General features: G+C 55.2%; 111 protein-coding genes and 1 other RNA gene (1 of these 112 only partly in view). 83 read left to right on the top strand and 29 right to left on the bottom strand.

All coding sequences use genetic code 11. From position 1 onward, the window contains the following. The 3 genes in view from pepN to INT33_RS01710 are tightly spaced (at most 50 nt apart) and all read left to right on the top strand, a layout consistent with a single transcriptional unit that may run on beyond the window. Positions 1-998 carry the 3' portion of an aminopeptidase N gene (gene pepN / locus INT33_RS01720; RefSeq protein ID WP_192537120.1) on the top strand. 1,633 nt of this gene lie to the left of the window's left edge, so the window shows 998 of its 2,631 coding nt (coding positions 1,634-2,631); the start codon falls outside the window, past its left edge; it ends in the stop codon at positions 996-998. 38 nt (positions 999-1,036) lie between these two features. Then, positions 1,037-1,996 (top strand): lipid kinase YegS, encoded by a 960-nt coding sequence (gene yegS / locus INT33_RS01715; RefSeq protein ID WP_192537126.1) that lies wholly within the window; start codon positions 1,037-1,039, stop codon positions 1,994-1,996. Between the two features lie 50 nt (positions 1,997-2,046). Further along, the gene (locus INT33_RS01710) at positions 2,047-2,874 is read left to right on the top strand and encodes a hypothetical protein (RefSeq protein ID WP_193090954.1); all 828 of its coding nucleotides are present in this window, start codon (positions 2,047-2,049) and stop codon (positions 2,872-2,874) included. A gap of 61 nt (positions 2,875-2,935) precedes the next feature. Here INT33_RS01710 and INT33_RS01705 read toward each other — a convergent pair whose 3' ends face one another. Next, positions 2,936-3,139, bottom strand: a complete 204-nt coding sequence (locus INT33_RS01705; protein WP_018915713.1) for a cold-shock protein — start codon at positions 3,137-3,139, stop codon at positions 2,936-2,938. A gap of 133 nt (positions 3,140-3,272) precedes the next feature. On the opposite strand from INT33_RS01705, the gene INT33_RS01700 reads away from it, so the two are divergent. Then, positions 3,273-3,929, top strand: coding sequence for a LysE family translocator (locus INT33_RS01700; protein WP_192537138.1), 657 nt, complete (start codon positions 3,273-3,275; stop codon positions 3,927-3,929). An 81-nt stretch (positions 3,930-4,010) separates the two neighbouring features. On the opposite strand, the gene INT33_RS01695 is transcribed toward INT33_RS01700, so the two are convergent. Further along, complete coding sequence (locus INT33_RS01695; RefSeq protein ID WP_193090953.1) at positions 4,011-5,960, bottom strand: transglycosylase SLT domain-containing protein; 1,950 nt, start codon at positions 5,958-5,960, stop codon at positions 4,011-4,013. A gap of 100 nt (positions 5,961-6,060) precedes the next feature. Between INT33_RS01695 and INT33_RS01690 the strand changes: the two genes are divergently transcribed. The 4 genes from INT33_RS01690 to sixA all read left to right on the top strand — a co-directional run bounded on the left by INT33_RS01690 (position 6,061) and on the right by sixA (position 10,079). Further along, positions 6,061-6,408 (top strand): YkvA family protein, encoded by a 348-nt coding sequence (locus INT33_RS01690; protein ID WP_026285557.1) that lies wholly within the window; start codon positions 6,061-6,063, stop codon positions 6,406-6,408. Positions 6,409-6,508: 100 nt separating this feature from the next. Further along, entirely contained in the window at positions 6,509-8,413 is a 1,905-nt protein-coding gene (gene htpG, locus INT33_RS01685; protein WP_192537142.1) for a molecular chaperone HtpG, read from the top strand. 123 nt (positions 8,414-8,536) lie between these two features. Next, positions 8,537-9,604 carry an NAD(P)H-dependent glycerol-3-phosphate dehydrogenase gene (locus INT33_RS01680; protein ID WP_192537144.1) on the top strand — a complete coding sequence of 356 codons (1,068 nt, stop codon included), beginning with the start codon at positions 8,537-8,539 and terminating at the stop codon, positions 9,602-9,604. Beyond that, positions 9,597-10,079 (top strand): phosphohistidine phosphatase SixA, encoded by a 483-nt coding sequence (sixA, locus tag INT33_RS01675; protein WP_192537146.1) that lies wholly within the window; start codon positions 9,597-9,599, stop codon positions 10,077-10,079. Before INT33_RS01680 ends, sixA begins: the two co-directional genes overlap by 8 nt. 92 nt (positions 10,080-10,171) lie before the next feature. Here the strand turns inward: sixA and gatB are convergent, their stop codons facing one another. The 3 genes from gatB to gatC all read right to left on the bottom strand — a co-directional run bounded on the left by gatB (position 10,172) and on the right by gatC (position 13,442). Then, positions 10,172-11,626 (bottom strand): Asp-tRNA(Asn)/Glu-tRNA(Gln) amidotransferase subunit GatB, encoded by a 1,455-nt coding sequence (gatB, locus tag INT33_RS01670; protein ID WP_192537148.1) that lies wholly within the window; start codon positions 11,624-11,626, stop codon positions 10,172-10,174. Then, positions 11,626-13,086, bottom strand: a complete 1,461-nt coding sequence (gene gatA, locus INT33_RS01665; protein ID WP_192537150.1) for an Asp-tRNA(Asn)/Glu-tRNA(Gln) amidotransferase subunit GatA — start codon at positions 13,084-13,086, stop codon at positions 11,626-11,628. The genes gatB and gatA overlap by 1 nt, the downstream gene beginning before the upstream one ends. Before the next feature lie 68 nt (positions 13,087-13,154). Continuing rightward, positions 13,155-13,442: an Asp-tRNA(Asn)/Glu-tRNA(Gln) amidotransferase subunit GatC gene (gene gatC, locus INT33_RS01660; protein WP_192537152.1), complete on the bottom strand. Its 288-nt coding sequence runs from the start codon at positions 13,440-13,442 to the stop codon at positions 13,155-13,157. A gap of 231 nt (positions 13,443-13,673) precedes the next feature. Between gatC and INT33_RS01655 the strand changes: the two genes are divergently transcribed. The 7 genes from INT33_RS01655 to tldD are packed head-to-tail and all read left to right on the top strand — an operon-like array spanning position 13,674 to position 23,611. After that, the gene (locus INT33_RS01655; protein WP_018915723.1) at positions 13,674-14,711 is read left to right on the top strand and encodes a rod shape-determining protein; all 1,038 of its coding nucleotides are present in this window, start codon (positions 13,674-13,676) and stop codon (positions 14,709-14,711) included. 24 nt (positions 14,712-14,735) lie between these two features. After that, positions 14,736-15,677, top strand: coding sequence for a rod shape-determining protein MreC (gene mreC, locus INT33_RS01650; RefSeq protein ID WP_192537154.1), 942 nt, complete (start codon positions 14,736-14,738; stop codon positions 15,675-15,677). Further along, on the top strand, positions 15,677-16,165 hold the full coding sequence (gene mreD / locus INT33_RS01645) for a rod shape-determining protein MreD (RefSeq protein WP_192537155.1): 489 nt from the start codon (positions 15,677-15,679) through the stop codon (positions 16,163-16,165). Before mreC ends, mreD begins: the two co-directional genes overlap by 1 nt. A gap of 2 nt (positions 16,166-16,167) precedes the next feature. Next, positions 16,168-16,782: a Maf family protein gene (locus tag INT33_RS01640; protein WP_225736066.1), complete on the top strand. Its 615-nt coding sequence runs from the start codon at positions 16,168-16,170 to the stop codon at positions 16,780-16,782. A gap of 58 nt (positions 16,783-16,840) precedes the next feature. After that, positions 16,841-18,304: a ribonuclease G gene (gene rng / locus INT33_RS01635; protein WP_192537157.1), complete on the top strand. Its 1,464-nt coding sequence runs from the start codon at positions 16,841-16,843 to the stop codon at positions 18,302-18,304. A gap of 4 nt (positions 18,305-18,308) precedes the next feature. Continuing rightward, positions 18,309-22,160, top strand: coding sequence for a YhdP family phospholipid transporter (locus INT33_RS01630; protein ID WP_193090952.1), 3,852 nt, complete (start codon positions 18,309-18,311; stop codon positions 22,158-22,160). Then, on the top strand, positions 22,157-23,611 hold the full coding sequence (gene tldD / locus INT33_RS01625) for a metalloprotease TldD (protein WP_192537160.1): 1,455 nt from the start codon (positions 22,157-22,159) through the stop codon (positions 23,609-23,611). Before INT33_RS01630 ends, tldD begins: the two co-directional genes overlap by 4 nt. A gap of 20 nt (positions 23,612-23,631) precedes the next feature. Here tldD and yjgA read toward each other — a convergent pair whose 3' ends face one another. Then, entirely contained in the window at positions 23,632-24,153 is a 522-nt protein-coding gene (gene yjgA / locus INT33_RS01620; protein ID WP_018915730.1) for a ribosome biogenesis factor YjgA, read from the bottom strand. A gap of 96 nt (positions 24,154-24,249) precedes the next feature. Here yjgA and pmbA point away from each other — a divergent pair, with 96 nt between their 5' ends. Then, on the top strand, positions 24,250-25,590 hold the full coding sequence (pmbA, locus tag INT33_RS01615; RefSeq protein ID WP_192537162.1) for a metalloprotease PmbA: 1,341 nt from the start codon (positions 24,250-24,252) through the stop codon (positions 25,588-25,590). Positions 25,591-25,593: 3 nt separating this feature from the next. Here pmbA and INT33_RS01610 read toward each other — a convergent pair whose 3' ends face one another. The 10 genes from INT33_RS01610 to INT33_RS01565 form a co-directional block, all read right to left on the bottom strand. Next, on the bottom strand, positions 25,594-25,863 hold the full coding sequence (locus INT33_RS01610) for an HPr family phosphocarrier protein (protein WP_192537163.1): 270 nt from the start codon (positions 25,861-25,863) through the stop codon (positions 25,594-25,596). Positions 25,864-25,914: 51 nt separating this feature from the next. Further along, on the bottom strand, positions 25,915-26,847 hold the full coding sequence (gene rapZ, locus INT33_RS01605) for an RNase adapter RapZ (protein ID WP_192537164.1): 933 nt from the start codon (positions 26,845-26,847) through the stop codon (positions 25,915-25,917). A 72-nt stretch (positions 26,848-26,919) separates the two neighbouring features. Further along, positions 26,920-27,390, bottom strand: coding sequence for a PTS IIA-like nitrogen regulatory protein PtsN (gene ptsN / locus INT33_RS01600; RefSeq protein ID WP_192537166.1), 471 nt, complete (start codon positions 27,388-27,390; stop codon positions 26,920-26,922). Positions 27,391-27,394: 4 nt separating this feature from the next. Further along, positions 27,395-27,703, bottom strand: a complete 309-nt coding sequence (gene hpf / locus INT33_RS01595) for a ribosome hibernation-promoting factor, HPF/YfiA family (protein ID WP_018915735.1) — start codon at positions 27,701-27,703, stop codon at positions 27,395-27,397. A gap of 122 nt (positions 27,704-27,825) precedes the next feature. Further along, positions 27,826-29,241, bottom strand: coding sequence for an RNA polymerase factor sigma-54 (locus INT33_RS01590; protein ID WP_192537168.1), 1,416 nt, complete (start codon positions 29,239-29,241; stop codon positions 27,826-27,828). 123 nt (positions 29,242-29,364) lie between these two features. Continuing rightward, positions 29,365-30,114 carry an LPS export ABC transporter ATP-binding protein gene (gene lptB, locus INT33_RS01585; protein WP_018915737.1) on the bottom strand — a complete coding sequence of 250 codons (750 nt, stop codon included), beginning with the start codon at positions 30,112-30,114 and terminating at the stop codon, positions 29,365-29,367. Between the two features lie 9 nt (positions 30,115-30,123). Next, positions 30,124-30,615: a lipopolysaccharide transport periplasmic protein LptA gene (gene lptA, locus INT33_RS01580; RefSeq protein ID WP_192537170.1), complete on the bottom strand. Its 492-nt coding sequence runs from the start codon at positions 30,613-30,615 to the stop codon at positions 30,124-30,126. Between the two features lie 8 nt (positions 30,616-30,623). Further along, positions 30,624-31,196, bottom strand: a complete 573-nt coding sequence (gene lptC, locus INT33_RS01575) for an LPS export ABC transporter periplasmic protein LptC (RefSeq protein WP_192537171.1) — start codon at positions 31,194-31,196, stop codon at positions 30,624-30,626. After that, positions 31,196-31,738 (bottom strand): KdsC family phosphatase, encoded by a 543-nt coding sequence (locus INT33_RS01570; protein WP_192537173.1) that lies wholly within the window; start codon positions 31,736-31,738, stop codon positions 31,196-31,198. The genes lptC and INT33_RS01570 overlap by 1 nt, the downstream gene beginning before the upstream one ends. Positions 31,739-31,763: 25 nt before the next feature. After that, entirely contained in the window at positions 31,764-32,750 is a 987-nt protein-coding gene (locus INT33_RS01565; protein ID WP_192537175.1) for a KpsF/GutQ family sugar-phosphate isomerase, read from the bottom strand. A gap of 260 nt (positions 32,751-33,010) precedes the next feature. On the opposite strand from INT33_RS01565, the gene INT33_RS01560 reads away from it, so the two are divergent. The 9 genes from INT33_RS01560 (at position 33,011) to hisD (ending at position 39,765) form a co-directional block, all read left to right on the top strand. Further along, entirely contained in the window at positions 33,011-33,832 is an 822-nt protein-coding gene (locus INT33_RS01560; protein ID WP_192537177.1) for an ABC transporter ATP-binding protein, read from the top strand. Beyond that, on the top strand, positions 33,832-34,632 hold the full coding sequence (mlaE, locus tag INT33_RS01555) for a lipid asymmetry maintenance ABC transporter permease subunit MlaE (RefSeq protein WP_192537179.1): 801 nt from the start codon (positions 33,832-33,834) through the stop codon (positions 34,630-34,632). Before INT33_RS01560 ends, mlaE begins: the two co-directional genes overlap by 1 nt. A gap of 16 nt (positions 34,633-34,648) precedes the next feature. Beyond that, a complete protein-coding gene (gene mlaD / locus INT33_RS01550) occupies positions 34,649-35,113 on the top strand; it encodes an outer membrane lipid asymmetry maintenance protein MlaD (protein WP_192537180.1) in 465 nt (154 codons plus the stop codon). 25 nt (positions 35,114-35,138) lie between these two features. Beyond that, positions 35,139-35,795: an MlaC/ttg2D family ABC transporter substrate-binding protein gene (locus tag INT33_RS01545; protein ID WP_192537182.1), complete on the top strand. Its 657-nt coding sequence runs from the start codon at positions 35,139-35,141 to the stop codon at positions 35,793-35,795. Continuing rightward, positions 35,792-36,124 (top strand): STAS domain-containing protein, encoded by a 333-nt coding sequence (locus INT33_RS01540; RefSeq protein ID WP_192537184.1) that lies wholly within the window; start codon positions 35,792-35,794, stop codon positions 36,122-36,124. Before INT33_RS01545 ends, INT33_RS01540 begins: the two co-directional genes overlap by 4 nt. 95 nt (positions 36,125-36,219) lie before the next feature. Continuing rightward, entirely contained in the window at positions 36,220-36,471 is a 252-nt protein-coding gene (locus INT33_RS01535; RefSeq protein WP_192537186.1) for a BolA family protein, read from the top strand. Between the two features lie 10 nt (positions 36,472-36,481). Continuing rightward, complete coding sequence (gene murA, locus INT33_RS01530) at positions 36,482-37,744, top strand: UDP-N-acetylglucosamine 1-carboxyvinyltransferase (protein WP_018915748.1); 1,263 nt, start codon at positions 36,482-36,484, stop codon at positions 37,742-37,744. Positions 37,745-37,772: 28 nt separating this feature from the next. Continuing rightward, positions 37,773-38,426, top strand: a complete 654-nt coding sequence (hisG, locus tag INT33_RS01525; protein WP_193090951.1) for an ATP phosphoribosyltransferase — start codon at positions 37,773-37,775, stop codon at positions 38,424-38,426. A 22-nt stretch (positions 38,427-38,448) separates the two neighbouring features. Further along, positions 38,449-39,765, top strand: a complete 1,317-nt coding sequence (gene hisD, locus INT33_RS01520; protein WP_192537323.1) for a histidinol dehydrogenase — start codon at positions 38,449-38,451, stop codon at positions 39,763-39,765. A gap of 36 nt (positions 39,766-39,801) precedes the next feature. Here the strand turns inward: hisD and INT33_RS01515 are convergent, their stop codons facing one another. Further along, positions 39,802-41,043: a Do family serine endopeptidase gene (locus tag INT33_RS01515; protein WP_192537190.1), complete on the bottom strand. Its 1,242-nt coding sequence runs from the start codon at positions 41,041-41,043 to the stop codon at positions 39,802-39,804. A gap of 138 nt (positions 41,044-41,181) precedes the next feature. Between INT33_RS01515 and INT33_RS01510 the strand changes: the two genes are divergently transcribed. Continuing rightward, positions 41,182-41,943: a Nif3-like dinuclear metal center hexameric protein gene (locus INT33_RS01510; protein WP_192537195.1), complete on the top strand. Its 762-nt coding sequence runs from the start codon at positions 41,182-41,184 to the stop codon at positions 41,941-41,943. Positions 41,944-42,007: 64 nt separating this feature from the next. Here INT33_RS01510 and INT33_RS01505 read toward each other — a convergent pair whose 3' ends face one another. Further along, positions 42,008-42,466, bottom strand: a complete 459-nt coding sequence (locus INT33_RS01505; protein WP_192537197.1) for a ZapG family protein — start codon at positions 42,464-42,466, stop codon at positions 42,008-42,010. 202 nt (positions 42,467-42,668) lie between these two features. On the opposite strand from INT33_RS01505, the gene zapE reads away from it, so the two are divergent. The 8 genes from zapE (at position 42,669) to INT33_RS01465 (ending at position 49,021) form a co-directional block, all read left to right on the top strand. Further along, positions 42,669-43,850 (top strand): cell division protein ZapE, encoded by a 1,182-nt coding sequence (gene zapE / locus INT33_RS01500; protein WP_192537199.1) that lies wholly within the window; start codon positions 42,669-42,671, stop codon positions 43,848-43,850. A 217-nt stretch (positions 43,851-44,067) separates the two neighbouring features. Next, positions 44,068-44,496, top strand: coding sequence for a 50S ribosomal protein L13 (gene rplM, locus INT33_RS01495; RefSeq protein WP_018915755.1), 429 nt, complete (start codon positions 44,068-44,070; stop codon positions 44,494-44,496). A gap of 13 nt (positions 44,497-44,509) precedes the next feature. Further along, positions 44,510-44,899 carry a 30S ribosomal protein S9 gene (gene rpsI, locus INT33_RS01490; RefSeq protein ID WP_018915756.1) on the top strand — a complete coding sequence of 130 codons (390 nt, stop codon included), beginning with the start codon at positions 44,510-44,512 and terminating at the stop codon, positions 44,897-44,899. 226 nt (positions 44,900-45,125) lie between these two features. After that, complete coding sequence (gene petA / locus INT33_RS01485; RefSeq protein ID WP_192537201.1) at positions 45,126-45,722, top strand: ubiquinol-cytochrome c reductase iron-sulfur subunit; 597 nt, start codon at positions 45,126-45,128, stop codon at positions 45,720-45,722. Then, a complete protein-coding gene (locus tag INT33_RS01480) occupies positions 45,722-46,975 on the top strand; it encodes a cytochrome b (protein WP_192537202.1) in 1,254 nt (417 codons plus the stop codon). The genes petA and INT33_RS01480 overlap by 1 nt, the downstream gene beginning before the upstream one ends. Next, on the top strand, positions 46,975-47,700 hold the full coding sequence (locus tag INT33_RS01475) for a cytochrome c1 (RefSeq protein ID WP_192537204.1): 726 nt from the start codon (positions 46,975-46,977) through the stop codon (positions 47,698-47,700). Before INT33_RS01480 ends, INT33_RS01475 begins: the two co-directional genes overlap by 1 nt. 143 nt (positions 47,701-47,843) lie before the next feature. Beyond that, complete coding sequence (gene sspA / locus INT33_RS01470; RefSeq protein ID WP_192537210.1) at positions 47,844-48,470, top strand: stringent starvation protein SspA; 627 nt, start codon at positions 47,844-47,846, stop codon at positions 48,468-48,470. A gap of 62 nt (positions 48,471-48,532) precedes the next feature. Continuing rightward, positions 48,533-49,021 (top strand): ClpXP protease specificity-enhancing factor, encoded by a 489-nt coding sequence (locus INT33_RS01465; RefSeq protein ID WP_192537212.1) that lies wholly within the window; start codon positions 48,533-48,535, stop codon positions 49,019-49,021. An 80-nt stretch (positions 49,022-49,101) separates the two neighbouring features. On the opposite strand, the gene INT33_RS01460 is transcribed toward INT33_RS01465, so the two are convergent. Genes INT33_RS01460 through INT33_RS01445 form a run of 4 tightly spaced genes read right to left on the bottom strand, consistent with a single transcriptional unit; the run spans position 49,102 to position 52,209 of the window. Further along, on the bottom strand, positions 49,102-49,674 hold the full coding sequence (locus INT33_RS01460) for a BON domain-containing protein (RefSeq protein ID WP_192537214.1): 573 nt from the start codon (positions 49,672-49,674) through the stop codon (positions 49,102-49,104). Positions 49,675-49,724: 50 nt separating this feature from the next. Then, positions 49,725-50,318 (bottom strand): phosphoheptose isomerase, encoded by a 594-nt coding sequence (locus INT33_RS01455; RefSeq protein ID WP_018915763.1) that lies wholly within the window; start codon positions 50,316-50,318, stop codon positions 49,725-49,727. A 24-nt stretch (positions 50,319-50,342) separates the two neighbouring features. After that, positions 50,343-50,711, bottom strand: coding sequence for a YraN family protein (locus INT33_RS01450; protein WP_018915764.1), 369 nt, complete (start codon positions 50,709-50,711; stop codon positions 50,343-50,345). Next, on the bottom strand, positions 50,704-52,209 hold the full coding sequence (locus tag INT33_RS01445) for a penicillin-binding protein activator (protein WP_192537216.1): 1,506 nt from the start codon (positions 52,207-52,209) through the stop codon (positions 50,704-50,706). Before INT33_RS01445 ends, INT33_RS01450 begins: the two co-directional genes overlap by 8 nt. 110 nt (positions 52,210-52,319) lie before the next feature. On the opposite strand from INT33_RS01445, the gene rsmI reads away from it, so the two are divergent. From rsmI to lpxC, 17 genes are all read left to right on the top strand, one after another. Beyond that, positions 52,320-53,177: a 16S rRNA (cytidine(1402)-2'-O)-methyltransferase gene (rsmI, locus tag INT33_RS01440; protein ID WP_192537218.1), complete on the top strand. Its 858-nt coding sequence runs from the start codon at positions 52,320-52,322 to the stop codon at positions 53,175-53,177. A gap of 32 nt (positions 53,178-53,209) precedes the next feature. Further along, positions 53,210-53,583, top strand: an RNA gene (gene rnpB, locus INT33_RS01435) — RNase P RNA component class A. A gap of 53 nt (positions 53,584-53,636) precedes the next feature. Then, positions 53,637-54,593, top strand: coding sequence for a 16S rRNA (cytosine(1402)-N(4))-methyltransferase RsmH (rsmH, locus tag INT33_RS01430; protein ID WP_192537220.1), 957 nt, complete (start codon positions 53,637-53,639; stop codon positions 54,591-54,593). A gap of 2 nt (positions 54,594-54,595) precedes the next feature. Continuing rightward, the gene (gene ftsL / locus INT33_RS01425; protein WP_192537222.1) at positions 54,596-54,931 is read left to right on the top strand and encodes a cell division protein FtsL; all 336 of its coding nucleotides are present in this window, start codon (positions 54,596-54,598) and stop codon (positions 54,929-54,931) included. 20 nt (positions 54,932-54,951) lie between these two features. Next, complete coding sequence (locus INT33_RS01420; RefSeq protein ID WP_225736069.1) at positions 54,952-56,637, top strand: peptidoglycan D,D-transpeptidase FtsI family protein; 1,686 nt, start codon at positions 54,952-54,954, stop codon at positions 56,635-56,637. Between the two features lie 18 nt (positions 56,638-56,655). Then, positions 56,656-58,152: a UDP-N-acetylmuramoyl-L-alanyl-D-glutamate--2,6-diaminopimelate ligase gene (locus tag INT33_RS01415; protein ID WP_192537225.1), complete on the top strand. Its 1,497-nt coding sequence runs from the start codon at positions 56,656-56,658 to the stop codon at positions 58,150-58,152. Next, positions 58,149-59,507, top strand: coding sequence for a UDP-N-acetylmuramoyl-tripeptide--D-alanyl-D-alanine ligase (locus tag INT33_RS01410; protein WP_193090950.1), 1,359 nt, complete (start codon positions 58,149-58,151; stop codon positions 59,505-59,507). Before INT33_RS01415 ends, INT33_RS01410 begins: the two co-directional genes overlap by 4 nt. 9 nt (positions 59,508-59,516) lie before the next feature. Beyond that, positions 59,517-60,599 carry a phospho-N-acetylmuramoyl-pentapeptide-transferase gene (gene mraY, locus INT33_RS01405; protein WP_192537229.1) on the top strand — a complete coding sequence of 361 codons (1,083 nt, stop codon included), beginning with the start codon at positions 59,517-59,519 and terminating at the stop codon, positions 60,597-60,599. Between the two features lie 56 nt (positions 60,600-60,655). Further along, on the top strand, positions 60,656-62,035 hold the full coding sequence (gene murD / locus INT33_RS01400) for a UDP-N-acetylmuramoyl-L-alanine--D-glutamate ligase (RefSeq protein WP_192537231.1): 1,380 nt from the start codon (positions 60,656-60,658) through the stop codon (positions 62,033-62,035). Next, the gene (ftsW, locus tag INT33_RS01395) at positions 62,032-63,213 is read left to right on the top strand and encodes a putative lipid II flippase FtsW (protein ID WP_192537245.1); all 1,182 of its coding nucleotides are present in this window, start codon (positions 62,032-62,034) and stop codon (positions 63,211-63,213) included. The genes murD and ftsW overlap by 4 nt, the downstream gene beginning before the upstream one ends. A 21-nt stretch (positions 63,214-63,234) precedes the next feature. Further along, positions 63,235-64,332 (top strand): undecaprenyldiphospho-muramoylpentapeptide beta-N-acetylglucosaminyltransferase, encoded by a 1,098-nt coding sequence (murG, locus tag INT33_RS01390; protein ID WP_318782738.1) that lies wholly within the window; start codon positions 63,235-63,237, stop codon positions 64,330-64,332. A 35-nt stretch (positions 64,333-64,367) separates the two neighbouring features. Continuing rightward, positions 64,368-65,798: a UDP-N-acetylmuramate--L-alanine ligase gene (murC, locus tag INT33_RS01385; RefSeq protein WP_192537328.1), complete on the top strand. Its 1,431-nt coding sequence runs from the start codon at positions 64,368-64,370 to the stop codon at positions 65,796-65,798. Continuing rightward, entirely contained in the window at positions 65,795-66,736 is a 942-nt protein-coding gene (locus INT33_RS01380; RefSeq protein WP_192537246.1) for a D-alanine--D-alanine ligase, read from the top strand. The genes murC and INT33_RS01380 overlap by 4 nt, the downstream gene beginning before the upstream one ends. Before the next feature lie 9 nt (positions 66,737-66,745). Further along, positions 66,746-67,459, top strand: coding sequence for a cell division protein FtsQ/DivIB (locus tag INT33_RS01375; protein ID WP_192537253.1), 714 nt, complete (start codon positions 66,746-66,748; stop codon positions 67,457-67,459). A 310-nt stretch (positions 67,460-67,769) separates the two neighbouring features. Next, positions 67,770-69,059: a cell division protein FtsA gene (gene ftsA / locus INT33_RS01370; protein WP_192537255.1), complete on the top strand. Its 1,290-nt coding sequence runs from the start codon at positions 67,770-67,772 to the stop codon at positions 69,057-69,059. 34 nt (positions 69,060-69,093) lie between these two features. Continuing rightward, the gene (ftsZ, locus tag INT33_RS01365) at positions 69,094-70,275 is read left to right on the top strand and encodes a cell division protein FtsZ (protein ID WP_192537258.1); all 1,182 of its coding nucleotides are present in this window, start codon (positions 69,094-69,096) and stop codon (positions 70,273-70,275) included. A gap of 135 nt (positions 70,276-70,410) precedes the next feature. After that, positions 70,411-71,322, top strand: a complete 912-nt coding sequence (gene lpxC / locus INT33_RS01360; RefSeq protein WP_018915781.1) for a UDP-3-O-acyl-N-acetylglucosamine deacetylase — start codon at positions 70,411-70,413, stop codon at positions 71,320-71,322. 102 nt (positions 71,323-71,424) lie between these two features. Here lpxC and INT33_RS01355 read toward each other — a convergent pair whose 3' ends face one another. Next, on the bottom strand, positions 71,425-71,883 hold the full coding sequence (locus INT33_RS01355) for a DUF721 domain-containing protein (protein ID WP_018915782.1): 459 nt from the start codon (positions 71,881-71,883) through the stop codon (positions 71,425-71,427). Positions 71,884-71,991: 108 nt separating this feature from the next. On the opposite strand from INT33_RS01355, the gene INT33_RS01350 reads away from it, so the two are divergent. The 4 genes from INT33_RS01350 to INT33_RS01335 all read left to right on the top strand — a co-directional run bounded on the left by INT33_RS01350 (position 71,992) and on the right by INT33_RS01335 (position 77,533). Then, positions 71,992-72,354, top strand: a complete 363-nt coding sequence (locus INT33_RS01350; RefSeq protein ID WP_192537260.1) for a hypothetical protein — start codon at positions 71,992-71,994, stop codon at positions 72,352-72,354. A 72-nt stretch (positions 72,355-72,426) separates the two neighbouring features. Further along, the gene (gene secA, locus INT33_RS01345) at positions 72,427-75,183 is read left to right on the top strand and encodes a preprotein translocase subunit SecA (RefSeq protein ID WP_192537267.1); all 2,757 of its coding nucleotides are present in this window, start codon (positions 72,427-72,429) and stop codon (positions 75,181-75,183) included. Positions 75,184-75,217: 34 nt separating this feature from the next. Then, entirely contained in the window at positions 75,218-76,447 is a 1,230-nt protein-coding gene (gene argJ, locus INT33_RS01340) for a bifunctional glutamate N-acetyltransferase/amino-acid acetyltransferase ArgJ (RefSeq protein WP_192537270.1), read from the top strand. Positions 76,448-76,576: 129 nt separating this feature from the next. Further along, positions 76,577-77,533: a Nudix family hydrolase gene (locus tag INT33_RS01335; RefSeq protein ID WP_225736070.1), complete on the top strand. Its 957-nt coding sequence runs from the start codon at positions 76,577-76,579 to the stop codon at positions 77,531-77,533. 149 nt (positions 77,534-77,682) lie between these two features. Here the strand turns inward: INT33_RS01335 and INT33_RS01330 are convergent, their stop codons facing one another. Together INT33_RS01330 and INT33_RS01325 are read right to left on the bottom strand one after the other, a co-directional pair. Then, the gene (locus INT33_RS01330; protein WP_192537272.1) at positions 77,683-78,597 is read right to left on the bottom strand and encodes a carbon-nitrogen hydrolase; all 915 of its coding nucleotides are present in this window, start codon (positions 78,595-78,597) and stop codon (positions 77,683-77,685) included. A gap of 9 nt (positions 78,598-78,606) precedes the next feature. Further along, positions 78,607-79,662, bottom strand: a complete 1,056-nt coding sequence (locus tag INT33_RS01325) for an agmatine deiminase family protein (RefSeq protein ID WP_192537274.1) — start codon at positions 79,660-79,662, stop codon at positions 78,607-78,609. A 225-nt stretch (positions 79,663-79,887) separates the two neighbouring features. On the opposite strand from INT33_RS01325, the gene INT33_RS01320 reads away from it, so the two are divergent. After that, positions 79,888-81,129 carry a lipoprotein-releasing ABC transporter permease subunit gene (locus INT33_RS01320; protein ID WP_018915789.1) on the top strand — a complete coding sequence of 414 codons (1,242 nt, stop codon included), beginning with the start codon at positions 79,888-79,890 and terminating at the stop codon, positions 81,127-81,129. A gap of 10 nt (positions 81,130-81,139) precedes the next feature. Continuing rightward, a complete protein-coding gene (locus INT33_RS01315; RefSeq protein WP_407648019.1) occupies positions 81,140-81,901 on the top strand; it encodes an ABC transporter ATP-binding protein in 762 nt (253 codons plus the stop codon). Here the strand turns inward: INT33_RS01315 and INT33_RS01310 are convergent. Beyond that, positions 81,898-82,449 carry a DUF2062 domain-containing protein gene (locus tag INT33_RS01310; RefSeq protein WP_192537276.1) on the bottom strand — a complete coding sequence of 184 codons (552 nt, stop codon included), beginning with the start codon at positions 82,447-82,449 and terminating at the stop codon, positions 81,898-81,900. The two genes, INT33_RS01315 and INT33_RS01310, sit on opposite strands and share 4 nt — an antisense overlap. Positions 82,450-82,545: 96 nt before the next feature. Between INT33_RS01310 and INT33_RS01305 the strand changes: the two genes are divergently transcribed. Genes INT33_RS01305 through murB form a run of 7 tightly spaced genes read left to right on the top strand, consistent with a single transcriptional unit; the run spans position 82,546 to position 90,128 of the window. Further along, positions 82,546-84,813, top strand: coding sequence for a DNA internalization-related competence protein ComEC/Rec2 (locus INT33_RS01305; protein ID WP_192537277.1), 2,268 nt, complete (start codon positions 82,546-82,548; stop codon positions 84,811-84,813). Between the two features lie 56 nt (positions 84,814-84,869). Next, on the top strand, positions 84,870-86,606 hold the full coding sequence (gene msbA, locus INT33_RS01300) for a lipid A export permease/ATP-binding protein MsbA (protein ID WP_192537279.1): 1,737 nt from the start codon (positions 84,870-84,872) through the stop codon (positions 86,604-86,606). After that, positions 86,603-87,598, top strand: a complete 996-nt coding sequence (gene lpxK / locus INT33_RS01295; RefSeq protein WP_192537281.1) for a tetraacyldisaccharide 4'-kinase — start codon at positions 86,603-86,605, stop codon at positions 87,596-87,598. The genes msbA and lpxK overlap by 4 nt, the downstream gene beginning before the upstream one ends. A 13-nt stretch (positions 87,599-87,611) precedes the next feature. Continuing rightward, the gene (locus tag INT33_RS01290; RefSeq protein ID WP_018915794.1) at positions 87,612-87,821 is read left to right on the top strand and encodes a Trm112 family protein; all 210 of its coding nucleotides are present in this window, start codon (positions 87,612-87,614) and stop codon (positions 87,819-87,821) included. Beyond that, positions 87,821-88,591: a 3-deoxy-manno-octulosonate cytidylyltransferase gene (kdsB, locus tag INT33_RS01285; protein WP_192537283.1), complete on the top strand. Its 771-nt coding sequence runs from the start codon at positions 87,821-87,823 to the stop codon at positions 88,589-88,591. Before INT33_RS01290 ends, kdsB begins: the two co-directional genes overlap by 1 nt. A gap of 41 nt (positions 88,592-88,632) precedes the next feature. Beyond that, entirely contained in the window at positions 88,633-89,103 is a 471-nt protein-coding gene (locus tag INT33_RS01280; protein ID WP_192537285.1) for a low molecular weight protein-tyrosine-phosphatase, read from the top strand. Next, the gene (gene murB / locus INT33_RS01275) at positions 89,100-90,128 is read left to right on the top strand and encodes a UDP-N-acetylmuramate dehydrogenase (protein WP_318782739.1); all 1,029 of its coding nucleotides are present in this window, start codon (positions 89,100-89,102) and stop codon (positions 90,126-90,128) included. The genes INT33_RS01280 and murB overlap by 4 nt, the downstream gene beginning before the upstream one ends. Before the next feature lie 57 nt (positions 90,129-90,185). Here the strand turns inward: murB and rne are convergent, their stop codons facing one another. Further along, entirely contained in the window at positions 90,186-93,548 is a 3,363-nt protein-coding gene (gene rne, locus INT33_RS01270) for a ribonuclease E (protein WP_192537287.1), read from the bottom strand. 695 nt (positions 93,549-94,243) lie between these two features. Here rne and INT33_RS01265 point away from each other — a divergent pair. From INT33_RS01265 to sppA, 3 genes are all read left to right on the top strand, one after another. Further along, positions 94,244-95,185 carry an RluA family pseudouridine synthase gene (locus INT33_RS01265; protein WP_018915799.1) on the top strand — a complete coding sequence of 314 codons (942 nt, stop codon included), beginning with the start codon at positions 94,244-94,246 and terminating at the stop codon, positions 95,183-95,185. 9 nt (positions 95,186-95,194) lie between these two features. Further along, entirely contained in the window at positions 95,195-95,845 is a 651-nt protein-coding gene (locus INT33_RS01260) for an HAD family hydrolase (RefSeq protein WP_192537289.1), read from the top strand. A 62-nt stretch (positions 95,846-95,907) separates the two neighbouring features. Then, positions 95,908-97,047, top strand: coding sequence for a signal peptide peptidase SppA (sppA, locus tag INT33_RS01255; protein ID WP_193090949.1), 1,140 nt, complete (start codon positions 95,908-95,910; stop codon positions 97,045-97,047). 5 nt (positions 97,048-97,052) lie between these two features. Here the strand turns inward: sppA and INT33_RS01250 are convergent, their stop codons facing one another. Continuing rightward, a complete protein-coding gene (locus tag INT33_RS01250) occupies positions 97,053-97,655 on the bottom strand; it encodes a Maf family protein (RefSeq protein ID WP_192537294.1) in 603 nt (200 codons plus the stop codon). A gap of 147 nt (positions 97,656-97,802) precedes the next feature. On the opposite strand from INT33_RS01250, the gene INT33_RS01245 reads away from it, so the two are divergent. The 15 genes from INT33_RS01245 to INT33_RS01175 all read left to right on the top strand — a co-directional run bounded on the left by INT33_RS01245 (position 97,803) and on the right by INT33_RS01175 (position 110,899). Then, a complete protein-coding gene (locus INT33_RS01245) occupies positions 97,803-98,351 on the top strand; it encodes a YceD family protein (protein ID WP_018915803.1) in 549 nt (182 codons plus the stop codon). Positions 98,352-98,387: 36 nt separating this feature from the next. Next, on the top strand, positions 98,388-98,558 hold the full coding sequence (rpmF, locus tag INT33_RS01240; protein ID WP_192537296.1) for a 50S ribosomal protein L32: 171 nt from the start codon (positions 98,388-98,390) through the stop codon (positions 98,556-98,558). A gap of 43 nt (positions 98,559-98,601) precedes the next feature. After that, positions 98,602-99,621 carry a phosphate acyltransferase PlsX gene (plsX, locus tag INT33_RS01235; RefSeq protein WP_192537298.1) on the top strand — a complete coding sequence of 340 codons (1,020 nt, stop codon included), beginning with the start codon at positions 98,602-98,604 and terminating at the stop codon, positions 99,619-99,621. A gap of 188 nt (positions 99,622-99,809) precedes the next feature. After that, positions 99,810-100,769, top strand: a complete 960-nt coding sequence (fabD, locus tag INT33_RS01230; RefSeq protein WP_192537300.1) for an ACP S-malonyltransferase — start codon at positions 99,810-99,812, stop codon at positions 100,767-100,769. Between the two features lie 69 nt (positions 100,770-100,838). Further along, positions 100,839-101,582, top strand: a complete 744-nt coding sequence (gene fabG / locus INT33_RS01225) for a 3-oxoacyl-ACP reductase FabG (RefSeq protein ID WP_192537302.1) — start codon at positions 100,839-100,841, stop codon at positions 101,580-101,582. 124 nt (positions 101,583-101,706) lie between these two features. Continuing rightward, entirely contained in the window at positions 101,707-101,940 is a 234-nt protein-coding gene (acpP, locus tag INT33_RS01220; RefSeq protein ID WP_008956801.1) for an acyl carrier protein, read from the top strand. A 191-nt stretch (positions 101,941-102,131) separates the two neighbouring features. After that, positions 102,132-103,370: a beta-ketoacyl-ACP synthase II gene (gene fabF / locus INT33_RS01215; RefSeq protein ID WP_192537304.1), complete on the top strand. Its 1,239-nt coding sequence runs from the start codon at positions 102,132-102,134 to the stop codon at positions 103,368-103,370. A gap of 6 nt (positions 103,371-103,376) precedes the next feature. Continuing rightward, the gene (gene pabC / locus INT33_RS01210; protein WP_192537306.1) at positions 103,377-104,186 is read left to right on the top strand and encodes an aminodeoxychorismate lyase; all 810 of its coding nucleotides are present in this window, start codon (positions 103,377-103,379) and stop codon (positions 104,184-104,186) included. A gap of 29 nt (positions 104,187-104,215) precedes the next feature. Next, positions 104,216-105,220, top strand: a complete 1,005-nt coding sequence (gene mltG, locus INT33_RS01205; RefSeq protein ID WP_192537308.1) for an endolytic transglycosylase MltG — start codon at positions 104,216-104,218, stop codon at positions 105,218-105,220. A gap of 13 nt (positions 105,221-105,233) precedes the next feature. Beyond that, complete coding sequence (tmk, locus tag INT33_RS01200; protein WP_193090948.1) at positions 105,234-105,887, top strand: dTMP kinase; 654 nt, start codon at positions 105,234-105,236, stop codon at positions 105,885-105,887. Next, positions 105,878-106,864, top strand: a complete 987-nt coding sequence (locus INT33_RS01195; RefSeq protein WP_193090947.1) for a DNA polymerase III subunit delta' — start codon at positions 105,878-105,880, stop codon at positions 106,862-106,864. The genes tmk and INT33_RS01195 overlap by 10 nt, the downstream gene beginning before the upstream one ends. 24 nt (positions 106,865-106,888) lie before the next feature. Further along, positions 106,889-107,221 (top strand): PilZ domain-containing protein, encoded by a 333-nt coding sequence (locus INT33_RS01190; RefSeq protein ID WP_193090946.1) that lies wholly within the window; start codon positions 106,889-106,891, stop codon positions 107,219-107,221. Between the two features lie 39 nt (positions 107,222-107,260). Further along, complete coding sequence (locus INT33_RS01185) at positions 107,261-108,100, top strand: TatD family hydrolase (RefSeq protein ID WP_193090945.1); 840 nt, start codon at positions 107,261-107,263, stop codon at positions 108,098-108,100. 25 nt (positions 108,101-108,125) lie between these two features. Then, positions 108,126-108,695 (top strand): DUF1285 domain-containing protein, encoded by a 570-nt coding sequence (locus INT33_RS01180; protein ID WP_193090944.1) that lies wholly within the window; start codon positions 108,126-108,128, stop codon positions 108,693-108,695. Next, complete coding sequence (locus INT33_RS01175) at positions 108,692-110,899, top strand: ATP-dependent helicase (RefSeq protein WP_193090943.1); 2,208 nt, start codon at positions 108,692-108,694, stop codon at positions 110,897-110,899. The genes INT33_RS01180 and INT33_RS01175 overlap by 4 nt, the downstream gene beginning before the upstream one ends. 54 nt (positions 110,900-110,953) lie before the next feature. Here the strand turns inward: INT33_RS01175 and INT33_RS01170 are convergent, their stop codons facing one another. Further along, entirely contained in the window at positions 110,954-112,618 is a 1,665-nt protein-coding gene (locus INT33_RS01170; RefSeq protein WP_193090942.1) for an electron transfer flavoprotein-ubiquinone oxidoreductase, read from the bottom strand. Between the two features lie 399 nt (positions 112,619-113,017). On the opposite strand from INT33_RS01170, the gene INT33_RS01165 reads away from it, so the two are divergent. Then, a complete protein-coding gene (locus INT33_RS01165) occupies positions 113,018-113,767 on the top strand; it encodes an electron transfer flavoprotein subunit beta/FixA family protein (protein WP_018915819.1) in 750 nt (249 codons plus the stop codon). Positions 113,768-113,796: the final 29 nt, after the last annotated feature.

Below are 113,796 nucleotides of genomic sequence, written 5' to 3'. Positions count from 1 at the left end.
CTGTAAAGCTGCATTTCCCCTATTCGCGTGAAGAGCTGGCGTTTCTGCTCACCCATGACAGCGACGGCTTCAACCGCTGGGATGCGGGGCAGCGCTTGGCTATGTTGGCGTTGGATGACTTGATTGCCGCGCACCGTAATGGCGTTGAAAAAGTCATGGATGCCCGCGTTATCGAAGCGTTTAGAATACTTCTGACAGGGCCGGTTTCCGATAAAGCGGTACTCGCAGAAATGCTCACGCTGCCATCTGAGGCCTATATTGCCGAGCAACAGCCCATCGTGGATGTCGATGCGATTCACGCTGCTCGGGAATTTGTACGCCAGTCGTTGGCGTTGGCGCTTCGCGATGAGTTTGCTGCTACGTTTGAAGCCAATCGCTCAGATGAGCCTTATGCGCCGACTCCTGAACAAATTGCCCAGCGTAGTCTCAAAAACATAGCGCTTAGCTATTTGATGTCGATTGAAGAAGAGCAGGCTATCGCATTTTGTCAGGCGCAGTTTGCGGCTGATCATAATATGACCGATGTGCGTCATGCGTTAACTCTGCTTGTACACAGCGATCGCGACGATTTATCCTCGCCCGCTTTAAAAGCCTTTGGCGAAAAGTGGGCGCATGATCCGTTGGTGATGGATCAGTGGTTTACGATCCAGGTGACGCGGCCCCAGAGCGATGTGCTGGAGCGCGTACAGTTCTTGATGCAGCATCCGGCGTTTTCCATCAAGAACCCCAATAAAGTGCGTGCGCTGATCGGGGCTTTTGCGCAAAATCGAGTCAACTTCCACCGTTTGGATGGGCAAGGGTACGCATTACTTGCCGATGTGGTTATTGAGCTCAATCGCTTGAACCCTGAAATAGCGGCGCGGCTTATTACCCCATTAACGCGCTGGCAGCGGTTTGATGAAACGCGCCAGTCGTTAATGCGTACTCAGCTTGAGCGTATCAAGCAAGAGCCACTATCTTCTAATGTGTACGAGGTAGTCGAAAAAGCGCTGGCATAAACCTTACCAGCGACTCAACCATGAAAGGGAATACATTGGTGAAAGACTTACAGCAGCGTTTTTTACTTATTGTAAATGGTAAGTCAGCCGGGAACCCGGCATTGCGTGAAGCCGTTGAAGAGCAGCGGGAGGCAGGGATGCCGATTACCGTTCGCTCTACCTGGGAGGGCGGCGATGCAGCCCTTTTTGCCGAGCAGGCCGCCGACATGGGTATCACCCATGTTATTGCCTGTGGTGGCGATGGTACTGTCAATGAAGTGGTGAACGGGCTGATGCGCGTTCCTCATGACAAGCGGCCTGCACTGGGGATCGTTCCGTTAGGCAGTGCCAACGACTTTGCAACCTCCACGGGTCTTCCTTTAGAGCCTGGCCCTGCCTTGGCGGCGGCCAGAAATTTAACGTCCTATCCGATCGATATTGTTCGGGTAACGGCTGCAGCGAATGACAAAAGTGTCACCCAGTATTACGTCAATATGACGACCGGCGGGTTTGGTGCGGAGATAACGTCGACGACGCCGAAAACGCTCAAGCGTATGCTGGGCGGGGGCGCCTACTCTTTAATGGGAGCGCTTAAAGCCTGGCGGCATCGCAGCTACTGCGGAACCTTGCACTGGGGTGACAAAGAGCAGGATGCTTCGCTGCTTTTATTGGCCCTGGGTAACGGCCGGCAATCAGGCGGTGGGCAAGTGCTTGCCCCGCGTGCCAAGCTTGATGATGGTCGTTTGGACGTACTGCTGGTGAAAGACTTCAGCTCCGTGACAGAGCTACCGACGCTGATTAACGAACTACAGAACTTTCCGGCTGAAGGTGAGTACGTGCGTTATTTTACAACTAGCCAGTTTACCGTCACTACGCGACGTGAGGATCCTGCCTGGCCGTTAACACTGGATGGCGAGGCGTGCCACTACGATCGTTTTTGCGCTGAGGTAGTCCCCTTGGCTCTGCGCGTATTATTGCCTGAGGACTGCCCGCTATTATCGGCAAACGATCGACACTGATTCGGCACTGATCTTGCCGCCCTTTAAAAGTTTTTAAGGAGAGGGATTTAATGACAAATCGTTTATGGCTGCCTGCGCTTGCCGCATTAGCACTGTTACTTAGCGCATGTGGCGATTCTCAAGAAGAGTCCAGCGTGACGCTTGATGAGCCCTCGTCGGTTTCTGATGACGAGGTCGTGCAAGAGGAAGAGGCGCCTGCAGCAGCTGTGAATGCCGCCGAGATGCCAAGCCCTGATGAGGTAGAAGATGATATTGAGTCTCGTCAGGCTGCAGAGGAGCTTGAGCGAGCCGAAGCGCTTCGCAGCGATACCCAAGAAGACCCCGTTAGCGCTGATGAGTCCCTGCAAGAAGTAGAGGCAAATGAGGATACGTTGGCAGCCGACCCCGATGATGTATTGGAAGAGGGCGGCGCGATGCCTGGGGAAGCGACCCGTTCCGATGTGGATCAGATGATTGAGGAGACCGAGCAGCGTTTCGAGGAAGCTCAGCGTCGATTGAACGAGCAGTTTGAAGAAGTAGAGCAGCAGGCGGTTGAGCCGGATGCTTTTGATGAAGATACGTTCTCAACCGATTGGGAAGTGGAAAGCAGCCTGCCGGAAAACCCACGGCTGGAAGATAACCTGGAAGCGACCGATGTTGACGCCCTGATTGAAGACACTGAGCGGCGTTTTGAGGAAGCTCAGAAACGTCTTGAAGAGCAGTTCAAAGAAATTGAACGTGAACATGATGATAGTCGTAGCCGAGGCGCTATTCTGAGTGAAGACGCAGACGCAGACGCAGACGCAGACGCAGACGCAGACGCAGACGCAGACGCAGACGCAGACGCAGACGCAGACGCAGACGCAACAGAAACAGAAACGACTAATCAGACTAATTAGTCAGTAGGTAAGCACGTACAAAAAGGCCCGCCTAGGCGGGCCTTGCTACATTCGGCTGCTTTTAGGCAAGGCGAATGTTAGACGCCTGAAGGCCTTTTTTACCCTGAGTTACCTCAAAGCTGACTTTCTGACCATCCTGCAGGGTCTTGAAGCCTTCAGCCTGAATTTCTGAGAAGTGGGCAAAAAGGTCGTCGCTGCCATCATCAGGAGAGATGAAGCCATAACCTTTTGTATCGTTGAACCACTTGACTGTACCAGTTGCCATTGTCGTTTCCTTAACGTGCTTATAATTAGACGGATAGAAATGCTGTCTGCCCGCCAAAATCAATGTAGATGCAAAAAAACGGGTCGTCCAGTGACGATCTAACGTTTCTTTATTCCTTATCGAGTGCGCCTGTATGTCGCCAGTAAGCCTGTTGGATTCGCAGTTTGTGCCTTTTTTGATTGCTATTACGCTGCTATCAATTACCCCTGGAGTGGACACCTTGCTTGTCATCCGCAATACCGCACGGGGAGGAATTCGCGACGGCGTGGCCACGAGTATTGCGATCTGCTGTGGGCTATTTGTCCACGCGACGATTTCGGCGCTGGGCATTTCTCTGATTCTGCTGCAATCGGCCTGGGCGTTTCATGTGCTGAAGCTTGCGGGGGCGGGCTATCTGGTATGGCTGGGTATCACAAGCCTCATGGCCGCTCGACGCGGGCAGCCCTTGCCGGTTAAGGGCGCCATGGGGGCCGCAGCGTCTGTTTCGCCCTGGCAGCCGATTAAAGAGGGCGTGCTCTCCAATGTGCTTAACCCCAAAACCGTCATTTTCTATATGGCTTTTTTGCCGCAGTTTATCGCTCCAGGCGACCCGGCACTAATCAAATCGCTGTGGTTGGCAGGTGTGCACTTTGTGATTGCCAATATCTGGCAAATTGGCGTGGTGTTTATGGTGGGAGGTGCCAGCCGATGGCTTGCCAGTGTGCGCTTTGCACAGACGCTAAATGCCGCCACGGGGGCCGTGCTGATTGCGTTTGGGGTGCGCCTGGCGCTGGAGCAGCGCCCGGTCTAGCCGGGCGCTTCAAGCCATGTACTTTTAAACCCTGTATTTTCAAACCATGTGCTTTCAATTCTTGTGCTTTCAATCGATGTGCTAGCGGCGGGCTAGCAGTGCTCGGTCGTAACGTACCTGCTGTTCGTTTTCATTGAGTAGTGTAACGCCTTCGCTGTTGCCGCCATTGGCCAGGCTTTCAAAAATCACCCGGTAGCTGAGCACTGCCTGCACATAGTCACGCGTTTCCCGGAAAGGAATGCTTTCGACAAATAAATCAAACGATTCCATGCCGTTGCCCAGCCACTGGTCCACGCGCCCTGGGCCCGCGTTATAAGCGGCGGCAGCGGCTAATCGGTTGCCTTGGTAGCGGTTCAGCTTATCGCGCAGGTAGGTGCTGCCTAAGCGAATATTAAGCTCTGGATCCAGAACGCCGTACGGGCCAGGGTCATTGATACCCAGCTGGCGGCTTACCAGGCTTGCGGTACCCGGCATGAGCTGCATTAGGCCGCGTGCGCCAGCGGGGGACAAGGCCTCAGGGTTGTATGCGCTTTCCCGACGGGTAATCGCCATCAGCAGGTAAGGGTCAACGCCGGTTTGGCGGCCCCAGTGTAAAAAGCTATCCCGATAAGCCTCAGGGAAGCGCCAATCAAGGGCGTCCCACATGCCGCCTGCAATAGTGGTCTGCACCAAGCGCGCATGCCACTGTTGATGTGCGGCATAATCAGCCAGTGCGCGCGCCTGCTGAGGAGAGCCGTTTTGCACTGCAAACAACCACTCGCTATTAGCCAAGCCATCTTCACCAATACGCAGTAAGGCTTCGGTGCGCTGTACTACGGGAAGCCGTGCGGTATGCTCGCGCGAGGCTTCGTCGAAATGATTGCGTTCAAGATTCAACTGGTAAGGCTGGCCGAGTTTTTCGGCCGCTGCAAAGCCAAAAAAGCTTCGATCGGTGGCGGCCTGGCGGTAGCGGGCCATCGCCGCGTCCTGATTGCCCAGCTGCTCATTGGCACGCGCCAGCCAGTACTGCCAGCGGCTATTTTCCTGCTGGCTTGCCGGCATTTCGGCTATCCAGTGCAGTACGTCCTGCCACTGGCGTGCGGCCAGGGCGCGACGCACACGAAGTTCCAGAACGCGCTCGCTTTCCAGGGAGGGGAGCACGCTATCCACCCAGCCTAAGGTGCCGGGCACTTCGCGCACCAGAGCATAAAACGCAAGCTCTTCTTCAATGACCTGCTGGTCGCTGGGAAGCAGGTTCAACCCCTGGGCCATGGTTTGCCAGGCGTTGAGCGCTGCGGGCGTATCGTCCCGAGTAAAGCGCTGCATGGCGGCTTTGTAAAAACTCGCCGTGGCCGCACACTCAGGGCCCAGGCAGGCGGGCGCCGATGCGACGGCTCGAATGTTGGCATCAACGTTATCGGCGGTGTCGATAGCGGTTTGCCATTGGCTATTAAGCTGCCCGTTTAAATAGGCTGACAAGCGGCCTTCACCAGACTGCCAGGCAAGCATTTTACGTTCCCAGATAGCCGTTGAATCAATAGTGCCGTTGGCACGCAGGCGATTAAACAGCGGGTCGCACGCATCGGGTTGCGATTTGCCTTCAAGCCATAGCGCAAGCCCTGCGGTGGCTGCCTGTTGCGGCTGAGAATCCAGCAGGGCCGTATAGTAGTAGCACTGACGAGCTGTGCCCGCGGGCTCACCATCGGCAACGCTCATCAGGTCACTATAGCGCCCGGCATTCCCGTACTTCGCAATAGCCTGACCGCGCAGCCACTCAGAAAGCGGCGAGTCGTTATGCTGGTCGATAAAGCCTTGCACCTGAGCGGGCGAGACGTTGGGTAGCCGATTGCGCAGCCGGTGATACTCGACATAGCCATTCAGGATATGGCCTTCAATGGCGCGCTCATCGACGCGGCTCCATTGCTCTTGCCGAGCCGCTTCCAGCGCATCGCGCATCGCGCTGTCGGATGCGGCCCAGGACGCCGTGGGTATGCCCACCAGTAGAGCCGCGCAAAGGGTGCGAAAAGGGGATTTGAATGACGATGCCTGCATGACACTCTCTCTTGATCGCTAACGGGTTAACAGCCGCTATAGTGAACTAAATGGATAAAAATTGTTCAGACAATCGTGACACTTGGAGGATTCAATTACGATGGCCCGATTATCCACTTGGTGGTTATTTCGTCGACTTAAGTCCCGAGTTTGGGCGGTAAAGCGTATTGGGCGAGCCTTAAAGCTGTTTATTCCCATGACGCGTGATGTGGTCAGTGGCCGCTTTCGTCCCATCCCCTGGTCTGCGTTTGGTATGATGGCGCTCGCGCTTGCCTATCTTGCAATGCCGTTCGATTTAATCCCAGATTTTCTCGTATTCATAGGCCTGGTTGACGATGTCTTGATTGTCGGCTGGCTGCTTAATCGTATCGATCAACGCTTGGCGGATTACCGTGCCTGGAAAGACGGTGATATCGATATTGCGACTTCTCAACACTCACCTTCTTGAAATCGCTCTGCTTATCCCCATATTCACTTCACAGATTTTTCGTTCCTGTCTCACGGCAGGCAGGAACACTAAACAAACGTGATTGATGAGGGCTAAGCGCATGACAACGGCGACTCACGAAGAGACGTTAGGCTTCCAGACGGAAGTTAAGCAACTTCTCAACCTGATGATTCACTCCCTGTATTCAAACCGGGAGATTTTCTTACGCGAGCTTATCTCTAACGCCGCGGATGCCTGCGATAAATTACGCTACGCCGCGCTGGATAACGATGCGCTGTACGAAGGCGATAGCGAGCTGCGCATTGAAATCGAGCATGATCGCGAAGCCAATACCGTGACGCTGCGTGATAACGGCATTGGCATGAACCGCGAAGACGTCATCGCTAACCTGGGTACGATTGCGCGCTCCGGCACGGCGGAGTTTCTCAAGCAGATGTCCGGCGAGCAACAAAAAGATGCCAAGCTTATCGGACAGTTTGGTGTTGGCTTCTACTCAGGCTTCATCGTCGCTGATGAAGTCGCCGTGCGTACCCGTAAAGCTGGTACCGACGCATCAGAAGGCGTTGAGTGGCGCTCCAAGGGTGAAGGCGAATTCACCGTTGCCGATATTGAGCGTGAAGTTCACGGCACCGAAATTATTCTTCACCTGAAAGACGACGCCAAAGAGTTTGCCGACGACTATCGTTTGCAAAGCCTGGTGCGCAAGTACTCTGATCATATTGAAGTGCCGGTGCGCATGCCCAAGACTGAAACTGCCAAAGACGATGAAGGCAACGACATCGAAGGCAGCGAAGTGACCACCTGGGAAACCGTTAACGAAGCCACCGCACTCTGGGCGCGCCCCAAGAGCGAGGTTTCTGATGACGAGTACAAGGCATTTTACAAGCACGTTGCCCACGACTTTAGCGACCCGCTTACCTGGAGCCATAACAAGGTAGAAGGCAAGCTTGAGTACACCAGCCTACTGTACGTGCCGGGCCGTGCGCCGTTTGATATGTACGAGCGTGATGGCGCCCGTGGCGTCAAGCTTTATGTCCAGCGCGTGTTTATCATGGACGACGCTGAACAGTTCCTGCCGCTTTACCTGCGCTTTATCAAAGGCGTGCTGGATACGCGCGACCTGTCGCTCAACGTCTCTCGCGAGCTTCTCCAGCAGGATCCCAAGGTCGACAAGATCAAAGGGGCGCTTACCAAACGTGCGCTGGATATGCTTAAAAAACTGTCTAAGGAGAGCGAGCAGTATCAGACGTTCTGGAACACGTTTGGTAGCGTGTTGAAAGAAGGCCCGGGTGAAGACGCCGCCAACCGCGAGAAAGTCGCCGGCCTGCTGCGCTTTGCGTCCACCCATACCGATACGTCGGCCCAGGAGCAATCGCTCGCTGACTACGTCGAGCGGATGAAAGAAGGCCAGAAGAAGATTTACTACGTGGTGGCGGATAGCTTCAATGCTGCGAAGAACAGCCCGCACCTGGAAATCTTCCGTAAGAAAGGCATCGAAGTACTGCTGCTGTCTGACCGTATTGATGAGTGGCTGATGAGCCACCTGACCGAGTTTGACGGTAAATCCTTTGCAGATGTGGCCAAAGGCGAGCTGGATCTTGGCGACGTGGAAGATGAAGCCGAGAAAAAAGCGCAGGAAGAGACCGCCAAGGCCAAGGAAGACCTGGTCAAACGGGTAAAAGAAGCGCTGAGCGACGGTGTGCAGGAAGTCAAAGTCACGCACCGTTTAACCGACTCGCCTGCCTGTGTGGTACTGCCTGAGCATGAGATGGGTTACCAAATGCGTCGCATCATGGAAGCCGCTGGGCAGCCGCTGCCTGAAGTGAAGCCCATCTTGGAGCTTAACCCGGAGCACCCGCTGGTCGCCCGCCTTGAAAGCTCGGAAGGTGATCTGTTTGGTCAGCTGGCGCATATTCTGCTGGATCAGGCGATTATTGCCGAAGGCGGTCATTTAGATGACCCTGCCGCTTACGTTAAGCGCCTGAACAGCGTATTGACTGCTTAACACGACGCGTTTGGAAAATAACGGCCCGTTTGGATTCCCAGACGGGCCGTTTGTGTTAAGAAAATAGGCTGTTAGTTTTGGTAAAATAGCGAGTACGCTTTCACGAGACTTTAGGACATCCTTATGGCTGAGCAGCAAATCAAGGTCGCGGTGCTGGGTGGGGGCAGTTTTGGCACTGCCTTGGCAAGCATCGCGGCGGATAACGGTGCCCATGTGCGTCAATGGATGCGCGATGAAGCGCTCGTGGCGCAAATTAATCAGGAGCATCGCAATGGCCGCTATTTGCCGCACTACGCGATTAACCCTGCAGTGCAGGCCACAACCGATTTGCGCTCGGCGTTAGAAAACGCTGAGCTGGTATTGATTGCGATCCCCTCAAAAGCATTTCGCAGCGTGGTCCAGGCTGCAAAGCCATGGCTCACGGCGCAACAAATTCTTGTAAGCACCACTAAAGGCATTGAGCAGGACAGCTTTTTGCTCATGAGTCAGGTGCTAACCGAGGAGACAGGTTTTCCCCATATCGGGGTGATCGCCGGGCCTAATCTGGCGTCTGAAATTGCCGATAAGCAGCTAACCGCCACGGTGATTGCCAGCGCCGATGCGCTTACCCGTACCCGGGTACAGCAGGCGCTGGGCTGCCGCTATTTTCGCGTGTATGCCAGTGATGACCGCCATGGCGTCGAGCTTGGTGGGGCGCTTAAAAATATTTATGCGATTGCCGCCGGCATGGCCGCAGCATTGGGCATGGGCGAAAACACTCGCAGCATGCTGATGACCCGGGCATTGGCGGAAATGAGCCGCTTCGCCGTCGCCGAAGGCGCCAATCCTATGACCTTTTTGGGTTTGGCGGGAGTCGGCGATTTGATTGTTACCTGCTCATCCAATCTTTCGCGTAACTACCGCGTGGGCTATGCCATGGGAGAAGGGCGCAGTCTGGAAGAGGCTATCGCTGCCCTGGGCCAGGTAGCTGAAGGCGTCAATACGGTTAAGCTGGTTTGCGCCAAGGCGAAAGAGCTAGACGTCTATATGCCGCTTGCCGAAGGGCTTTATCATGTCTTGTTCGACGGTGTTCCTGCGCAGGATATGGCGCGTACTCTCATGATGGGCGAGCAGAGCAGCGACGTGGAGTTCATTCTGCCCCGTGAGGCCGTGCAGCAGGCGCATCTGGATAACCGAGGCTGGCATGAGTAGCTTATTGATTATGCGCCACGGGGAGGCCGCGCCAGGTTTTCCTGATAGCCAGCGGGTACTGACGCCGCAGGGTGAAAATGAGGCCGCTCGCATGGCGCGTTGGCTTATGACGCGTAGGGCAAAAGGAGAGCTTGCCTTGCCCATTCTTTACGCAAGCCCCTATGCGCGCGCCCAGCAAACGGCGGGCATTATTGCTGATGCATTGGGTTGCCCGCTCAATACGTTGGACTTTATCACGCCCGAGGACGACCCGGCCGAGGTATGTGATTGGCTGTTAAGCCAGCCGGAAAGCGCGCTTACCATGTTGGTGAGCCATATGCCGCTGGTAGGCAACCTGACGGAGCTTCTGGTAGACGGCAGGTTTGGGCAGGGGTTGGGCTTCGCCACTGCGGGTATTGCTGAGTTAGAGGCGGACGTTTGGGCGGCGGGCTGCGCGCAGCTAAAGCGCTATACGTCACCCAGCCAACTGGCTTAGCATTTTCTGGCAACTATAGTGCGACACTGACTAAAACGGGCTGCCTGAATGAAGGCAGCCCGTTTTATTACGCGAACACAATAGCGATAGGCTTACAGGAGAGCGTCAAGCTTCGCTATCAGCACGCCGTTAACCTGCTGCGGGTTTGCCGTGCCGCGTGAGGCTTTCATCACCTGACCCACAAAGTAGCCGATCATCTTGCCGCGTTTCTCAGGCTCGGCATCACGATACTGGGCCACCTGGGCCGGGCTTTCGGTGATCACCTGGTCGATCATGGCTTCAATCGCGCCGGTGTCCGTGACCTGCTTGAGGCCTTTGGCTTCGATGATCGCATCGGCATTTTCGCCCTGGCCGTTCCACAGTGCTTGGAAGACCTGCTTGGCGGCTTTGCCGTTGATCGTGCCGTCAATCACCCGGCTTAGCAGGTCGCCCAGCTGGCGCGCCGAGATCGGGCTGTTATTGATACTCAGATTCTCACGATTGAGCGCGCCGGAAAGCTCGCCCTGCACCCAGTTGGCGGCCTGCTTGGCATCACCACACACGTGATGCACTTCCTCGAAGAACTCAGCCATTTCCCGACTGGCCGATAGCACGGCGGCATCGTAAGCCGACAGGCCCAGTTCACTTTGGAAGCGCTCGCGCTTGTCGGCGGGCAATTCAGGCAGCTGGCTGCGCAAGTGATCCAGATAGGCTTCATCGAGCACGACGGGAAGCAGGTCCGGGCAGGGGAAGTAGCGATAGTCGTTAGCTTCCTCTTTGGTACGCATGCTGCGAGTTTCGTCGCGCTCAGGATCAAACAGGCGGGTTTCCTGAACCACCGTGCCGCCGTCTTCAATCAGCTCAATCTGGCGCTCTACTTCAAACGCGATCGCACGCTCGACAAAGCGGAACGAGTTGACGTTCTTGATCTCGGCCCGCGTGCCGAAGGCTTCCTGCCCCTTGGGGCGTACCGAGACGTTGACGTCGCAGCGCATGGAGCCTTCGGCCATGTTGCCATCGGAAATGCCCAGATAGGTCACGATGGCATGGATCGCCTTGAGATACGCCACCGCTTCCTTGGCGCTGCGCATGTCCGGCTCGGAGACGATTTCCAGAAGCGGCGTACCAGCACGGTTCAAATCAATACCAGTCATGCCCAGGAAGTCTTCATGCAGCGACTTGCCGGCATCCTCTTCTAGGTGGGCGTGGTGGATGCGGATACGCTTGGTGGTGTCGTCATCCAGGGTGATATCCACGTCACCCGGGCCGACGATGGGGTGGTACATCTGGCTGGTCTGATAGCCCTTGGGCAGGTCAGCGTAAAAGTAGTTTTTACGATCAAACACCGAGACTTCGGCGATATCGGCATGTACCGCCAATCCAAACTGAACGGCCATGGCCACGGCCTGCTCGTTGAGTACCGGCAGTGTTCCGGGAAGCCCCAGATCAACCGCGCACGCCTGGGTGTTGGGCTCAGCGCCAAACGCGGTTGAGGCGCCGGAAAAAATCTTGGAGCGGGTCGCGAGCTGAACGTGGACTTCAAGCCCAATTACGGTTTCCCATTGCATTAGGCGTTCTCCTCGGCGAAAGCAGGAAGTTGAAGGTGCCAGTCAGTCGCTTGCTGATACTGATGCGCCACGTTTAAAAGCTGCGCTTCGGCAAAATGTGTGCCCAGAATCTGTAGACCTATGGGGCGGCCACCTGCAAAGCCTGCTGGAACGCTGATGCCGGGAATACCCGCCAGGTTCACAGCGATGGTGTAGATATCCTGCAGGTACATCGAAACTGGGTCTTTTTTGGCGCCCAGGTCAAATGCCGGGGTTGGCGAGGCCGGGCCCATGAGCACATCAACGTCTTCAAAAACGTCGAGGAAGTCCTGGCGAATAAGGCGGCGTACTTTTTGCGCTTTGGTGTAGTAAGCGTCAAAGAAGCCCTCTGACAGGGTATGGGTGCCAATCAGAATCCGCCGCTTGACCTCTTCACCAAAGCCTTCCGCGCGGCTGCGCTTGTAAAGATCGATCAGGTCGACGGGGTCTTTACAGCGGTGGCCAAAGCGCACGCCGTCGTAACGCGACAGGTTGGAGGAGGCTTCCGCCGGGGCGATAACGTAGTAGGCCGGAATCGCATAGTGGGTATGCGGCAAGCTCACTTCGCGCACCGTTGCGCCTAATGATTCATAGACTTTCACCGCATCGCGTACGGCTTTTTCTACTTCGGGGTCTAACCCGTCGCCAAAATACTCTTTCGGCAGGCCAATTTTAAGGCCTGAGAGGGGGGCGTTCAGCGTTTCGGTATAGTCCGGTACGCCGCGGGCAACGCTGGTGGAGTCGCGCACGTCGTGCCCGGCAATCACGTTCATCAGGTGGGCGCAGTCTTCGGCACTGCGTGCCATTGGGCCAGCCTGGTCCAGGCTTGAAGCGTAGGCAATGATGCCATAGCGCGAAACGCGCCCATAGGTGGGCTTCAAGCCGGTAATGCCGCAAAACGCCGCCGGCTGACGGATCGAACCGCCGGTATCGGTACCCATGGCGGCCGGTACAAGGCCTGCGGCTACCGCCGCGGCACTTCCGCCTGAGCTGCCTCCCGGCACCGCGGTTAAATCCCAGGGATTTTTAACCGCGCCGTAATGGCTGTTTTCATTGGAAGAGCCCATCGCGAACTCATCCATATTGGTTTTACCCAAGCTGATCGTGCCCGCCGCGTTAAGCTTTTCAACGACCGTGGCATCGTAAGGAGCGATAAAATTATCCAGCATTTTGGAGCCGCAGCTGGTTTTTACATCGCGGGTACAAAAAATATCCTTGAGCGCCAGCGGAATGCCGGTAAGCAGCCCCGCGTTACCCGCGGCGCGCGCTTTATCGGCTTCTTCTGCTTGATTGAGTGCCTGTTCGCCGGTCACGGTAATAAAGCTATTGAGCGTGCCGTCGGCCTTCTCAATTTTTTGTAAATAGTGCGAGGTCAGCTCGCGACTGGAAAACTCACCACTTTTTAAGGCGGTGGCGAGTTGCGTTAAAGTTTTATCATGCATGACCCGAAAGCTCCGTTCGAGAACGAAAGAGAAGTGTTGAAACTGCGCCTGGAAAGCCCGGGACTTGCTTATTCAACAACACGAGGAACCAGATACAAGCCGTTTTCCACGGCTGGCGCACAGCGTTGAAACGCATCGCGCTGGTTGGTTTCTGTGACTTCGTCCGCACGCAGGCGCTGAGTTGCGTCCAGCGGGTGAGAGAGTGGAGAAACGCCTTCTGTATCAATGCTTTGAAGTTGGTCTACCATGTCCAGAATGCGGCTTAGATCGTCGACAAAACCGGTGGCTTGGTCATCGCTGACGGCGAGTCGGGCCAGGTGTGCGGCCCGGCGCACATGAGATTCTTCAAGCGCCATGATCGAAAAGTCCTCGCTAAAACGTGATGGAACGTATTCCGCTTTGTGCGGTATACAGTCTGTCATCGAAAAAATCGTCTTCTGTAACAGACGTGGAAAATAGCCGCAAAAGGTACCACATCTTGGCCTTCACGGGCAGTGTTCAGCGCGACTCGTGCTTGCTGCCGGGGGGTTGCGGTGATACCGTTTGCATCCGCACAGGTTCCCGGTCTGCACTAGGTAACAACATCCATGTTCAAACGTTTGAGGGGGCTGTTTTCCAGCGATCTGTCGATCGACTTGGGTACGGCCAACACACTGATTTATGTACGCGGTCGTGGCATCGTTCTCGATGAACCGTCCGTAGTCGCCATTCGCCAGTCTGGCAATATGCGTAGCGTTGCATCGGTAGGTGCTGACGCGAAGCGTATGTTGGGACGTACGCCTGGCAATATTACCGCCATCCGGCCAATGAAAGACGGTGTTATCGCCGACTTTACCGTCACCGAGCAGATGCTTCAGCATTTTATTCGCAAAGTGCACCAGAGTACCTTTCTGACGCCTAGCCCGCGCGTATTAGTTTGCGTGCCGTGTATGTCTACGCAGGTTGAGCGTCGCGCGATCCGAGAATCGGCTGAAGGGGCTGGCGCCCGCGAAGTGTTTCTTATCGAAGAGCCTATGGCTGCCGCCATAGGCGCTGGCCTGCCGGTTGAGGAAGCGCAGGGTTCCATGGTGGTGGATATTGGTGGTGGTACCACTGAAATTGCCATTATTTCGCTCAATGGCGTGGTCTATTCAGAATCGATCCGCGTAGGCGGTGACCGTTTCGATGAGGCGATCACCGCGTATGTGCGACGCCACTACGGCAGTTTGATTGGCGAAGCCACGGCTGAGCGAATCAAGGAAGAGATTGGCTGCGCCTATCCCGGTGGCGAACTGCGTGAAATCGACGTACGCGGCCGCAATTTAGCAGAAGGGATCCCGCGTAGCTTTACGCTGAACTCCCATGAAATTTTAGAGGCGCTGCAGGAAACGCTTGGCTCGATTGTGGCCGCCGTTAAAAGCGCGCTTGAGCAGTCTCCTCCCGAGCTTGCCTCCGATATTGCTGAGCGCGGTTTAGTGCTTACAGGTGGCGGTGCACTGCTGCGTGATCTGGATAAGCTGATTGCTGAAGAAACCGGTTTGCCGGTGATTGTGGCAGAAGATCCGCTTACCTGTGTTGCGCGTGGTGGCGGTAAAGCGCTTGAAATGATCGATCAGCATACCTTTGAGCTGCTGTCGAGCGACTAACGTTTAGCGGTTTATCGCGGGGGATTGCCTATTAAACCGCTATTTTCACACGGGCCGCTGCCGGGCTACCGGCTGTTTTTTTGCGTGTTGGCGGCAAGCATCTTGATGTTTGCCGACCATCGTTTTACACGTATGGAAGACGTGCGCGCTCAAATGACGATGGTTGTTGCGCCTGTTCAATGGGTTGTTAGCGTGCCTAGCGACTTGTTGAATTGGGGCGCGCTTGCGCTGTCTGATCAGCAGGCTTTGGTCGATGAAAATCGTCGGCTGCGCGAACAAATTCTGACGCTATCTCACCGAGGTCAGCGACTAGCTAATTTGACGGCTGAAAATACCGAGCTGCGCCAATTGCTTAAAGCCGGCGAGCGGCGTCGTATTCCGTATATTACCGCTGAACTACTATCGTTGGATAACGACCCGTTTAGTCATCAAATGGTGATCGATCGTGGGCATCGTAATGGGGCGTACGTAGGGCAGCCGGTCATCGATGCGTCTGGCCTTGTCGGGCAAGTAACTGCAGTGTCGGCGTACTCCAGCCGGGTACTGTTATTGGCCGATGCAAGCCATGCGCTTCCGGTTCAAATTAACCGTAATGGCTTGCGCTTTATTGTGCAGGGAGCCGGGCGCTACGGCAGCGTTAATGTACTCCATGTGCCTGATACAGCCGATATTCGCGAAGGCGACCTGTTAACCACGTCGGGGCTGGCAGGGCGTTTTCCGCCGGGGTATCCCGTTGCGAGAGTCACTGAGGTTTATCACGACCCCGGGCAGCCGTTTGCCCGGGTTACCGCTGAGCCAACGGCGCAGTTGCAGCGTGCCCGCCATTTTCTGCTGTTATTCCCACCGCCGCGTGAAGACGTCGACGACCCCATTTGGGATGAGTCCATGGATATCTCAGCCGATGCCATACACGCAGCCCAGCGGCTTGCCCCGATTGAGCCAGACGACGCTCAGGAGGATCGCTAATGGCGCGTGTTCCTGTAGTGCCGCTGATAGTCGTGTGGTTTAGCCTTGTTCTGGCGCTTTGCCTGCAAGTGATGCCGCTCGCCGAAGGATGGCAAGTATATCGCCCTGAATGGATCGGCTTAATGCTGATCTATTGGTGTATGCGTGCGCCTGATCGGGTAGGTGTTTTTCACGGATTCATACTCGGGGTGCTTCTGGACTTGATTGAGGGCACATCGCTTGGTCAGCATGCTCTGATTTTGTCGCTGCTAGCCTTTCTATGCGCCCTGGTATATCCACGTTTTCGTGCCTACTCGCTGGTTCAGCAGTCAGTTCTCGTACTGGTACTGCTCGGCTTGGTACAGCTGGTCGAACAGTGGCTGCGTACGTTGACCGGTGAGTTCTCGATACACCTATCCTTTTTAATACCGTCATTAATCAGTGCATTTCTATGGCCGTGGTTAGCCACTATGTTTAAAGCGTTGGAACGACGCTTACTGGGGCCTTGAGCATGGCTGCGCTGGATACTACCTCATCACCTATGCTGTGTTTGGCGTCTGCCTCACCCCGGCGGCGCGATCTGCTGGCCTCAATTGGCGTCACTGTCAGTATTCTACCCAGCCATGTGGACGAGACGCCCAAACCGGGTGAGTCTGCCAAGAATTATGTCGAGCGTCTAGCCGTTGCTAAAGCCGAAGCGTCGGCGCCGCTGAGCTCACTACCTACGTTAGGTTCAGATACCGCGGTTGTGGTGGATGGCGTACTGTTAGGCAAACCTGTGGATGCAGATGACGCCGCCGCTATGCTTGCGCGCCTTTCCGGTCGATGGCATGAGGTGCTTACCGCGGTTGCCGTTACCGGCCCTAAGGGCGTGCTTTGCCGCTGCGTCACCACACACGTGCGAATGCGTGAGATCACCACTCGGGAAATCGCCGACTATTGGCAAACCGGTGAGCCGGCAGATAAAGCAGGCGGGTATGCTATACAGGGACTGGCCGCGATTTTTGTGGAAGAAATTAAGGGTAGCCACTCAGCAGTGGTTGGTTTGCCGCTTTATGAAACGGCGCAATTGCTAAATCAGCAGGGGGTGCCTATTTGGATGGGGCATTATTACTCGCACACCTAGTCGTCGTCTCATTGCCTATAGACGGGCGTGAAATACGTGAACCGAGAAGGAATTTTGCATGAGTGGTGAAGTCCTCATCAATTTAACGCCAATGGAAACCCGCGTTGCGCTTGTTGAAAACGGCGTTTTACAAGAGGCGCTTATTGAGCGCTCAAGGCGGCGTGGGATAGTAGGCAATATCTACAAAGGCAGGGTGGTTCGTGTATTGCCTGGAATGCAGGCTGCCTTTGTTGATATTGGCCTGGAGCGAGCGGCGTTTATTCATGCCCATGAGGTTATGCCTTCCGGCACGCCAAGCGACGAGCAGCAAACCATAGGCCAGCTATTGCACGAGGGGCAGGCGCTGGTGGTACAGGTAACCAAAGACCCTATCGGTACAAAAGGGGCGCGGCTTACCACGCATTTATCGATCCCTTCACGCTATCTGGTGTATATGCCGGACTCCCCCCATCACGGCGTTTCTCAGCGTATAGAGGATGAGCGGGAGCGCGAGCGCCTCAAGGCGCTACTAGATAGTGGTATTGCCGAGCAAACGCTGGAAGTCACCGGCGGTTTTATTGTGCGCACGGCGGCAGAAGGTGTGGGTGATGAAGAGCTGGCAGGCGATATGCATTTTTTGCTGCGCATCTGGCGAAAAGTCGCCGAGCGCAAAATTACCGCAGCGCCATCCAGCGTTATTTATGACGATTTGCCGCTATTTATGCGCACCTTGCGCGATGTAATGCGCGATGATATCGAGAAAGTGCGTATTGATTCCCGGGAAAACTTCGTCAAGTTAGTCGAGTTTGCCGAAGAGTTTATGCCCGATGCCGTGGATAGAATTGAGTACTATCCTGGTGAGCGGCCTATCTTTGATCTGTATAGCGTTGAAGATGAAATTCAGAAGGCCTTGGGGCGTAAGGTACAGCTTAAATCGGGCGGTTATCTGGTTATTGACCCCACCGAGGCGATGACCACGATTGATGTCAATACGGGCGGTTATGTTGGGCATCGCAATCTTGAAGAGACTATTTTCAAGACCAATCTGGAAGCAGCCACCGCCATTGCCCGTCAGCTTCGCCTGCGCAATTTAGGTGGCATTATCATTATCGACTTTATCGATATGATAGAAGTGGAGCACCAGCGGCAGGTGCTGCGCGTGCTTGAAAAAGCCTTGGAGCGCGACCACGCCAAAACCAAGTGTACTGGGGTGACAGAATTAGGCCTGGTGCAGTTAACCCGCAAGCGCACCCGCGAAAGCCTTGAGCAGACGCTATGTGAGGCATGTCCGACGTGTAGCGGGCGCGGTACGTTAAAAACGCCCGAAACGATATGCTACGAAATTTTCCGTGAAATCCTGCGTGAAGAGCGGGCCTATAGTCCAGAAACCTATATGGTATTGGCGTCTCAGCCGGTTGTTGATCGCTTGCTCGATGAAGAGTCAGCAGCCGTCGCTGATCTGGAAACGTTTATCAACAAAACCATTCGCTTTCAGGTGGAGCAGCATTATTCACAAGAGCAGTACGATATTGTGTTGATGTAATTGTATGAAGAACCGTTCTCTGACGCGTTGGAGCTTACTTCTGCTCGCCTGGGGTCTGGGCGTTCTTGCGGTTGTATTGCTGCTTTTTAGGCTTGCGGTTAGTCAGGCGGATGCCTTGACGCCGCACCTTGAAAGCTGGCTTGAAGCCAAGATTGGCGTACCGGTGCACATAGAGAATCTTGTTGTGTCCATGGCCCGTAATGACCTGATTCTTAAGCTTGAAGGCTTTGAGGCTGAAACGCCCAGCGGGCAGTCACTGTTTTCACTGCAGCAAGCCGAACTACGCTTGGATATAGTGGCTTCGCTATGCAATTTCCTACCCATCTTCAGTGATATCAGGCTTCATCAAACCGAATTTCACCTTTATCAAGGGCTTGAGCATCAGTGGCAATGGCCAGAACCGGCTCGCTTACCCCTTGATATAGCCCCTGAACCAGAGGTTGACTTAGCCACCATTGATGGCCTGACAGAGTGGCTGTTGCGCCAGCGTATCTGGATCGACGATACCCGTGTTGTGCTCCACGGCCAGCACGACCGCGTTATGCTGGAAGCCCCAACGCTACTCTTGACGGGCAATTCGCAAGGGACCAGCTTGCAGGGCACGGTGGATATTCTTTCTGCCGACCAGGAACAAGCACCATCAACCCCGGCAGTGCAACTGCTGGCAGAGATGCAGCCGGGCAAACGTGGTATCGATGATTTTTCTGCCACGCTCTCGCTGGAAGCGCAGTTTGATCAGCTTCTGGTATTGGCGGAAATGTTTCGCCCCGATCATGTGCCTTTTCTAGAGCAAATGGGCGGCGATGCTCGTCTATGGGGCCGCTGGTATGAAGGGCGACTTCAGGAGGCGCGGCTGGCTGTCGATGTTCCTCAGCTGGTTCTGCGTCAGGATATTCAATACGCCGTATTAAAAAATATCCAGGCGCATGGCGAGTGGCAGCGCGATGGCGATGGCGGAGAAGCGTGGCTGAGAGGCAATGCGCAAAACGTTGAGTGGGCGCAGCCGGAAGGCGTCACCGAAGGGCCTGCTTTGCCGCACTATTGGTATCTTGCCCACCAGCCCGGCCAGTGGGAGCTGCGTACCAGCGCATTCGAGCTTGCCTCATTGACGGCATGGCGCGATTACGTTTTTCTTCCCGAATCGGTAACGCGTGTCTTGCAGACGCTGGCTCCCCAAGGTCAGGTGCAGGGCCTGCGCCTGGGCCAGAATGAAGGACGCTGGGGTGTTGATGCAGCATTAACCAATGTGGAAGTATCGCCCTGGCAGCAGGCGCCCGGTGGTGGGCCTGTGGACGCCTGGGTGCAGGCACGAGATTTGCGTGGGCGCGTCACGTTTGATAGCGCTGGCCAAACTAGCCTGTATTTCCCCGATCTGTTTATCGCTCCCATGCAGCTACAAAACGCAGAAGGCGTGGTGGAGTGGGTCTACGACGGCCCCAGAACTATGATAAGTGGGCGTCAGCTCAACGTGAATTGGGATGGCGCCCAGGTAAGCGGTGGATTTGGTTTAATCGCCAGTGAGAATTCGGGCCAGTTTGGCTTAGATATCGATTTTGCCAATGTGAACGCCTTGGATCGTCCGCTGGCGCAATGGCTGCCGCTTAATGCTTTTGATGAAGAGCTGCGCACCTGGCTGCTTAACGATATCGGTGGCAAGGTGCCCAATGGCTCGCTCAAACTTAGCCTGCCGCTTGGTGAGGGCGTAAGTGCTGATGATATATCTGCAACGCTTGCTCTGAACGTTATTGAGGGACATCTGCCCATCGCCCCGGGCTGGCCGCGTCTTGATGAGGTGCAGGGACGCTTGAAGTGGCAAAGCCAGGTGCTTGAAGCCCAGATAGACCATGCGCAAAGCCATGGGGTCACGGCTTCTCAAGGCGAGCTGATCATGGAGGATGAAACGCTCAACGTATCGGGGAATTTGCAGAGCGATGGGGCGTCATTGAAAGCATTTCTACAGTCGATGCCCGATATTGACCTGGATATCCTCAACGATCTTCAGGTGGAAGGTGAGGTGGAGGGTGATTTAGCCTTGTCGCTACCCCTCTCGACGCCTGAAGCACTCCAGCTTGAGATCAATGCCACGCCGGCCTTAACTCGTATTGTGTATACGCCGCTTAATCTGGCCCTTCAGGCCCTGCGTGGCCAGTTAACCTGGCAGCAGCACGGTGAGAGCATGGCTTTGATAGGCGATGTGGGCGGAAAGTTACTCGGTGGTGACATTAATGCTGAGCTGCATACCCAGCGCCACGGCATCGCCTTGCGCGGCCAAACCCCGCTTGCACCACTGTTCCCATTGGCGGGGATTCCTGCCGAGCAGGGGACGCAGTTATTTAGTGGCGCGATCCAGTGGCAGGGCAACGTGTCGCTTGAACCAACGCCACGTTTAACGCTGGAAAGTCAGCTGGCGGGGGTTACCAGTGAGCTACCTGCGCCATTTGCTAAAGCGGCGGGGCAGCCTTGGCCCTGGATGCTCAACGCTGATTTTGAAAGCGGGCGTGTGGAAAGCCGCCTGGCTGATATTGCCCATCTGCGCTTACACCAGCACGGCGGATTGTCTGCCAGTCTGCGTCTGGCGGAGGCGGATGTTAGCCCGCCTGAATGGCCTTCACAGCTAGGCGTAGATTTACAGGCAAGTATTCCCCGCATTGATCCTAAGGCTTGGCAGCAGGCCATAGCCCCGCTGTTGGCCGGTGAGCAAAGCGTATCAGCAGGCTCAATGAACGATCATCCTCCACTTAAGGTTGATCTGGAAACCGCCTGTCTGGTGTATCAGCAGACCTGTGTGGGGGCGGTGGCGTTAACCGGTGATGTCCACAACGGAGCTATCAATGCAGCGCTTGACGGTGAGTTGATCGCGGGGCGGGTTCATTATGACGCCGCCTCCCAATACCCGCTGGATATCACTATTGAGCAGTTGGCGCTGGATCCACTGTTTAATTTGGCAGAATCCTCCGAGGAAGATGGCGCGTCTTCCCCTGAATCCTGGATGCAGGAAGTAGAAACCCACAAAGCCACACCGGCAGCTATTCCCGATTGGCTTGCCCAAGTGCCCGATGGCCGACTCAGGCTTGCAGAAATAAGTATGGGCGCGAGCCGGTTTGGGCCTTTATCGGCTTACTGGCACACCGATGATGATCGATTCTCGCTGACGCCGGTTGGGCTGACGCTCGGGCAACTTTCCGCCCGTGGTGAACTCTACTGGGAGGGTGATGTTTCCACTAGTCGTACCCGCGCTAATATTTCACTTCAGGGTGGCGATATAGGTACAGCACTAGAGCGGCTGGATCAGCCCGTTGCCTTGCGCAGCCGGCGCACTGATGCAAACGCCAACCTTTCTTGGGCGGGGGCGCCGTGGCAGTTTGATTTAAGTCAGGCCCAGGGTGAGATTGATGCTGATCTTCAAGATGGCCGCTTTATGACCCTGGAGTCCGCCCCGGTGCGGCTCGTTGGTCTGCTAAACTTGGATAATATTTTTCGCCGCTTACGCCTGGATTTTTCTGACGTAACCGGCCAGGGCACTGCTTTTGATAGAGTTCATGGCTCGGCGAATGTAGCGAATGGTCAGCTTTCCTTGAGCGAGCCATTGCAAATTGACGCGCCTGCCGCCAACTTAACCTTAACGGGCAACGTTAACCTACTTCATCGCGAGCTCGACCAACGCCTGGGCGTTGTACTACCAGTGACACAGAGCTTGCCAATTGCCGCTATCGCAGTGGGTGCTCCTGTGGTGGGTGGCGCATTATTTATTGCCGACCAGCTATTTGGTGATGCGCTGGATCGAGCGACGACCATTCATTATCGCGTGCGAGGCCCCTGGGCTTCGCCGCAGGTTACTTTAGAAGGCCCCCAATGACCGCAATTAAGAGCGATATAGAGTCCGCTGTTTCCATTCTGCTCACGCCGGGTGGTCTCGACCTTGATGGCCTTGATAAAGGCCTTGAATACGCCATGGGTGCGGGTGTGGATTATGCTGATCTGTACTTTCAGCGTACCTGGACGGAAGGCTGGGTATTAGAGGACGGCGAAGTCAAAGAAGCGAGTTATAACATTGATGGTGGTGTCGGCGTGCGTGCGCTGGCAGGCGAAAAAACCGGCTTTGCCTACTCCAACCAAATTACGGCCGATGCGCTGATCGATACCGGACGTACGGCGTCAGGTATTGTGCGTAGCGGCAAGCGTTTGCCTGGGCAGGTAGTAAAGCCTGTTGCCGCAGCATCTTTTTATGCGGGCGTGGACCCTTTGGCGGGGCTAACCGCTGAAGAAAAGGTTGCCATGCTAAAAGACGCCGATCGCGCGGCGCGCGCAGCAGACCCAAGCGTTACGCAGGTTAGTGCGTCGCTTTCGGGTACTTACGAAGTGGTCATGGTGCGCGCCAGTGACGGCACGTTGGCGGCTGATATTCGCCCGCTAGTGCGTTTTAACGTGAGCGTGATTGCGGTGAAAAATGGCCGTCGAGAGCGGGGCGGCTCAGGCGGTGGTGGACGCTACTCGATGTCGCGCCTGCGCGATGAAGGTGTCGCTGAGCGTTACGCTAAAGAGGCCGTACGCCAGGCGCTGGTGAATCTTGAGGCCGTTGACGCGCCCGCCGGGCAAATGCCTGTGGTGCTGGCGTCGGGCTGGCCGGGTATTTTGCTGCATGAGGCTGTGGGCCATGGCCTTGAAGGTGACTTCAACCGTAAAGGCAGCTCGGCGTTTTCCGGGCGTATGGGGCAGCGTGTGGCGGCTAAAGGCGTCACCGTGGTGGATGACGCTACCATTGTCGACGGGCGCGGCTCGTTAAGCATTGATGACGAAGGCACACCGGGCCAAAACACCCCGCTGATCGAAGACGGTATTCTGACCGGCTATATGCAGGACAAGCTGAATGCACGGCTGATGAATATGGCGCCAACCGGTAATGCGCGCCGTGAGTCGTTTGCGCATTTACCCATGCCGCGTATGACCAATACGGTCATGCTGGCAGGCCAGGATGAGCCTGAAGATATTATCAAAAGCGTCAAGCGCGGGATCTACGCCGTCAGTTTTGGTGGCGGCCAGGTGGATATCACGTCGGGTAAATTCGTGTTCTCCGCCAGTGAAGCCTATTTAATCGAAGACGGGCGTATCACCGTGCCGGTAAAAGGTGCCACGCTGATAGGCAATGGCCCCGAGGCGATGGGCCGCGTTTCCATGATTGGCCATGATATGGCACTGGATACCGGTATTGGCGTGTGCGGTAAAGAAGGGCAGGGCGTACCGGTAGGCGTAGGTCAGCCCACGCTAAAATTAGATGAGCTGACCGTTGGCGGTACGCAGTCTTCTTAACGGGGTTGAAGCTTAGGGCGTTAAAGCGCCAGCGTCTCGCGTAGATGTTTAAACAGTTTACGCGAGCTGGTGGGCGGTTTGCCCTGGTCACGTTCGCGCTGGGCATTACGGATTAATTGACGTAGCGCCTGGCGATCGGCGTCGGGGTATTCCGCCATGAACAGGTCAACGGCAGGATCGCCTTCTTCAACCAGCCGGTCCCGCCACTTTTCAAGGCGGTGAAAAGCATGATCACGCTGCTCTTTTTCCTGCTCGATTGAGTCAAATACTCCTTGAATCGCGACCAGGTCCTCTTTACGAATGAGCTTGCCGACGTACTGCATATGACGACGACGCCCTTCGTGGGAGCGGATACGCGAGGTCTCTTCAATGGCCCTGAGCATATCGTCAGAGAGAGGAAAACGAGCACGCTCGGCGGGCTTCATGGCGATTAAGGTTTCGCCAAGCGCTTGAAGCGCATGCATTTCGCGTTTGAGTTGCGATTTGCTCGGCCGCTCTTCGGGCTCTTGAGTATCAAAGGGCTCGGGGCGTAGTTTCGGCATAATTAAACTCACAGACAAGATTCGTTGGCAGCATTATATCAGGCTGCGACCATAACATTGATTCGGCGATGCAATTCGTACGAAAAAGGAGGCCATATGGCACAGGCATTTGATGCATCCTCGCAGCAGGCACTTCTGACAGCACGTGCAGAAGAAGCGCTGGCCCTGGCCAAACGACTGGGCGCAGATGCCGCCGAGGTTGGCGCAAGCGTCGATCAGGGCACGGGTGTCAGCGTGCGCTTGGGTGAGGTGGAAACCGTTGAACTTTCCCGCGACCAAGGCATTGCGGTAACGCTTTATGTGGGTAAGCGTAAAGGAAGTGCGTCTTCAAGCGATGCAAGCAGCGCCTCTATTCAGGCCGTGGTTGAAAAGGCATTGGCGATTGCCCGTTACACCGGTGAAGACCCGGTCGCTGGGCTTGCAGATGCTGACCAGATGGCCACTGAGCTTCCGGATCTGAAAGTGCATTATCCGTGGGCGCTGACCACCGAACAGGCTATTGAGATTGCGCTTGCCTGTGAGCAGGCGGGTCGCGATGTTGACGGTATTAGCCAGTCAGAGGGCGCTTCGCTCTCCAGTGGCGAAGGTGTTCGGGTCTATGCCAATAGTCACGGCTTTTTAGGCACCCAGAAAGGCAGCAGTCATTCACTTTCCTGCATGTTGATCGCGCAGGATGAGAGCGGCATGCAGCGCGATTACGACTATACCTCTGCGCGTAACCCTCTGCATTTACGTGACCCTGCTGAGGTTGGCCGAGAGGCGGCTGCGCGCACGCTACGCCGGTTAGGCGCCCAGTTACCCCCCACGGGTACATTTCCAGTCCTGTTTGATCCTTCGCTATCTGCAGGGTTAATCGGTCATCTGCTCAGCGCCTTGGCTGGCGGCGCGCTGTATCGTCAGTCCTCTTTCCTGTGCGATCGTCTGGGGACACCGCTTTTTCCCGAGTGGTTCAGTCTTGAAGAGCGACCCATGGAAGTTGGAGCCACGGCCAGTACGCCGTTTGATGGTGAAGGCGTTCAAACGCGCAACAATCGCTTTATCGATCAGGGGAGCATCGCAAGCTACATGCTCTCATCCTACAGCGCTCGTCGCCTGGGCATGCAGACCACCGGGAATGCGGGCGGTGCACGCAATGTGCGCCTTGACGCGCCCTTGAAAACACGCGAAGCGCTGCTCAAGGAAATGGGGCGGGGTATCTGGGTAACCGAACTGATGGGGCAGGGCGTCAACGGGGTGACCGGCGACTATTCCCGCGGGGCGGCAGGTTTCTGGGTCGAGAATGGTGAAGTTCAGTATCCAATTGAAGAGTTCACCATTGCCGGAAACCTGGAGCGCATGTTCTCAGGATTGGTCGGTATCGGCAGCGATACTGATACGCGTGGTAGTGTTCATACGGGTAGTTGGCTGATTGATGCGATGACGGTGGCGGGTAGCTAAGCGCTACTGGTCTTCGTCAAAGCGGGCGTCGAACAGGGCTTGTATGGCTTCAAGCGCGTGTTCGGCGTCGTCACCTTCCGCGTGAATACGCAGTTCGGTGCCGCAAGGTGCGGCTAACATCAAAAGCGACATGATATTGGCAGCGTCAGCCATTTGCTGCTGTTTGTACACGTGAATTCTGGCGGAATATTGCTGACCGCACTTGACCAGTTTGGTTGCTGCGCGGGCATGTAGGCCACGTTGATTGGTAAGTGTTAGCGTTCTTTCTGGCACCCTGGTTCCCTTTCTCCGAGTGGTGTCATTAATGATGTATGCAGTATGCGTTTACTGAGCGCTAGGCGCCTGCTCTGCCAATGAAGCTTTATCAAGCGGCTCTGCTTGCGTGCCGCTTAACGTATATTGCAGGCCAAGCTCGCGATGGCGCAACTGTACTTCGCCTATTAACGGCGCAAGCTTTTGGGCCAGCTGCTCGGCGATATACACGGAGCGGTGCTGCCCGCCAGTACAGCCGATGGCCACGGTCATATAGCTACGCTGACTATTCTGATAAGCTGGCAGCCAACGTTCTAGCAAAGCCTGAATGTCGTTGCTCATATCTTCGACAATCGGATAGCCGCGCAGAAACGCAATAATCGTTGCGTCACGTCCTGTGTACTGACGTAGCGTTGGGTCCCAGTAGGGATTGGGCAGGCAGCGCACGTCAAACACCAAATCTGCATCCATGGGCACGCCGTGCTTGTAGCCAAACGATTCAAAGGTAAGCGTTAGCTGGTCTTTGTGCTGGTGGGCGACCTGATCGGCTATGCGCCGGCGCAAATCGTGTACCGATAAACGTGAGGTGTCTATCCTAAGATCGGCTAAGTCGCGTATCTCATTAAGCGTCTCTTCCTCTTTGGTGATCGCCTCTTCAAGCGTCATATGGCTATCACGCGTTAATGGGTGGCGTCGCCGTGTGGCAGAGTAGCGCTCAAGCAAAATACGCGCATCGGTGGTCAGATAGATGACCTGGCAGTCAATGGGGCGCTGACGCAGCTCATCAAGCAGCGTTGGCAATCTTTCCAGCGCCGTAGGCAAATTGCGCGCATCAATACTCACTGCTAGGTGCGTACGCCCGCCTTCTTCGCAAAGTTCATCTACCAGCGAGCCAAGCAACATTGCAGGCAGGTTGTCGATGGCATAGTAGCCAATATCTTCCAACGCCTGTAAAGCGATAGATTTACCGGACCCTGAGCGGCCGCTAATGATCACCAGTTGCATAATGGCTCTCTTTGCGTGCTTTGGTAAAAGCATGGATGTGAAAGCGAGAAGAGATGCCAAACGCTCTACAGGCTACGTTGCTGTCTGCTCACGAATTTTACTCATAAGCAAATCAAACAACTCACGCTGGCTATTGGTTTTTCGTAACGCTTGGCGTGTGCTGGCATCGTTCATAATGGTGGCTACCTGGCCCAAGAGCGACAGATGTGTATCATCGGCCTCTTCAGGTACCAGCAGCACAAATACGAGATCAACCGGATCACCGTCTATAGCGTCAAAATCAACGGGCTCTGATAGCTTTAGAAAACCTGCGATGGGCGTAGCGCAGTGAGGGCTACGTGCATGGGGAATGGCAACGCCGTTGCCGATCCCCGTGCTTCCAAGTCGTTCGCGACCAATCAGTCGGCTGAACACTTCTTGGCTGTCCAGGCTAGGTGTGTTTTGAGCGATAAAGGTGCTGAAAAACTCCAGCACCCTTTTTTTGCTGCCCCCAGGCACATCGTAAAGCACGCGCTCCGGGGGGAGGATAGTTTCCAACGTCATTGAGTTAACGCACGCCTGCGCCTTGGGCGCGAGCTTGTGCTTTTTCCTTATGCTTAACGAGTTGACGATCGATTTTATCGGCTAATGCGTCGATGGCTGCATACATATCGACATCTTCCGCATCGGCATGCAGGTCGGCGCCTGCTGCATGAAGGGTGCATGCCGCCTGCTGGCGCTCCTTCTCAATGGATAAGGTTACTTGTACCGTGGTGATATTGTCGTAATGGCGTTCGACGCGTTCAAGCTTTTCATTAACATAGTCACGCAAGGCGTCAGTCAGTTCTACGTGATGACCAGTGATGTTTACTTGCATTGACGTACTCCTTATCCATCGGACTGTATTTCGATTGTAACCCTTTTTACGGTGTTGCAAAGCCCTTGTCGCGAGTTTTGCTGTTTCTCTTGTACAAAACTGTCTCAAGACCTCCTAAAAGCCTACCTTAAGCGACGGCGTTCACTGGAGGATGGAATGCCCAATGACTCGCGGTATTTGGCCACAGTACGCCGTGCCACCGTAATACCTCCCTCTTCAAGCAGCGTGACCAAACGGCTGTCTGAGAGCGGTTTGCCAGGGGGTTCGTCCTGGATCAGCTTCTTGAGCCGGGCGCGAATCGCCGTGCTTGAGTGGCTGTCGCCCCCGTCTTGACCGCTGATCTGGCTTGAGAAAAAGTATTTAAGCTCAAAGACACCCCGTGGGGTATGAATATATTTCTGCGTTGTCACACGTGAAATGGTGGATTCATGCATTTCCACGGCTTCTGCAATATCCGCAAGAATCAAAGGCTTCATGGCCTCTTCACCTTGCTCTAAAAAGCCGATTTGACGGGTGATGATTTCGCGCCCTACGCGCAGCAGTGTATCGTTGCGGCTGGAGAGGCTTTTGATTAACCAGCGTGCTTCTTGCAAGTGCTCTTTTAAAAACTGGTTATCCTGGCTCTTGTCGGCACGCTTGATCAAGCTGGCGTAGTCGGGCTGGATGCGCAGGCGAGGCAGAGCTTCAGGGTTAAGCTCCAGGTGCCAGCCTTCATGATCGTGGCGTACCACCAGGTCAGGCGTGATATAGCTATCATCGGTCACCCCGTAAGCGCTACCGGGGCGTGGGTCCAGGCTGCGGATCAGGCCAATCACATCGTCTAGCTGCTCATCGTCCAGCCCTAGGCGGCGCTTGAGTAGCCGAATGTCATTTTTGCCGAGTGCTTCCAGAAACTGGCGTACCAGACGGCGCGCCGGGACAAGCAGGGGAGTGTCATCGGGCAGGGTAGCCAGTTGAAGCATCAGGCATTCGCGCAGGTCGCGGGCAAAAACGCCGGTCGGCTCAAACTGCTGCAAACGCATCAGAATGGTTTCCATCTCGCGCTGGCTAAGCGCTTCGATATTTTGAGCGCGCAACCCGTCGCGAATATCGTTTAAGGGCTGCGTCAGGTAGCCGTTGGCATCCAGCGCGTCGATCAAGCTTTCTGCAATCTGCTGTTCACGTGCGCTGAAGTCGGTCATGGCGAGCTGCCAAAGCAAATGACCGTGCAGGCTTTGTCCCGCTGCCTGGCGCTCAAAGTCAGGTCCCTCAGTGCTGCTGCCTGAGCTGCCTACATCCTGATAGGTGTCGGACCAGTCGCTATCAACGGAGAGTTCATTGGGTATGCTTTCCGCCCACTCCGCTTCCTGCGTTTCAACGGCTGCCTGCTCACCGAATTCATCTTCCTGTTCCAGCATCGGATTGGCATCCAGCGCCTGCTGAATTTCCTGACGCAGATCCAATGTGGATAACTGGAGCAGGGCAATGGCCTGCTGCAGCTGAGGTGTCATGGTCAGCTGCGTACCGATACGCAATTGGAGAGAAGCTTTCATGACCATCTGAGAACCACTCGTTACTCGGAAAGCTTTACCCTAGTGCGAGTCATGTTTATGTGCAAGTGCAATAAGCATGCCATTGATAATAATTCTGCTGCAGATCCCTGTTTAGCAGTGAACATAAATTTAAAGACGGAAATCAGCACCCAGGTAAACTTCTCTGACCTTCTGGTTATTGAGAATAGTCTCTGGGCTGCCGCCCGCGATGATATGACCATCGCCCACAATGTAAGCAATATCGCAGATATCCAGCGTTTCGCGCACGTTATGGTCAGTAATTAACACGCCGATATGGCGCTGCTTCAAGGCACGAATGATACTTTTAATTTCGCCGACGGAGATGGGGTCGACCCCGGCAAACGGCTCATCCAGCAGTATGAAGGCAGGCTCTGTGGCCAGTGAGCGGGCAATCTCGACCCGGCGCCGCTCGCCACCCGAAAGGCTCATGCCCAGGTTGTCGCGGATATGCGTAATATGGAAATCTTCAAGCAGCGCTTCGAGGCGTTGCTCGCGGCCAGCGCTATCTAGATCTTTGCGGGTTTCCAGGATCGCCATAATATTATCCGCCACCGACAGTTTGCGGAAAATAGAGGCTTCCTGGGGGAGATAGCCAATGCCTGCCATGGCACGTTCGTGCATGGGGGCGCGGGTCAAATCAAGCTCGTCGATACTTACGGTGCCCGCGTCAGACTTCACCAGGCCCACAATCATGTAAAACGAGGTGGTCTTGCCCGCACCGTTAGGGCCTAGAAGGCCCACAACGCTGCCTTGGGCTATCTCCAGGCTAATATCCTTGACCACACGGCGACGCTTGTAGCTTTTGGCCAAATGATTGGCGTAGAGGGTCTTGATTGGTGGTGATTCCACAGTAGCCATCGGCCACTCCTATTGCGCTGGCTGAAGTGTCATACGAATACGCTGCGGCTCACTGCCGCTCACATCTGAGCGTGCCTGCACTACTTCGCGATCAATAAAGTATTCCAGGCGACCTCCGGTGAACTTGTCGCCCGCCTGAGTCAATTCGGCCTGGTCAATCAGCTCGACGCGCCGTTCAGAGACGTGATAAATCACCCGTTTGCCCCAGCCTTCCATCGGCGTATCCTGGTCTTCCAGCTGGTTACGCAGGTAGGCGCGGTCACCCGTTGCAATCGCACGGGAAAGCTCACCCGCATCGTTACGGAAAATTTCAACGCGATCGCCGCGTAATTGCATATTACCCTGACGAATATTGACGTTGCCTGAATATACGGCCGTGCCCGCACGCTGGTCGAGGTCTAGACGGTCGGCCTCTACTTCAACCGGGGCTTGGCTTGTCTGGGCCGCCGCCGATAGCGGCACCGCAAGCGCAAAAAGCGCAGTGCGAATAAAAGCTTTCATAGCGACTCCTAAGGAGTTTGTGTCACGGGAGGATGGTGCCCGCGTACGTTATCGGTTAACCGGACCTGGCTATCATCAAGCCAGACGTCCATACGTGATGCACTCATGCGCTGGGGCGGCTGTTGCAGTAACGCTGGCGTCTCGCTCCAGGCGTGTCGCGTCAGGCCATCATAGCGCAATAAGTCCGTATCTAGCTGCCAGCCTTCTGACGGGGCGATAAGCCGAGCCTCGCCAGACAGCGTCAGTTCCTGAGTATCCGTATTAAGCTCGCCTTCGTTGGCATTGGCGAGCCACTCACGGTTGTCGCTGTCAAACAGAGTGGCTTCAGGCTGCGTCGCTTGGGCCATGGTGCTTTGGGGTATATATACCAGCAGCGGGGCGGCCAGCGACTGCTGAATGCGCCCCGACTCGCCAAACAGGGTGATCTCGGCATTTTCCAGCACGTGGCCAGGCTCTTCGGCCTGGGCCGCCGGATCAACTGACTGGTCTTGTGGGCCGCGCGGATCCAGCCATACCAGCAGACCCCCTAAAGCAATGACCAAGCCTGCGAGCCAGGCGCGTCTTTTAATCCGGCTAAACATTATGAGCGCCCGGGTAAATAGGTATCGAGTACAGCGTCCCAGTGGCCCTGCGCTTCGAGTAGCGTATCGCAGATTTCACGTACGGCGCCGTGGCCACCTAGGCGATCAGTAATCCAGTCGGCATGCGTATGCATATAATCTGGTGCATTGGGAACCGTAATGCCTATACCGGAGCGCTTGATCGGAGCAAGGTCGGGCAAATCATCACCGCAGTAGGCGACCTGGCTGAGATCCAGATTCAACTGTTGGCAAAGCTCTTTCAGCGTAGTGAGCTTATCCTCGCAGCCCTGATGCACATGGGCTATTCCCAGCGCCGATGCGCGCAGGCTTACCATGGGGGAATCGCGGCCGGTAATAAGGGCCACGTGAATGCCCACGCGTTTAAGCAGTTTCAAACCATGCCCATCCTGGGTATGGAATGCTTTGATCTCAACGCCGTCGGTCTGGAAGTAGAGGCGACCATCGGTGAGAACACCATCAACATCCAGGGCAAGCAGGCGCACATGGCGAAGCCGATCAAGCAGGGTGGTGGGGAGGGCCATAAAGGAATCCTTGTCAGAAAAATAATTAAATAACGCCGCTGGCAAGCAGATCATGCATATGCAGCGCGCCAATGGGCCGCTGTTGATCATCGACTACGGCTAGAGCGGTAATGCGGCTATCTTCCATAATGCGTACTGCTTCGGCGGCCAGTATGTCGGGGCTAATGCGTTTGCCGGGCCGCGTCATGACATCGTCTACTACCACCTCACGAAGGTCGTGAAACTGATCGAGGGTGCGACGTAAATCGCCATCGGTATAAACCCCTGCCAAGCGGCCTTCGCTATCCACCACGCAGGTAAAACCGAGTCCCTGGCGGGTAATTTCAAGCAGTGCATCACGCAGCGGGCTGCCAAGCGCTACCTGTGGCAAACGTATACCATCATGCATGAGATCTTTAACCCGCAATAAAAGCCGTTTGCCTAAGCTGCCGCCTGGATGAGATAACGCAAAATCATCGGCGGTGAAGCCGCGGGCTTCAAGCAAAGCAACGGCAAGGGCATCGCCTAGTGCTAGCGCCGCCGTGGTAGAGCTTGTCGGTGCCAGGTCAAGCGGGCAGGCCTCGCGCTCGACGCCGCTATCCAGGTGCGCATCGGCATGCTTGGCAAGCGTTGAGTTGGGCTTGCCGGTCATGCTGATCAGCGGTGTGCCCAGACGCTTCAGTAAGGGAAGCAGCGCGGTTACCTCAGCAGTTTCGCCGGAATTGGAAAGCGCCAGTACCACGTCGGTACGTGTAATCATGCCTAAGTCACCGTGGCTGGCTTCGCCGGGGTGAACAAAAAAAGCCGGCGTGCCCGTACTGGCAAGCGTCGCGGCAAGCTTTCCGGCAATATGCCCTGACTTGCCCATGCCGGTCACCACTACGCGGCCTTGACAGGCCAGCATTAGTTCACAGGCACGGTCAAAGCTCTCATCAAGCTTGGCCTGAAGGCCGCCGATTGCGGCCTGTTCAATTTGCAGCGTGCGCAAAGCGCTTTCACGCAGCAGGCTAAGGGTAGAGGAGGGTTGAGGCATGGAAATCTCGTTTTGATTGAAACGTTCTGAATGAAACATACAGCGACAAGCCCATAAGAATAACATTTAGTCACTGCGTATAAGCATAGCGTCTTGAAGGGTTTTTATGTCGCATTGGAACGTAGACTCGTCTGTTAGTGCCAATAGAGTTAAGATACGATGTTCGATAATATTTCGAAAACACTGTTTTTAAACTGTAGAATAGGCCAGAAGTACTACTGGCCCGCTCTGAACCAGCGATAATGGGAGTCAATCAACCCATGACAGACGTTCCCTTCATTGAAATTGAAGACGTGCACTTCTCGCGTGGGAGCCATGAGATTTTTCGCGGCATCAATATGGTGATCCCTCAGGGTAAAGTAACTGCGATCATGGGGCCTAGCGGCACGGGCAAAACCACGCTGCTTAAGTTGATAGGGGGACAGTTAACGCCTGAACGCGGGCGCATTCTAGTTGATGGCCAGGACGTGCACCGACTATCAAGAAAGGCGCTATTTACATTACGTAAGCGCATGGGAATGCTGTTTCAAAGCGGCGCGCTGTTTTCGGACCTGGATGTATTTGAAAACGTGGCTTTTCCGCTGCGCGTACACACTGATTTAACGGATGTCATGATCCGTGATCTGGTATTGCTCAAACTTGAGGCCGTTGGGTTGCGCGGTGCTCGTCATCTTACCCCTGCCGAGCTGTCTGGAGGGATGGCAAGACGCGTCGCCCTTGCCCGGGCAATTGCCCTCGACCCAGAGCTGATTCTTTATGATGAGCCTTTTGTCGGCCAGGACCCTATTTCAATGGGCGTGCTTGTGCAGTTAATCAAACGGCTTAATCAGGCGCTTGAGCTCACTTCGGTAGTGGTATCGCACGATATTAAAGAAACGTTGAGCATTGCTGATTACTTGTATCTTTTGGCCGACGGACAGGTGGTTGCCGAAGGGACGCCACACACCCTCAATGCCAACCAGGATCCGCGTGTCAGCCAGTTTGTACATGGCGAGCCTGATGGGCCGGTGCCGTTTCACTATCCCGCCGAGACGCTTTATCGCGATATTCTCGGTCAAGCTACCGCGACTAGGGCAGGGTAATGCACACAAGATTTCAACAAGGCGTCGATCAGATCGCCAGATTAGGGCGAAAAGGGTGCGACGTGATGGAGGCGTTAGGCCGTGCCGGTCTGTTTCTGGCCCAGTCAGCGGTGGGGGTGCCCTCCCGTGAAGGGTGGTATTTGTGGCTTCGCCAGATGCACTTTGTCGGTGTGCTCTCGCTCGCCATTGTCCTCGTTTCGGGGCTATTTATCGGCATGGTGCTGGCGCTGCAGGGCTACACTATTCTGGTTGATTTTGGCGCTGAGCAGGCGCTGGGGCAAATGGTGGCACTTTCACTGCTGCGCGAGCTGGCGCCGGTGGTCGCAGCACTGCTGTTCGCCGGGCGAGCAGGGTCGGCACTCACCGCTGAAATCGGCTTGATGAAGGCAACCGAGCAGCTGACCAGCATGGAAATGATTGGGGTAGACCCTTTGCGCCGGGTCATTGCACCCAGGCTCTGGGCCGGCTTTGTGGCGCTGCCGATTCTTACCGTAGGGTTTGGTGTAGTGGGTATCTGGGGCGGCTATCTAGTAGGGGTGGAGTGGTTGGGCGTCTTCGAAGGCTCTTACTGGAGCAATATGCAGGCCAGCGTCTCTTTTGTCAGCGATGTGGGTAACGGCATTATCAAGAGCTTGGTTTTCGCTGTGGTGGTCACCTGGATCGCTGTGTTCCAGGGATATGATCTGGTGCCTACGTCTGAAGGTATTTCGCGCGCTACCACGCGCACGGTGGTGTATTCGTCGCTTGCGGTGCTGGGGCTTGATTTTGTATTAACCGCCGTCATGTTCGGCGGTCTTTAAGGGGTGGAGTGATTTCATGAAGCGCAGTAAAACCATGGAGTTTGGTGTCGGCCTGTTTATGCTGGCGGGAATTGTCGGGCTGGTGTTTCTGGGCCTGCGTGTAAGTGGCTTAAGCCTTTCCGCCCCTTCTGAAACGTTCCGTCTGGAAGCTAACTTTGCCAATATCGGGGGGCTGAAGCCCCGTGCCCGGGTCACCATGGCAGGCGTTACGGTGGGGCGCGTAGAGTCGATTGATCTGGATACTGAATGGTATGACGCCAATGTCACGCTACGCTTGGATAATGACCTGGAAGGCCAGCTGTCCCAGGATACCACCGCGGCGATTCTCACTGCTGGCTTACTGGGCGAGCAGTATATCGGTTTAAGCGTAGGCGGTGACCCGGCAGTATTGGAAGATGGCGATACCATACGCGATACGCAGTCGGCGCTGGTGCTAGAAGAACTTATCCAGCAATTTGTATCCAATATGGCTAGTAACTAAACGTTAAGTAGAAGAGGTGAAGGTAATGCGAAAAACGACACTGCCGTTAATGCGTTGGCTGGTTGCTCTGATGGTGCTGGCATTGGCACTGCCGCTTCAGGCCCAGGCTCAATCACAGTCACCTGAAGCGATGGTTCGCGAAAACGTGGATGCGCTGATGGGTGAGATCGAAGGCAAAAAAGACTACTACGCAAGCAATATCGATGAGCTTGAAGCGCTGGTTGACGATAGCCTTGAAGATGTGGCGGATTTTCGCTACATCGGCGCAAGCGTGATGGGTAGCTACTTTCGTAACGCGACACCTGAGCAGCGCAGCCGCTTTGCGGATGTTTTCCGTCAAACCTTGATTGATACTTACACGCGCGGTTTGGTGACCTTTGATTATCAGGATCTGCGCGTACTGGATAATCAGCGCAGCCAACGCTATGAAGACCAGGCCAGCGTGGATATGGAAGTGGTGGCCACCAATGGTCAGGTTTATCCGGTTAGCTACAGCCTGCGCCTTTCAGGCGGTGACTGGCGTGTAGTAAACGTGATCGTCAACGGTATTAACTTGGGCTTGACCTTCCGTAACCAGTTTGATCAGGCAATGCGCGAAAACAATCGTGATTACGACGCGGTTATTCGTGCCTGGGCGCCTGAAATTGGCGTAGACGAGTTAGAGCAAGGGGGCGATGCGTGACGCTGTTGCTGTCACAGTCACAGGTAAGCCTTAAGGTAGAGCAGGGCACGCTATATGTGGCCGGCGATGCCGGTATGGCAACGGCGGCTGAGCTTGCCGCCGTTGGCAGCAAGTGGCTAAAGGCTACTGAGTTAAACGCAGTGGCGCTTGATTTTAGCGGCGTTCAAAAAGCCAGTAGTGCCGTCGTCAGCGTGCTATTTGAGTGGCTACGCACCTGTCAGGCATGCGAGATCACGGTTAGCGGCGTAATGCTTTCTGCACCGCTTGAGCGTTTAGCCGCTTTGTCTGAAGTTGAAGCATTGATTCATTCGCCGACCCTCGCCCGTTAGGGTTGGCACCCTTGGCATCGCCAAGCGTGTCGCTTTTCTTTATTATGTTGCCCTATTAGCATTATTCACACTGACCCGAAGGAGTTTCCTGTCTCATGCAACCCAATGAGGTAAAAGCGCTGCTTGAATCCCGTGTCGACGGATGTGAGTTCCATATCCAGGGCGAAGGCTGTAATTTCCAAGTGATTGCGGTTGGTGAAGCCTTTGAAGGTCTCTCTCCGGTTAAGCGTCAGCAATTGGTTTACGCAGCGCTCAGTGATGAGATCGCTTCAGGCGCTCTGCACGCCATTAGCATTAAGACGTTTACTCCGACGCAGTGGTCCACTGCGTCGGAAAACGCCCAGTAACGGCGGCTGCATGGATAAGTTAATTATTACCGGCAACGGATCGGTCGACGGTGAAGTCTGGGTAAGCGGTGCCAAAAATGCCGCGCTGCCTATTTTATGTGCCACCCTCTTGGCGGATGGCCCGGTAGTCATTGGTAACCTGCCGCATCTTCAGGATATCACTACCACGCTTGAACTATTGGGCCGCATGGGCGTTGAGCCCGTCATGGGTGAAAAGCTCAGCATTCAGCTGGATGGCTCGCAAGTGACGCATTGCCACGCGCCTTATGAGCTGGTCAAGAAGATGCGCGCCTCTATTCTGGTATTGGGTCCGCTGCTTGCTCATTTTGGCGAGGCGGATGTATCGCTGCCCGGCGGCTGCGCGATCGGTTCGCGTCCGGTTGATCTGCATATTCGTGGCCTTGAAGCCATGGGTGCTGATATTCGTGTTGAGAGCGGGTATATCCGTGCTCGTGTTGATGGTCGCTTAAAAGGCGCCACGATCTTCTTCGATACGGTGACGGTCACGGGGACTGAAAACCTGCTGATGGCGGCAACGCTTGCCGAGGGCAAAACCGTTCTTGAGAACGCTGCTCGCGAGCCGGAAATTGTCGACCTTGCTGAGTGCCTGATCAAAATGGGTGCCAATATCCGTGGTCACGGTACTGATACGATTGTGATTGAAGGTGTCGAGAAGCTTCATGGTTGCCACCATGACGTGATGCCGGATCGCATCGAAACCGGTACTTTCCTGGTTGCTGCCGCCATGACTGGCGGGCGAGTAAAGGTAAAGCGTACGCGAGCGGATATTCTCGATGCGGTGCTTGCCAAGCTTGAGGAGGCGGGTGCCGAGATCACCACCGGTGATGATTGGATCGCTCTGGATATGCATGGCAAGCGGCCAAAAGCCGTCAATATACGCACCGCGCCTTATCCGGCTTTCCCAACCGACATGCAGGCGCAGTTCGTTGCCATGAATGCGGTGGCCACTGGGCACTCGCGGGTGGTGGAAACCATCTTCGAAAACCGCTTTATGCACGTGCAAGAGCTTAACCGCATGGGGGCGGATATCACACTGGAAGGCAACACTGCGCTAATCAATGGCGTAGAAAAGCTTTCCGGTGCTCCCGTGATGGCTACTGATCTGCGCGCCTCAGCCTCTCTGGTGATCGCGGCGATGATGGCGGAAGGCGAAACGCTGGTCGACCGTATCTACCATATTGATCGTGGCTACGAGTGTATCGAAGAGAAATTGCAGCTGCTGGGTGCACGCATTCGCCGTATTCCTGGCTAAGCCATGCTATTAACCATTGGCCAATACAATGAGTAAGCAACTAATTTTAGCCCTTTCCAAAGGGCGCATTTTGGATGAAACGCTACCACTGCTCGCCGATGCAGGTATTACGCCAGCGGAAGATTTAGGCAAGAGTCGTAAGCTGCTGTTTGACACCAATCTGCCTGATGTAAAGCTGGTAGTCATTCGGGCAACCGACGTGCCTACCTATGTACAGCTGGGTGCTGCTGACCTGGGTATTGCGGGTAAAGACGTTCTTCTGGAGCATGGCGCCGAAGGCCTGTATGAGCCGTTGGATTTGGAAATTGCCCGCTGCAAGCTGATGACGGCGGGCGTTACCGGACAGCAGCCAGCGCTTGCGCGCCGACGCGTTGCGACCAAGTTTGTCGATATTGCCCGACGTTACTATGCCGAGCAGGGTATTCAGGCCGAAGTCATCAAGCTTTACGGTGCGATGGAGCTGGCGCCTTTGATGAACTTGGCCGATGAAATCGTGGATATTGTGGATACCGGCAATACGCTGCGTGCCAATGGCATGGAGCCGCGTGAGCTGATTGCCCATATCAGTACGCGCTTGGTGGTTAATAAGGCCGCCATGACCATGAAGCACGAGCGTATCAAGCCACTGTTGGCACGCTTGGATAGCGCAGTTAAAAAGCGCCAGGCCCTCGCAACTGAATGATCCGGGAGAGTTTATGAGCACTATGTCTTCAGCCAGTACGGCTACTATATCCCGGCTCTCAACGCTTGATGCCACGTTTGATCAGCACCTGGGGGCGCTCCTGGATTGGGAGGGCGTCTCGGATTCGGCGGTTCAGTCACGTGTTGATGAAATTTTGAGCGATGTTAAGCAACGTGGCGACGCCGCAGTGATTGAGGCGACCAATCGCTTTGACCGGCTATCGGTTGAAGGGATGGAAGAGCTGCGCTTAAAGCCCGAGCAGCTAAAACAGGCCTTCGATAACCTGCCTGCTGAGCAACGCGATGCGCTTGCCAGCGCCGCTGAGCGTATAAGGCTTTATCACGAACGCCAAAAACCCACGTCCTGGCAGTATGAGGAAGCCGACGGCACCGTGCTTGGCCAGCAGGTAACCGCGCTTGATCGGGCGGGTATCTACGTGCCGGGTGGCAAGGCTGCCTATCCATCGTCTGTATTGATGAATGCGATCCCGGCGCACGTGGCTGGCGTTCGTGAAATCGTCATGGTGGTGCCTACGCCGGATGGTGTTGTGAACGAGCTGGTTTTGGCGGCCGCTCACCTGGCAGGTGTTGACTATGTCTTCACCATCGGCGGCGCCCAGGCTATCGCCGCGATGGCATACGGTACCGAGACCGTGCCGAGAGTGGACAAGATTGTAGGCCCCGGCAATATTTATGTTGCCACGGCAAAGCGCGCGGTATTCGGGCAAGTGGGCATCGATATGATCGCGGGACCTTCAGAAATTCTGGTGGTGTCCGACGGGCAAACCGATCCTGACTGGCTGGCGATGGATCTGTTTTCTCAGGCAGAGCATGACGAGGATGCTCAGGCAATTCTGGTGAGCTGGGATAGCGCGCATCTGGATGCGGTAGCGGCCTCCATTGAGCGCCTGCTGCCTACTCTGGATCGCGAAGGCATTGTGCGTGAGTCATTGAGCCGCCGCGGCGCGCTGATTCTTTGCCAGGATAAAGCCGACGCGATTGCCATGATTAACCGTATTGCGCCAGAGCACTTGGAGCTTTCTGTCGAAGCGCCCGATACATGGTTGGGCGAGGTTCGTCATGCGGGTGCCATCTTTATGGGGCGCTACACGGCAGAGGCGCTCGGCGATTACTGTGCAGGTCCTAACCATGTTCTGCCCACGTCGGGCACAGCGCGCTTCTCATCGCCTCTGGGTGTCTACGACTTTCAGAAGCGCTCTTCGATTATTCACTGTTCAAGTGAAGGCGCTTCAGAGCTTGGCAAGGTTGCCTCTGTTTTGGCGCGTGGAGAGTCGCTGACCGCACATGCGCGGTCAGCTGAGTACCGTATCCGCAACTGAGCTATCCATAGCTGAGGTATTTGCGTCAGGCGAGCCTCAGGAGTCACTGGGTCGCTCGCCTGCCGGCGCATCATTGATAATCGGGCGTTCGCCCACTTCAAGCGTTACGTCTATCCGCTCGCCGCTACGTACTATGGTGAGCGGTAACGATGTACCGGGTTCGATGGAGGCAATGTTGCTCATGGTGGCGCGGGCATCCAGAACGGTTTTTCCGTCAACCGACAGCAAAATATCGCCGGGCTGAAGGCCTGCTTTATCTGCCGGGCCGCCACTGACGACGCCTGCCACAATAACCCCTTGAGGGGTGCGTAATCCAAACGAGGCGGCCAGTTCCCGGGATAGCGCCTGCGCTTCGATGCCCAGCCAGCCACGAATAACCCGACCTTGAGTTACCAGTTCATCTAAAATGCTGTGTGCAAGGTTGGCGGGGATCGCAAAGCCGATACCTTGAGAGCCGCCCGAGCGGGAAAATATCGCAGTATTGATACCCACCAGTGCCCCGTCGGGGTTGACCAGTGCGCCGCCGGAATTACCGGGATTGATCGCCGCATCGGTCTGAATAAAGTCTTCGTAGGCATTTAGTCCTAAATGGCTTCGCCCCGTGGCGCTAATAATGCCCATGGTTACGGTTTGGCCAACGCCAAAGGGATTACCGATCGCCAGTGCCACATCACCCACGGCGACATCTTCTGAGTCAGCCATTTCAATAACCGGTAGGTCTTCAAGATTGATACGCAGAACGGCCAAATCGCTTTCTGGGTCGGTGCCGATGACTTCGGCAAGGGTTTCGCGGCCATCGCGTAGCGCGACCTGGATCTCGTCTGCGCCATTAATGACGTGATGGTTGGTCAATACATAGCCATCGTGGCTGATGATAACCCCTGACCCGAGGCTTGAGAGCATACGCTGGTGCGTCGTAGCGTCATCGCCATTAAAAAATTGCTGGAAGAAAGGATCCGACATCAAGGGGTGCTGGTCACGCTCGACAATGCGCGACGAGTAAACGTTAACCACCGCAGGGGCGGCCTGATTGACCGCGTGTGAATAGCTGGCCGGGCCCTGGTCGCGGGAAAGGGGCGCTGCCTGGCGAACTTCGGGCGCCGGACGGCTGCTTGCCTGCTCGCTTGCGGTGACTAGCGGCGAGGCGGGTGTCTGCGCAGGTGCGGGCGCATTATTAAATGGATTGGGTATGTGCTCTGGAAATGCAAATAAAAGCAGGGCAGCGAGCAGTACCCCGGTCAAAATAGGCCATACATAAGGCAGCACAAAGCGGTGCATGCAAAAATTCCTCAGCGGGTAGTGGTCTTATCAAATGTGAGGTTCGCGATAACACGAAGCGAGTTTTACTATGGCATGATGGTAACACTTTCTAGCTTAGTTCCTCACGGTAGTCAGAGAATCATTAAAGGAGTCTTTGTGACCCATCGCGATCAGATAGTAGCCGCTTGCGACCATCAGTTGCGGGCTTCGACATTTAAGGATTTTACCATCAATGGTTTGCAGGTGGCCGGACGCGAGCAGGTGAGTCGCGTGATGACGGGCGTCACTGCTTGCCAGGCGCTATTGGATGAAGCTGTCGCTTGGCAGGCCGATATGGTCTTGGTTCACCATGGCTATTTTTGGAAAAATGAACCGGTCGCGATTACCGGCATGAAATATAAGCGCATCAAAACACTGATGGATCATGAGATTAACTTGCTTGCCTATCACTTGCCGCTTGATGCACACAGTGAAATGGGTAACAACGCAGAGCTTGCCAGACGTTTAGGCTGGAAAGTGGAGGGCTGTCTGGACGGTGAGTTGGGCGAGGGATTTCTCTGGTCGGGGCGCTTGCCTCAGGCACAGCGTATTCACACCCTGGCGGTTCAGATAGCTGGTACGTTGCATCGTTCTCCGCTGGTGATTGAGGCGGATAATGACAACGATATTGAGCGAATTGCGTGGTGTACAGGCGGGGCGCAGGACATGATTACGGCTGCTTATGACGCCGGTGCCCAGGCCTTTATATCAGGGGAGATTTCCGAGCGGACGACTCATCTGGCGCGCGAGTTGGGCATTCACTATATTGCCGCGGGGCATCATGCCACCGAGCGTTACGGCGTTCAGGCGCTGGGGGAGTGGTTGGCTGCTGAGCACGGGATTGAGCACCGCTTTGTCGATATAGATAACCCCGCCTGACCATGCGACAGGGGGCGGGCAGCCTTCATCGCTGCCCGCCCTTCGCTTAATAAGCAGCGCTGGCTTAATAGCGGGGTGGTTGAGGGGCGTTCGTGTTCGTGGCGCTATCTTTTAGGCCGAAATTCTCTGATAGCGTGCCGTTTTTGCCATCGGCATAGTCGCGAGGCGTCGTTAGCGGGCTATCTGAAGCCTGGCTGGCAGTTGGTTGGTGTATCGGCTGGCGCTCTTTGAGCTCAGGCGGGGTGCTGCTGCCTAGGTGCCACTCCTCGGCATCCTCTCTGATCTGGTGTTCAAGCTGGTCGGCCTCGGACCGAATGCTGTCCAGGCGTTGAAAAACGCCGGTGAGATGGCCGCCCATCCCTTTCTTGAGCTCGGCAATTTGATGTTCTCGTTCCAGCAGTGTTTGGCGCAAGGAGGCATTGTTACGCTCTCCTTTACTGAACAAACGGTAGCATCCTAAACCGATGATGAAGCCGATAATGATGCCAACAATGGCAAAGGTATAAGGCGAGCTTGCTTCCACAGTTTTCTCCCTGACGCTTGATGCGCTCCGCCAATGTAAGGTGAGCGGTTTGCGAACGAACAATCTTCATTATAAGCGTCGATTGGTTGGTTAGGTCAATCCAACCATGCGCTTAGAGTGTTCGCCGCGTATAATCACCCCTTTTTGAAGGGCGGTCGGTCGCATCGTCAACACCGTCGTAATACGTTTTGGAGGCGATTAAATGCCATCTACTTCTGCAGATAAAAAGGTGAGTCCGTCATCTCGACCAACGCCGATCGAGCGCTATCGCGCTGATTTAACGCGCGAAGACTTTCAGTATGATGCGGCTCAGGAGTCGGCAGTCAAACATCTGCAGCGGCTTTATGACGATTTGATCGCCGCGCCGACTACCGTGCCTAAAACGGTGATCGCCAACAGAGGACTCAAGGCCAAGATGGCGGGCCTGTTTGGTAAATCAGCGTCTTCAGGCGAGCCAGCCTTGCCTCAGGTGCGTGGCCTGTATTTCTGGGGTGGCGTGGGGCGCGGCAAAACGTATCTAGTGGATACCTTTTATGAGGCGCTACCTTTTCCCGAAAAGATGCGCACCCACTTCCATCGGTTTATGCAGCGGGTTCACAATGAGCTGACCCACTATAAAGGCGAAAAAAATCCGCTTACCTTAATTGCCGGTAAGTTCGCCTCGGAAGCGCGAGTGATCTGCTTTGATGAGTTTTTTGTCAAAGACATTACCGATGCCATGATTCTGGCGAATTTAATGGAAGCGTTGTTTGAACGTGGGGTTGTGCTGGTCGCTACGTCCAATATCGTACCCGATGACCTTTATAAGGATGGTCTGCAGCGGGCGCGCTTCCTGCCTGCTATCGACTTGGTCAAGCGCCACTGCGATGTCGTTAACGTTGATTCCGGCGTGGACTACCGGCTGCGTGCGCTTGAACGCGCTGAAATTTTTCACTCGCCGCTGGATAAGGCGGCAGAGCTGGAGCTTGCGCGCAGTTTTCGGGAGATCGCCGGGCAGGAAGGTGAGGCAGATGCCCCGCTGGAAATTAATCACCGGGTGCTTAAAACCCGTAGGCTTCAGGAAAATGTCGCGTGGTTCGAGTTTTTGGAACTGTGCGACGGGCCGCGTAGCCAGAACGACTATATCGAGCTTGCGCGAGGTTTTAATGCCGTGCTGGTGTCCAACGTCACGCCAATGGATGCAAAGCATGATGATCAGGCGCGTCGGTTTATCAACATGGTCGACGAATTTTATGACCGTGGCGTAAAGCTTTTAATGTCCGCAGAAGTACCTATTGAGTCGCTTTATAGTGGCGGTAAGCTAACCTTTGAGTTTCAACGCACGCTGTCGCGGCTTCAGGAGATGCAGTCGCGCGAATATCTGGCGTTGCCCCATAAGCCTTGATCCCATAAGCCTTGATAGAACGCTATGGCTGTTTTGCCGAAGCGGCAGGGTAGAGAAAAAACATCGATAGGCCTTAACTTGTCGAGTGTCTTACTGTAGAATGCCGCCTCGCTGCATGTTGCTAAGGTAATTTCCTGGCAACCAAAAAAAATAGGGATGGTGCTTCACCGCTTGGCGGTGGTAGTCACCCAACACACTTAATCTGGTGATTTCATCCATGAAGACGTTCAGTGCTAAGCCGCAGTCCGTCCAGCGCGACTGGTATGTAGTCGACGCCACGGACAAAACGCTCGGTCGTCTGGCAACCGAGATTGCTCGCCGCCTGCGTGGCAAGCATAAGCCCGAATTTACCCCTCACGTTGATACTGGCGACTACATCGTTGTGATTAACGCCGAGAAAGTCCATGTAACTGGCAACAAGGCGAAGGCTAAGACCTATTACCGCCATACCGGTTACCCGGGCGGTCTGCGTTCCATGACGTTTGACAAAATGCTTGATCATGCGCCCGAGCGCATCATTGAGTTCGCCGTTAAAGGTATGCTGCCGAAAGGTCCGCTGGGTCGTGCCATGTATACCAAGTTAAAAGTGTACGCCGGTGCCGAGCATCCGCATGCTGCTCAACAGCCGCTTGAACTGAACATCTGAGGAAATCTTCGCCATGACACAGCAGTATTACGGTACCGGGCGCCGCAAGACTTCCACCGCTCGCGTGTTTATGAAGCCGGGCTCTGGCAAAATCACCGTTAACGATAAAGACCTCGACCTGTATTTCGGTCGTGTGACTGGTCGTATGGTGGTTCGTCAGCCGCTTGAGTTGACTGAGACGCTGAACCAGTTTGACCTGTTCATCACTGTCGCTGGCGGTGGTGGCTCCTCTCAAGCAGGTGCTATTCGTCACGGTATTACTCGCGCCCTGATGAACTACAACGAAGACCTGCGTCCTGCGCTACGTGCCGCTGGCTACGTTACGCGTGATGCTCGTCAAGTTGAGCGTAAGAAAGTCGGCCTGCGCAAAGCACGTCGTCGTCCGCAGTTCTCCAAGCGTTAATTTTCCAACGCTGTGCGGCAAAACGCCCAGGCCACCGGCCTGGGCGTTTTTTATTGTAAAATCAAAATCCCTATGGCTTGGGCGTTATGCTATTTTGCTGTCTTTAAAGCAGTGAGTGGCAACCTTTCTGTGTGTCGCATCCAACACTCTGCACGCTTATTGTTAAGCGTTAATTTATAGTCACATGTTTATAGCCACATGAAGATTTGAATGGGAGAAGTCCCGTATGGCAGACCACGGCGTTAATAAAGGTCGACGACGTTTCCTTGTCGGGGCTACTTCCGTTATGGGGGCGGTGGGTGTTATCGGCGTGGCCGTTCCATTTGTGGCTTCGTGGAAGCCGAGCGCGCGAGCGCGTGCGGCGGGTGCGCCGGTTCAGGCTGATATATCCAAGCTGCGCCCAGGGCAGCGTATGACCGTTGAGTGGCGGGGGCGGCCGATATGGATCATTCGCCGTACGTCTGAAATGATCGCGCGTACGCAGGCGCTGCCGGCGGATTATCTGGCAGATCCTGATTCACGCCAGCCGCAGCAGCCTGCTTACGTGCAAGGGGAGCTCCGTTCGCTCAGGCCTGAGGTCGGCGTGCTGGTTGGCCTGTGTACGCATTTTGGCTGCTCGCCGCTGTATCGCCCCGAGCCTGATGCTCAGGCGGGTGATGATCACTGGCCTGGAGGGTTCTTCTGTCCTTGCCATAGCTCGCGGTTTGATTTGGCCGGGCGTGTGTATGCAAGCATGCCCGCGCCAATCAATCTGGAGGTGCCGCCTTATCATTATCTAAGCGAGCATATTATCGTAGTGGGTGAGGATCAGGAGGCGGGTTGATGGCGTCGCAGGACAAGACAGGCGGTGGTTTTATGAAATGGCTGGACACGCGCTTTCCGGCAAGCAGGCTATGGCGCGACCATCTCGCCAGTTACTACGTTCCTAAAAACCTTAATGTCTGGTATGTGTTTGGCTCGCTTGCTCTGTTGGTGTTGGTTAATCAGCTGTTAACCGGCATCTGGCTAACCATGAGCTATAGTCCGACTGCCGAAGGGGCCTTCGCGTCCATTGAGTACATTATGCGTGACGTGGAGTGGGGATGGCTGATCCGTCATATGCATACCACCGGCGCCTCAGCGCTGTTTATCGTTGTCTATCTGCATATGTTTCGTGGGCTTCTGTACGGCTCATACAAGGCGCCGCGCGAGCTTGTGTGGGTGTTTGGAATGGCCTTGTATCTGGTGCTGATGGCTGAGGCGTTTATGGGCTATCTGCTGCCTTGGGGGCAGATGTCCTACTGGGGGGCGCAGGTAATTACATCGCTATTCTCGGCGATTCCAGGTATCGGAGAGGGGCTTGCTCAGTGGGTGCGTGGCGATTACCTGGTATCGGGTGTTACCTTGAATCGTTTTTTTGCGTTACATGTCGTCGCCTTGCCGCTGGTTATTCTGGGCCTGGTAGTGCTGCATATTGTGGCGCTGCATGAAGTAGGGTCGAATAACCCCGACGGTATTGATATTCGAATGCGCATCGACGATGCGGGTAAACCGCTGGATGGTATCCCATTTCATCCGTATTATACCGTCAAGGATTTACTTGGCGTGGCGATCTTCTTGTGCGTTTTTTGTGGGGTTATTTTTTATTTTCCAGAAGGCGGCGGTTATTTTATTGAGCAGCCAAACTTTGAGCCGGCCAATCCGCTGCAAACGCCTGATCATATTGCGCCGGTTTGGTACTTCACGCCCTTTTACGCCATTTTGCGTGCGATCAACTTTTCAATATTTGGTTTGGACGCCAGGTTTCTGGGCGTCGTTTTCATGGGCGGCGCCATTGCAGTACTTTTTGTTGTGCCGTGGTTGGATCGTAGCCCAGTTCGTTCCATGCGCTACAAGGGCTGGCTATCAAAGCTAATGTTGGGGCTGTTTGGGGTAAGTTTTGTCGCTTTGGGTGTGCTGGGTATGTTGCCATCCACGCCTGTGCGAACGCACTTGGCGCAACTGTTTACCGCGACTTACTTTGCCTATTTTCTGTTCATGCCTATTTATACCCGTTTGGAAAAAACCAAACCTGTGCCCGAAAGGGTGACCGGCTGATGAAGCATCTATGGATAGCAGTATACTTTTTGCTAATGCCCATAATAGCAGTAGGCGGGCAGGGCGAGCGCGAATTACGCTCGGGGGCGCCTGACTTGCAGGATCAGGCGTCACTACAGAATGGCCTAAAGCTTTACGTCAATTATTGCTTGGGTTGCCATACGCTGAGCTATCAGCGATTTTCACGCACAGCCAATGATCTGGATATTCCTCAGGCGCTGATGGAGGAGGCCGTCATGTTTTCATCGGCGGCCGACTTTAATGACCCTATGCATAATGCCTTGAGGGCGGAAGAAGCAGCGCAGTGGTGGGGCGTTGCACCGCCGGATTTGTCGCTGACGGTACGTCTGCGGGGGGCTGACTGGGTGAATGCTTATCTGCTGGGGTTTTATCAAGACTCTAGTCGTCCGAATGGCGTCAATAATACGCTGTTTGACTCAGTGGCCATGCCCAATGTGCTTGAGCCGCTTCAGGGGGTACAGGTGCTGGATTGCTCTAAAGCTGAGCAGCAAGGATGCGATCGCTTGAAAGTGATAACACCTGGGGTGATGGCGCCCGATGAGTTTGAAAGTGCGGTATACGATATTACTAATTTCTTAGCCTATGTTAGTGAACCTTATCGACTGAAAGCTCAAGCTGTGGCGCCTAAGATTATGATTTTTTTATTTATTTTTAGCGTCATTGTCTACTTTCTTAAGCGTGAGTACTGGAAAGATGTGTATTGACGTGGTTGGACGTAAATAAGTTGGCAGCATAAGCCATGCTTATGTTGTTTTGATGTCAAGCAGTAACCCAAAACGGGCTGCCTTACCATAAGGTGGCTTTGGCGTGTTATTATCCATAATTGTTTTGATGCGAGGATGCTTTCATGGGTGTTGTGGCCAAGCGGTCGTCGATGATTTTTTACTCAGGTAGTGATGATCATTTCAGTCATCGCGTGCGCATTGTGCTGGCTGAGAAGGGGGTGGCTGTTGATATCGTTGATGTTAACGTGGAACAACCACCTGAAGATTTAGCAGACCTCAACCCGTATAATAGCGTACCTACGCTTTTAGATCGTGATTTAGTGCTTTATGAGTCTAAGGTCATGATGGAGTATCTGGATGAGCGTTTTCCGCATCCTCCTTTACTCCCTGTTTATCCTGTTGCCCGTGCGCAAAGCCGTTTGTGGATGCACCGTATTGAGCGTGAATGGTGCCCCATGGTCGACCAGATTCGCAGTGGCGGGAAAAAAGAAGCTGAAAAAGCGCGTAAAGAGCTACGTGAAAGCCTGATTGGTATTTCGCCTATTTTTGAAGATATGCCCTTCTTTATGAGCGAAGAATTCACGTTAGTAGATTGTTGCCTTGCACCGATCTTGTGGCGCCTTCCCGACTTGAATATCGAATTGCCTGAAAAACAGGTAAAACCACTGTTAAGTTACATGTCGCGAGTATTTGAGCGGGAAGCGTTCAAAGCATCCTTGAATGAGCATGAAAAAGAGATGCGTGCTTGAATTTACATGGCCCCGTCGCCTGAGAAAGGCCGGGGTCTTACTTGTTAGGAGGAGGGAGTCTTATGAAGTCGAGTCGCCCCTATCTCGCCCGAGCGCTCTATGAGTGGCTGTTGGATAATGAGTTGACGCCCTATTTGGTCGTTGATGCGACGCAAGCCGGGGTCGAGGTGCCGCGTCAGTTTGTGCAAAATGGTCAGATTGTCTTGAACGTAGCGCCGACGGCTGTGCGCGATCTGTTTATGGAAAATCAAGCCATCAGTTTCAATGCCCGCTTTGGTGGCCAGCCAATGCAGGTGATGGTGCCGATTCCGGCGCTTATCGCTATCTATGCGCGTGAGAACGGTGTGGGCATGGTCTTTGGTCATGAGCCGGAATTGGGTGAAACGACGGATGATGAGGAGGCTTTATTTAATGAAGCACCCGATGCGCCTTCCAAGCCTGAGCTATCTGTGACGGATCCGGTGCCTGAAAGCGAGCTTGATGATGTTTCTGAATCATCATCGGCGCCTTCAAAGCCCAAGAAAAAACCGACGCTTCGGGTGGTTAAATAACTAAGCATCGTGATTGACCTGGTCATAAAAAAACCTCGCACAGACAATGTGCGAGGTTTTTTTTGACTAGCGCTGAGCGTTTAGTCGATATATTCAAATACCTTGACGATTCGCTGAATTCCGCCGACCGATGACGCGGCGTTGACTATCCGGTCGGCTTCTTCGTGAGTCACCATGCCCATCAGGTAGACGCTGGCATTTTCAGTCGTCACCTTGAGCTTGGATGAATCGATGCGATCGTTGGTCGCCAGTGTGCTCACCACGTTGGTGGTTAACCAGGTATCTGTCAGGCGTTGGCTGGCCGGAAGGCGAGCGGCGATGGTGAGTTCGTTATGCACTTGATTAACGCCGCGCAAGTTGCGTGCAACATCGCCGGCTTTCGTGCGAAGCTCTTCGCTGGGCACCTGGCCCACTAATAACAGCGAGCCGTTGTAACTGTGCGCGCGAATGCGGGCATCGCCCAGGCGTGCATCGGCGCGATCCAGCGCACGTTCAGCCTCACGCTCAATGGTGGCGTCCACTGCTTGCACGTCATCACTGCGTTGGCCGTAGTTGGACGGGTTTGACGCAGTATTGGTCGCACAGCCGCTAATAAGTGCAGCAGATAACAGGGTCGCGACCAGCAGCTGGCGAGTAGAAAAACGTATGGCCATGGTGAATGACTCCTTATCTTAATGAAAGTAATAAGAGGTGAGGCGACGAGTTATGCCGCGCTGCCGAACAGCTGCTCATCAATAAGATCGCACAAGCAGTGAATGACCAGTAAATGAACCTCTTGAATTCTTGCCGTTGATGTCGCGGGAACGCGAATCTCGCAATCATCCTGACCAAGTAGAGAGGCCATATTACCACCATCGCGCCCGGTCAGAGCCACCACGGTCATTTCCCGATCATGAGCGGCCTGGATCGCTTGCACGATGTTCGCGGAATTGCCGCTTGTTGAGATCGCAAGCAGAATATCGCCGGGCTGGCCCAATGCGCGGATCTGCTTGGAGAACACCTCGTTATAGCTATAGTCGTTAGCGATAGAGGTTAGCGTTGAAGTGTCGGTGGTTAATGCCAGGGCCGGCAGGCTGGGGCGTTCACGCTCAAATCGATTAAGCAGCTCCGACGAAAAGTGCTGACTGTCACCGGCGCTACCGCCATTGCCACAGGCAAGAATCTTTCCTTCACTCACTAAGCACTGCACCATCATTTGGCTGGCAACTTCGATAAACGGTGGCAGTACTTCGCTAGCATAGGTTTTCGTATCAATGCTGGCGTTAAAGTGGTCAAGAATACGCGATTGAAAATCCATTAGGGCTTCCTAGTTAAAATAGAATCAGTAGGCATCAAAAGCCGCTTTTTCCCAGTGGAACTCAAGGTTGGGCGGCGCGCCAGTAATAGCAAGAATATCAAAGCGGCAGGGAGATGTAAGGCCGTATTTGCCAATATATAGCTGGGCCGCACGTATCAGGCGCTGCCGTTTTGTAGCCGTTATGGTTTCCAACGGGTGGCCGTAGCGGGTGGTTACCCTATGTTTGACCTCTACAAACACCAACGTGCTGCCGTCACGCATCACGATATCCAGCTCGCCACCTTTGACATGGTGGTTTTGAGCCACAAGCGTCAAGCCCTTCTGCTGCAGCCATTGAGCGGCTAACTGCTCAATGGCTGCACCGCGCTTGCGCGCCGTTTGGGCGTTATTCATTACCGCTGGTTTGACTCGGGATCAAGATGGGAGAAGGCGTGCCATTTTGGAACTTGGCCCACGGCAATTCGCGGTATATACGACCGTCGCCGGTTAGGTAGAGCGTACCAGTGCTGCCGCGCATGCCGTCAAGCGAGGCGATATCCGATAGGTGAGTCGCGATTTCATAAGCATCCACGCCCATGGCCATCAGGCGGAACATGGACGCATCGGCTTCTTCGCTCAAGCGTTGATAGGTGGGGTAAAAGGGCAGTATTTCTTCGCCACCCACCGCAGCATCAGGAATTTGCCAAGGGATATCCACGAACATAACATCGTTTAGATCCTGGTCGCGGCGCGTTTGCAAACGGCCTTCATGCAGGTGTGAGGTTGCATAGATAGGTAGGTTGGGCGCGTAGTAGTAATCCAGTGTGGGCGGTACCTGGCGTGCGTAGTCGGGCAGCGCGAGCAGGAAAAGAGCGTCGATGCTGCCAAGCTGGGCGCGCTCGCCACTCACATTCAGGGCCGTTTTTACGGCATTGGCGACCGGACTTTCGGGGTTATAGCGAACGGCGTTGGTAACCTCGCCTCCTTCGCGGTGGAATTCATTCCAGAAAGCCTCGCCCACGCGGCGTCCCCAGTCGTTGTCAGGCACCATCACCGACATGCTGCGGCGGCCGTCTTGATAGGCGCGACGGGCAGCTTGACGGGCTTCGTCCTCAGCGGAAAGCCCGTACTGGAACAGGCGCGCAGCACGGTTTTGCTCACCACTACCATAGTTAAGCGCGAGGGTAGGCAGCGGCACGCTATTACGCTGTTCCAGCTGGCTAACCTGTTCTTTTTCAAGCGGGCCGATGACCAGTTGGGCATTCATCTGTTCAGCACGGCTATAAAGCTCATCCATGGAGTATTGAGAGGCGTCTAGGAAGCTCAGCTGTACGTTGTCTCCCTTGATCTCATTATGGCGGCGCATTGCGGTAGCTAATGTGTTTGCAACGCTGCTAAGCGGGCCGGACTCAGGCAGGGCAACCACGATGCGGCGGATATCCTGGCCTTCAAGGCCGGGCAGCGCTAGGTTGTCAGGGTCAAGCTGATTTAAGGCATTACGTGCCCAGCTCTGGCGGTCGATCAGGGTTTCCTGCTGGTCATCCTGCATTGGCAGGTCATCGTTGAGCACCTGGGTTGCGCGTAATACGGCGCGCGGGTCATCCATTGCGCGAGCGAGTTCTGAGAAAAGCAGCGCCCAGCGAACGCGATCCGTTTCTGACAGCCTGGCTTCATCGATGGCATCGGCGGCTGCAAAGGCATCTTCCCGCTGGCCTTGTTGCGCCAAAATAGTGGCCGCTTCCAGACGCGTCTTGGCGGCTTGATCCGGGGCTTGCTGTTCCGCCTGACTTAGCAAGCGGCTCGCTTCCTGATCATCCGCGCGGTCAACCACGCTAGGTGACTGCATCGCACAGCCGGTCATGAGAAGTGCTATGAGGGCAGTGGCGAGTACGCCACGCAGAGACTGTTTCATGTATCCTTCCTTAGTTTTCATTTGCGCTGTCGCCGCTTGTTGGCATTTCGTTGGCATTGCACAAGCATAGCGCACCGTCAGAGCAAGCCATTAACAAATCTGGAGTCACGATGACACACCACAATCCGGGCACATTGTACGTGGTTGCCACCCCAATTGGGAATTTGGACGATCTATCGCCGCGTGCAGCTCGGGTATTAGCGGAAGTATCGCGCATCGCGGCAGAGGATACGCGCCATAGTGCACGCTTATTGGCCCATTTAGGGGTTAATACGCCCATGTTGTCGCTGCATGAACATAACGAGGCGCGCCGGGTGGATACGCTGGATGCCTACCTGCAGGCGGGTGAAAATATTGCCTTGATAAGTGATGCGGGAACGCCGCTTATCTGCGACCCGGGCTTCGTTCTGGTGAGAGAGCTGCGCCTCCGCGGTCGGCATGTGGTGGCATTACCTGGCCCGTGTGCGTTGGTAACGGCGTTATCTGGCGCCGGCTTGCCTACAGATCGCTTCACCTTTGGCGGCTTTTTACCCGCCAAGCCGGGGGCGCGCCGTCAGGCGCTGGAAGAGTGGCAAGCCCGGGAAGAGACCCTGGTGTTTTACGAGTCGCCGCACCGTATTGTGCATACCCTTGAAGCGCTGCACGAGCAGATGCCCGAGCGCAGTGTAGTGCTTGCCAGAGAGTTGACCAAAACGTTTGAGACATTTTTGCAAGGCACGCCTGAAGAACTGCTGGCCCAGTTGGCTGACGATCCTAATCAGGCAAGGGGTGAGTTTGTCGTCATGCTGGCGGGCGCGCCACCGGTTACACAGAGTGAGCATCAGGATATTAGCGCCGATCAGCTGATGAAGGTACTGCTGGATGAGGGAGTGGGGGTCAAGCAGGGGGCGGCGATAGTGGCTCGAATGCTGGGTGGGCGCAAGCAGGAATGGTATGCAAGATTGCAGGCAATTAAAACCGAGCATTGAGGCGAAGCGAGGGCGCTGGTATGCTTGCCGCCGGAGTTGGCCAGACAGTCGCCGCTAACCCATCTTTTGGATGGGCTGGGGGAGGAAAGTCCGGGCTCCATAGGGCAGAGTGCCAGGTAACGCCTGGGCGGCGTAAGCCGACGGAAAGTGCAGCAGAGAGTAGACCGCCTAAGCCCTTTGAAATAAACCTCAAGGGGCCGGTAAGGGTGAAAGGGTGCGGTAAGAGCGCACCGCGCGCCTGGCAACAGTGCGTGGCATGGTAAACCCCACTCGGAGCAAGACCAAATAGGGACCCAATGGCGCGGCCCGCGCTGGGTCCGGGTAGGTTGCTTGAGCGCTTTGGTGACAAAACGCCTAGAGGAATGACTGTCCACGACAGAACCCGGCTTATCGGCCGACTCCCCATTTCCATAAAGGGGCTCGCACTAGCGTGCCCTCTAAATATTGTGTGAGAGTAACATGCCTTCTCCTGACGCTGACCAGGTCGTTTCCCCGTTTCGCCATACCAGCGTATTACTGGAAGGGGCTGTCGATACCCTTATACATAATCCCGATGGCGTTTATCTGGATGGCACGTTTGGCCGAGGAGGCCATTCGCGGCTGATCTTGTCGCGCCTGGGTGAACAGGGCCGCCTCATGGCGATGGATCGCGATCCTCAAGCCATTGCGGCTGCCGCTGAAGTTAATGATGCTCGCTTTCAAATTACCCAGCGTGAATTTGCCCACTTGGCAGACTATGCCCGTGAGCAGGGCGTATACGGAAAACTGTCCGGTGTATTGCTGGACGTCGGCGTTTCTTCTCCACAGCTGGATGATCCTGAGCGAGGGTTCAGCTTTATGCGCAATGGTCCATTGGATATGCGCATGGACCCCACTCAGGGAGAAAGCGCTGCTGAGTTTCTCGCGCGCGCGAAGGAGGCCGATATCGCCCAGGTATTTAAAACGTATGGTGAAGAGCGCTACGCCAAACGGTTGGCTCGTGCTGTGGTCGAGCGGCGTGTTGAAGCGCCGTTTACCCATACGGTCGATTTGGCTGAGGTGTTGAAAAAAGCCCATCCCGCCTGGGAAAAGGGCAAGCATCCGGCGACAAAAGCATTTCAAGGGTTACGAATTTATTTAAATGGCGAACTTGATCAGCTAGATGCTGCCTTAGACGCAGCGCTTGAAGCGCTGGCGCCGGGTGGTCATTTGGTGATTATCAGTTTTCACTCGCTGGAAGACCGTCGCGTAAAACGCTTTATCCGTCATCACGTACGTGGCGATACCCACCTGCCGCGCGGTGTACCTATCCGTGATGACCAACTAAACCGTCGCCTTGAAGCGTTAAGTCGAGGCGTACGCCCGAGTGATGATGAGGTAGCTGGTAATCCACGTGCGCGGAGCGCCGTTATGCGGGCTGCCCGAAAACGAGTATAAGCATGAGCATGGATCGGATTGAGCGTTGGGCCTCAACGCTACGCACCGAATGGCCTTTCAAGTTACGTCTTCGTACGTGGCCCATTATTATTTGTCTGCTGTTTTTTCTTTGCATCATCAGTGGGTTGGCAACGGTTGCCGTCACCCATATGACGCGCGTTCAGTTTGCCCAACTGCAGCATCTTCAGCAGGAAAAAAACCAGCTGCAAACCGAGTGGGGGCAACTTTTATTGGAAGAGGGTGCGTGGTCGACGCCTGCCCGGATTGAGCAAATTGCCACGGAACGCCTGGATATGCGTATTCCTGACGTGCATGACGTTGAGGTCATTCGGCCATGAGAAACGAGCGTCGGGGAGGTATGTCCCGTCAGCAGCCTATTGCTCCACCGCTGAGTGGCGGCCGTTTTGTGTTTATATTGATCATGGTCGGTTTAGTGACGTGCGTTCTTATTGGGCGGATCACGTTGCTGCAGGTTATCGACCGGCCTTTCCTGCAAAGCCAGGGGGATGCGAGAACGCTTCGCCATGAGGCGATACCTGCCCACCGCGGTATGATCACTGACCGCAACGGTGAGCCTCTGGCTATTTCAACGCCAGTCGTGACGCTATGGGCGAATCCTCAGGAACTGCCTTCCGACGGTATCCAACGCTTTATGCTGGCGCAGGCGCTGGGCATGTCACTAGACGATTTCGAGTCCCGGGTTGAGCGCTACAGAAGCCGCGAATTCATGTATCTGCGCCGTCAGATGACGCCAGAGGCGGCGCAGCGCATCCTTGATTTACGCACTCCAGGTGTTTACCCGCAACGAGAGTACAAGCGCTACTACCCCGCAGGGGAAGTGGCGGCGCAGATACTCGGCGTAACCAACGTTGACGATGTGGGGCAAGAAGGCCTGGAGCTTTCCTACCAGCCGTTTTTGGCCGGGCACCCAGGCCAGCGCCGCGTGATTAAAGATCGTCGTGGCCGTTTGGTGCGTGAGCTGGGCGTTATGCGCGAAGCCCAACCAGGCGGTGATCTGGTGCTGTCGATCGACCAGCGTATTCAATATATGGCGTATCGTGAGCTACGCGCAGCCGTTGCCAAAAACGATGCCGACGGCGGAGTGCTAGTTACCATGGATGCCCGCACCGGTGAAGTGTTGGCGATGGCTAACCTGCCCTCCTATAACCCTAATAATCGCACCGGGCTTGATCCGCGTGGCCTGCGTAATCAAGCATTGGTCGATGTTTTTGAACCGGGTTCCGTTATGAAACCGCTGGCCATGGCCGCTGTATTGGAAAGCGGTATTGTTGACCGTGATGCGGTGGTGGATACTTCGCCTGGCTGGATGCGTATCGATCAATTTACCATTCGCGATTTTCGTAATTATGGTGACTTGACGTTAGCGGGTATTCTGGAGCACTCATCCAATATCGGTATGTCGCGCTTGGCGCTGCAGCTAAGCGATACGGCTATCTGGGAAAAATACAATCAGCTGGGGCTTGGGCAGGCACCTGGCACGGGGTTCCCCGGTGAGGCAAACGGCAGCTTGCCAGCGCCCGTGCGCTGGTCGCGCAGTGAGCGGGCAGCGCTGTCTTACGGTTACGGCCTGTCGGTTACCGCCGTTCAGCTGGCGAGTGCTTACACGGCATTAGCCAATGGCGGCATGCGTTTACCACCTTCTTTATTGCGCCTGTCTGAGCCACCCCAGGGAATACCCGCGATTGATCCTTCAGTCGCCAACGATCTGCTGAGTATTCTGGAAACATCTGTTGCCGCTTATACCGGTGGCCGACGAGCCCGCGTGGAAGGCTATCGAGTAGGTGGTAAAACCGGTACGGTGCGTAAATCCGGCCAAGGCGGTTACACCATGGATGCCTATCGCAGCGTGTTTGCCGGCATTGCGCCTATTTCTGATCCCCGTATTGTGACCGTGGTAATGATCGATCATCCGAAAGCCGGCGAATTTTATGGTGGTGCGGTTGCCGCGCCGGTCTTTTCAAGCGTGACGGGTAATGCGTTGCGCTTACTTGACGTGCCGCCAGACCATGAGGTCGAAGAGTAGCATGACTAAGGAGATTGCATGACGTTGGCTCCCAATGATTTATGGGAAGCGCTGGGTAGCGTATGGCCGAATGAGCCCTTTACTCAGACACTACCCGCACTGCCTGAGTCGCTGCGTTTGATTACCGATTCACGCAAGCTGGCAGCAGGTGATGTGTTTGTTGCCGTGCCGGGTAGTCAGGGCGATGGGCGTGACTATATTGAAGTGGCGCTGGAGCAGGGCGCTTCGCTAGTGTTAGCGCATACCAAGCAGCCCCATGCTGTTTGGGAAGAACGAGTACTCTACCTGCCTCACTTATCCGTACGTTTAGGCGAGCTGGGCAGGCAGCTTTTTGATGTGCCTACTGATCTTGAAGTGATCGCCGTAACAGGCACCAATGGGAAAAGCTCCGTCACACATTATATTGCGGCGTTGAGCGAGGCCCTGGGTACTGCTGCTGGTGTGATCGGTACATTAGGCGTTGGCCGCCCTGGCCAGCTGGCTGATAGTGGCTTGACCACGCCAGGTCCTTTGGCATTACAGGCAACGCTTGGCGAGCTTTCCCGCCAGGGGATCAAGCGAGTGGCGCTTGAGGCCTCCTCGCACGCGTTGGATCAATACCGCCTGGACGCTGTCGACGTAAAAGTTGGCGTATTTACCAATCTGACCCGCGATCATCTTGATTACCACGGCAGTATGGCTGCCTATGCGGCAGCTAAAGCCAAGCTTTTTCGGCGTAGCGAGCTCGAGCTTGCCGTTGTGAATGCGGACGATCCTCTGGCCCGGTTGATGCTGGCTGGCTGTGATCAGCGCGTGCGCGTATTAGCCACCGGCCAGGATGAAGCTGTTACCTTTCGGGTGCTGGATGTCCAACTGAAAGAAACGGGCCAGCAGGCGCTAATTGCCACGCCGGAAGGCGAACGCGTATTGACGCTAGGCCTGATGGGCCGTTTTAACCTGGATAACGTCCTGTTGGCGATGGCTGTGCTTTACGGTCTGGGTCAAGCGATTGACCCGTTGTTCGAGGCGGCCGCAGCACTTGATCCAGTACCTGGGCGTATGGCGCTGTACCACGCGAAATCAACGCCCAGTGTTGTGATTGATTATGCCCATACGCCGGATGCGCTGCACAGTGCATTGCAAGCCCTGCGCGCGCACTTAGGTCAAGCGGGTAAGCTTTGGTGTGTGTTTGGCTGTGGCGGTGAGCGCGATACGGGTAAGCGTGCAGAAATGGCCAAAGCGGCGGAGCTGCTCGCAGACCAGGTAGTTGTCACCGATGACAACCCGCGGGGCGAGCCAGCAGAGCAGATTCGCCAGCAAATTATCGCGGGGCTCTCCTCGGCTGCGGTACCAATCGAAATAGGTGATCGTCGTCATGCCATTAGCCAAACGATTCAACAGGCTGGTGACAACGATGTGGTGCTTATTGCTGGAAAAGGCCACGAGGCCTATCAGGAAATCAATGGCGTACGCCATGCCTATAACGATGAAGATGAAGTGTTACGGGCCTTCGCGTTACGGAGCCATGCACCATGAGCTGGACGCTTGCTGAGGTAGCAACGGCGCTGGGTGTAGCAATATCTGAAGATCAAGCCGCGTTAGAGCTGACGGCTGTGGCTACCGATACCCGAAAAATTGTGCCCGGCTGCCTGTTCGTAGCGTTGAAAGGGCCGCGCTTTAACGGTCATGATTTTATCGGACAGGCCTACGAGCAGGGTGCTGCCGCAGCATTGGTTGAAGAGCAGGTAGATAGCCCGCTGCCCCAGCTTGTATGTCCGGATACTCGCCTTGGATTGGGGCTTTTAGCCGGTGCCTGGCGTGGCCGCTGGTCTATACCGTTGGTCGGCGTCACGGGTAATAGCGGTAAGACAACGGTCAAGGAAATGACCGCTGCCTTGCTGGCGCCTCTCGGTGACGTGCTGGCGACCCAAGGCAACCTCAATAACGATATTGGCGTTCCGTTAACGCTTTTAAGACTAACCGAAGAGCATCAAGCGGGCGTAGTCGAGCTGGGGGCGAACCATCTGGGCGAAATTGCCTGGTCTAGCCGTTTAACGCTGCCTGATGTGGCTATTATCACCAATGTTACGGGTGCGCACATTGGTGAGTTTGGCGGCATGGGCCTTATTGCTCAGGCGAAAAGCGAGCTGCTCAACGGTTTAAGCGATCAGGGCGTTGCGGTACTTAATCGCGATGACCATTACTACGCCTTCTGGGCTGCCTGTGCGGCTCCCCGGCGCGTCATCAGCTTTGGGTTTGATAGCTCAGCGGATGTATGCGCGTCGGCGCTTTCTTGTGACTCCCAGGGGCGGTATGCTTTCACGCTTGTTCAGCATGGTAAGCCGCTGGGTAATGTACAGCTTGCTTTGCTGGGTAAGCATAACGTCAGCAATGCGCTGGCAGCAGCGGCGGCTGCATTGGCGGTCGGTATTACGCCTGCCGATGTTATGGCCGGTTTGCAAAATCTGCCGGTACTTAACGCGCGACTAAGCATCGTACCCGGATTGCACGGTGCCACGCTGCTCGACGATACGTATAATGCCAACCCCGGAGCGGTCAAGGCTGCGATGGAAACATTGATGCGTTTTCCTGCGCCACGCTGGTGTGCGCTGGGCGCCATGGGTGAACTTGGCGATGACGCTGAAACATTGCATGCCGAGGTTGGCCGTTACGCGGCTGAGCTTGGCATCGACAGGCTGCTGACGCTGGGTGATGCTGCGCGTTCGGCCTGTGACGCCTTTGGTCACGGGCAGCATTTTGACGACCACGAGACGCTAACGCGTCATGTCATTAATACTTTGCCGCCCGCCACCACGCTTCTGGTGAAAGGGTCGCGCAGCGCGGGTATGGAGCAAATCATTGCTGCGCTGCGCTCGGATGAAATAAGGTAAACGCCGTTCATGTTACTTCACTTGGCGAATTTTCTAGCTCAGTACCAAACGGGCTTTCAGGTTTTCAACTATCTCACTTTGCGCGTCATCTTGGCGGCACTTACCTCTCTTATGCTCTGCCTTTGGTTGGGGCCGTGGGTAATCCGTCGGCTCGTTGAAGGCCAGATAGGCCAGGCCGTGCGCGATGATGGTCCGCAATCCCATCTTTCAAAAGCGGGCACGCCTACCATGGGTGGCGTGATGATTTTGCTGGCGATGGCTATCAGTACTTTCATCTGGGGCGATTTAACCAACCATTATGTGTGGGTGGTGCTAGCCGTAACGCTGGGATTCGGAGCCATTGGCTGGGTTGATGATTACCGCAAGGTGGTTGAGAAAAATCCCCGCGGTCTGCCCGCTCGCTGGAAGTACTTTTGGCAGTCAGTGGTCGGGCTTGGTGCGGCATTTGTGCTTTATTTCACGGCAGCGACGCCGGCCGAAACCAGCCTCCTCGTGCCGCTGTTTAAAGATATCGCGCTGCCGCTGGGCGTGTTTTATATCGTGCTGACCTACTTTGTGATTGTGGGTAGTTCCAACGCGGTGAACCTAACCGATGGTTTGGATGGCTTGGCGATCATGCCCACCGTGCTGGTGGCGATGGGCTTGTCAGTCTTTGCTTATGCCAGTGGTAATGCTGTATTCGCCAACTACCTGCATATTCCGTTTATTAACGGTACCGGGGAGCTTGCGATTTTCTGTGCGACCATCGCCGGAGCAGGGCTCGGCTTTTTGTGGTTCAACACCTATCCCGCCCAGGTATTTATGGGCGATGTAGGCGCGCTTGCGTTAGGTGCAGCGCTTGGCGTGGTCGCGGTAATTGTTCGCCAGGAAATCGTCCTGTTCATTATGGGCGGTATTTTTGTCGTCGAAACCCTGTCGGTCATACTGCAGGTGGGGTCTTATAAAATGACCGGACGGCGTATTTTTCGCATGGCGCCGCTACATCACCACTTCGAATTGAAAGGCTGGCCGGAGCCACGTGTCATTGTGCGTTTCTGGATCATTACCGTGGTATTGGTACTACTGGGCCTCGCGACGCTCAAGGTTCGTTAATCGATGCGGTGATAGGGCCGCTGCAGCCTTAAGCGTATAACGCAAAGGAGCCAGATATGGTGCGAGTACCTAACGGAATGAGCGTTGTCGTTGGCCTAGGGCTTTCAGGTCGAGCAATTTGTCGGCATTTGGCACGCACGAATATGCCCTTCATGGTGGCGGACACTCGCAGTGAGCCGCCGGGCCTTGCGGCTTTTCATGCGGCTCATCCCGGTGTGGATGTGGTGTGTGGCCCGCTAACCGCGCTGGATTTTACCGATGCCCATGAAGTGGTGCTTAGCCCTGGTGTTGATCCCGCAACGCCCGGGCTGGAGGGCTTGGCTGAACGTATCAACCCGCATACAGGGGACTCGATGGTGGTGGGCGAAACCGCTCTGTTTGTGCGGGCCAACCAAGTGCCGATTGCCGCAATTACCGGCTCTAATGCTAAATCCACGGTGACCACATTACTGGGTGAAATGGCCAAAGCCGCTGGCTTGCGGGTAGCGGTGGGGGGGAATCTCGGCACTCCCGCGCTCGACCTGTTAGCCGACCAGCCCGATGCCGAGCTGTATATTCTAGAGCTTTCCAGCTTTCAGCTGGAAACCACGCCAGCGTTAGGCGCCAAGGCCGCTGCGTTTTTAAATCTTTGTGAAGATCATTTGGACAGGCATGGCGATATGCAGGCCTACCGCCAGGTCAAACAGCGCATCTTTATCGGTGCACAGCATGTCATTGTTAACCAGGATGACCCTTTGACCTGGCCTTCCCAGGAAGACGTGGCGACTATCCGGTTTTCAGTGAATGCGCCCTTAGACAACCACTGGGGGCTCGTTTGGGAGGAGGCTGATCTCAAACTAATGCAAGGGCAGACTCAGTGGCTTTCCGCTCGCGAATTGAAAATGGCCGGCCAGCATAACTATGCCAATGCCTTGGCAGCGCTTGCCATGGGCCAGGCGTTAGGGCTTAACGCATCTGCCATGATCGATACCCTTAAAACGTTTACCGGACTGCCGCATCGTAGTGAAACGGTGGCGCATATTAACGACGTTACCTGGGTAAACGACTCTAAAGGTACCAACGTGGGCGCCACATTGGCGGCGATCCAGGGGCTTGGCGCTACGCTTGAAGGTCGCCTAATCTGGCTTGCCGGTGGCGTTGGTAAGGGGGCTGACTTTACACCGCTTGCCACACCTTTGGCGCGCTGCGCGCGTCAGGCGCTACTGTTTGGCGCAGATAGTGGTCGCATCGCCCAGGCTATAACCTCGCAGGTGCCGGTGCGGCAAGTGAGGGATTTAACGCAGGCGATGGAGGAGGCTTTCGCCTTAGCCAGGCCCGGTGACTGCGTACTCTTATCGCCTGCGTGCGCGAGTTTTGATCAGTTTGCCGGCTATGAGGCCCGCGGTAAGGCTTTTCGTGACTGGGTCGAAAACAAAGCGGCGGAGGTATCCTTATGAGCCGAGTACAGCGCTTGCATCGCGTACTAACTACGCGTGATTTACCCTGCGATATATGGTTAATTGCCGCCGCTGTGGCACTCGCCGGCTTAGGCTGGGTGATGGTTAGTTCTGCCTCGGTAGGCCTTTTAGATAATAGTTTTTACTACTTCCGCCAGCACGGCATTTTCTTGGTGGTGGCAGCGTTAGGCTGTCTGTTTATGCTCAGCGTACCGCTTGAGGCCTGGCGGCAAAATGCGGCACTTATTTTCTTAATCAGTATTGGGCTGTTGGTGGTGGTATTGCTGTTCGGTCAGGAAATTAACGGCAGTAAGCGTTGGATAGCGCTGCCCGGGCCGCTGCCTAACCTCCAGGTGTCAGAGCTTGGCAAGATTGGCCTTATTTTTTACATGGCGATGTTTATGTCGCGCTTCACCTACGATTTGCGCCTTCGTGCGTTTACGCTATGGCGGCCTATCGCGGTATTGGCCGTGCCGGCCAGTTTGCTGTTTTTAGCACCCGACTTTGGCGGTATGGTGGTGTACTCAGTATGTGTGATTGGCATGCTGATGATGAGCGGCGCATCGCTTGTTTTACTGATTGGTAGTGGCGGGGCACTCGCCGCCGGGGCGGTGATGTTGGTGGTATTAGAGCCGTATCGCTTAGCTCGCTGGACCAGTTTTTTAGACCCTTGGGCCGATCAGTTCGCGACCGGGTATCAGCTTACCCAGGCATTGATTGCCTTTGGACGTGGTCATGTAACCGGCACCGGGTTAGGCAATAGCGTTCAAAAGCTGCACTATCTACCCGAAGCCCATACTGATTTTATCTTTGCGGTCATTGCCGAAGAGCTGGGCATGATTGGGGCAATCGTAGTCATACTGCTGTTTGCGTTACTGGTTAGCCGGGCCATGCTGATTGGACGTAAGGCTGAGCTCGCGGGTCATCTTTTCGGTGCCTATGTGAGTTACGGTATCGGCTTTGTTATTGCCTCTCAGGCATTTATTAATATGGCGGTTAGCTCAGGTTTGTTGCCCACCAAGGGGCTGACGCTACCGCTGGTAAGTTATGGCGGGTCGAGCCTGCTGGTCATCGGTATGATGATTGGCTTATTGCTGCGCGTAGATGCGGAAACCAGACACCGGCCGCGCCGTACGCCAACCCCTTATAAATCGCGCAGCGAACCGCGATTATCGTAATACTTTGTTAAGGAGTCGTTTGTGACGACGCACGCACATCGGCGCGTTTTAATCATGGCAGGAGGAACCGGGGGGCATGTCGTGCCCGCGCTTTCTCTGGCTCGTGCGCTCAAAGCACAGAATATCGAGGTTGAGTGGCTGGGCAGCCCCCGCGGCATTGAAAACCGGCTGGTGCCTGACGCTGGTATCAAGCTGCACACTATTGCGGTGAGCGGATTGCGCGGTAATGGCGCGGCTGGATGGCTCAAAGCACCGGTCAACCTTACCCGGGCGGTATGGCAGGCACGCCAGGTTATTAGCACGTTTAAACCTCAGCTGGTCGTCGGGCTGGGTGGTTTTGCCAGTGGCCCCGGTGGTCTTGCCGCCTGGCTGTCGCGTATACCGCTGGTAGTACATGAACAAAATGCCGTCGCGGGGCTAACCAATCGCGTGTTATCACGCTTAGCCACACGCAGTTACGCCGCCTTTCCCGAAGCGTTTGGCGAGCGTGCTGAGGTGATTGGTAACCCCGTGCGCGAAGAAATTGCCACGCTGGGTGAAACGCCGCGTACCGTGCAAGTGCTGCAGGGCCGCCCGCTGCGCCTGTTGGTGGTGGGGGGGTCCCTGGGGGCGGTAGCTTTAAATGAGCGTTTGCCTCAGGCGGTTGCCAGTTTGCCGACTGAAACGCGTCCTGAAATTCGCCACCAGGCGGGCAAGTCGCGGGATGTGCTAACAGCCGAAGGCTATGCCAAATACGGTATAGACGCTGAGGTGACGCCCTTTATTGATGATATGGCGGCGGCTTATGACTGGGCTGACCTTGTGGTATGTCGGTCAGGCGCGTTGACGGTAGCGGAGCTTGCCGCGGCAGCCAAGCCGTCACTGCTGGTGCCTTTTCCGTTTGCGGTGGATGACCATCAGCGGGTTAATGCCGATGTATTGGTCAAAGCCGGTGCAGCCCTGTGTGTTGTCCAGTCTGCGTTAACGCCTGATCGGTTGGCGCATTACTTGAGCGACTTGTTAGAGCCCGCGACGCTAGCACTGATGGCATCACGCGCGCGCCAAGCGGCCTATTTAGACGCCACTGAGCGATTAGCCGAAGGATGTCTGGCGATATTACCGAAAGGAGAAGCAGTGTGACCGACTCAGTAACTCAGCCCTTACCGCAACGGAGTATGCCCAGCGGCCCAGCGATGCGCCGTATTCAGCACATCCATTTTGTAGGCATTGGCGGTGCGGGTATGTGTGGTATTGCCGAAGTATTGGCAAACCAAGGTTACAAGGTTAGCGGCAGTGATATGAAAGCCTCTTCCGTTGTCGAGCGGTTGCGCCAATGCGGTATTCGCGTTGATATTGGCCACGCTGAAGCCAATGTGGAAGGGGCGGACGTAGTCGTTGTTTCAAGTGCCGTGGATACGACCAATCCTGAAATTCGCTGGGCGCATGAGCATCGCGTGCCCGTGGTGCGGCGCGCTGAGATGCTGGCTGAATTAATGCGCTTTCGTCATGGCATTGCGGTCGCTGGAACGCATGGTAAAACCACAACCACGAGCCTGACGGCGACGCTGTTGGCCGAGGGCGGCCTGGACCCGACCTTTGTGATTGGCGGGCGTTTAACCAGCGCCGGCGCGAATGCCCGCTTGGGTGAAGGCGATTATCTGGTCGCTGAGGCCGATGAGTCGGATGCTTCATTCCTTCATCTTCAGCCGATGATGTCGATTGTAACCAATATCGACGCGGATCATATGGCTACTTACGGCGGCGATTTTGAGCGTCTAAAAAGCACCTTCATCGAGTTTTTACATAATCTGCCTTTTTATGGACTGGCCGTACTGTGTATTGATGACCCGCACGTCCGTGAACTGTGTGAGCAGGTTAAACGGCAGTTTGTGACCTATGGGTTTGACGCCGATGCGGATTACCGCATTGTGGATTTTGCCCAGCAGGGCGGTGAAGTCACGTTTACCGCGCTGCGCCCTGGTAGCGCCGAGCCTTTGCATATTTGTTTGGCCATGCCAGGGAGGCATAACGCGCTAAACGCGATGGCGGCGATTGTGGTCGCAACCGATGCAGGCGTGAGCGATGCGGCTATCCTGCGTGGCTTGGCAAGCTTTGCCGGGGTAGGGCGGCGTTTTCAGGTTCACGGCCATTTTCCGGCGCCTAAAGCCTCCGGCGAAATTATGCTGGTAGACGATTACGGCCATCATCCCCGTGAAGTGGATATGGTTATCAAAGCGGTGCGTGCAGGCTGGCCGGAGCGTCGTTTGGTCATGCTTTATCAGCCTCATCGCTATAGCCGGACGCGTGACTTGTATGAAGATTTTGTTAGGGTCCTTTCACAGGTCGATACGCTGGTACTTCTAGATGTCTACAGTGCCGGTGAAGCCGTTATACCTGGCGCTGACGGGCGTGCGCTTGCCGGCTCGATTCGCCAGCGTGGCGAAGTGGATCCGCTGTTTATCGAGCATAAGCAGGAATTACCCGCACTGCTGGCGAACGTATTGCGTCCAAACGATATTTTAATTACTCAAGGGGCGGGCGATGTTGGCGGGATTTCGCTCTCTTTAGCCCAGGCTGAACTGGTATTAAGTGAGGTAGAGCTGTGAGCGCAGATAACGCCCAAGTGGATCGCTCTCGCGTAGTCGTGGTGTATGGCGGCTCCTCTGCTGAACGTGAAGTGTCGCTTAAAAGTGGCGCGGCCGTTCTCGAGGCCCTAAAGCGCCAGAAGGTGAACGCAGAAGGCTATGATCTGCGTGATAAGGGGTTGGTCGGGCTAGAGGCGCTGGCACCCTCGGCGGTGTTCATTGCTCTGCACGGTCGGGGCGGTGAGGATGGCACGCTGCAAGGCGCGCTCGAGCTCTTGAACATTCCCTACACCGGTAGCGGCGTACTCGCCTCGGCGCTGGGCATGGACAAGCAGCGTACCAAGCAGGTGTGGCAGGCCATTGGGTTGCCTACCCCAGAAAGCATCATGCTCAATAAGGGCTCTGATTGGGATGGTGTCGTGGCAACGCTTGGCTTGCCAATGATGGTAAAGCCGGTGCATGAAGGTTCCACGCTGGGTATCAGTATCGTCAAAACGCGCGAGGCGCTGGAAGCCGCCTACCGCGAAGCCGCTCAGTTTGATGCCCGCGTCATGGCCGAGCGCTTTGTGGTAGGTGATGAATATACCGTGGCACTGCTGAATGAGCAGGTGCTGCCCGCCATTCGTGTAGAAGTGCCCGGCGGCTTTTACGATTTTGAGGCCAAATACGTTTCCAATACCACTCAGTACCACTTGCCCTGCGGGCTCTCAGGCGCGGATGAAGCCGAGCTTGCCGGGCTGTGCCGTGAAGCCTTTGCAGCAATCGGCTGTGAGGGCTGGGGGCGGGTAGACGTCATGCGCGATGCAAAGGGGCAGTTCTGGCTGATCGAAGTCAATACGGTGCCGGGCATGACCGATCACAGTCTTGTACCGCAAGCCGCTGCGTATGCCGGTATCGAATTTGATGACCTGGTCGTACAGATCCTGCAAACGGCTGGCAAGCAGAGCGCCGCATCATGAAGAGGCCTTATGAAAAGGCGTAATGCTTGGTTTGGCCTCATACTCCTGGCGCTGTTGCTCGGAGCGGGAAGCCGCGCGCTATGGCTATGGCTCGATCGCCCCATCGAGCGGGTATCGATTCGCGGCGAATGGGACTACGTTAGCGCTGATTATTTGCGCACTCAGCTGGCGCCATTGGTCCAGGGGGCTACATGGTTGTCGGCTGATTTGGGCGATTTACGTGACCGTGCCCTGCAGGTGGGCTGGCTTCAAGAAGTGCGTATTTCCCGTGAATGGCCTAACGCTTTGGTGTTTGAGTTGGTTGAGCAAGCGCCGGTTGCACGTTGGAACGATGATTTTTTACTTAACCCAGAAGGCGAACCTTTTTCCTTTGCGCCTATTGATGTACCCAAAGGGCTTCCTGATCTGGCTGGGCCTAATGGAAGTAGTGAAGAAGTCTTAAGTTACTATCATCGTTTAATGCCGCACTTTGAAGGTTTATCGCTGTCGCTTGCCCAGTTACGTTTAGAGCCGCGGGGAGCATGGCGGTTACAGTTAGATAACGGCGCCTGGGTAATGTTGGGTAGACGCGATCATGAGGTGCGTTTGGCACGGTTATCGGCTTCCTGGCAGCGAGAACTATCCAGGTCCGGCGAACATATCCGCTATATTGACCTGCGTTACCCTAATGGCGTTGCAGTTGCCTGGCATGGTGAAAGTGATTTTGAGGACTCAGAAGAGTAATCTTCGGTTTACTTAACGCTTTTTAACCAGAGTTAGTGATCGCCAACGTGGAAAAACCCATTAATGGGGTTTAAATTACTTGCCAAGCCCATTATTGTGGGGTGTCGCTAGTCGTATTCTGGCGATTGTTTCTATACTATGGGCCAGTGAAAGTTTTTTGTGGGTTTATTCTCTCTCATCGGCGTTTAATGATAATTAGTCATCAACGCTTGTTGACTGCTAAGTTGTAATCATTAGGCGATGAGTTGAGTTAAGTGTCCCTTATTTATTTTACTATTTAAAAAAAGATTATAAGGAGTATTCCCGACTCATGGCAGGCTCACCCAATGCATCTAATATGGTGGTCGGGCTGGACATTGGAACGTCCAAGGTCGTCGCAATCGTCGGGCAACCTACCGATGATGGCGGCATCGAAATTGCGGGTATCGGCTCCCACCCCTCACGGGGCATGAAACGTGGCGTCGTGATTAATATTGAGTCAACGGTTCAGTCCATTCAACGTGCCGTGGAAGAAGCCGAGCTAATGGCGGGCTGCGATATTCACTCAGTATATGTCGGTGTCGCCGGTAGCCATATTAGTTCGATGAATTCCGACGGCGTGGTGGCTATTAAAGAGCGCGAAGTTACGCCCTCCGATATTGACCGCGTTATCGATTCCGCCAGAGCCCGGGCCGTCTCAGAAGGTCAGCGTGTTTTACACGTGCTGCCTCAAGAGTTTTCAATTGACACTCAGGGCGGTATTCGTGAACCCTTGGGTATGTCGGGTGTCAGGTTAGAGGCGCAGGTTCATCTGGTAACTGCGGCACTTAATGCAGTACAAAATATTGAGAAGTGTGTTCGCCGCTGCGGTTTGGATGTTGATGCCATTATCCTGGAGCAGCTGGCTTCCAGTATGGCGGTATTAACCGAAGACGAGCGTGAGCTCGGTGTGTGTATGGTGGATATTGGTGGTGGAACCACCGATATGGCTATCTTTACCGAAGGTGCTATCCGGCATACTGCGGTTATACCGATTGCTGGCGACCAGGTAACCAACGATATCGCTATGGCCTTGCGTACGCCAACTCAGCACGCTGAAGAGATTAAAGTTAAGTATGCCTGCGCACTAACGCAGCTGGCATCCAGCGATGAAATGATCAAAGTTCCTAGTGTGGGTGACCGCCCCGCGCGTGATTTATCACGTCAGGCGCTCGCTGAAGTAGTGGAGCCACGCTATGAAGAGCTATTTACACTGGTAAGAGACGAATTACGCCGTAGTGGCTATGAAGATATGGTGGCCGCTGGTGTGGTACTTACTGGTGGCACCTCACGCATGGAAGGTGTGAGTGAGCTGGCAGAGGAAATATTTCATATGCCGGTTCGTATCGCCTGTCCGCAAAATGTTCGAGGTTTGGCAGATGTCGTGCGTAACCCCATTTATGCGACAGGTGTCGGCTTACTGCATTATGCGTTGCAAGAAGTGCGTCATGGGCGAGGTCTAGAAAGCCACGGGGGAGTGGTTGCTGCCCATAAAGGACGCAACGAGCTTGCCCGGCGTGATATCAAGGAAGGCCATTCGGCGCTGGCCAGAGTTAAAGGCTGGTTTAAAGGAAATTTCTGACAGGGCCGCAAGCGCGGTTCAGGAGACGGGGCTTATGTTCGAATTGGTAGATAACGCACCCTCGAGTAGTGCGGTCATCAAAGTAGTCGGTGTTGGTGGTGGCGGCGGTAATGCCGTCAACCATATGGTCGAAAGCAATATTGAAGGCGTTGAGTTTATTTGCGCCAATACCGATGCCCAGGCACTTAAACGCGTATCCGCGAAAACAGTCTTACAGCTCGGTAGTGAAATCACTAAAGGGCTAGGCGCTGGTGCTAACCCAGAAGTGGGGCGCCAGGCCGCAATGGAAGATCGAGATCGTATCGCCGAGCTATTGCAGGGCGCCGATATGGTCTTTATCACTGCTGGTATGGGCGGTGGTACAGGTACTGGCGGCGCTCCCGTGGTTGCTCAGGTGGCCAAAGAGCTAGGTATTCTAACCGTGGCAGTGGTTACACGGCCTTTCCCGTTTGAGGGTCCCAAGCGTATGCGCGCGGCCGAAGAGGGCATGAAAGAGCTCTCCGAGCACGTCGACTCGCTGATCACTATCCCCAACGAAAAACTGCTTTCCGTATTAGGCAAGAACGCTACGCTGCTCACGGCGTTCAGCGCCGCGAATGATGTACTGCTAGGTGCCGTACAAGGTATCGCCGAGCTGATTACCAGTCCCGGCATTATCAACGTCGACTTTGCTGATGTGCGCACCGTTATGTCTGAAATGGGCATGGCGATGATGGGCACAGGCGGGGCTACCGGTGAAAACCGTGCCCGCGAAGCAGCCGAAAAAGCTATCCGCAGCCCGCTGTTGGAAGATATCGATCTGCATGGCGCACGGGGTATTCTGGTCAATATTACTGCTGGCCCGGATCTTTCGATTGGCGAATTCAACGATGTGGGTGCCACGGTTCAGGAATTTGCGTCGCAAGAAGCCACCATCGTGGTCGGAACTTCCATTGATATGGAAATGTCCGATGAGCTGCGTGTAACGGTGGTTGCTGCCGGCTTGGATGGTAGCAAGTCTTCTAAAGCGTCAGCAACGCGCGAGCCGGTGCGCCGCTCCGCCACGGACTCTTCTGATTATCGCAAGCTCCAGCAGCCAACAGTAATGCGCCAGCAGGCCACGGCTCGTGCAGAAGCGCCGGAACATGCGCCTAAGCCGCGGCCTGAAAAAAGCCGTTCAGCTGATGCTGATGACTATCTGGACATTCCAGCGTTCTTGCGCCGTCAGGCTGACTGATTGTTTCAATCGGTGTCAAATACATCAAACGAGTGTTTTATTGGTTAAAACGCTCGTTTGCTGTTAAAGTGAACACTGTTTGATAACTTCCCCTTTCCTTACGGTACTGCCGTCATTAGAGTTCGACCACTGCCCATGATCAGACAACGCACCCTACAAAACGTCATCCGCGCCACTGGAGTGGGTCTGCACTCCGGTAAAAAAGTCCATTTGGCTTTGCGTCCGGCGCCGGCAAACACCGGGATTGTGTTTGTTAGAACCGATCTGGATCCCGTGGTACACGTACCCGCACGTGCCGAGCTTGTCGAAGATACAAAGCTTTGCACTGCACTTTCGTTTGAAGGCGTCAAAGTGGCAACGGTTGAACACCTGATGTCTGCGTTTGCAGGCTTGGGTATCGACAATGCGTATGTTGACTTAAGTGCGCCTGAAGTTCCTATTATGGACGGCAGTGCTAGCCCGTTTGTGTTTTTGATTCAATCGGCGGGTATTCTTGAACAGGATGCCCCAAAGAAATTTATCCGCATCAAGCGTCGCGTAGCGGTTAGCGATGGCGATAAAGAAGCCGTTTTTCTACCTCATCAGGGGTTCAAGGTCTCTTTTGCGATTGATTTTGATCACCCGGTATTTGAGCAGCAGAAACAAACGGCCCTGATTGATTTCTCGACCACATCTTTTGTGAAAGAAGTTTCCCGGGCGCGTACTTTCGGATTCATGAAGGACCTGGAATTTTTACGCTCTAATAACCTGGCTCTTGGCGGCAGCCTTGATAATGCAATCGTTGTCGATGATTACCGTATCGTCAACGAGGGCGGACTGCGCTACGAAGACGAGTTTGTAAAACACAAAGTGCTGGATGCCATTGGTGATCTGTATCAGTTGGGCCACAGCCTGATTGGCGAATTCCATGGTGTTAAGTCCGGTCATGCGCTGAACAATCAGCTATGTCGTGAACTGATGGCGCAGCCCGATGCTTACGAGATTGTGACGTTTGAAGGCGAGAAAGCCGTCGCGCCTATTTCGTACGCGGCACCCGCAATGGCCTGATGGCTTAGGTAATAGCGCTATTCGAACTTGTGGCACGGTTCAGGTTGGATGTTAAGCACCGCTTTGGCGGTGCTTTTGCATTTCTAGGTATCACGAATACTGTTATTTCTCTGGTGCGTGGGATGCCAGGCGCTCAAGCGCTTTGCGAAGCGCGGGGTTCTGCATGTCGCTTGCGCACTCCGTCAGGGTTTGACCTGCGCTGGCTGATAGTTTGCGCGTGTTGCGCAGTGGGGCTTCAACCGGGTGTACGGGGCGAACTTTAAAGGTAAAGCCGCTTACGGCTTCAAAGCCGGGTAGCTGGTGAAGCAGCGTCAATAAACGCCGCTGCTCAAAGCGTAGCCACGTCAGCCAGCTGGCTTGGCCGCTGATAAGGGTCAGGCGGCCTTCACGAAAGCCGCCCACAAAAATATGCTGGCGCATTTCTTCAGGCAGATGCGCGCGTAGGTGGCTCTGGGCCTGGTCAATAAGACGAGATTGGCGCATTAACTGGCCAATATCGCCAGACTTGTTTAGCAGGCGGGCGATGGGCTGGGCCTGAGAACGCTTAACCTTTATACTCATACGCTTGAATCCTAGGATAACCCTCTCAATATTACTAAGTAGCCATGTAAATTTTTTGACGAGCTACTTATCAGCAGAGCCTAACACGCTCAGGAGCCAACCCACAGCATGTCCTCAACGCTTAATGCCTTTTATGCTTCGCCGCGACGTTACCGTCGTTATGGCCTGGCGCGTTGGTGGCTGGCGGGTCTCCTAGTAAGCTGTCTTTTACCCAGCAGTCTAGTGCCTTCTGATGCTTTTCGCGGTACTGAACGCAGCGTTAGCGTCTGTTTGTGGGTGCCCGCTATTTTACGTGCCCAGTCTCAATGGATCGCCAGAAGGCGGCGCGCCTTAAAGCGTTGGCAGCGGCGCATCAAGCAGGTGAGGGTGCTGCGTCACAGCTTGCCTGCGTACCGCTTTATAAAGCGCCAGGTGGCCGCGCGCGATGTGCTTACCCAGCGTGGCCCGCCTGCTTATTTCACGGTTCACTAAAAACGCACTCTATTTGCCTTATATGGAACAGGGCGAAACCCATTGGGTCGCTCATGATGATGTGGATATTTCATGATTAATAATTTGTTACGTAAAGTAGTTGGTTCTAAGAATGACCGTGAAGTAAAGCGCATGCACAAAAACGTTCACGGTGTGAACGCGCTTGAGGCAGAGTTTGAAAAACTGAGTGATGAAGAGCTTCAGGGCAAAACGGCAGAACTACGCCAGCGGCTGAGCAGTGGTGAAGCGCTGGATAACCTGCTACCCGACGCCTTTGCAATCGTACGTGAGGCGAGCAAGCGCGTAATGGGGATGCGCCATTTCGATGTGCAGATGGTCGGGGGCATGACACTGCATCGTGGGCGTATCGCCGAAATGAAAACCGGTGAAGGTAAAACGCTGGTCGCAACGCTTGCGGTTTATCTGAATGCGCTGCCCGCCAAGGGCGTGCACGTTGTGACGGTGAACGACTATCTGGCGCGCCGTGATGCCGAGTGGATGCGTCCGCTGTATGAGTTCCTCGGACTCTCCATCGGCGTTATCTTTTCGGGTCAGACGGGTGAAGAGAAGCGCCATGCCTACCGGTGCGATATCACCTACGGTACCAATAACGAGTTTGGTTTTGACTACCTGCGCGACAACATGGCGTTCTCCTTGGAAGACAAGGTGCAGCGTGGCCTGCATTACGCCATTGTCGATGAGGTCGATTCCATCCTGATTGATGAAGCGCGTACGCCGCTAATCATCTCTGGCGCAGTGGATGAAAATACCAATCTTTATAACGTCGCGAACCAGCTCTCTTTGCAGTTAGAGCAAGGCGAGGTGTCTGAAGACGACGATGTGCCTGCTACCGGCGATTTCGTGCTGGATGAAAAGCAGAAACAGGTGGAGCTGACCGAGCAGGGGCATAACAAGGTAGAAGAACTGATGCAGGCGGAAGGCCTTCTTAAAGAAGGCGAGTCGCTCTATGCGGCTCAAAACCTTAACCTGCTTCAACATATGCACTCTGCACTACGCGCGCGCTATCTGTATAACCGCGACGTGGACTACATCGTTTCGGAAGATCAGGTGGTCATCGTTGATGAGCATACCGGCCGGACGATGCCGGGCCGCCGCTGGTCTGAAGGCCTGCATCAGGCCGTTGAGGCCAAAGAAGGCGTAACCGTTCAGCGTGAAAGCCAGACGCTGGCATCCACGACCTTCCAGAACTATTTCCGCCTGTATGAAAAACTTGCAGGTATGACCGGTACCGCCGATACCGAAGCGTTCGAATTTCGCCAGATTTACGGCCTTGACGTTATCGTCATTCCGACCAACCGTCCGTTGGCACGGAAGGATCTTAACGATCTGGTCTACCTGAGCGCTGAAGAAAAATACGAAGCGATTATCAAAGACGTTAAAACCGAAACCGAAGCAGGGCGCCCGGTGTTGGTAGGTACCGCTTCAATTGAAACGTCAGAATATCTTGCGCGCCTGATGAATGATGCAGGTCTCAAGTTCAGCGTTCTGAATGCCAAGCAGCACCAAAGCGAAGCGGAAATTATTGCTCAGGCGGGTCGTCCTGGCGCTATTACGATTGCCACCAATATGGCCGGTCGGGGTACCGATATCATGCTGGGCGGTAACTGGGAGGCGGACGCTGCCAAGCTACAGAACCCAAGCCAAGCCCAGATTGACGCGTTAAAAACCGAATGGCAACAGCGCCATGACGGCGTGCTGGCAGCCGGTGGTTTGCACGTTATCGGCTCTGAGCGCCACGAGTCCCGGCGTATTGATAACCAGCTGCGTGGCCGTGCAGGTCGTCAGGGCGACCCGGGTTCGACTCGCTTCTTCCTGTCGCTGGAAGACAGCTTGATGCGCCTGTTCGGCTCTGATCGCGTCAAACGCCTGATGCAGGCGCTAGGCCTTGAGCGCGGTGAAGCCATCGAGCACAAGATGGTATCTAACGCGGTAGAGCGGGCGCAGAAAAAAGTTGAAGGACGTAACTTCGATATCCGTAAGCAGCTGCTTGAATATGATGACGTCGCCAACGATCAGCGCCGGGTTATTTACGAACAGCGCAACGAAGTCCTGGCCTCTGACGATATTTCAGAAGCGATCGTGGGTATCCGTGAAGAAGTGATGGAAGACTCCATCAGCGACTTCGTTCCACCGCAAAGCCTGGCCGAACAGTGGGATTTGCCTGGCTTGGAAGCGCATCTCAAGGCGGAATTTAACCTGGATGCTCCGGTGGTTGAGTGGGCGGCTGAAGATGAGCGTTTCAGTGAAGAGAAACTGCGCGAACGTCTCCAGACCATGCACCGGGAAGCCTATGCGGCCAAGGTGGATGCAGCCGGGGCTACTCTGATTCGTCGCTTTGAAAAGCAAGTAATGCTGCAGGTTCTGGATACGCGTTGGAAAGAGCATTTGCAGTCCATGGATCACCTGCGTCGCGGTATTCATCTGCGCGGCTACGCCCAGAAAAACCCCAAGCAAGAGTACAAGCGCGAATCCTTTGAGCTGTTCCAGCACTTGCTAACCAATATCAAAGCGGACGTTACCCGTATCTTGAGCCATGTCCAGGTACGCCAGCCTGAAGAGGTCGATGCGCTGGAGCAAAAACGTCGTGACGAGCTGGCCCGTGAAAAAGCGGCCGCCGCTACCCGTCACGATGACGCTTCATCGAATGAGAATGCAGCAGCGGGAGCGGAAATGAGTGGCGTCGATGACAATGACGCTGACATGGATGCACGCCCTGTACGTCGCGAAGGGCCTAAAGTCGGGCGTAACGATCCCTGTATTTGCGGCTCAGGTAAGAAGTACAAGCAGTGCTGTGGAAAATTAAGCTAACGAAGCGGGCTGAATAAAGGTAGAGGAGACGATCATGGCGGTGGGTAAAAGTCCCTTTCCGGTGATGCCACCCCTTGCGGGGGTGCGCCTAGGAAGTGCAATGGCGGGTATTAAAAAACCGGGTCGCCGTGACGTGGTGGTGATTGAACTGCCTGAATCAGCTGCGGTGTCCGGTGTCTTTACGCGTAATGCGTTTTGTGCAGCACCCGTAACGGTTGCCAAGGCGCATATCGAGCGCTGCCGCGAGAACGGTCAGTCGCCGCGTTATTGGCTGGTGAATACTGGTAATGCGAATGCGGGCACCGGTAAACAAGGGCTTCAAGATGCCTATGCCAGCTGCAAAGCGTTGGCAGAACAGGCGGGCGTTGCAGAGCATCAGGTGCTGCCTTTCTCAACCGGCGTCATTGGTGAGCCGCTCCCCATGGAGCGGCTGCTGGCGGGCCTGGCCCCTGCGCTTTATTCAACAGCCGAGGGTAGCCAGGCCTGGCAGCAGGCGGGCGAGGGGATTCTCACCACCGATACCCGAGCTAAAGGCGCAAGCATTACGCTTGACGTGAGTGGTGGCACGATCACTATCAACGGGATCACTAAAGGCTCCGGCATGATCAAGCCGAATATGGCGACCATGCTGGGCTTTGTGGTGACCGATGCGACGATTGAGCAGTCGTTGCTGGATCGTCTGCTGCGCGAAACCGTTGATGCTTCCTTCAACTGCATTACCGTGGACAGCGATACCTCCACCAACGATGCCTGCCTGCTGGCAGCTACGGGGGCGGGGGCTGCGGTCATTAATGACGCAGATATCGAGCTGTTTCGTGATGCGTTGCAGCAGGTAATGACCACGTTAGCGCAGGCAATCATTCGTGACGGTGAGGGCGCGACGAAGTTTGTCACGCTTCAGGTCGATGACGCAAAGAGCCGTCAGGAAGCGTTGGATGTGGCATTTACGGTTGCCCATTCACCGCTGGTTAAAACGGCGCTTTATGCATCTGACGCTAACTGGGGTCGTATATTGGCCGCAGTGGGTCGGGCGCCCGTGGATAATTTTGACGTGAGTCGGGTAGTCATTGACTTGGCTGATGTTCGTCTGGTCGAAGGCGGCGGCCGGGCAAGCGGCTACACTGAAAAGGCGGGCAGTGCGGTGATGGCACAAGAAGAGATCACTATTCGCATCAGCCTGGGACGTGGTGACGAGAGCGCCACCGTTTGGACCTCGGATCTTTCCCATGACTATGTGACGATTAACGCGGATTATCGTAGCTAAGGTTATCCTAGCTAGGGTTATCGTAGCTAAGTTCAGTCGAAAGGCTGGATCAGCAGTCATAAAAGGGCTCACGCAGCGAGTTGGCGCTGGCATTAACTTGCCAGCGCGTACACAGTGGATAAAGACGTAATGAATGTAATGGTAAAACGACGGGTTCATGTCGCGGCAGCTGCAATCGTTAGTGCCGATCAGAAAAAAGTATTGATCGCGCGTCGGCCCTCGAATGTCGATCAGGGCGGTTTATGGGAGTTTCCCGGTGGCAAGCTGGCGCCTTATGAAACGGGTCTTGAAGGGCTTAAGCGCGAGCTGCACGAAGAGCTGGGTGTCGAGATTATTCGCGCCCAGCCTTTGATCCGTATCCACCATGAATATCCTGACAAGCATATTTTGCTGGATGTTTGGCAGGTTCATGAGTTTGCGGGCGAGCCGTTTGGGCGCGAGGGTCAGGCGGTACGCTGGGTGCCGATGGAAGAGCTGGTAAAATATCCGTTCCCTGCCGCCAATCTGCCTATTCTGCGCGCCGTCATGCTGCCCACTGAGTACCTGATTACCAGTGAAGAGGCGGATGAAGCACGGTTTGATGCGTTCCTGGAACGGGCGTTGAAAGAAGATAATATTCGTCTTGTGCAGCTACGTGCCAAAGCGCTTGATGAGGCCGCCTACATTGAGCGTGCCGAGCGTGCCTTGCGTATGTGTCGTGAGCATGGCGCTAGCCTGCTGCTTAACGGTGAGCCTGGCTTGCTTGAAAAAGTGGATGCTGACGGTATCCACTTAACCAGTGAACGGTTAATGCAGCTGGACCGACGTCCTATTTCGGAACAGAAGTGGCTTTCGGCATCGACCCATGATCAGATCCAGCTTTCGAAAGCAGCCGTACTGGGCTGTGATTTCGTGACTTTGTCGCCACTGCGTACAACGCCTTCCCATCCAGAAGTAGCCCCCATTGGCTGGCATGATTTCCAGCAGCTGGTTGAGCGTGCCGGTATGCCGGTCTTTGCGCTGGGCGGCATGACCCGCTTTGATGCAAATCATGCCCGTGCTGTAGGCGCTCAGGGTATCGCCTCGATTCGCGATTTCTGGAAGTAAGCTTTTACGTGCTGAGGATAAGTACTTAAAATAAGCACTTAAGATAAGCACTTAAAATTAGCATCTAAGATTAGTACCGAAGATAAGCGCCAAAAAAACGCCTGCCAGAGTCATCTGGCAGGCGTTTGCTTTATGAGCTTGTTACGACCCTAATCGCGAAAGCGGCGGGTTAAATCGCTATAGGCATCTATGCGGCGATCACGCAGATAAGGCCAGATGCGCCGGGTGTTTTCACAGCGCGCCATATCGATAGTGACGACCAGCTGCTCGGCCTCTTCACCTGCATGGGCAAGCAGCTCGCCCTGAGGCCCACAGATAAAGCTTCCACCCCAGAACTGAATGCCGTCACCGACACCTGAATGGTCGGCCTCAAAGCCAATACGGTTAGCGACGATCACCGGCAAGCCATTGGCGACACCGTGGGAGCGCTGAATCAGCGTCCAGGCATCTTTCTGACGTGTCTGCTCGGCGATATCATCGTTGGGGTCCCAGCCAATGGCCGTGGGGTAAAGCAGCAAGTCGGCGCCCGCCAAGGCCATCAGGCGTGCGGCTTCCGGATACCATTGATCCCAGCATACCAAAACGCCTAAACGGCCAAGCGATGTATCAATCGGGGTAAACCCTTCTGCACGGCTCGCGTCATGGTCACCGGGCGTAAAATAAAACTTTTCATAAAAGCCCGGGTCATCGGGAATATGCATTTTACGATACTGACCTACGCGGCCTTTATCGCGGTCATATACCACGGCGGTGTTGTGATAAAGCCCAGGCGCACGTCGTTCAAACAGTGAACCCACCAGTACGATATCCAGCTCGCGGGCTAACGCTTCCAGGCGCTGGCCGGTCGGCCCATCCAGCGGCTCGGCCAAATCAAACAGCGCCGGGTCTTCAAACTGGCAAAAGTAGTGGGTAGCATGCAGCTCCTGAAGCATGACCAGCTGCGCGCCGCGCTTTACCGCATCCCGAATGCCCGCTTCGCTGGCGTCAAGGCTCTGCGCTTTATCGGGCCAGGCAGGCTGCTGAACTATTCCAACCGTTAGGTCAGTTGTCGACTTTATAGACATCGTAGCTCCTTACTGGTTGGAAGAGGCCGCTGTCAGCGTACCTTTGGGTAGCTGCATGGTTAAGCAGTGTAGGCTGCCATGCTGACGAATAACGCTTGAGCACTCAATGGGGATCAACGCATGGTCTGGAAACGCATCGGCTAGCGCCATGAGCGCCAAAGTATCTGCTGGATCACCATAGGTGGGTACCAGCACCGCGTCGTTAATAATCAGGAAGTTGGCATAAGTGGCTGGCAGCCGATGGCCGTCTTCAGGATCAAAGCATGCCTGTGGCCAAGGCAGTGGTACAAGCCGGTATGCTTCGCCGTTACGCTGCCGAAAAGCTTTTAACTCCTGCTCCATGGCCTGTAGCGCGGCATAATGCGGATCTTGCGGATCGTCGCAGCGAACATAGGCAATCGTCGTGGGATTGCAAAAACGCGCCAATGTATCAACGTGGCTATCCGTATCGTCACCTTCTAGGTGGCCGTTGGTTAACCACAGCACGCGGTCGACGCCAAAGTCGTCAGCCAGCAGCGCTTCAACGTCCTGTCGGGTCAAATGCGGATTGCGGTTAGGGTTGAGCAAACAGGCTTCAGTGGTTAAAAGCGTGCCTTCACCATCGGTTTCAATCGCGCCACCTTCCAGCACCATATCGCGTGAAGCAATTGGGCACGCCCAAACGCCTGCGTCCGCTAGCGCTTGTGTCAGCTGGTTATCGTTGCTGGCCGGAAATTTGCCGCCCCAACCGGTGAAGGTGTAGTCCAGCATTACTGGCTGGCCTTCGTCATCAACCACGCTGATTGGGCCGTGGTCGCGTGCCCAGGTATCATCCGTGGGCGCCACTATCAGTAATAGCTTGTGAGCCGGCACGCCGTAGGCATCGAATGTTGCCCGCACCCGGGCGCAGGTTGCCTCATCAGGCATGCTGATAACCACCTGCTGATAACGAACGGTTGCCAGTACAATGCGCTCAAGCGTTGCCTCAATGCGCGATAGCAGCGACTCCCAGTCGCCATCAGGGCGTGGCCAGGTGAGCTGTAAACCGTCTTGTGGATGCCATTCAGGCAGCAGGCGATAAGTCATGTTAGCCAACGTCGCAGAGCCTCTTGGTAAGATCTTTTGATAAACACAAACGCTCGCCGATTGCGCCAGCGTAAATGGGCGCAATGTAGGGGGTCGCGGGGTAACTTGCAAGCCCTACGTGGTTTAAGGGAACGGGCCTGTATTCTGTCGCTCTAATGGCCGTTTGCACATGCAGTATTGCTAAAAAAACCGTACCATGAGCGCTTATTAATAAGGAATGACGCCATGCTTGATCGTTTGCCTTTCCTGGTGGGGCTGCGCTACGTGCGCGCCAAACGCCGGAATCACTTTATTTCATTTATTTCATTAACATCGATGCTGGGGCTCATGCTGGGGGTGGCGGTGCTCATCCTGGTGTTATCGGTCATGAACGGTTTCGACCACGAACTGCGCACGCGCATTCTAGGAATGGTGCCGCATACGAAAATCGAGGCAACCCAAGGGATGGTCGAGTGGGAAGCGCTGGCCGACGAGCTGATCCAGCGCGAGCGCGTCATTGGTGCAGCACCGTATGTTGAGCAGCAGGGTATGTTCTCTGCCGCTGGTCGTAACCAAGGGGCAATGGTCAACGGTATTAACCCTGATTGGGAAGATCAGGTATCCATTATCGGTCAGCATATGCGCCAAGGTGCGCTTGCCGACCTGGTGCCGGGTGAGTGGAATGTGGTGCTTGGCTCAATGCTGGCACGCCAGTTGGGCGTTGGCGTCGGCGATCGTGTGACGCTGCTGGTGCCTGAAGCATCCATTACACCGGCAGGTGTTTTCCCGCGTTTAAAGCGCTTTACCGTTAGCGGTATTTTCAGCGTTGGCGCTGATCTTGATGCCAATCTTGCCTACGCCAATATTGAAGATATGCAAACGCTGGCCCGCCTGGGCGATGCGGTAGGTGGCTTGCGCCTGGAGCTTAACGATCTGTTTATAGCCGGCAGTGAAACTCAGGCTATCGTTAATGATTTAGGGCCGGGCTACCGCGGTACTGACTGGACGTCCTCGCATGGCAACCTTTTCCAGGCCATTCAAATGGAAAAGCGCATGATTGCGCTGCTGTTAACCGTTATTGTGGCCGTCGCCGCTTTCAATATTGTTTCTACCCTGGTCATGGTGGTCACCGACAAGCGAGCGGATATCGCTATTTTGCGCACCATTGGCGCAACGCCACGCTCTATCATGGGTATTTTCATCGTTCAAGGATTGGCCATTGGCCTGATGGGGATTGCCATTGGCGTGGCCGTGGGCATTTTGCTGGCGCTGACAATCTCGGATCTGATCGGTTGGTTTGAAGCGGCCTTTGGTATTCAGTTCCTGGATGCAGGCGTTTACTTTATTAGCGACTTGCCATCTCAACTGCAGTGGGACGACGTTCGCAACATTGTATTGGCGGCCTTCGGTCTAACGTTCCTGTCCACGCTGTACCCCGCTTGGCGCGCTGCTCGTGTTCAACCGGCGGATGTTCTGCGCTATGAATAAGGATGCTTCCATGTCTACTACTACGCCGTTAACTGCCGCGTCGTCTACCGCTACGCCAGGCTCCGGGGCAAAGGCTCAGGAGCCGCCCATTATGCTGAATTGCCATGATTTAACACGCGTTTATAGCGAAGGTCCGCAAGACTTAACCGTGCTTGATAAGCTTGAGCTATCCGTGCGTGCCGGTGAGCGTGTGGCGATCGTGGGCAGTTCAGGGTCGGGTAAAACGACGCTACTTAACCTGCTGGGCGGGCTGGATCGGCCTAGCAATGGCCAAGTAGTGATCGCGGGCGAACCGCTTTCTACATTAAACGAGGCGGCCTTAGGGAAGTTTCGCAATCGCTATATCGGCTTTGTCTACCAGTTTCACCATCTGCTGGCGGAGTTTACCGCGGTTGAAAATGCAGCGTTACCATTGATTATTCGCGGTCAGTCGAAAAAAACCGCTGAAAAACGTGCAATGCAGATTCTTGAGCGAGTCGGGATGAAAGCGCGAGCCGACCATAAGCCGGGCGAGCTTTCTGGCGGTGAGCGTCAGCGTGTGGCAATTGCCCGCGCGCTGGTAACTGATCCAAGCCTTGTGCTGATGGACGAGCCGACGGGGAACCTGGATCAAACGACCGCCGCGACCATTCTGGCCTTGATGGATGAGTTGGCTAAAGAGAGCGCCTGCGCCTTCGTTATCGTGACCCACGACGTGGGCCTGGCGGCGCATCAGGATAGGGTGCTTAAACTGGATGCAGGCAAGCTTATCGAGCAGCCCCGCACGCCTTAATCATCGAACTCAGATTCGACCCGCGCCCGACGCCGCTGCCTGTTTTGGCGGCGGCGTTTCCAGTTATAGGACACGTGCCAACGCCAGATAAGGCGAATGCCGACATTGGCCACCAGCGCCAAAACAATGGCCGTAACAAGTGATCCGACCACCAATGGGGGCAAAATATCGTGCATCTGTTCAGCAATCCAGCGCGTTGAAATACGCGTTGGCGCCTCGCGTACCGGCGCGCCGAGAATGAAGGTACCCAGCCGATAGTTGCAGTAAAAAATAAGCGGCATGGTGAGGGGGTTGGTGATCCAGACAAGACTTACCGACAGGGCCAGGTTACAGCGGCTAAGTCGTGCACCGATAGCCGCGACCACCATTTGAAAAGGTATGGGTAGCATGGCGCAAAACAAGCCGACGCTAAACGCATTGGCAACGCTTCGGCGAGTTAAAAGCCACAGACCCGGGTCAGCAATCAGCGGCGCCATAAAGCGTAGAGATCGCTGCTGCCGTAACATATCGGGTTTAGGCATATAGCGCTGCAGGAAACGGCGCGGCATGTCAGGTACTCTTGCCTATTAGTGCACCCATTATCCATATAGCGTAGTGCTTAGGCTATGCCGAGTGTGTGAAGTTCTTATGCCAAGGAGAGTCGTATGCCGTTGGGCGTTGCGATACCGGCTGCAATGGCGGCCCTGTCAGGCGCTATTATCGCTGGGGTAAGCGGCATGACAGGGCTCATTAATCCTTTTGTAGGCGTTGGTTTGCTGGCTGCGTTGTTGTTAATGGTCTGGCGGCCTCAGGCGGCTATATGGTTATTGATCGGTGGTTGGGTTTTTGTAGGTATTCATCAGGAGTGGGCTAGCCAGCTTCCGGTTGGGCTCAATGGTGAAGATGTCGTTGTGGATGCCACGCTGCTTAGCGTCACCGCATCCGGTGGCTCCCAGCGGCTGCTGCTAAGCGTTAATGCGTGTGAAGCGCCCAGCGATGCGCCTTCTTTCCGGGCGCTCCAAAAAGTACGTGTCACGGCGTATGGCGATAGCGTTTATCAAGCCGGAGAGCAGTGGCGTTTGACGCTGCGCCTGCGCCCCCCCAGTGGTTTTGCTAATCCTGATGTCTTTGATTTTGAACAGTGGCTATGGCGAGAGGGCATTCACGCAACCGGGTATGTGCGTCAGGAGCCAGCAGCGGTAAAACTGGCGGATGCTGGCTTCTCTGTACGCCTAATGGCGCTAGATGTATTGGATAACCAGCCACTGAGCGAGCGGACGCGCCGTTGGCTGGCCGCCTTGACGCTGGGTGAGGGCGACCGGTTAACCCAGGATGACTGGGCGCTGCTCAACGCCACGGGAACCACACACTTAGTGGTGATTTCAGGTTTGCATGTTGGTTTGGTGGCCGGGTTTGCGCTACTTCTGGCGAGAATGGCGTCACGGTTAATCACTCCCACCAACTGGCGGATGCGCGCTTGGCCGTGGTGGGCAGCGGCGGTGGTTACCGTTGGGTATGCGTCATTGGCAGGCTTGGCACCCCCGGCGATGCGGGCCATGGTGATGGCGCTGGTGGGCCTCTGGGTGCTGAGCGGGCGGCATGCGCCGGGCATTTGGCAGGCCTGGTGGCTGGCGCTTGGGTTAGTTGTTGTGATCGATCCGCTGTCATTATGGCGCCCTGGACTCTGGCTTTCATTTCTGGCCGTTGGCTGGTTGATTATTATCTGGCAGGGACGCTCTCGGCCGCGGGGCATTAAAGGCTGGTGCTGGGCACTGCTGCGCTCACAGTTATTGCTGGCTCCGCTAATGGCGGCTGCCGTTCTTATTGCCTTTGAACGTATCGCGCCTGCGTCGCCACTTATCAATTTAATCGCCGTGCCCTGGGTCAGTTCTGTGATGGTGCCTTTGGCGCTGTTGGGTTGGATTTTCGCGCCGCTACCCTTGCTTGGCACAGGCGTCTGGTGGCTGTTTGAGCAGGCGCTGGGCGTTTTTTACGCTTTGCTTACCCAGGTAGTGCAGCTATGGCCGCTATGGGAGCCTGACCAGACGCTCATCTATCCCTTAAGCGGTGTGCTTTTATGGCTGGCGCTGTGCTGGGGGCTGCCGAGTGTGCCTCCCTGGTTAAGAGGTGGACCGGTGCTGCTCGCGGTGTTGCTTCCCTGGTGGTCACCTCAGGAGCCCATGCCCAAAGGTAAGCTGCGCGTGACCGTGCATGACGTGGGCCAAGGCCAGCTTGTTGAGCTGCGCAGCCAGCAGTACCGCCTGCTTTACGATACGGGCCCGCGTTTTCAGGCAGGCTTTATGCCGCTACAAACGCTTTGGTCGCCTAACCAGCATTTTGATCAAGTGATCGTAAGCCATGCCGATATCGACCATGCCGGGGGCATTGGAGCGTTGCTTGAAGACCACAGCGTGGCGCGCTGGCAAGCACCGGTAGGTGAATCATTGCCGGTAATGGCCACCGCCTGCGAGCGCGGGCAAGCTTGGCAGCGTGATGGCATAGCCTATCGCTTTTTATGGCCACCCGCCGGGTCTAATACTTACTCCGCCAATGATCGCTCATGCGTGCTGGAAGTTAGCGTAGGCGAAAAGCGGCTGTTAATTACCGGGGATGTCAGTCGCGATATCGAACGGCGCTTTCTGCGCGATGTTGATTTGCCCGTCAGCGTATTGGTGGCCGGACATCACGGTAGCCGCACCAGTTCCGGCGTTCAGTTTGTTCAGCATGCCGCGCCCCATCACGCTATTTTTAGTGCTGGACGTAACAACCCTTTTCAGCACCCAGTGGATGATGTGGTACGGCGTTTTCGAAAACAAGGCAGCTGCCTGTGGAATACGGGACACGATGGTGCGCTGCGCTTTTGGCTGCAAAAAGATCATCCAGTGATTATCACACCCATGCGCCCGCAACCGGATAGCGCTAAGCGGTGTTGATGCGCCTCGCCATAAGGTAGAATTCAGCGCATTGCACACTATTGCCAGGAGCGCGTGTGACTGATTCAGGTTGGGTTCTTTATAAACGACTGCTGAGCTATGTAAAACCGCATTGGCGAGCATTTGCCCTAGCGGTCATTGGATTTGTGGTTTATGCCGCATCCAGTACGGCGCTTGCGGAAATGATGAAACGCCTCATTGACGGTATTCAAAATCCGGATGCGGCTTTTCGGCTATTTTTGCCGCTGTTTGTCGTTTTAATGTTTGCCGCGCGCGGGGTGGGTACTTTTTTGAGTACCTATTACATGGCGTATGTAGGTCGCTATGTCATCCACACGTTGCGCTGCGATGTATTTGCTCACTTGCTGCATTTGCCAGGGCGCTTTTTTGACCAGCACTCAAGCGGTCATCTCGTTTCCCGGGTAACGTACCATGTCGAGCAGGTGGCCGGGGCGGCAACCAATGCCGTTACCGTTATTCTGCGCGAAGGTCTGTTTGTCGTCGGGTTGATTGGCTATCTGTTCTGGACGAACTGGATGCTGACGCTGCTGTTTTTAGGCGTTACGCCAGTCATCGCCGCGGTCGTAAGCTATGTCAGCAAACGCTTTCGGAGTATCTCCAAGCGGATTCAGAGCTCAATGGGCGATGTCACGCATGTTGCCTCAGAAGGCTTGTCGGGTTATCGGGTGGTGCGCACCCACGGCGCGGAAGATTACGAAAAGCAGCGTTTCAAAAGCGTAAGCGAAGAAAACCGCAGGCAGAGCATGAAAGAGGCCAAGACCCGAGCGATAAGCTCTCCTGTCATTCTGATGCTGGTCGCCATTTCCATGGCGCTGCTGGTGTGGTTGGCCATGTCACCGGCATTAATGGCCGATATGACTCCAGGTGAATTTGTGGCATTTATTACGGCCGCTGCCCTGATGATCAAGCCAGTGCGTCAGCTCACCGAAATTAATAGCGATATTCAAAAAGGTATTGCCGCGGCCTCTGAACTGTTTGGGCTGATGGATTTGGCGCCCGAACAGGATACCGGCACACGCATACCTGGGCGTTTACGCGGTGAAGTGGCCCTGGAGAACGTTAGCTTTCGCTATGCAGACGAGCAGCCGGGCGTGCTTCACGATATCAATTTGCACGTCGCGCCAGGCGAACTGGTGGCGATCGTGGGCCGCTCGGGCAGCGGTAAATCAACGCTGGTCAGTCTGTTGCCGCGTTTTTATCGTCTCAATGAAGGGCGCATTCTAATTGACGGCGTGAATATTGATGAGTACGCGTTAGGGCCCCTGCGTCAGCAGATTGGTCTGGTCTCACAGCAGGTAACGCTGTTTAACGCCACGATTGCCGATAATATTGCCTATGGCACGTCGAATCCTGATCGTCAGGCTATCGAAGCGGCGGCAAAGGCTGCCTATGCCAGTGAGTATATCGAAAAGCTTCCTCAAGGTTATGAAACCGTAGTGGGGGAAAACGGTGTCATGCTGTCTGGCGGCCAGCGGCAGCGTCTGGCAATTGCCCGAGCGATCTTTAAAGATAGCCCGATACTGATTTTGGACGAGGCTACTTCGGCACTCGATACCGAGTCAGAGCGTTATATTCAAAAAGCCCTGGAGCATGTATGCAAAGGGCGTACCACGCTGGTAATCGCCCATCGGCTATCAACGATTGAGCGCGCCGACCGTATTCTGGTCATGGATCAAGGACGGATTATTGAGCAGGGCACTCATCAGGCGCTGCTGGAAGCGGGTGGCGCCTATTCGGCCTTGCATCAACTGCAGTTCCAGGAAGCGCCATGACGCTAGCCCAACGCTGGCTTGAAGGGGGCTATCATAATAGCCCTTGGCTTATCCCGTTACGCCCCTTGGGGGCGCTTTATCGATACATCATGAAGCGCCGTGAAGCCGCGTATGCCAGTGGGAAAAAGGTCAGCTGGCGAGCGCCGGTACCGGTGATCGTGGTAGGTAATATCACGCTTGGCGGTACGGGTAAGTCACCTTTGGTCGCGTGGTTGGGCCGCTGGCTGGTGGCACAAGGCTGGTCGCCGGGCATTGTGACCCGCGGCTATGGGGGTAACGCTGAACACTACCCGCTTCACGTTACCCCGGCTACTGACCCGGCACAAAGCGGTGACGAGCCGGTCATGCTTGCCCAGCAAACCGCGCTGCCTGTCGTTGCAGACCCAAAGCGTGCCCGCGGCACGCAGGCGCTGGTGGATCTCGGCTGCGATATAATTTTAAGCGATGACGGCTTGCAGCACTTGGCGCTTGAGCGCGATATAGAGCTTGTGGTGATTGATGGCGCGCGGGGGCTGGGCAATCAACGCTGCCTGCCTGCAGGGCCGCTACGCGAATCACCCCGGCGGTTAGCGCGTGTCGATGGCGTGATCGTGAATGGTGAAATGCGCCACTCACTGCCAATTGATGCAACCTCAATGCAGTTAATGCCGGTCGCTTGGCGGCGCCTGAAAGATGGTGAGCGTTTTCCACTAACCCCGTTACCCTTTAGTCTGCCTGTGTATGGCGTTGCCGGCATTGGCAACCCTGAGCGGTTTTTTACCACGCTGCGCGAACTGGGTGTGGAAGGCGAGATGCTGGCGCTTGCAGATCACCAGCGCTTTAGTGAGGCTATATTTTCCCCTGCTAAGCAGCGCCCCGTGGTCATGACCGCCAAAGATGCGGTGAAATGTAAAGAGATTGCCCCGTCCAATAGCTGGGTATTAGAAGTGGAAGCCACGCTTCCGCTAGAATTCGAACACTGGCTGACAGTCAAACTGTCGGCTTTATCCTGAAGGGGATGCACGCATGGATAAGGAACTGCTGGCGATGTTGGTCTGTCCGTTATGTAACGGCAAGCTAAAATACGACCGCGAGTCGCAAGAGTTGCGTTGTCATTACGATGGCCTGGCTTATCCGATACAGGAAGGCATTCCCGTGATGCTGCCTGAAGAAGCCCGGGTAATGGATGCAGATGAAAAGCTGCCAACCTCACCAGGACGCACGGGAGACCTGTAATGGCGTTTCCCACGTTTACGGCCATTGTGCCGGCCCGCTTTGGATCGACCCGGCTGCCGGGTAAGCCACTGCTTGATATTGCCGGTGAGCCCATGGTTGCTCACGTATGGCGGCGCGCCTGTCAAAGTCAGGCCAGCCGCGTGGTAGTCGCCACCGATGATGCCCGCATTCGCGACGCTATGGTGCACTACGGAGCAGAAGTCGTCATGACCCACGCGGATCATGCTTCGGGCACTGACAGGCTGGCTGAAGTTTCCCAAATCCTGGCGTTGCATGACGATGAGCTAGTGGTGAACGTGCAGGGCGACGAGCCGCTGATCCCCCCTACATTGATTGATCAGGTAGCGTTACGCTTGGCTGAGGATCCCGAGGCATCTATCGCTACGTTGGCTGAACCGATCAACGATGTCGATTCGCTGTTTAATCCTAACGTGGTCAAAGTAGTGCGCTCCTTGCAGGGTCGCGCACTGTATTTCTCCCGGGCACCGATTCCCTGGGATCGTGAGCAGTTCAAGCAACCGCCTGCGATGCTTGAAACGGATGCTTGGCTACGCCATATCGGGATTTACGCCTACCGGGCAGGTTTTTTAGCCGCTTATCGTGACTGGCCAGCGTCAGCACTTGAGCAGTTAGAGCAGCTCGAGCAATTGCGTGCGCTACACAATGGTCACCTAATTCAAGTGGCACTGGCCTGCGAGGTTAATCCTGCCGGGGTCGATACTCAGGAAGATCTGGATCGCGTACGCGCTTTGTTAACGCCGGATGATTAAAACATTTTTTTAAATACTCTCAACGTACAAGGAAGCGCTGTGTGACGCGGGTACTGTTCGTTTGTTTAGGCAATATTTGTCGCTCGCCCACTGCCGAGGGCGTTTTTCGCCGCGCGCTGGAAGACGCGGGCATGGGTGAGCAGGTAGTGATCGACTCTTGCGGGATAGGCAACTGGCATGTGGGCAAAGCGCCTGATCAACGGGCGCAGGTGGCGGCCAAGCGCCGGGGCGTCGATTTGAGCCCGCTATGCGCTCGTCAGTTAACGGCCAGTGATTTCTTAGACTTCGATTACATCTTGGCTATGGATAACGCTAACCTTCAAGCAATGCACGCCTTGAAGCCTTCTAAAAGCCAGGCGTATGTGGGGCTTTTCTTGGACTTCGCGGGTACGCCAGGGGCAGAGGTACCGGATCCTTACTACGGTGGTGACCAGGGGTTTGAGGACGTGCTGGATATGATTGAAGCCGCGTCGCACGGTTTGATTCAACATTTAAGAAGTGACTCCGCGTGATAGCTTTAGCTACGCAAAAAACTGCGCTAATCGATGAGTGCGTTGATCTCACCTCTGCCAATACGTTGCGCCTGCCGTGTATTGCCGACTATTACGCTGAGCCTGCATCGCTTGACGCTTTACGCCGTACGCTGGCCTATGCCAGACGTAAGCAATGGCCGGTAACCCTGCTGGGCGGTGGGAGCAACGTATTATTGCCGCCCCGTTTGGCCGGGCTTGCGATACGCCCGGCATTAAACCAGTGGTGGCTGACCCGCGATGGTAATGATGTGCTGGTGCATGTGGGGGCGGGCGTTAACTGGCATGCGTTGGTGCTTAATACGGCTGCCCGTGGCCTATGGGGCATCGAAAACCTGGCCCTCATTCCCGGTGACTGTGGTGCAGCGCCGGTGCAGAATATTGGTGCTTATGGCGTTGAACTTGCCGATAGCCTTCAGGCTTTGCAGGTCATGGAACTTGCAACGGGAGAAACGCGCTGGCTCAACAATGCCGACTGTGCGTTTGGCTACCGCGATAGCCTATTTAAAAATGCTTTAAATGGGCGCGTCGTGATTACCCAACTGGTGCTGCGGCTTTCCAGGCAGCCTGCGCTTAAGCTTCACTATGGCGATCTTGCCTCGCGTTTATCTAATGCGCCGAGCCCGTTGGATGTCGCCAATGCAGTATCGGCTATCCGACAAGAGAAGCTGCCTGACCCCAAGCAACTGGCGAACGCAGGCAGTTTTTTTAAAAATCCGATTGTTTCATCCCAGCAGGCGCTGGCGTTACTCGCTTGCTACCCAGGCATGCCGCATTTTCCGTTAAGCAATGGTCAAACCAAGCTGGCCGCAGGCTGGTTGATTGATCAGTGTGGTTTAAAAGGCACGCGTGAAGGCGCTTTTGGCGTGCATGACCGCCAAGCGTTAGTGCTGGTGCATCTAGGGGGTGGTGACCGAGAGGGGCTTATGCGCTTTGCTGACTCTCTTGTCGAGCAGGTAAATGCGCGTTTTAACGTGTTGCTAGAGCCTGAGCCGCGTCTGATCTAATGCTTTTGATGCATAAAAAAACCCCGCCTCGGCGGGGTTTTTTGCGCAGTTAGCAAATTACTCTTTGCTAGCCTCTTGTGCTTGCTGCCTACGCAGTTCGCGAGGATCGTTATGCGCACGGGTACGACGACGAGGTTTAGGCGTCTCTTCAGCCGTTACTTCGTCGCTAGTCGATAGTGTGGCCTGAGCTTCTGAAAACGGTGCTTTTTCAGCATCGATGGCATCAGTGGTCACGTCCGGGGCCGAATTAATAGCGGGCGCGGTATCTGTCTCAGGTTGGCTTGCATTAGCCTCCTGAGCAGGCATCGCGTCTGCCTGGGCGCTTACCGGGGCAATCTCTTTTGGCTCATCGGCTACGCCGCTTTCAGCAAGCTCCGTAGGAGAGGGGGCCAGCGTTTTATCGGCGTGGCTGTCTGCTTCGTTATCGGCTTCGTTCGCTGTCTCGCTATGAGTCTCGGCGATAGGCTGAGAAATAACGTCTGCGCCGCTGGCTTCAGGAGCAATGGTTTCAGAGGTATAAGCTGGTTTTTCATCGGCCTGTGGCTGAGCATCTGCAGCTATCGGCTCGTCGCCTTTTGCTGCGGTTGCCAGCTCATCGCTTAAGCGCTCTTCTACAGCTGCTTCTTCGGCAACCGATTTCTCAACAGTAGGCTCTTCAGCAATCAGCGTTGCAGATGCAGGCTTTTCTATAGCCAGTTCTTCAGGCTTCGCCTCGCTATGCTTGTTTGCTTCAAGGCTGGTTTCTTCAAAGCTGTTTTCTTCAAAGCCGGGTTCTTTAGAGCTAGTCTCTTCAAGCTTGGTCTCTGCAAGATTAGGCTCTTCAAGGACAGTCTCTTCAGACGGCGTCGTCTCGGACGTTAGCTCTTCAGGCTGAGAGGCTTCAGGCGTAGACACAGGCGCTGCCGCTGAGGTGTTTTCCTCGGCGGGGCTGGCTTCCTGCGCTTTGGCACTTGCGCTTTCGTCGGTCGGCTGAGCATCCGGCAGCTGTGTCGCTGTAGCGCTGGTAAGCGTTTCTTGCGGCGCGTTAGCTTCAGGTGTTACCGGCTCTGCGGCAGCCGTATCAGCGTTTGACGCTTCTTCGGCTGCTTGAGTCTGCAGCTGTAGCTGTTCTGCTTCTGCCTGCGGGTTAACGGCCTGTTTGCGTGAACGACTACGCGGGTTATTGCGCGTGCGTTTAGGCTTGTCATCCTCTTTCGCTACTGGCTTCTCTGCTTCGTTGCGTGCCGCCTCTTTGGCAGGTTTGGCATCGCGCTGAGTGTCGCGTTGGGTCTCGCGACGAGGCTCTTTCTGCGCCGCTTTGGGGGCGTCGCGGCTTTCTTCTTTTACCGCAGGTTTTACCGCAGGCGTGTCTTTCTGACGGTTGTTCTTGCTGGTGTTATCCTGCGTTTTTGCATCATCTTGCTGCGGGTTGCGACGCCGATTGCGGGTGCGGGTAGGGCCGCTACGCTTATCGTTGGCATCGTCACCGGCATTGTTGTTGGTACTGGTATTGGCGCTGGTATTTGCATTACGCGACTGGCTATTGCGTTGCTCAGACTTGCTGCTTTCGCTGCGCTCGTTGCGGGCAGGCTTTTGCTTAGTCTCGCTGCCTGGCTGGGCCGCTTTTTGGCTACTGCGTTCGGTCTGGCGACGAGGTGCCGGTTCTTTTGGCTTATCCGCAGGCTCTGCGGAACTGCTGTCATCGCTGCCCAGGAGTTTTGCGAAACCGCGAATAAAGCGTCCGATAACGCTCGGCTGCTCTTCCGTGTTGACCACAGGCGCGGCTGCTTTTGCTTTAGGGGCAGGTTCTTCGGTTTGTAGTGACGCCGGGGCCGGTGCGTTATGTGTGACACTTTTAACGGCGGCTTCAGCACGCTGAGTCGGTGGCGCAAAGCTTGGGTCTGGCTCTTTGCCTACTTCGGTATCGGTCGATAGCTCGAAGCTCGATAGCGTTTGGGTGTCGTCTTCGTCTAAATGATCATCGCGCAAACGCTGCACGTCGTAGTGAGGCGTATGCATTTCCGGGTTGGGCAGCAGCACAACGCGCACACCCTGGCGCGACTCGATATCGGCCAGTACGCTACGTTTTTCGTTGAGCAGGTAGGTAGCCACTGGCACCGGGAGAATCGCGCGGATCTGCGCACTACGCTCTTTCATGGCTTCTTCTTCGATCAGGCGCATGATCGAGAGCGAAAGCGAGCGTACGTCGCGGATAGTGCCCTGACCGTTACAGCGCGGGCATACCACGCCGCTGGTTTCACCCAGTGAGGGGCGTAGTCGCTGACGGGACATTTCCATCAGACCAAAGCGTGAAATGCGCCCAATCTGTACGCGAGCGCGATCAAGCTTCAAGGCGTCGCGCATGCGATTTTCAACTTCGCGTTGATTGCGTGCCGGGCCCATGTCGATAAAGTCGATAACCACCAGGCCGCCGATATCACGCAGGCGTAGCTGGCGGGCGATTTCATCGGCCGCTTCAGAGTTGGTTTGCAGAGCGGTTTCTTCGATATCGCTGCCGCGGGTTGCCCGGGCGGAGTTGATGTCGATCGACACCAGCGCTTCGGTATGATCGATCACGATCGAGCCGCCAGAGGGGAGTTTTACCTCACGCTGGTAGGCCGTTTCGATCTGTGATTCGATTTGAAAACGCGAGAAAAGCGGCACTTCGTCAGCATAAAGCTTAATTTTCTGCTGGTATGACGGCATCACCTGGCGGATAAAGCCCAGCGCTTCAGCGTGAATCTCGGGGCTGTCGATCAGCACCTCGCCAATGTCCTGGCGCAGGTAATCACGCATGGCCCGGATAATAACGTTGGATTCACGGTAAATCAGGAACGGGGCAGGCTGCTTGGCTGCTTCAGTGGTGATCGATTCCCATACCTGGGCCAGGTAGTCCAGATCCCACTGAAGTTCTTCCGGATTACGGCCGATGCCCGCTGTGCGCACGATCAGGCCCATCTTGTCGGGTACGGTGAGCTGGCCCATGGCGTCTTTCAGCTGGGTGCGCTCTTCCCCTTCAATACGGCGGGAAATACCGCCTGCACGGGGGTTGTTGGGCATCAGCACCAAAAAGCGGCCTGCCAAACTGATAAAGGTGGTAAGCGCTGCGCCTTTATTGCCGCGCTCCTCTTTATCCACCTGCACGATAACTTCCTGGCCCTCTCTTAGTACCTCTTTGATACTTGGGCGACCAGAGACGTCTTTAACGAAGTATTCGCGGGAGATTTCTTTGAGCGGGAGGAAGCCGTGGCGTTCTGCACCAAAGTCCACGAAGGCCGCTTCAAGGGAGGGTTCAACGCGGGTAATTTTGCCGCGGTAAATATTGGCTTTTTTCTGCTCTCGTGCGCCTGATTCAATATCCAGATCGTAAAGGCGTTGTCCATCAACCAGCGCGACCCGAAGCTCTTCGGGTTGGGTCGCATTGATAAGCATCCGTTTCATGTTGTCTCGCATAGCGTTGAGTACCGGCGAACCGCCCAAAAGGGGGACGTAGACGAATCGCAGGTGCTGCGTGCTTGTGCTCGGCGCATGGTTATGCTGACACGGCAAGCCGGGAAGGCATGATCGCCGACCCGGCTGACAGGTTGAGTACGTGGCGGAGGCAGGACATGTTTCGGTGGCTGTCACGTCCATCCGGCCCTGCTGACACCGCCTACACCTAGCATTTATCGATTCGCCAACGCCGGCCACCGGCACAGCGTTGAACTTGTCACCCAGAATTGGCCAATGCCTTGTGACGAAAAGGCGAAGCGGTTCTGAGTGTGGCGTTTTTATTAAGCAATCGCTTGCCGTTTTAGGCTAAGCGTTAGCAAATCTGTCGTCCTTATCTGTCGTACTTGTGAATAAGGGCGGCAGAGTAACTACATTTTTTAATACGTTAAGAATCAGGCAGTGCGTACACTGACGCCGCTTCTTGTGCTCAGGCCTGCGTGTTGGTCGGGCAGGCGCTTAAGCTAAACGCGGCATTAACACTTGTGAAAACAGGAATACTCAACAAGCCTTCCGCGCTTAGCGGGTGAACGATTTGGAATATAACAGTAAAGACAACCACCAGCAATTGACGCAATGCCCTTGGGTCTACGTTAGAATGCCGTTTTTAGCCTAGCATCATCGAGACACAGCAGGAGTGCGCGGCAATGGCCGAAGGGCGTGAAGTACAGTGGGTGGATATCGCCCCGGAACAAGCGGGTCAGAGAATCGATAATTTTTTGATGACTCGCCTGAAAGGTGCTCCTAGAGCGCTGATATACCGCATCGTGCGTAAAGGTGAGGTGCGGGTTAATAAAAAGCGCGTCAAAGTAGATTATCGCCTCCAGGCAGGAGATATGGTGCGTGTGCCACCTTTGCGTCTGGCGCCTCGCGAAGCCGTAAAGGAAGTTAGCGATAATCTGCGTGATGTCTTGGTGGGCAGCGTCATTATGGAAGGCCCTGACTGGATGGTGCTCAACAAACCTTCCGGGCTTGCCGTGCACGGAGGCAGTGGCGTGAAGATTGGTTTGATCGAGGCGCTGCGGCAAGTGCGTGATGATTTGAGCTTTTTAGAACTCGTTCACAGGCTTGATCGTGATACATCGGGCTGTTTACTGCTGGCTAAATCTCGCGATGCACTAGTAACGCTCAACGAGTCGTTAAAAAAGCACGGCATGGACAAACGCTATCTGGCGTTAGTCAATGGCCGTTGGCCTGCGCGTAAAACCTATGAAAGTGCTCGTCTTGACCGTTTCGATGCGGGTAACGGCGAGCGGCGGGTGCGGGTCGATCCTAACGGCAAAGTATCGCGTACCCATTTCGCCGTTGTTGAAACCTTTGAAAAAGCCACGCTGATTGAAGCTGAGCCGGTCACCGGGCGAACGCACCAGATTCGCGTTCATGCTGCTCATGCCGGACACGCGCTATTGGGCGATGACAAGTATTCAACGCGCGAAAGTGCTCATTTGACGAAGCACTTGGGGGTTAGTCGCCTATTTCTGCATGCCCGCTCCTTAACATTTCCAGAGCCTACCAACGGCCGCCCGGTGACGGTTAAAGCGCCGCTGCCGGATGTGCTGGAAGACATACTGAAACGCGCACGCCGATAAGGAGCGTTCATGCGCTACGAGCTGATTATTTTTGATTGGGATGGCACCTTGATGGATTCGGTGCCCAAGATTGTTGCCTGCATGCAGGCAGCAGCCCAGGAAGCAGAGTGGGGCGAGCTTGAAGCCGCAGCGGTTGAGGATATTATTGGTTTGGGGCTGCCTGAAGCCATTGCCAAGCTATGCCCGGGTATTTTGCCTGCTCAGGCGGAACGCTTGCGCCAGCGCTATTCGCACCACTTTGTGAGTGGGAATACAACGCCCATGCCGTTTTTTAGTGGTGTTGAGGCGCAAGTAGCGCGCCTGCGTGAGCGCGAGCAGCAGCGTCTGGCTGTGGCTACAGGTAAAAGCCGCCGTGGGCTTGATCGTGTTTTTACCGAAACGGGAAGCGGTGCCTGGTTTCATGCCAGTCGTACCGCTGATGAAACGCGCTCAAAGCCGCACCCGCAAATGCTTAACGAGATACTTGTTGAGCTTGGCGTACCCGTAGAGCGTGCGGTAATGGTGGGCGATACGGAATATGATCTGGAAATGGCGAGGGCCGTCGGCATGGACCGTGTGGCGGTAACGTACGGTGTTCATACGCCGGCGCGGTTAGCAGCAAGCCAGCCTAAATGGGTCGCTCATAACGTTGAGGATCTTTTTGGCTGGCTGTATGGATAGATGATGCGACGTTGGGTGGATGGTCAATGACCTGGCGTTCCTAGACTCAAAAAGGATGATATATGAGTGATGATTGGCGCCGCAGTGATGCTGATGGGTACCAAAGTCCTGCAGACCAAAGTCCTGCAGATAGGCCCGCGCCTGGTCGATCAGATCATGATCGCTGGACACAGGGCCCTGACGTGGCGGCTTATACAGATGAAGCTGCTTCGGTGGGTGCCGCAGGCGATGATGCTGAAACGCTACGTGAGCGACAACGGCTGGCTCAAGTCGAGATGATGGATCGCTGGATTGGCGGCGTATTGACCGAGCAGCGTCGTTCGCGGCGTTGGAAGCTGTTTTTCCGGTTTATGACGCTGTTTCTGATATTAGCGCTAGTCGCGACCGTCGTATATAACGTCTTCTGGGCGCCAGCGGGCGATTCATCTACCTTGCAACGTCACCTGGGCGTCGTTGAAGTTAATGGCGTTATTGCCAGCGATGCACCGGCAAATGCCGAGCGGATCATTCGGGGGCTGAATCGCGCCTGGGATTCAGATAATACCGAAGCCGTTGTGCTGCATATCGATAGCCCTGGCGGAAGTCCGGTACAGTCACAGCGCATTTACGCGGAAATTATGCGTCTGCGTGAACAGGGCGATAAGCCGATATTGGCGGTGATCGAAGATATTGGCGCGAGCGGGGCTTATTATATCGCCTCGGCAGCCGATGAAATTATTGCATCACCGGCGAGCTTGGTGGGCTCCATTGGGGTTATTTACGCAGGGTTTGGCTTTCAGGATGCCATTAGCCGTATCGGGGTTGAGCGCCGCGTTATGACGGCTGGCGAGAACAAAGCCTTTCTAGACCCTTTTCAGCCTTTGGATGATGACGCTGAGGCGTTCTGGCAGGGCGTGCTAACCCAGACCCATCAACAGTATATTGATGACGTCAGGGCAGGGCGTGGCGATCGTCTAAGCGATCGACCAGAAATTTTCTCGGGCCTGGTATGGAGCGGCGAGCAAGGTCTTGAGTTAGGGCTTGTCGATCAGATGGGCAGTCTTGAGGAGGTCGCCCGCGCTCATGTCGGTGAAGCAAGTTGGGAAGACTATACGCCGCGCCTTGATCCGTTTGATCGTTTGACGCGACGCTTTACGCAAGTGGCAGCCAGTGTATTAGGCCTTCAAGCGCCTAACTCACCGCTTCGCTATCAGGCCCAGTAGGTTTGCTATTCAGCGCCAAGCGGGCTGATGCCCACTTGGCGCAGCATGCTGCAAAGGGCAATTAGCGGCAGGCCTATCAGTGCATTGGGGTCGCGGCCTTCTAAGGCCTCAAATAAGGTGATCCCTAAGCCCTCCATGCGAAAGCTGCCTGAGCTGTCCAGCGGTTGCTCGAGCGCGACATAGCGCTCGATCTCGCGCTCGGTTAGCGAGCGGAAGACCACATAGAAAGGCTCGATATGGGTGTAGTGGCGCTGCTGGCGCGTATCAAGTAGGGCAAGGCCGGTTAAAAAGGTAACCCGCTGGCCTGAAAAGCGTGCCAGATTGGCGCAGGCGCGCTCCTGAGTATGCGGTTTGCCAAGAATATCGCCTTCAAATACCGCCACCTGATCTGAGCCGATAATATAGTGGTCAGGAAAGCGTTCTGCCACGGCGTTGGCTTTACTGAGTGCGAGGCGATGCACAAGCGCTTTAGGCGACTCATTCGCGTGCGGCGTTTCGTCGATATCTGGCGAATAACACTGATAGGGAAGCTGCAGGCGGTCCAGTAGTTCTCGCCGCCAGCGAGAGCTTGATGCCAATACTAATGACGCGTCTTGGGTAAGCGGCACGCTCTTTCTCCTAAGCCATTGGGAATGAAAAGTGAGTGTAGCTAAACCCGATAGCCGTGCCTAATTTGCAGGTTTGTGCGATAAACCATGAAGAATTATGCTGACAGCTTTGACACCAGCGGGGGGAGTGCCTATCATTGCGCGCCTATGTTGACCTCACAACTCCCCAGCCGGGTTGAGCCTTATAAGCTTGCAGCCCGCCACGAACGACTAGAAGGCTTAGTGGCACTTACTAAGCTGCCACGGCTTGCCGAAGAGGCAGGTGACCAAACAGGCGACTGTCATGTTGTCCTGGAATTTGGTGTGGATGCCCAAGGTCGTCGTGAAATTCGTGGCCATTTGCAAGCGACGCTGGCATTGCCCTGTCGTCGCTGCTTGGTGCCGCTAAGTCAAGACGTGTCCAGTGACTTCCTGCTTGGGATGATTACTGACGAAGCCTTGGCCGCCGAGCTGCCTGCCAGCCATGAGCCGGTGCTGGTGGAAAATGAACAGCTGGATCTACTCACGGTTGTTGAGGATGAGCTTATCCTCAGCTTGCCGCAGGTGGTCTATCACGAGGAGACTGAATGTCATGTCTCGGCGGAGCAGCTGGTCAGCAAAACAGGCGGCGAGGCGGAAGAAGCGGCGCCCGCCACGAACCCTTTCGCGGTGCTCAATGTCTTGAAAAGCAAAGACGCCTTGAAGGGCAAAAAGTAAGCACCACTTATCCTATATACCTTGGAGTAAACACCCATGGCAGTTCAAAAGAACCGTAAAACTCGTTCCAAGCGCGGCATGCGTCGTAGCCACGATGCGCTGACCGCTCCGACACTGTCTCAGGACCCGGAAACCGGTACTAAGCACCTGCGTCACCACGTAGCTGCCGATGGTTTCTACCGTGGTCGTAAGGTAGTTGAGGTATAAGCCTTAACTGTCCGGTAAAGCGGCCAAATAGAGTGGGTGCTACGTGCGCCTAGCGATTGATGTGATGGGGGGCGACCAAGGCCCTCGTGCCGTTATCGAAGGCTCGGCAAGAGCAGTGATGGAACATCCTGATCTTGAGCTGACTCTGTTTGGCCCGCGTCAGCAAGTGATTGCTGAGCTTTCACGCTTGCCGCAGCCTTTGGCTGCGGCAACGTCACGTTTAGTGGCAAGTGATGCGCCGTTAAGTATCTCCCAGACATCCAGTGCTGCCTGGGCGCTTCGCCATGGGCAGACGAGCAGTATGGCCTGTATGCTAAGAAGTCTTAGCCTTGGTGAGGCCGATGCCGGTGTCAGTGCAGGCAATACAGGAGCATTAGTAGCCCTTGCGCGACGCGAGCTGGGCACGCTTCCCGGAATTTCCCGGCCTGCAATCAGTACCGCGATTCCAGCGCGCCACGGCCGCCGCTGCTATCTGTTGGATCTGGGGGCTAACGTGGATTCGCCGGCGCACCGTCTGGTTGATTTTGCGGTAATGGGTGCTGCAATGGCGCAGTGCGTCGATGACGTAAAGCTGCCCCGCGTCGCGTTGCTTAATGTGGGCTCAGAAGCCACCAAGGGTAATGCTTGTGTGCGCGAGGCCGACAGGATTTTGCGTGAGTATCCTGATGACACGGCCTTTGCCTATCAGGGGTATGCCGAGGGCGGTGATCTGTTTGATGGCGAGCTTGATGTGGTTGTCTGCGACGGTTTTGTAGGCAATGCAGTGCTTAAAGCGAGCGAAGGTTTGACCCGTATGCTGGTAGAGCGTGTACAGATGGCGTTTGAATCACGCCTGAGTGGACGTCTGGCAAGCCTACTGGCCAAGCCTGTGCTTAGATACCTGAAGCAGGAATTAAATCCTGTGCGTTACAACGGGGCAAGTTTGCTTGGCCTGAAGGGTATCGTGGTGAAAAGCCATGGTGGTACCCAGGCGGATGGTTTCTACTATGCTATCCAGCGTGCGCTAAGCGAGGTGGAGCATAATCTGCCCGCACGAATCGCCGGCCGCTGGGAGCGTCGCTAATGGCGCAGGTGTGAAGCCTAGATTTAGGTGCCCGATAACTGAACGTAGGCATCAGAGTAGGGATGTTACTCGACTAGATAATAAAACGTTAGAACGTATTTTGCGGGTTACAGGTGGCAGCAGGATGTGCCCGTAACCGCGCCTATCGCTCAAATGAGCAAATGCCTACAAGAGCAAAGGTGAACGACATGTCTCAACCCCTTGCCCTCATTTTTCCCGGGCAGGGCTCTCAGCAGCTTGGAATGCTGCGAGAGCTGGCCGAGCGCTACAGTGTGGTGGGAACAACTTTTGAGGAAGCTTCGGACGCACTTGGGTACGACTTGTGGAAAGTCGTCCAGGAGGGCCCCGAGGCAACGCTAAACGCAACTGCCTGTACGCAGCCTGCGCTGCTTTCTGCTAGTGTTGCGATTTGGCGGGTGTGGCAGGAGCTGGAAGGCCCGCGGCCCACTATCATGGCCGGGCATAGCCTGGGCGAATATAGCGCCATGGTGTGTGCGGGCGTGATGGGCTTTGCTGAAGGTGTTCAGCTGGTTCGCTTGCGTGGCGAAGCCATGCAGGACGCCGTGCCTGTCGGCGAAGGTGGTATGGCGGCCATTTTGGGGCTTGCTGATGATGCGGTAGAAGCAGCTTGTGCCCATGCTGCACAGGGCGATATTGTTTCCGCTGTTAATTATAATTCGCCTGGTCAGGTTGTCATTGCCGGTAGTAAGGCGGCCGTTGAGCGTGCCATTGTGGCCTGCCAGGAAGCGGGCGCTAAGCGAGCGATGGCGCTACCGGTTTCAGTGCCGTCTCATTGTGAATTGATGCGCCCGGCGGCCGAGCGGTTGGCGGAGGCTATGCAAAGCGTTGAGTTTCGTGCCCCGCGCTATACTGTCGTGCAAAATGTCGATGCGAAGGCGCATGCTGATATTGATACACTGCGCACACGGCTGATTGAGCAGCTCTACCAGCCGGTTCGTTGGTCATCATGTGTTGAAACCATGGTAGCTCAGTCTGTTAATGTGTTTATCGAGTGTGGGCCTGGTAAAGTGTTAACCGGGCTAAATAAACGCATCGCCCGCGGAGCCAAAGGCTTGGCGGTAAATGACCCGGATAGTTTGGATTCAGCGCTTGAGTTGGCTCGTGAAGCACAGGCTAACGGTGCTTAATACGCCGCAATTTTTCGCTATCCTTGCTTTTTGAGTGGTTAAAAAGCAAATAGTTAAAGGCTAAACGTTATGACGCAAGAACGCAGGGTTGCGCTTGTTACTGGTGCCAGTCGTGGTATTGGTCGGGCGATCGCTCATGAGCTGGGTCGCCAGGGCCGTATAGTGATTGGTACCGCGACCAGCGAGGACGGTGCCCAAAAAATCGATGCTGATTTAAAGCAAAACGGTATCGAAGGCGCTGGTGTTTGTCTGAATGTGACAGACCAGGCGAGCATTGATACAGTGCTCAAAGATATTGCCGAGCGTTTTGAAGCGCCGACGATTCTGGTCAACAATGCAGGGATCACTCGCGATAACCTACTGATGCGCATGAAAGAGGATGAATGGGATTCGGTAATGGATACCAATCTTAAATCCGTCTATCGTGTAAGCAAGGCATGTTTGCGCGGTATGACTAAAGCACGGTTTGGACGTATTGTGTCAATCAGTTCGGTAGTGGCAACCATGGGTAACCTGGGCCAGACTAACTATGCCGCTGCGAAAGCAGGCATGGAAGGCTTTAGCCGTGCGTTGGCTCGTGAAGTGGCTTCCCGTGCGATTACCGTTAACGCGGTAGCGCCTGGCTTTATTGCTACCGATATGACCGAAGCGTTGCCAGAAGCTCAGCATGAAATGCTGTTGAAACAGATTCCGCTGGCCCGCTTAGGCGGTCCAGAAGAAATCGCTGCCGCAGTAGGGTTTCTTACCAGCGATGCTGCAGGATACATCACTGGTGAAACCCTTCATGTGAACGGCGGCATGAATATGCGTTGATGGCCTTAGGCTTAGCGGTTGCTTCTGTCTAAGGGCGTCTATAAACTACCCCGCAGCTTTTGGCTTGCGGTTTCCAAATAGCTGGTTATCCAAAACGGCTAATGTGAACGACTGGAGTACGTTAATGAGTACTATTGAAGAGCGCGTTAAGAAAGTTGTAGCAGAGCGCCTGAACGTTAAAGAAGAAGATATCCAGAACAGCTCTTCTTTCACTGAAGACCTGGGTGCTGACTCGCTTGACACTGTTGAGCTGGTAATGGCTTTGGAAGAGGAATTCGATACTGAAATTCCTGATGAAGAAGCGGAAAAAATTACCACTGTTCAGGAAGCCATCGACTACGTAAACGCCCACCAGTAAGGGCAAGTTGATGCATCAAACGAGGGTGTGGTGCTAGCACCCCCCTTAAAAGCCGCCCTTTTAAAGGGCGGCTTTTTTGCTTTGTGCTTCACCGTGAACATAACGTTCAATCTCCGTTATACTAGTCATCTGATTTCTGCTGAAAATGACCCGGATGGGTCGAGTCACCATGGATGCCTGGAGGAAAGCTAATGGCGCGAAGAAGGGTAGTGGTAACTGGGTTAGGCCTGGTGACCCCAGTGGGCAATAGCGTGGATGAAACGTGGGCGAATATTACGGCCGGTAAGAGCGGTATCGCGCCCATTGAGCACTTTGATACAAGTAGCTTTAATACACGCTTTGGTGGTTCGGTTAAGAATTTTGATATTAGCCCTTATCTGAATCCTAAAGAAGCCCGCAAGATGGATCTGTTCATTCAGTACGGCATGGCGGCTGGCGCTCAGGCAATACAAGATGCGGGCATTGCCTGCACAGAAGAGAATGCACCGCGTATCGGGGTGGCGATGGGGTCGGGCATCGGTGGCCTGCCCATGATCGAGCATAACCACAATGCGCTGAATAAGGGCGGCGCTCGTCGCGTATCACCTTTTTTCGTGCCGGGCTCCATCATCAACATGATCTCGGGCAATCTGGCGATTCAGCATGGCTTCCAGGGCCCTAATATTGCCATTACGACTGCGTGTACCAGTGGCACGCACAATATTGGCTATAGCGCGCGTACCATTGCCTATGGTGATGCAGATGTCATGATCTGTGGCGGTGCTGAAATGGCGACTACACCGCTTGGCCTGGGAGGTTTCTCGGCCGCCCGAGCGCTTTCAACGCGTAATGATGATCCTGAAGCGGCAAGCCGCCCGTGGGATAAAAATCGCGACGGTTTTGTACTTTCTGACGGTGCCGGTGTGCTGGTGCTTGAAGAGTACGAACATGCCAAAGCGCGGGGCGCGAATATCTACGCCGAACTTATCGGGTTTGGCATGAGTGACGATGCCTATCACATGACGGCACCGCCTGAAGATGGCCGCGGGGCTGCGCTTTCCATGAGTAATGCGATTAAAGATGCTCAAATGGATCCTTCCGAAGTGCATTATATCAACGCACATGGAACCTCCACGGCAGCGGGCGATCTGGCTGAAAGCCGGGCTGTTGAGCGGGTAATGGGCAGCGCTGCTCAGAATGTGGCGGTAAGCTCTACCAAATCCATGATTGGGCATCTGCTGGGAGCTGCTGGCGCTGTTGAGGCGGTATTCAGCATTCTGGCCATTCGTGATCAGGTGGCACCGCCCACGATTAACCTGGATAACCCCCAGGAAGGCTGCAACCTGGACTATGTGCCGCACACTGCGCGTAACATGCGTATTGATGTTGCGCTGTCCAACTCGTTTGGGTTTGGCGGCACCAACGGTTCGCTGTTGTTTAAAAAGGTATAACGCAAGATGACCCTGCCTCAGGTACCGTTTGATGACCGCGGACTGGCGTATGGGGATGGCGTGTTCGAAACGGTGCTACTGCGTCACGGCGAGCCGGTGCTTTGGCCGTATCACGTAGCACGGCTGGTGCGTGGATGTCAGTGTCTGGGTATCCCCACTCCCTGCCAGGCGGCGATCGAAGCCACTTGGCAGGGCAAGGCCACGGCACCGCTTGAAGTATTAAAACTGATCGTCACCCGGGGAAGCGGTGGAAGAGGGTATGCGCTACCCGATCCCCCAGCGCCCCGTTTACTAAGCCAACGGACTGTGTTTGCCCCCATGGTTGAACGCTGGAAAAATGGGGTAACGGTGCGTATATGCTGTTTACGTCTGGGTCATCAGCCTGCTTTAGCCGGTATCAAGCATTTAAATCGGCTTGAAAACGTAATGGCGCGTCAGGAATGGCGCGATGCCATGATTGCCGAAGGTTTGCTTGCCGATCAGCAAGGGCAGCTGGTTGAAGCGACAAGCATGAACGTGTTCTGGCAACAGCGAGGGCAGGTGTTTACGCCGCCGCTGGATAAATGCGGCGTGGCGGGCACACTGCGTCGCGCGTTAATTGATCAGGGCGCTGTCAGTGAAGCCAGCCTGTCACTTGAATTGCTACCCAGGATGGAGCGCGTTTGGGTGGCTAACTCCGTGCAGGGTGTCTGGCCCGTTCACACGTTACTATCGGAAGACAATGTTTGCCTGCAACGCTTTCAGGGCGATAGGCACGACAAGTTTCAAACGCTGGCGCACCGCCTGTTGGGCTATGCGCCAACTCCTATGCAGTAAGCCCTAACTTATTTTGTTGAGGTGAAACGTTGAAACGGTTATTGGCCGCTGTTGGAATTATCCTGGTGTTGGGCGTTGCTGTCGCGGCAGGTAGCTATCTGTATTGGCAAAACCGCCTGGAAGCACCCTTAACGCTTGATGAGCCAGTTCTTTACCAAGTACCCGCCGGTGCTGGCTTTAATCAGGTGGTAGCGCAGTTAGAGTCTCAAGGCATTATTGATGATGCCTGGGCATTTCAATTGCTGGCACGGGTTCATCCAGAGCGCGTTCCGCGTCTTCGCGTGGGTGAGTATCAGCTGACACCCGGGATGAGCGGTCTTGAGATGATCGCGCTGTTAGGCAGTAACAATGTAGTTACCTATGCATTAACGCTTCCCGAAGGGCGCACGTTTAATCAATTGCGTGAGCTGCTCAATAATGCGCCAAAGCTTGGCCATCAAACGGCCGATATGAGTGATGAAGAGATCATGGCGCTGCTGGACCGGGAAGGTACCTTTCCAGAAGGCTGGTTTTTCCCCGATACGTACCGTTATCACCTAGGGATGGATGACGTCGATCTTCTGCGTCAAGCGCTTGCGCGCATGGAGCGTATTTTAGAGGAAGTGTGGGAATCTCGTGCAGAAGACCTGACCGTTGAATCGCCTTACGAGGCGCTTATCATGGCATCGCTTATCGAGCGGGAAACCGGGGCGCCTGAAGAGCGGCGTGAAATTGCCGGTGTCTTTAAGCGCCGTATGGAGCAGGGCATGCGCCTGCAAACCGACCCTACCGTGATTTACGGCATGGGTGAGCGCTACGCGGGGCGTATTACCTATGCCGACCTGCGCGAAGCCACGCCTTACAATACCTATGTGATTAATGGTATGCCGCCCACGCCGATTGCCATGCCGGGGCGGGCGTCGCTTGAAGCGGCCGTTAATCCTCTGCCCGGTGATACGCTGTATTTTGTATCGCGTGGCGATGGTACGCACCAGTTCTCACGCACGCTGCGTGAGCACAATAATGCGGTTAATCGTTATATTCGCAACCGTTGATTAAGGGATCGCAATGACTAAGCGGGGACGCTTTATTACGCTGGAAGGCGGCGAAGGCGTAGGCAAATCCACCAATATGGCCTTTGTGGTCGCCTCGCTTGAAGCGCAGGGTTTTGAGGTTGTAAGTACGCGGGAGCCAGGTGGTACGCCGCGCGCCGAAGCGATCCGTACGCTCCTGCTCGACCCTGCTCCGCAGGAACCGTTACATGCCGATGCTGAGCTTTTATTGATGTTTGCCGCGCGTGCCCAGCATCTGGCCGAAAAAATAGTCCCGGCGCTGGAACGCGGGGCATGGGTCGTGTGTGATCGCTTTACTGACGCAACCTTTGCCTATCAGGGGGGCGGGCGAGGCATGCCGGTTGAGCGGATTGCCCAACTTGAAGCGTTCGTGCAAAAGGGGCTCGCACCTGATCTGACCCTGCTGCTGGACATGCCGTTAACTGCCGCGCAATCGCGCCTTGAGTCACGTTTAAATAGTCAAAACGAGCAGCGTGACCGTTTTGAGCAGGAGCGTGGCGAATTTTTCCAGGCTGTTCGTAAAGCCTATTTGGCCCGAGTCGACGCCGAACCGGAGCGCTTTGCGCTGATTGATGCGCATCAGTCACTTGCCAATGTGCAAGCCGATATTCACGACACGCTCGCCGAACGGATAGCGCTATGGCGTTAACCGGCATACTGCCGTGGCAGGAAGCCACTTGGCGACAGCTGGTGCGCCTGGCGGATGAGGGGCGTATGCCGCATGCGATTTTGCTCAGCGGCGCCCACGGCGTGGGTAAGCAGCAGCTGGCTGAGACATTGATTGCCCGCACGCTATGCGCAAACCCCGATGTGTTGGCATGCGGCCAGTGTCACAGCTGTTCCATGCTGGCCTCGGGCTACCATCCTGATCTGCTGCGCGTTTCTCCTGAAGAGGGCAAACGACAGATACGTATTGACCCTATCCGCGACGTTAATCGGTTTGTGTCGCAGACCGCCCAGCAGGGCGGCTATCGCGTGATTGTGATTTCTCCTGCTGAGAGCATGAACATCGCCGCTGCCAATGCGTTGCTGAAAAGCCTCGAAGAGCCGGGCGCCAAGACGCTATTTATTCTGCTGTCTGATGTGCCCTCGCGCATGTTGGCCACCATACGCTCGCGGTGTCAGCAGTGGTCATTGCCCAATGTCGCATTCGAGGCATCGCGAGGCTGGCTGATCGAGAAGTTGGGCAGCCAGGATGAGGCATATTTTTGGTGGCGTGTGTCGGGTGGTTTGCCACTGTTGGCAGTTGAGTTGGCTTCGCCTGAAGAGCGGGCGTTGCGCCATCAGATACATGACTGTTTTGAGCAGCTGGTGCGCGGTGCTGAGCCGGTATCAGAAGCCGCGCGGCTTGATCGTCAGGCGATTGATGCCATCCTGTGGTACGGTATTGCCTGGCTTGAAGATCTCATTCGGTTGGGTATCTCCGGCGAAGCGGACGTATTACACAACCCCGATTTAGAGCCTCTTTATCGTCAGGCGGTTAAAAACGGCCGTGTTCAGGACTGGTTTCGTTTATTGGACTACGCCCGTGAACAGCGGCGCCTGTTGGCGGTGGGAGCCAACCCCAATCCGCAGCTGGTGCTGGAAGCCTGGCTAGTGCGTTGGGCCGCGCTACTGCGGTCGTAATTTTCTATGGCGCGCGAGGATGATATGAATGTTCACAAAGCCCTTGCCCTGACCGTGCCCGATATTGCTACGCTATTGTCTGCCTATATGCCGTTTTTAGACCGTGGGGGCATGTTTGTTCCCACCAAAACGCCGTATGCGTTGGGCGATCAGGTCACTTTACTACTTACGTTGCCGAATGAAACCGAGCGGATCACCGTTTCGGGTGATGTTGTGTGGGTGACACCCAGCGAAGCAGACACCCAGCGTACGCCTGGCATTGGCGTGCATTTTCGCTCACAGGATAATGCTCTGCGCGAACGTATCGAAACGTTGCTGGCAGAGGTAAGTTCTACGACTCCCTCGTTTACGCTTTAATATCCTGCCTTATTCTTCTTTATTGTTGCTGAGACGTTCATGTTTGTTGATTCGCACTGTCATTTAGATCGTTTATCTGAACATACCCATGGAGGCGATATAGCCGCCACGCTGAACGCGGCGCGGGCGGCCGACGTCAGCCAGTTTTTGGCGGTTGCGGTAACGCTTGACGATATGCCGGGGCTTGCTGCGATTGCCCGCGAGCATGCTGATGTCGCTATCTCGGCAGGCCTGCATCCGCTGCACACGCCTAAGCAGGAACCCAGCGTCAGCGATATTCAAGAAGCCGCCGAGCGATATGGCGCGGTGGCCATTGGCGAAACGGGGCTCGATTATCACTATCAGGACAGCGTGTCGGCTGTTGTGCAGCATGAACGCTTCAAGCGTCACTTGGTGGCCGCGCGGGAGCTTGAACTGCCGGTCATCGTGCATACTCGTGAAGCTAAAGAAGATACGCTCGCCTTATTGCGCGATCACAGTAACCCGCGGGTCGGGGGCGTACTTCACTGCTTTACCGAAGATTTGGATATGGCTCGCGAGGCCGTGCGGCTTGGCTTCTATATCTCGTTGTCAGGTATTATTACCTTCAACAACGCCGCATCACTGCGTGAGCTGGCTCGCCAACTGCCGCTTGATCGTCTATTGATTGAAACCGACAGCCCTTATCTGGCGCCTGTGCCATACCGTGGCAAACCCAATGAGCCTGCGTGGGTGGTCGAGGTGGCGGAGTGTATCGCCAAGGAGCGCGGGGTGAGTGTTGATGAGGTGGCCATGCAGACAACCGCTAATTTCTATCAGCTTTTTAAAGCGGCAGTGCCCGATGCCCCGGCGCATATCAAAGATGCGCTGGCGCAGGCTGGGTTAGTGTCATCACGTTAAACTGTGCAAGCGTAAGGTGGGTGCGATGAATATTGACCGACTACTTCAGCAACGTCAAAGCGCGGCCAGTATTCCGCCTTTAGATCAATGGCAGCCGGCGTTGTCGGGTGATATCAATATTGTGATTCAGGCCGATGGTACCTGGCTGCACGAAGGGCAGCCGTTTGCCCGGCCGAATATTGCGCGCCTGCTATCAACGCTTTTACGCCATGATTCAGACGGTGTTTGCCTGGTGACGCCGGTTGAGCGCTGGCGCGTTCAGGTGGAAGATTTGCCTTTCGTGGCGGTCGAGGCCGATTTTCGTGATGACGCCTGGTGGTTTACCACCCAGTTTGATGATGTCGTACGTCTGGACCAAGCGCATCCTTTATCCATTAGTCAGACGCCGCAAGGGGAGTGGGTACCGGAAGTCAGCGTGCGTTATGGGCTGGCGGCCAGATTGCATCGCCATGTGTTTTACCAATTGGTTGAGGCCTCCAGCACCCGGGAACTTGCTAACGGCCAGTGTGAGGTGGGTATTTGGAGCGCCGGTGACTGGTATCCGCTAGGCCAGGTGGACGCTATGGATGATGGCTCGCCAAGTGAGGTTTCGTGAAGTTAACCGCTGAGCAGCATGCCGTAGTGCATCATAACGGTGGCCATGCGCGGGTAGCGGCTGTCGCGGGGGCCGGCAAAACGACCACTATGGCAGCGCGGGTTTTGCACTTGCTTGCCAGCGGCGTAGAGCCAAAACGGATGCTGGTACTGATGTTCAACCGCTCGGCGCGCGATGACTTTCATCAGCGCTTGGTCAAGATGGCGCCTGACGGCCAGGTATTGCCCGCCGTGCGCACCTTTCATTCCCTGGGTCACCGGCTTACTCAAAGCCTGTGCCGCTGGGGCGCGCTTGCTCCACGGCGGTTACTCTCGGCTGACTGGCAGCTGGAGCGCTTGCTGCGCCAGGCGAGTATCAATGTGCTGCGTGACAGCGTGGAGCGCCGCGATGCGGCGATTGAAGGTGACCGCCTGGAAGCGCTGGCGCATTTTTGTAACTTGGTTAAAGCTGAAATGGCCGCGCCCCAAGCGCTTTATGAGCGGCTTAATTTTGAGCCCGATACCGATTATTTTCCTGCCGCCTTTGATGAGGCGGAAAAAATGCTCAGTAACGAAGGTCTGATGACCTACGCCGATCTTTTGTATCGGCCGCTACAGGTATTGGAAGCTGACAATACACTACGCCAGCGGGTCGAAGGCTTTCTGGATCACGTGATTATTGACGAGTATCAGGATATCAACGCCGCTCAGCAACGCCTTTTGGCAGTGCTGGCGGGCAGTACGGCGTCGGTAATGGCGGTAGGTGATGCTAACCAGTGCATTTATGAATGGCGCGGCGCCCGGCCGGATACCATGCTGGAAGACTTTACCGCCACGTTTGGGCAGGCAACCGACTACCCGCTTTCCACGACCTTCCGCCACGGTCACGCGCTGGCGCTTACCGCGAACCACGCGATCGTGGCTAATCGGCGGCGTCCTGATCAGCTGTGTTTGGCCGCGCCGTATAACCCGAATACGCGGGTGTCGGTCGAGCAGGGCAATACCGTATTGCTGGATACCTTGATAGACTGGAAAGCGCAGGGCCGCGCCTTTAACCAGGTGAGTCTTTTAGTGCGTAGCTGGGCGCTTTCCGTACCTTTTCAATTGGCGCTTCTCCAGGCGGGCATTCCGTTTCGTCTGCTGCGTGAAGACCGCTTTGTATTTCGTTTGCCGCTGGTGCAGGCATTGGTCGGCTATTTAAAGCTTTCGCGTCGTCCCGAACTTCTCCATCAGCCTGAACATCTGCTGCTGTTGCTTTCGCAGCCCACGCCCTTCGTGGCGCGCGATCGGCTACAGCGCTTGGCGTATCAGCTGGCAACTACACAGAGCTGGCCAGAGCGGCGTGACCCCGTCCTCACGGAGCTAAAGCCTCTGCAACGGCGTACGCTAAAAAAACGCTGGGCTTTATTGTGTGAGCTTCCCAGGTTAAGCGCCTGGCCGCCGGCCAAACTACTCAGTCATGTAGTGGAAACTATCGACGCCGAGAAGACCTTAAAACGTGCTGCGGCACGGCGTGATAAAGGCGAAGAGGATGTGCGTCTTCTGGACGTGCTGATCGAGCAGGCGCAAAGCGTTCAAGACCCGGATGCGTTTATTGAGCTTTTAGAGCGCCCGGTTGAAAACCAGGCGGGGGGCGTGCTGATTTCAACCGTACACGGCGCCAAAGGGCTGGAGTGGCCGCTGGTTGTGGTGGCTGGCGTCAATGAAGAAGATTTCCCCCACTATAGTCGTGAAACGCCGCTAAGTGATGAGCGCTTGGAAGAGGAGCGACGGCTGTTTTATGTGGCGATTACCCGTGCAGAAGAGCAGCTAATAGTATTGCACGATGGCGGTGCGCATCGCCCAAGCCGCTTTATCGCTGAAAGCGCGTGGCAGGACAGTATGCGTATTGCTGAGTGTCTGGCGCAGAGTGCGCCTGGCAGCGCTGCTCTGAGCGTGGCGTCACCCGCTATTGTTAAACGCTATCTAGAGCGCTTGGGGCGCGATGACATTACCCTCGCGGTGCCTGAGGTTCGGGAGCCCAAGGCTTCTTATGCGCCGGGCGAACCCTTTTATCCAGGGCAGCGGCTGCATCATGCGGTATTTGGTGAGGGAGAGATTGCGTCTGTTGAGGGTAACCCTGCTGATCCGGTGATTGATGTACGTTTTGTCCAGGCAGGACGGCGACGCTTGATTGCTCGCCGGGCCCCCATTGAGCGGCTGGAGCCGCCCGCTCAGCCAGCCTGAACGTGTAAGGTTTAGGCTGGCGTTTGGACGTGCTCTAAAGAGCAGGTGTGGGTATTACATGTTCGGATAGTTGGGGCCGCCGCCGCCTTCTGGCGCTACCCAGTTGATGTTCTGGGCCGGGTCTTTAATATCACAGGTTTTGCAGTGCACGCAGTTTTGGAAGTTGATCTGAAAGCGTGGTTCGCCCGCCGTATCTTCCACCACTTCATAAACCCCAGCTGGGCAGTAGCGCTGAGCAGGCTCGGCGTACTTGGGCAGGTTTTCCTGGATAGGGATTTTGGGGTCATCAAGGCGCAGATGGCACGGCTGATCCTCTTCGTGGTTGGTGTTGGAGAGAAACACCGAAGAGGGCTTATCAAAAGACAGCTTGCCGTCAGGCTTTGGGTAGTTGATTTTTTCGAACTCAGACGCAAGCTTTAGCGCGCCATGATCGGTAGACGTGTCGTGCACATTGGGCAGTTTGTTGCCCAGCAACTGGCTGACGAAGTTATAGGCGCCACCACCCACCGTGCCGTATTTATGCATGGCCGGGCTAAAGCTAGCAGTCTCTTTGAGCTCTTGATACGCCCAGCTGGCTTGCCATTTCTCAGTAAAGCTCACAAGCTCCTGCGCACCTTCGTCACCGCCTTTAATCGCTTCAAAGACGCTTTCAGCGGCTACCAGCCCGGACTTCATTGCTGTATGCAAACCCTTAATCTTGGCGGAGTTCAATGTGCCTGCATCGCAGCCGATTAGCAGGCCGCCAGGGAAAGTCATTTTCGGAAGGCTGTTAAAACCGCCTTTCGTCAAGGCACGCGCCCCGTAAGCAACTCGTTTGCCCCCTTCCAGGTACTGGCTCAGCGTCGGGTGGTGCTTCATGCGCTGGAACTCATCAAAAGGTGAAAGCCAAGGGTTCTGGTAACCCAGATCCATAATCAGGCCTACTACCACCTGCTGGTTCTCAGCGTGGTAAAGAAACCAACCGCCGTGGGTGTTTTTGTCCAGTGGCCAGCCAGACCCGTGTACCACCAGCCCAGGTTCATGCTTGTCTGCGGGTACGTCCCACAGCTCTTTCAGGCCGATGCCGTAGTGTTGCGGATCGCGCCCTGAATCAAGAGAGAAGTGCTCGATAAGGCGCTTGCCTAAATGGCCACGCGCGCCCTCGGCAAACAGCGTGTACTTGGCACGCAGCTCCATGCCGGGCATATAGCCATCTTTCGGCGTGCCGTCAGCGGCCACACCCATATCGCCAATGATAATTCCGCGTACGGCATCTTCTTCAATAATCACTTCCTGTGCGGCAAAGCCCGGGAAGATTTCAACGCCCAAGCTCTCTGCCTGTTCGGCGAGCCAGCGGCATAGGTTGCCGGCGCTGATCACATAGCGGGTCATATCGCCGCCCGTATTGTGCATGCTCTTAGGCACTACGGCATTTGGCAGCTTTTGAGCTTTGTGCGCGTCTTTAAGCAGGTAAACATCGTCACGAGTGGCGGGGGTGTTTAAGGGAGCGCCACGCTCTTGCCAATCGGGAAACAGCTCCGCCAGAGCCCGCGGTTCAAAAACAGCGCCGGATAAAATGTGTGCACCGACTTCAGAGCCTTTTTCCACGACACAAACGGTCAGCTCCTGTTCGACTTCATTGGCTTGCTGCATCAGGCGGCAGGCTGCGGAAAGTCCGGACGGACCCGCACCAACAATCACTACATCAAAGTCCATGACATCGCGTTCAACATTTTCCACCTGGTTTCTCCTTATTCTCATAAGTGCAGTGCCTTATAAAAACACGGCCTTAATTTAAAACGGTCGTTTGCTTCTGGTTATACTCCATGATAGGCATAATACCTGTGTCAGGTCACGCCTACGATGGTAAAACCCGCCTTTCCGGCTAAGTGAGCCAAAGGTAGTGCTATTTAGGGCAGCCCTTCGACCATTGCGCTGAGAATGGGTATTGTTGCCACCCAGCAGGCTGTGGCAAATTGATAGGGTTTTTTGATTGCGTACCTATCAAACGCTTGCATGAATTTATCGAAGCCTTGCCATTACGTCACCATGGCGAGGCTGACTCTTTTATAAGCGGTGTCCGCAAAGCGGGTGCCGACTTGGGTAAACGGCTTTTGCCACCAGCCAAGCGAGGAACCTATGAAAGTACTCGTCGCGGTTAAACGCGTCATCGATTACAACGTCAAGATCCGTGTCAAGGCGGATCACTCCGACGTGGATCTTACCAACGTCAAAATGGCCATGAACCCCTTCTGCGAAATCGCCGTGGAAGAGGCTGTGCGCCTCAAAGAGAAGGGCGTGGCCACGGAAGTCGTTGCCGTCAGCATTGGCCCCAAGGCCGCGCAGGAACAGCTGCGTACCGCGCTGGCGCTGGGCGCCGACCGTGCGCTGCATATCGAAACCGACGAACGGGCCGAGTCGCTGGCGGTCGCCAAACTTCTGGCCAAAGTCGTCGATGAGGAACAGCCGGGTTTGGTGATTCTGGGGAAACAGGCGATCGATACCGACAACAACCAGACCGGCCAGATGCTCGCCGCGCTGACCAACCTGCCGCAAGGCACGTTTGCCTCGGAAGTGGCTGTCGACGGTGACAAGGTCAACGTCACCCGTGAAATCGACGGCGGCCTGCAGACGATTGCGCTGACGCTCCCGGCGATCGTGACTACCGACCTGCGCCTGAACGAGCCGCGCTACGCCAAGCTTCCAGACATCATGAAGGCCAAGAAAAAGCCCATGGACGTCAAAACCCCCGCTGATTACGGCGTTGAGGTGGCGTCCAAGGTCAGCCTGCTCAAGGTGGAATCCCCGGCCGAGCGCAAAGGCGGTATTAAAGTCGCCTCCGTGGACGAACTGATCGATAAACTTAAAAACGAAGCCAAGGTGCTTTAAGAGGAGTCGAACGCATGAGCATTCTGGTA

Origin of the sequence: Halomonas colorata, from assembly GCF_014897985.1 — a bacterium.
Classification (GTDB): domain Bacteria; phylum Pseudomonadota; class Gammaproteobacteria; order Pseudomonadales; family Halomonadaceae; genus Vreelandella; species Vreelandella colorata.
This window is presented reverse-complemented; position numbering and strand designations above follow the sequence as displayed.

What these genes read in the sequence shown, in the direction of transcription:
- INT33_RS01710 (WP_193090954.1), top strand. Translation starts at nt 2,047, where the DNA reads ATGACAAATCGTTTATGGCTGCCTGCGCTTGCCGCATTAGCACTGTTA.
- INT33_RS01705 (WP_018915713.1), bottom strand. Translation starts at nt 3,139, where the DNA reads ATGGCAACTGGTACAGTCAAGTGGTTCAACGATACAAAAGGTTATGGC.
- INT33_RS01700 (WP_192537138.1), top strand. Translation starts at nt 3,273, where the DNA reads ATGTCGCCAGTAAGCCTGTTGGATTCGCAGTTTGTGCCTTTTTTGATT.
- INT33_RS01695 (WP_193090953.1), bottom strand. Translation starts at nt 5,960, where the DNA reads ATGCAGGCATCGTCATTCAAATCCCCTTTTCGCACCCTTTGCGCGGCT.
- INT33_RS01690 (WP_026285557.1), top strand. Translation starts at nt 6,061, where the DNA reads ATGGCCCGATTATCCACTTGGTGGTTATTTCGTCGACTTAAGTCCCGA.
- htpG (WP_192537142.1), top strand. Translation starts at nt 6,509, where the DNA reads ATGACAACGGCGACTCACGAAGAGACGTTAGGCTTCCAGACGGAAGTT.
- INT33_RS01680 (WP_192537144.1), top strand. Translation starts at nt 8,537, where the DNA reads ATGGCTGAGCAGCAAATCAAGGTCGCGGTGCTGGGTGGGGGCAGTTTT.
- sixA (WP_192537146.1), top strand. Translation starts at nt 9,597, where the DNA reads ATGAGTAGCTTATTGATTATGCGCCACGGGGAGGCCGCGCCAGGTTTT.
- gatB (WP_192537148.1), bottom strand. Translation starts at nt 11,626, where the DNA reads ATGCAATGGGAAACCGTAATTGGGCTTGAAGTCCACGTTCAGCTCGCG.
- gatA (WP_192537150.1), bottom strand. Translation starts at nt 13,086, where the DNA reads ATGCATGATAAAACTTTAACGCAACTCGCCACCGCCTTAAAAAGTGGT.
- gatC (WP_192537152.1), bottom strand. Translation starts at nt 13,442, where the DNA reads ATGGCGCTTGAAGAATCTCATGTGCGCCGGGCCGCACACCTGGCCCGA.
- INT33_RS01655 (WP_018915723.1), top strand. Translation starts at nt 13,674, where the DNA reads ATGTTCAAACGTTTGAGGGGGCTGTTTTCCAGCGATCTGTCGATCGAC.
- mreD (WP_192537155.1), top strand. Translation starts at nt 15,677, where the DNA reads ATGGCGCGTGTTCCTGTAGTGCCGCTGATAGTCGTGTGGTTTAGCCTT.
- INT33_RS01640 (WP_225736066.1), top strand. Translation starts at nt 16,168, where the DNA reads ATGGCTGCGCTGGATACTACCTCATCACCTATGCTGTGTTTGGCGTCT.
- rng (WP_192537157.1), top strand. Translation starts at nt 16,841, where the DNA reads ATGAGTGGTGAAGTCCTCATCAATTTAACGCCAATGGAAACCCGCGTT.
- INT33_RS01630 (WP_193090952.1), top strand. Translation starts at nt 18,309, where the DNA reads ATGAAGAACCGTTCTCTGACGCGTTGGAGCTTACTTCTGCTCGCCTGG.
- tldD (WP_192537160.1), top strand. Translation starts at nt 22,157, where the DNA reads ATGACCGCAATTAAGAGCGATATAGAGTCCGCTGTTTCCATTCTGCTC.
- yjgA (WP_018915730.1), bottom strand. Translation starts at nt 24,153, where the DNA reads ATGCCGAAACTACGCCCCGAGCCCTTTGATACTCAAGAGCCCGAAGAG.
- pmbA (WP_192537162.1), top strand. Translation starts at nt 24,250, where the DNA reads ATGGCACAGGCATTTGATGCATCCTCGCAGCAGGCACTTCTGACAGCA.
- rapZ (WP_192537164.1), bottom strand. Translation starts at nt 26,847, where the DNA reads ATGCAACTGGTGATCATTAGCGGCCGCTCAGGGTCCGGTAAATCTATC.
- ptsN (WP_192537166.1), bottom strand. Translation starts at nt 27,390, where the DNA reads ATGACGTTGGAAACTATCCTCCCCCCGGAGCGCGTGCTTTACGATGTG.
- hpf (WP_018915735.1), bottom strand. Translation starts at nt 27,703, where the DNA reads ATGCAAGTAAACATCACTGGTCATCACGTAGAACTGACTGACGCCTTG.
- INT33_RS01590 (WP_192537168.1), bottom strand. Translation starts at nt 29,241, where the DNA reads ATGGTCATGAAAGCTTCTCTCCAATTGCGTATCGGTACGCAGCTGACC.
- lptB (WP_018915737.1), bottom strand. Translation starts at nt 30,114, where the DNA reads ATGGCTACTGTGGAATCACCACCAATCAAGACCCTCTACGCCAATCAT.
- lptA (WP_192537170.1), bottom strand. Translation starts at nt 30,615, where the DNA reads ATGAAAGCTTTTATTCGCACTGCGCTTTTTGCGCTTGCGGTGCCGCTA.
- lptC (WP_192537171.1), bottom strand. Translation starts at nt 31,196, where the DNA reads ATGTTTAGCCGGATTAAAAGACGCGCCTGGCTCGCAGGCTTGGTCATT.
- INT33_RS01570 (WP_192537173.1), bottom strand. Translation starts at nt 31,738, where the DNA reads ATGGCCCTCCCCACCACCCTGCTTGATCGGCTTCGCCATGTGCGCCTG.
- INT33_RS01565 (WP_192537175.1), bottom strand. Translation starts at nt 32,750, where the DNA reads ATGCCTCAACCCTCCTCTACCCTTAGCCTGCTGCGTGAAAGCGCTTTG.
- INT33_RS01560 (WP_192537177.1), top strand. Translation starts at nt 33,011, where the DNA reads ATGACAGACGTTCCCTTCATTGAAATTGAAGACGTGCACTTCTCGCGT.
- mlaE (WP_192537179.1), top strand. Translation starts at nt 33,832, where the DNA reads ATGCACACAAGATTTCAACAAGGCGTCGATCAGATCGCCAGATTAGGG.
- mlaD (WP_192537180.1), top strand. Translation starts at nt 34,649, where the DNA reads ATGAAGCGCAGTAAAACCATGGAGTTTGGTGTCGGCCTGTTTATGCTG.
- INT33_RS01545 (WP_192537182.1), top strand. Translation starts at nt 35,139, where the DNA reads ATGCGAAAAACGACACTGCCGTTAATGCGTTGGCTGGTTGCTCTGATG.
- INT33_RS01535 (WP_192537186.1), top strand. Translation starts at nt 36,220, where the DNA reads ATGCAACCCAATGAGGTAAAAGCGCTGCTTGAATCCCGTGTCGACGGA.
- murA (WP_018915748.1), top strand. Translation starts at nt 36,482, where the DNA reads ATGGATAAGTTAATTATTACCGGCAACGGATCGGTCGACGGTGAAGTC.
- hisG (WP_193090951.1), top strand. Translation starts at nt 37,773, where the DNA reads ATGAGTAAGCAACTAATTTTAGCCCTTTCCAAAGGGCGCATTTTGGAT.
- hisD (WP_192537323.1), top strand. Translation starts at nt 38,449, where the DNA reads ATGTCTTCAGCCAGTACGGCTACTATATCCCGGCTCTCAACGCTTGAT.
- INT33_RS01515 (WP_192537190.1), bottom strand. Translation starts at nt 41,043, where the DNA reads ATGCACCGCTTTGTGCTGCCTTATGTATGGCCTATTTTGACCGGGGTA.
- zapE (WP_192537199.1), top strand. Translation starts at nt 42,669, where the DNA reads ATGCCATCTACTTCTGCAGATAAAAAGGTGAGTCCGTCATCTCGACCA.
- rplM (WP_018915755.1), top strand. Translation starts at nt 44,068, where the DNA reads ATGAAGACGTTCAGTGCTAAGCCGCAGTCCGTCCAGCGCGACTGGTAT.
- rpsI (WP_018915756.1), top strand. Translation starts at nt 44,510, where the DNA reads ATGACACAGCAGTATTACGGTACCGGGCGCCGCAAGACTTCCACCGCT.
- petA (WP_192537201.1), top strand. Translation starts at nt 45,126, where the DNA reads ATGGCAGACCACGGCGTTAATAAAGGTCGACGACGTTTCCTTGTCGGG.
- INT33_RS01480 (WP_192537202.1), top strand. Translation starts at nt 45,722, where the DNA reads ATGGCGTCGCAGGACAAGACAGGCGGTGGTTTTATGAAATGGCTGGAC.
- INT33_RS01475 (WP_192537204.1), top strand. Translation starts at nt 46,975, where the DNA reads ATGAAGCATCTATGGATAGCAGTATACTTTTTGCTAATGCCCATAATA.
- sspA (WP_192537210.1), top strand. Translation starts at nt 47,844, where the DNA reads ATGGGTGTTGTGGCCAAGCGGTCGTCGATGATTTTTTACTCAGGTAGT.
- INT33_RS01465 (WP_192537212.1), top strand. Translation starts at nt 48,533, where the DNA reads ATGAAGTCGAGTCGCCCCTATCTCGCCCGAGCGCTCTATGAGTGGCTG.
- INT33_RS01460 (WP_192537214.1), bottom strand. Translation starts at nt 49,674, where the DNA reads ATGGCCATACGTTTTTCTACTCGCCAGCTGCTGGTCGCGACCCTGTTA.
- INT33_RS01455 (WP_018915763.1), bottom strand. Translation starts at nt 50,318, where the DNA reads ATGGATTTTCAATCGCGTATTCTTGACCACTTTAACGCCAGCATTGAT.
- INT33_RS01450 (WP_018915764.1), bottom strand. Translation starts at nt 50,711, where the DNA reads ATGAATAACGCCCAAACGGCGCGCAAGCGCGGTGCAGCCATTGAGCAG.
- INT33_RS01445 (WP_192537216.1), bottom strand. Translation starts at nt 52,209, where the DNA reads ATGAAACAGTCTCTGCGTGGCGTACTCGCCACTGCCCTCATAGCACTT.
- rsmI (WP_192537218.1), top strand. Translation starts at nt 52,320, where the DNA reads ATGACACACCACAATCCGGGCACATTGTACGTGGTTGCCACCCCAATT.
- rsmH (WP_192537220.1), top strand. Translation starts at nt 53,637, where the DNA reads ATGCCTTCTCCTGACGCTGACCAGGTCGTTTCCCCGTTTCGCCATACC.
- ftsL (WP_192537222.1), top strand. Translation starts at nt 54,596, where the DNA reads ATGAGCATGGATCGGATTGAGCGTTGGGCCTCAACGCTACGCACCGAA.
- INT33_RS01420 (WP_225736069.1), top strand. Translation starts at nt 54,952, where the DNA reads ATGTCCCGTCAGCAGCCTATTGCTCCACCGCTGAGTGGCGGCCGTTTT.
- INT33_RS01415 (WP_192537225.1), top strand. Translation starts at nt 56,656, where the DNA reads ATGACGTTGGCTCCCAATGATTTATGGGAAGCGCTGGGTAGCGTATGG.
- INT33_RS01410 (WP_193090950.1), top strand. Translation starts at nt 58,149, where the DNA reads ATGAGCTGGACGCTTGCTGAGGTAGCAACGGCGCTGGGTGTAGCAATA.
- mraY (WP_192537229.1), top strand. Translation starts at nt 59,517, where the DNA reads ATGTTACTTCACTTGGCGAATTTTCTAGCTCAGTACCAAACGGGCTTT.
- murD (WP_192537231.1), top strand. Translation starts at nt 60,656, where the DNA reads ATGGTGCGAGTACCTAACGGAATGAGCGTTGTCGTTGGCCTAGGGCTT.
- ftsW (WP_192537245.1), top strand. Translation starts at nt 62,032, where the DNA reads ATGAGCCGAGTACAGCGCTTGCATCGCGTACTAACTACGCGTGATTTA.
- murC (WP_192537328.1), top strand. Translation starts at nt 64,368, where the DNA reads ATGCCCAGCGGCCCAGCGATGCGCCGTATTCAGCACATCCATTTTGTA.
- INT33_RS01375 (WP_192537253.1), top strand. Translation starts at nt 66,746, where the DNA reads ATGAAAAGGCGTAATGCTTGGTTTGGCCTCATACTCCTGGCGCTGTTG.
- ftsA (WP_192537255.1), top strand. Translation starts at nt 67,770, where the DNA reads ATGGCAGGCTCACCCAATGCATCTAATATGGTGGTCGGGCTGGACATT.
- ftsZ (WP_192537258.1), top strand. Translation starts at nt 69,094, where the DNA reads ATGTTCGAATTGGTAGATAACGCACCCTCGAGTAGTGCGGTCATCAAA.
- lpxC (WP_018915781.1), top strand. Translation starts at nt 70,411, where the DNA reads ATGATCAGACAACGCACCCTACAAAACGTCATCCGCGCCACTGGAGTG.
- INT33_RS01355 (WP_018915782.1), bottom strand. Translation starts at nt 71,883, where the DNA reads ATGAGTATAAAGGTTAAGCGTTCTCAGGCCCAGCCCATCGCCCGCCTG.
- INT33_RS01350 (WP_192537260.1), top strand. Translation starts at nt 71,992, where the DNA reads ATGTCCTCAACGCTTAATGCCTTTTATGCTTCGCCGCGACGTTACCGT.
- secA (WP_192537267.1), top strand. Translation starts at nt 72,427, where the DNA reads ATGATTAATAATTTGTTACGTAAAGTAGTTGGTTCTAAGAATGACCGT.
- argJ (WP_192537270.1), top strand. Translation starts at nt 75,218, where the DNA reads ATGGCGGTGGGTAAAAGTCCCTTTCCGGTGATGCCACCCCTTGCGGGG.
- INT33_RS01335 (WP_225736070.1), top strand. Translation starts at nt 76,577, where the DNA reads ATGAATGTAATGGTAAAACGACGGGTTCATGTCGCGGCAGCTGCAATC.
- INT33_RS01330 (WP_192537272.1), bottom strand. Translation starts at nt 78,597, where the DNA reads ATGTCTATAAAGTCGACAACTGACCTAACGGTTGGAATAGTTCAGCAG.
- INT33_RS01325 (WP_192537274.1), bottom strand. Translation starts at nt 79,662, where the DNA reads ATGACTTATCGCCTGCTGCCTGAATGGCATCCACAAGACGGTTTACAG.
- INT33_RS01320 (WP_018915789.1), top strand. Translation starts at nt 79,888, where the DNA reads ATGCTTGATCGTTTGCCTTTCCTGGTGGGGCTGCGCTACGTGCGCGCC.
- INT33_RS01315 (WP_407648019.1), top strand. Translation starts at nt 81,140, where the DNA reads ATGTCTACTACTACGCCGTTAACTGCCGCGTCGTCTACCGCTACGCCA.
- INT33_RS01310 (WP_192537276.1), bottom strand. Translation starts at nt 82,449, where the DNA reads ATGCCGCGCCGTTTCCTGCAGCGCTATATGCCTAAACCCGATATGTTA.
- INT33_RS01305 (WP_192537277.1), top strand. Translation starts at nt 82,546, where the DNA reads ATGCCGTTGGGCGTTGCGATACCGGCTGCAATGGCGGCCCTGTCAGGC.
- lpxK (WP_192537281.1), top strand. Translation starts at nt 86,603, where the DNA reads ATGACGCTAGCCCAACGCTGGCTTGAAGGGGGCTATCATAATAGCCCT.
- INT33_RS01290 (WP_018915794.1), top strand. Translation starts at nt 87,612, where the DNA reads ATGGATAAGGAACTGCTGGCGATGTTGGTCTGTCCGTTATGTAACGGC.
- kdsB (WP_192537283.1), top strand. Translation starts at nt 87,821, where the DNA reads ATGGCGTTTCCCACGTTTACGGCCATTGTGCCGGCCCGCTTTGGATCG.
- rne (WP_192537287.1), bottom strand. Translation starts at nt 93,548, where the DNA reads ATGAAACGGATGCTTATCAATGCGACCCAACCCGAAGAGCTTCGGGTC.
- INT33_RS01265 (WP_018915799.1), top strand. Translation starts at nt 94,244, where the DNA reads ATGGCCGAAGGGCGTGAAGTACAGTGGGTGGATATCGCCCCGGAACAA.
- INT33_RS01260 (WP_192537289.1), top strand. Translation starts at nt 95,195, where the DNA reads ATGCGCTACGAGCTGATTATTTTTGATTGGGATGGCACCTTGATGGAT.
- sppA (WP_193090949.1), top strand. Translation starts at nt 95,908, where the DNA reads ATGAGTGATGATTGGCGCCGCAGTGATGCTGATGGGTACCAAAGTCCT.
- INT33_RS01245 (WP_018915803.1), top strand. Translation starts at nt 97,803, where the DNA reads ATGTTGACCTCACAACTCCCCAGCCGGGTTGAGCCTTATAAGCTTGCA.
- rpmF (WP_192537296.1), top strand. Translation starts at nt 98,388, where the DNA reads ATGGCAGTTCAAAAGAACCGTAAAACTCGTTCCAAGCGCGGCATGCGT.
- fabD (WP_192537300.1), top strand. Translation starts at nt 99,810, where the DNA reads ATGTCTCAACCCCTTGCCCTCATTTTTCCCGGGCAGGGCTCTCAGCAG.
- fabG (WP_192537302.1), top strand. Translation starts at nt 100,839, where the DNA reads ATGACGCAAGAACGCAGGGTTGCGCTTGTTACTGGTGCCAGTCGTGGT.
- acpP (WP_008956801.1), top strand. Translation starts at nt 101,707, where the DNA reads ATGAGTACTATTGAAGAGCGCGTTAAGAAAGTTGTAGCAGAGCGCCTG.
- fabF (WP_192537304.1), top strand. Translation starts at nt 102,132, where the DNA reads ATGGCGCGAAGAAGGGTAGTGGTAACTGGGTTAGGCCTGGTGACCCCA.
- pabC (WP_192537306.1), top strand. Translation starts at nt 103,377, where the DNA reads ATGACCCTGCCTCAGGTACCGTTTGATGACCGCGGACTGGCGTATGGG.
- tmk (WP_193090948.1), top strand. Translation starts at nt 105,234, where the DNA reads ATGACTAAGCGGGGACGCTTTATTACGCTGGAAGGCGGCGAAGGCGTA.
- INT33_RS01195 (WP_193090947.1), top strand. Translation starts at nt 105,878, where the DNA reads ATGGCGTTAACCGGCATACTGCCGTGGCAGGAAGCCACTTGGCGACAG.
- INT33_RS01190 (WP_193090946.1), top strand. Translation starts at nt 106,889, where the DNA reads ATGAATGTTCACAAAGCCCTTGCCCTGACCGTGCCCGATATTGCTACG.
- INT33_RS01185 (WP_193090945.1), top strand. Translation starts at nt 107,261, where the DNA reads ATGTTTGTTGATTCGCACTGTCATTTAGATCGTTTATCTGAACATACC.
- INT33_RS01180 (WP_193090944.1), top strand. Translation starts at nt 108,126, where the DNA reads ATGAATATTGACCGACTACTTCAGCAACGTCAAAGCGCGGCCAGTATT.
- INT33_RS01165 (WP_018915819.1), top strand. Translation starts at nt 113,018, where the DNA reads ATGAAAGTACTCGTCGCGGTTAAACGCGTCATCGATTACAACGTCAAG.